At 68.5% G+C, this 114678-nt stretch carries 94 protein-coding genes (2 of these 94 only partly in view); 43 read left to right on the forward strand and 51 right to left on the reverse strand.

What is annotated here, in order from left to right:
* The 3 genes in view from HUA74_RS05925 to HUA74_RS46580 are tightly spaced (at most 35 nt apart) and all read left to right on the forward strand, a layout consistent with a single transcriptional unit that may run on beyond the window.
* Nucleotides 1-829, forward strand: the 3' portion of a protein-coding gene (locus HUA74_RS05925; RefSeq protein ID WP_174453762.1) for an ABC transporter permease. The gene continues 1577 nt to the left of window position 1, outside the view; the window shows 829 of its 2406 coding nt (coding positions 1578-2406); its start codon lies off the left edge, out of view; it ends in the stop codon at nucleotides 827-829.
* Nucleotides 830-861: 32 nt separating this feature from the next.
* Complete coding sequence (locus tag HUA74_RS05930) at nucleotides 862-2301, forward strand: sigma-54 dependent transcriptional regulator (protein ID WP_217442560.1); 1440 nt, start codon at nucleotides 862-864, stop codon at nucleotides 2299-2301.
* A gap of 35 nt (nucleotides 2302-2336) precedes the next feature.
* Nucleotides 2337-3671, forward strand: a complete 1335-nt coding sequence (locus HUA74_RS46580) for a PAS domain-containing sensor histidine kinase (RefSeq protein WP_217442565.1) — start codon at nucleotides 2337-2339, stop codon at nucleotides 3669-3671.
* A 36-nt stretch (nucleotides 3672-3707) separates the two neighbouring features.
* On the opposite strand, the gene HUA74_RS05940 is transcribed toward HUA74_RS46580, so the two are convergent.
* Entirely contained in the window at nucleotides 3708-4232 is a 525-nt protein-coding gene (locus tag HUA74_RS05940; protein ID WP_141642623.1) for a hypothetical protein, read from the reverse strand.
* A gap of 223 nt (nucleotides 4233-4455) precedes the next feature.
* Nucleotides 4456-4902 (reverse strand): isoprenylcysteine carboxylmethyltransferase family protein, encoded by a 447-nt coding sequence (locus HUA74_RS05945; protein WP_174453764.1) that lies wholly within the window; start codon nucleotides 4900-4902, stop codon nucleotides 4456-4458.
* A gap of 87 nt (nucleotides 4903-4989) precedes the next feature.
* Here HUA74_RS05945 and HUA74_RS05950 point away from each other — a divergent pair, with 87 nt between their 5' ends.
* Nucleotides 4990-5574: a Crp/Fnr family transcriptional regulator gene (locus tag HUA74_RS05950; RefSeq protein WP_217442072.1), complete on the forward strand. Its 585-nt coding sequence runs from the start codon at nucleotides 4990-4992 to the stop codon at nucleotides 5572-5574.
* A 9-nt stretch (nucleotides 5575-5583) separates the two neighbouring features.
* Here HUA74_RS05950 and HUA74_RS05955 read toward each other — a convergent pair whose 3' ends face one another.
* Nucleotides 5584-7938, reverse strand: a complete 2355-nt coding sequence (locus tag HUA74_RS05955) for a P-loop NTPase fold protein (RefSeq protein WP_174453766.1) — start codon at nucleotides 7936-7938, stop codon at nucleotides 5584-5586.
* A gap of 853 nt (nucleotides 7939-8791) precedes the next feature.
* Nucleotides 8792-11536, reverse strand: a complete 2745-nt coding sequence (locus HUA74_RS05960) for a YncE family protein (RefSeq protein ID WP_174453767.1) — start codon at nucleotides 11534-11536, stop codon at nucleotides 8792-8794.
* A gap of 210 nt (nucleotides 11537-11746) precedes the next feature.
* On the opposite strand from HUA74_RS05960, the gene HUA74_RS05965 reads away from it, so the two are divergent.
* The gene (locus HUA74_RS05965; protein WP_174453768.1) at nucleotides 11747-14338 is read left to right on the forward strand and encodes a glycoside hydrolase family 15 protein; all 2592 of its coding nucleotides are present in this window, start codon (nucleotides 11747-11749) and stop codon (nucleotides 14336-14338) included.
* A gap of 194 nt (nucleotides 14339-14532) precedes the next feature.
* Here HUA74_RS05965 and HUA74_RS05970 read toward each other — a convergent pair whose 3' ends face one another.
* From HUA74_RS05970 to HUA74_RS05980, 3 genes are all read right to left on the reverse strand, one after another.
* The gene (locus HUA74_RS05970) at nucleotides 14533-15129 is read right to left on the reverse strand and encodes a hypothetical protein (protein WP_174453769.1); all 597 of its coding nucleotides are present in this window, start codon (nucleotides 15127-15129) and stop codon (nucleotides 14533-14535) included.
* Between the two features lie 100 nt (nucleotides 15130-15229).
* Entirely contained in the window at nucleotides 15230-16519 is a 1290-nt protein-coding gene (locus HUA74_RS05975) for a hypothetical protein (protein ID WP_174453770.1), read from the reverse strand.
* Between the two features lies 1 nt (nucleotide 16520).
* Complete coding sequence (locus HUA74_RS05980) at nucleotides 16521-19283, reverse strand: TonB-dependent receptor domain-containing protein (RefSeq protein ID WP_174453771.1); 2763 nt, start codon at nucleotides 19281-19283, stop codon at nucleotides 16521-16523.
* A 336-nt stretch (nucleotides 19284-19619) separates the two neighbouring features.
* Between HUA74_RS05980 and HUA74_RS05985 the strand changes: the two genes are divergently transcribed.
* The 3 genes from HUA74_RS05985 to HUA74_RS05995 all read left to right on the forward strand — a co-directional run bounded on the left by HUA74_RS05985 (nucleotide 19620) and on the right by HUA74_RS05995 (nucleotide 21925).
* A complete protein-coding gene (locus HUA74_RS05985; RefSeq protein ID WP_174453772.1) occupies nucleotides 19620-20735 on the forward strand; it encodes a GRAS family protein in 1116 nt (371 codons plus the stop codon).
* Nucleotides 20736-20914: 179 nt separating this feature from the next.
* Complete coding sequence (locus HUA74_RS05990) at nucleotides 20915-21412, forward strand: CinA family protein (RefSeq protein WP_141648583.1); 498 nt, start codon at nucleotides 20915-20917, stop codon at nucleotides 21410-21412.
* Between the two features lie 114 nt (nucleotides 21413-21526).
* Nucleotides 21527-21925, forward strand: coding sequence for a hypothetical protein (locus tag HUA74_RS05995; protein ID WP_141648584.1), 399 nt, complete (start codon nucleotides 21527-21529; stop codon nucleotides 21923-21925).
* 21 nt (nucleotides 21926-21946) lie between these two features.
* On the opposite strand, the gene HUA74_RS06000 is transcribed toward HUA74_RS05995, so the two are convergent.
* The 8 genes from HUA74_RS06000 to HUA74_RS06035 form a co-directional block, all read right to left on the reverse strand.
* Nucleotides 21947-23275 (reverse strand): TIGR02270 family protein, encoded by a 1329-nt coding sequence (locus HUA74_RS06000; RefSeq protein WP_174453773.1) that lies wholly within the window; start codon nucleotides 23273-23275, stop codon nucleotides 21947-21949.
* Between the two features lie 114 nt (nucleotides 23276-23389).
* Nucleotides 23390-23854, reverse strand: coding sequence for a DUF4150 domain-containing protein (locus tag HUA74_RS06005; protein ID WP_174453774.1), 465 nt, complete (start codon nucleotides 23852-23854; stop codon nucleotides 23390-23392).
* Nucleotides 23855-23949: 95 nt separating this feature from the next.
* Entirely contained in the window at nucleotides 23950-24468 is a 519-nt protein-coding gene (locus tag HUA74_RS06010; RefSeq protein WP_174453775.1) for a DUF6484 domain-containing protein, read from the reverse strand.
* Between the two features lie 225 nt (nucleotides 24469-24693).
* On the reverse strand, nucleotides 24694-25731 hold the full coding sequence (locus tag HUA74_RS06015; protein ID WP_174453776.1) for a hypothetical protein: 1038 nt from the start codon (nucleotides 25729-25731) through the stop codon (nucleotides 24694-24696).
* 1094 nt (nucleotides 25732-26825) lie between these two features.
* Nucleotides 26826-27644: an immunity 49 family protein gene (locus tag HUA74_RS06020; RefSeq protein WP_174453777.1), complete on the reverse strand. Its 819-nt coding sequence runs from the start codon at nucleotides 27642-27644 to the stop codon at nucleotides 26826-26828.
* A 37-nt stretch (nucleotides 27645-27681) separates the two neighbouring features.
* A complete protein-coding gene (locus HUA74_RS06025; RefSeq protein ID WP_174453778.1) occupies nucleotides 27682-28272 on the reverse strand; it encodes an imm11 family protein in 591 nt (196 codons plus the stop codon).
* A complete protein-coding gene (locus HUA74_RS06030; RefSeq protein WP_174453779.1) occupies nucleotides 28272-29045 on the reverse strand; it encodes an AHH domain-containing protein in 774 nt (257 codons plus the stop codon). The genes HUA74_RS06025 and HUA74_RS06030 overlap by 1 nt, the downstream gene beginning before the upstream one ends.
* 9 nt (nucleotides 29046-29054) lie before the next feature.
* Nucleotides 29055-30089 (reverse strand): DUF2169 domain-containing protein, encoded by a 1035-nt coding sequence (locus HUA74_RS06035; RefSeq protein WP_174453780.1) that lies wholly within the window; start codon nucleotides 30087-30089, stop codon nucleotides 29055-29057.
* Between the two features lie 391 nt (nucleotides 30090-30480).
* On the opposite strand from HUA74_RS06035, the gene HUA74_RS06040 reads away from it, so the two are divergent.
* Nucleotides 30481-32715: a M4 family metallopeptidase gene (locus HUA74_RS06040; protein WP_174453781.1), complete on the forward strand. Its 2235-nt coding sequence runs from the start codon at nucleotides 30481-30483 to the stop codon at nucleotides 32713-32715.
* Nucleotides 32716-32820: 105 nt separating this feature from the next.
* Here HUA74_RS06040 and HUA74_RS06045 read toward each other — a convergent pair whose 3' ends face one another.
* Nucleotides 32821-38535: an AAA family ATPase gene (locus HUA74_RS06045; RefSeq protein ID WP_174453782.1), complete on the reverse strand. Its 5715-nt coding sequence runs from the start codon at nucleotides 38533-38535 to the stop codon at nucleotides 32821-32823.
* A 184-nt stretch (nucleotides 38536-38719) separates the two neighbouring features.
* Nucleotides 38720-39685 (reverse strand): gamma carbonic anhydrase family protein, encoded by a 966-nt coding sequence (locus HUA74_RS06050; protein ID WP_246137437.1) that lies wholly within the window; start codon nucleotides 39683-39685, stop codon nucleotides 38720-38722.
* Between the two features lie 378 nt (nucleotides 39686-40063).
* Between HUA74_RS06050 and HUA74_RS06055 the strand changes: the two genes are divergently transcribed.
* Together HUA74_RS06055 and HUA74_RS06060 are read left to right on the forward strand one after the other, a co-directional pair.
* A complete protein-coding gene (locus tag HUA74_RS06055; protein ID WP_174453783.1) occupies nucleotides 40064-41485 on the forward strand; it encodes an MATE family efflux transporter in 1422 nt (473 codons plus the stop codon).
* Nucleotides 41486-41583: 98 nt separating this feature from the next.
* Nucleotides 41584-42906, forward strand: a complete 1323-nt coding sequence (locus tag HUA74_RS06060; protein WP_174453784.1) for an amidohydrolase family protein — start codon at nucleotides 41584-41586, stop codon at nucleotides 42904-42906.
* Between the two features lie 68 nt (nucleotides 42907-42974).
* On the opposite strand, the gene HUA74_RS06065 is transcribed toward HUA74_RS06060, so the two are convergent.
* The 7 genes from HUA74_RS06065 to HUA74_RS06095 form a co-directional block, all read right to left on the reverse strand.
* On the reverse strand, nucleotides 42975-43394 hold the full coding sequence (locus HUA74_RS06065) for a VOC family protein (protein ID WP_141645442.1): 420 nt from the start codon (nucleotides 43392-43394) through the stop codon (nucleotides 42975-42977).
* A gap of 21 nt (nucleotides 43395-43415) precedes the next feature.
* A complete protein-coding gene (locus tag HUA74_RS06070; protein WP_141645443.1) occupies nucleotides 43416-43829 on the reverse strand; it encodes a hypothetical protein in 414 nt (137 codons plus the stop codon).
* A 106-nt stretch (nucleotides 43830-43935) separates the two neighbouring features.
* Nucleotides 43936-44970 carry an ABC transporter ATP-binding protein gene (locus HUA74_RS06075; RefSeq protein ID WP_174453785.1) on the reverse strand — a complete coding sequence of 345 codons (1035 nt, stop codon included), beginning with the start codon at nucleotides 44968-44970 and terminating at the stop codon, nucleotides 43936-43938.
* Nucleotides 44970-46631 carry an iron ABC transporter permease gene (locus HUA74_RS06080; protein ID WP_174453786.1) on the reverse strand — a complete coding sequence of 554 codons (1662 nt, stop codon included), beginning with the start codon at nucleotides 46629-46631 and terminating at the stop codon, nucleotides 44970-44972. The genes HUA74_RS06075 and HUA74_RS06080 overlap by 1 nt, the downstream gene beginning before the upstream one ends.
* On the reverse strand, nucleotides 46628-47674 hold the full coding sequence (locus HUA74_RS06085; RefSeq protein ID WP_174453787.1) for an ABC transporter substrate-binding protein: 1047 nt from the start codon (nucleotides 47672-47674) through the stop codon (nucleotides 46628-46630). The genes HUA74_RS06080 and HUA74_RS06085 overlap by 4 nt, the downstream gene beginning before the upstream one ends.
* A 124-nt stretch (nucleotides 47675-47798) precedes the next feature.
* Nucleotides 47799-49079: an SO2930 family diheme c-type cytochrome gene (locus HUA74_RS06090; protein WP_174453788.1), complete on the reverse strand. Its 1281-nt coding sequence runs from the start codon at nucleotides 49077-49079 to the stop codon at nucleotides 47799-47801.
* A 25-nt stretch (nucleotides 49080-49104) separates the two neighbouring features.
* The gene (locus HUA74_RS06095) at nucleotides 49105-50637 is read right to left on the reverse strand and encodes a parallel beta-helix domain-containing protein (RefSeq protein WP_141645448.1); all 1533 of its coding nucleotides are present in this window, start codon (nucleotides 50635-50637) and stop codon (nucleotides 49105-49107) included.
* Between the two features lie 208 nt (nucleotides 50638-50845).
* Between HUA74_RS06095 and HUA74_RS06100 the strand changes: the two genes are divergently transcribed.
* From HUA74_RS06100 to HUA74_RS06115, 4 genes are all read left to right on the forward strand, one after another.
* Complete coding sequence (locus HUA74_RS06100; RefSeq protein WP_174453789.1) at nucleotides 50846-51796, forward strand: DUF3445 domain-containing protein; 951 nt, start codon at nucleotides 50846-50848, stop codon at nucleotides 51794-51796.
* Nucleotides 51797-51986: 190 nt separating this feature from the next.
* Nucleotides 51987-52772, forward strand: coding sequence for an FKBP-type peptidyl-prolyl cis-trans isomerase (locus HUA74_RS06105; protein WP_141645450.1), 786 nt, complete (start codon nucleotides 51987-51989; stop codon nucleotides 52770-52772).
* A gap of 112 nt (nucleotides 52773-52884) precedes the next feature.
* Nucleotides 52885-53715 carry a dienelactone hydrolase family protein gene (locus HUA74_RS06110; RefSeq protein WP_174453790.1) on the forward strand — a complete coding sequence of 277 codons (831 nt, stop codon included), beginning with the start codon at nucleotides 52885-52887 and terminating at the stop codon, nucleotides 53713-53715.
* A 116-nt stretch (nucleotides 53716-53831) separates the two neighbouring features.
* Nucleotides 53832-55130, forward strand: a complete 1299-nt coding sequence (locus HUA74_RS06115) for an alpha/beta hydrolase (protein WP_174453791.1) — start codon at nucleotides 53832-53834, stop codon at nucleotides 55128-55130.
* Between the two features lie 9 nt (nucleotides 55131-55139).
* Here the strand turns inward: HUA74_RS06115 and HUA74_RS45445 are convergent, their stop codons facing one another.
* From HUA74_RS45445 to HUA74_RS06135, 4 genes are all read right to left on the reverse strand, one after another.
* Nucleotides 55140-55868: a CAP domain-containing protein gene (locus tag HUA74_RS45445; protein ID WP_254624946.1), complete on the reverse strand. Its 729-nt coding sequence runs from the start codon at nucleotides 55866-55868 to the stop codon at nucleotides 55140-55142.
* Between the two features lie 71 nt (nucleotides 55869-55939).
* Nucleotides 55940-56593 (reverse strand): CAP domain-containing protein, encoded by a 654-nt coding sequence (locus HUA74_RS06125; protein WP_141645453.1) that lies wholly within the window; start codon nucleotides 56591-56593, stop codon nucleotides 55940-55942.
* Nucleotides 56594-56664: 71 nt separating this feature from the next.
* Complete coding sequence (locus HUA74_RS06130; RefSeq protein WP_174453792.1) at nucleotides 56665-58011, reverse strand: DUF1552 domain-containing protein; 1347 nt, start codon at nucleotides 58009-58011, stop codon at nucleotides 56665-56667.
* The gene (locus HUA74_RS06135; protein WP_371745637.1) at nucleotides 58008-59687 is read right to left on the reverse strand and encodes a DUF1592 domain-containing protein; all 1680 of its coding nucleotides are present in this window, start codon (nucleotides 59685-59687) and stop codon (nucleotides 58008-58010) included. The genes HUA74_RS06130 and HUA74_RS06135 overlap by 4 nt, the downstream gene beginning before the upstream one ends.
* A gap of 263 nt (nucleotides 59688-59950) precedes the next feature.
* Between HUA74_RS06135 and HUA74_RS45450 the strand changes: the two genes are divergently transcribed.
* Nucleotides 59951-61981 (forward strand): R3H domain-containing nucleic acid-binding protein, encoded by a 2031-nt coding sequence (locus tag HUA74_RS45450; protein WP_305794678.1) that lies wholly within the window; start codon nucleotides 59951-59953, stop codon nucleotides 61979-61981.
* A gap of 31 nt (nucleotides 61982-62012) precedes the next feature.
* Here the strand turns inward: HUA74_RS45450 and HUA74_RS06150 are convergent, their stop codons facing one another.
* The gene (locus tag HUA74_RS06150; RefSeq protein WP_217442799.1) at nucleotides 62013-64100 is read right to left on the reverse strand and encodes a M3 family metallopeptidase; all 2088 of its coding nucleotides are present in this window, start codon (nucleotides 64098-64100) and stop codon (nucleotides 62013-62015) included.
* Nucleotides 64101-64284: 184 nt separating this feature from the next.
* Here HUA74_RS06150 and HUA74_RS06155 point away from each other — a divergent pair, with 184 nt between their 5' ends.
* The 4 genes from HUA74_RS06155 to HUA74_RS06170 all read left to right on the forward strand — a co-directional run bounded on the left by HUA74_RS06155 (nucleotide 64285) and on the right by HUA74_RS06170 (nucleotide 67102).
* Nucleotides 64285-65094: a CheR family methyltransferase gene (locus HUA74_RS06155; RefSeq protein ID WP_174453793.1), complete on the forward strand. Its 810-nt coding sequence runs from the start codon at nucleotides 64285-64287 to the stop codon at nucleotides 65092-65094.
* A gap of 157 nt (nucleotides 65095-65251) precedes the next feature.
* Nucleotides 65252-66145 (forward strand): hypothetical protein, encoded by an 894-nt coding sequence (locus HUA74_RS06160; protein ID WP_141646161.1) that lies wholly within the window; start codon nucleotides 65252-65254, stop codon nucleotides 66143-66145.
* A gap of 3 nt (nucleotides 66146-66148) precedes the next feature.
* Complete coding sequence (locus HUA74_RS06165) at nucleotides 66149-66529, forward strand: hypothetical protein (protein WP_141646162.1); 381 nt, start codon at nucleotides 66149-66151, stop codon at nucleotides 66527-66529.
* Between the two features lie 12 nt (nucleotides 66530-66541).
* Nucleotides 66542-67102: a hypothetical protein gene (locus tag HUA74_RS06170; RefSeq protein ID WP_174453794.1), complete on the forward strand. Its 561-nt coding sequence runs from the start codon at nucleotides 66542-66544 to the stop codon at nucleotides 67100-67102.
* Nucleotides 67103-67124: 22 nt separating this feature from the next.
* Here HUA74_RS06170 and HUA74_RS06175 read toward each other — a convergent pair whose 3' ends face one another.
* On the reverse strand, nucleotides 67125-67631 hold the full coding sequence (locus HUA74_RS06175) for a GNAT family N-acetyltransferase (RefSeq protein ID WP_174453795.1): 507 nt from the start codon (nucleotides 67629-67631) through the stop codon (nucleotides 67125-67127).
* Between the two features lie 110 nt (nucleotides 67632-67741).
* Between HUA74_RS06175 and HUA74_RS06180 the strand changes: the two genes are divergently transcribed.
* The 4 genes from HUA74_RS06180 to HUA74_RS06195 all read left to right on the forward strand — a co-directional run bounded on the left by HUA74_RS06180 (nucleotide 67742) and on the right by HUA74_RS06195 (nucleotide 72521).
* Complete coding sequence (locus HUA74_RS06180) at nucleotides 67742-68929, forward strand: trypsin-like serine protease (protein WP_254624947.1); 1188 nt, start codon at nucleotides 67742-67744, stop codon at nucleotides 68927-68929.
* Between the two features lie 75 nt (nucleotides 68930-69004).
* On the forward strand, nucleotides 69005-70138 hold the full coding sequence (locus tag HUA74_RS06185; protein WP_174453796.1) for a DNA gyrase subunit B: 1134 nt from the start codon (nucleotides 69005-69007) through the stop codon (nucleotides 70136-70138).
* A gap of 945 nt (nucleotides 70139-71083) precedes the next feature.
* On the forward strand, nucleotides 71084-71608 hold the full coding sequence (locus tag HUA74_RS06190) for a hypothetical protein (protein WP_254624948.1): 525 nt from the start codon (nucleotides 71084-71086) through the stop codon (nucleotides 71606-71608).
* A 232-nt stretch (nucleotides 71609-71840) separates the two neighbouring features.
* A complete protein-coding gene (locus HUA74_RS06195; RefSeq protein WP_246137539.1) occupies nucleotides 71841-72521 on the forward strand; it encodes a DUF1361 domain-containing protein in 681 nt (226 codons plus the stop codon).
* A gap of 87 nt (nucleotides 72522-72608) precedes the next feature.
* Here the strand turns inward: HUA74_RS06195 and HUA74_RS06200 are convergent, their stop codons facing one another.
* From HUA74_RS06200 to HUA74_RS06220, 5 genes are all read right to left on the reverse strand, one after another.
* Nucleotides 72609-72911, reverse strand: a complete 303-nt coding sequence (locus tag HUA74_RS06200; protein WP_141646167.1) for a hypothetical protein — start codon at nucleotides 72909-72911, stop codon at nucleotides 72609-72611.
* A 199-nt stretch (nucleotides 72912-73110) separates the two neighbouring features.
* On the reverse strand, nucleotides 73111-73572 hold the full coding sequence (locus HUA74_RS06205) for a hypothetical protein (RefSeq protein ID WP_371745788.1): 462 nt from the start codon (nucleotides 73570-73572) through the stop codon (nucleotides 73111-73113).
* Nucleotides 73573-73721: 149 nt separating this feature from the next.
* Nucleotides 73722-75221: an HAD-IG family 5'-nucleotidase gene (locus HUA74_RS06210; RefSeq protein WP_174453800.1), complete on the reverse strand. Its 1500-nt coding sequence runs from the start codon at nucleotides 75219-75221 to the stop codon at nucleotides 73722-73724.
* A gap of 151 nt (nucleotides 75222-75372) precedes the next feature.
* On the reverse strand, nucleotides 75373-75888 hold the full coding sequence (locus tag HUA74_RS06215) for a hypothetical protein (protein WP_174453801.1): 516 nt from the start codon (nucleotides 75886-75888) through the stop codon (nucleotides 75373-75375).
* The gene (locus HUA74_RS06220; RefSeq protein WP_217443370.1) at nucleotides 75885-77453 is read right to left on the reverse strand and encodes a hypothetical protein; all 1569 of its coding nucleotides are present in this window, start codon (nucleotides 77451-77453) and stop codon (nucleotides 75885-75887) included. Before HUA74_RS06220 ends, HUA74_RS06215 begins: the two co-directional genes overlap by 4 nt.
* 360 nt (nucleotides 77454-77813) lie before the next feature.
* On the opposite strand from HUA74_RS06220, the gene HUA74_RS06225 reads away from it, so the two are divergent.
* The 3 genes from HUA74_RS06225 to HUA74_RS06235 all read left to right on the forward strand — a co-directional run bounded on the left by HUA74_RS06225 (nucleotide 77814) and on the right by HUA74_RS06235 (nucleotide 80945).
* The gene (locus tag HUA74_RS06225) at nucleotides 77814-78914 is read left to right on the forward strand and encodes an HAD family phosphatase (protein WP_174453803.1); all 1101 of its coding nucleotides are present in this window, start codon (nucleotides 77814-77816) and stop codon (nucleotides 78912-78914) included.
* 205 nt (nucleotides 78915-79119) lie between these two features.
* Complete coding sequence (locus tag HUA74_RS06230) at nucleotides 79120-79395, forward strand: TraR/DksA C4-type zinc finger protein (RefSeq protein WP_174453804.1); 276 nt, start codon at nucleotides 79120-79122, stop codon at nucleotides 79393-79395.
* A gap of 107 nt (nucleotides 79396-79502) precedes the next feature.
* Nucleotides 79503-80945 (forward strand): S28 family serine protease, encoded by a 1443-nt coding sequence (locus HUA74_RS06235; protein ID WP_174453805.1) that lies wholly within the window; start codon nucleotides 79503-79505, stop codon nucleotides 80943-80945.
* Between the two features lie 134 nt (nucleotides 80946-81079).
* Here the strand turns inward: HUA74_RS06235 and HUA74_RS06240 are convergent, their stop codons facing one another.
* Nucleotides 81080-81463, reverse strand: a complete 384-nt coding sequence (locus HUA74_RS06240; protein ID WP_141646175.1) for a helix-turn-helix domain-containing protein — start codon at nucleotides 81461-81463, stop codon at nucleotides 81080-81082.
* 134 nt (nucleotides 81464-81597) lie between these two features.
* On the opposite strand from HUA74_RS06240, the gene gstA reads away from it, so the two are divergent.
* Nucleotides 81598-82206, forward strand: coding sequence for a glutathione transferase GstA (gene gstA, locus HUA74_RS06245; RefSeq protein WP_174453806.1), 609 nt, complete (start codon nucleotides 81598-81600; stop codon nucleotides 82204-82206).
* A 127-nt stretch (nucleotides 82207-82333) separates the two neighbouring features.
* Here the strand turns inward: gstA and HUA74_RS46785 are convergent, their stop codons facing one another.
* The 6 genes from HUA74_RS46785 to HUA74_RS06270 form a co-directional block, all read right to left on the reverse strand.
* Nucleotides 82334-82903 (reverse strand): DUF6438 domain-containing protein, encoded by a 570-nt coding sequence (locus HUA74_RS46785; RefSeq protein ID WP_371817201.1) that lies wholly within the window; start codon nucleotides 82901-82903, stop codon nucleotides 82334-82336.
* 209 nt (nucleotides 82904-83112) lie between these two features.
* The gene (locus HUA74_RS45455) at nucleotides 83113-83487 is read right to left on the reverse strand and encodes a hypothetical protein (RefSeq protein ID WP_254624949.1); all 375 of its coding nucleotides are present in this window, start codon (nucleotides 83485-83487) and stop codon (nucleotides 83113-83115) included.
* Between the two features lie 93 nt (nucleotides 83488-83580).
* The gene (locus HUA74_RS45460) at nucleotides 83581-83913 is read right to left on the reverse strand and encodes a hypothetical protein (protein ID WP_254624950.1); all 333 of its coding nucleotides are present in this window, start codon (nucleotides 83911-83913) and stop codon (nucleotides 83581-83583) included.
* Nucleotides 83910-85259 carry a DUF4150 domain-containing protein gene (locus HUA74_RS06260; RefSeq protein ID WP_254624951.1) on the reverse strand — a complete coding sequence of 450 codons (1350 nt, stop codon included), beginning with the start codon at nucleotides 85257-85259 and terminating at the stop codon, nucleotides 83910-83912. Before HUA74_RS06260 ends, HUA74_RS45460 begins: the two co-directional genes overlap by 4 nt.
* Nucleotides 85260-85346: 87 nt before the next feature.
* Nucleotides 85347-86234, reverse strand: coding sequence for a DUF2381 family protein (locus HUA74_RS06265; RefSeq protein ID WP_174453808.1), 888 nt, complete (start codon nucleotides 86232-86234; stop codon nucleotides 85347-85349).
* Nucleotides 86235-86283: 49 nt separating this feature from the next.
* Nucleotides 86284-88263, reverse strand: coding sequence for a serine/threonine-protein kinase (locus HUA74_RS06270; RefSeq protein WP_174453809.1), 1980 nt, complete (start codon nucleotides 88261-88263; stop codon nucleotides 86284-86286).
* A gap of 331 nt (nucleotides 88264-88594) precedes the next feature.
* Here HUA74_RS06270 and HUA74_RS06275 point away from each other — a divergent pair, with 331 nt between their 5' ends.
* The 6 genes from HUA74_RS06275 to HUA74_RS06300 all read left to right on the forward strand — a co-directional run bounded on the left by HUA74_RS06275 (nucleotide 88595) and on the right by HUA74_RS06300 (nucleotide 92327).
* Nucleotides 88595-88813, forward strand: coding sequence for a hypothetical protein (locus HUA74_RS06275; RefSeq protein ID WP_174454334.1), 219 nt, complete (start codon nucleotides 88595-88597; stop codon nucleotides 88811-88813).
* Nucleotides 88813-89811, forward strand: coding sequence for a type I methionyl aminopeptidase (gene map / locus HUA74_RS06280; RefSeq protein WP_141640379.1), 999 nt, complete (start codon nucleotides 88813-88815; stop codon nucleotides 89809-89811). Before HUA74_RS06275 ends, map begins: the two co-directional genes overlap by 1 nt.
* Nucleotides 89812-90116: 305 nt before the next feature.
* Nucleotides 90117-90503, forward strand: coding sequence for a hypothetical protein (locus tag HUA74_RS06285; RefSeq protein WP_174453810.1), 387 nt, complete (start codon nucleotides 90117-90119; stop codon nucleotides 90501-90503).
* A gap of 155 nt (nucleotides 90504-90658) precedes the next feature.
* Nucleotides 90659-90892, forward strand: a complete 234-nt coding sequence (locus tag HUA74_RS06290; RefSeq protein ID WP_141640381.1) for a hypothetical protein — start codon at nucleotides 90659-90661, stop codon at nucleotides 90890-90892.
* 33 nt (nucleotides 90893-90925) lie between these two features.
* Nucleotides 90926-91303: a hypothetical protein gene (locus HUA74_RS06295; protein ID WP_174453811.1), complete on the forward strand. Its 378-nt coding sequence runs from the start codon at nucleotides 90926-90928 to the stop codon at nucleotides 91301-91303.
* A 61-nt stretch (nucleotides 91304-91364) separates the two neighbouring features.
* Nucleotides 91365-92327, forward strand: coding sequence for a prolipoprotein diacylglyceryl transferase family protein (locus tag HUA74_RS06300; protein ID WP_174453812.1), 963 nt, complete (start codon nucleotides 91365-91367; stop codon nucleotides 92325-92327).
* Nucleotides 92328-92330: 3 nt separating this feature from the next.
* Here HUA74_RS06300 and HUA74_RS06305 read toward each other — a convergent pair whose 3' ends face one another.
* A complete protein-coding gene (locus HUA74_RS06305; protein WP_254624189.1) occupies nucleotides 92331-92663 on the reverse strand; it encodes a DUF2917 domain-containing protein in 333 nt (110 codons plus the stop codon).
* 198 nt (nucleotides 92664-92861) lie between these two features.
* Between HUA74_RS06305 and HUA74_RS06310 the strand changes: the two genes are divergently transcribed.
* Nucleotides 92862-94298: a PLP-dependent aminotransferase family protein gene (locus HUA74_RS06310; protein ID WP_141640384.1), complete on the forward strand. Its 1437-nt coding sequence runs from the start codon at nucleotides 92862-92864 to the stop codon at nucleotides 94296-94298.
* A gap of 7 nt (nucleotides 94299-94305) precedes the next feature.
* Here HUA74_RS06310 and HUA74_RS06315 read toward each other — a convergent pair whose 3' ends face one another.
* Nucleotides 94306-94995, reverse strand: a complete 690-nt coding sequence (locus HUA74_RS06315) for a hypothetical protein (RefSeq protein ID WP_174453813.1) — start codon at nucleotides 94993-94995, stop codon at nucleotides 94306-94308.
* A 239-nt stretch (nucleotides 94996-95234) separates the two neighbouring features.
* Between HUA74_RS06315 and HUA74_RS06320 the strand changes: the two genes are divergently transcribed.
* From HUA74_RS06320 to HUA74_RS06335, 4 genes are read left to right on the forward strand one after another with little or no spacing between them, the layout of a single operon-like run.
* On the forward strand, nucleotides 95235-96233 hold the full coding sequence (locus HUA74_RS06320) for a DUF2169 domain-containing protein (protein WP_254624952.1): 999 nt from the start codon (nucleotides 95235-95237) through the stop codon (nucleotides 96231-96233).
* Nucleotides 96230-97279 (forward strand): hypothetical protein, encoded by a 1050-nt coding sequence (locus HUA74_RS06325; protein WP_174453815.1) that lies wholly within the window; start codon nucleotides 96230-96232, stop codon nucleotides 97277-97279. Before HUA74_RS06320 ends, HUA74_RS06325 begins: the two co-directional genes overlap by 4 nt.
* A gap of 12 nt (nucleotides 97280-97291) precedes the next feature.
* Nucleotides 97292-98473 carry a PAAR-like domain-containing protein gene (locus tag HUA74_RS06330; protein WP_174453816.1) on the forward strand — a complete coding sequence of 394 codons (1182 nt, stop codon included), beginning with the start codon at nucleotides 97292-97294 and terminating at the stop codon, nucleotides 98471-98473.
* On the forward strand, nucleotides 98452-99198 hold the full coding sequence (locus HUA74_RS06335) for an SMI1/KNR4 family protein (protein ID WP_254624953.1): 747 nt from the start codon (nucleotides 98452-98454) through the stop codon (nucleotides 99196-99198). The genes HUA74_RS06330 and HUA74_RS06335 overlap by 22 nt, the downstream gene beginning before the upstream one ends.
* A gap of 71 nt (nucleotides 99199-99269) precedes the next feature.
* Here HUA74_RS06335 and HUA74_RS06340 read toward each other — a convergent pair whose 3' ends face one another.
* Nucleotides 99270-99887, reverse strand: a complete 618-nt coding sequence (locus tag HUA74_RS06340; RefSeq protein ID WP_174453817.1) for a hypothetical protein — start codon at nucleotides 99885-99887, stop codon at nucleotides 99270-99272.
* Between the two features lie 193 nt (nucleotides 99888-100080).
* On the opposite strand from HUA74_RS06340, the gene HUA74_RS06345 reads away from it, so the two are divergent.
* Entirely contained in the window at nucleotides 100081-101211 is a 1131-nt protein-coding gene (locus HUA74_RS06345) for a hypothetical protein (RefSeq protein WP_174453818.1), read from the forward strand.
* Nucleotides 101212-101271: 60 nt separating this feature from the next.
* On the opposite strand, the gene HUA74_RS06350 is transcribed toward HUA74_RS06345, so the two are convergent.
* Nucleotides 101272-102372, reverse strand: a complete 1101-nt coding sequence (locus HUA74_RS06350; RefSeq protein WP_174453819.1) for an alkene reductase — start codon at nucleotides 102370-102372, stop codon at nucleotides 101272-101274.
* 240 nt (nucleotides 102373-102612) lie between these two features.
* Here HUA74_RS06350 and HUA74_RS06355 point away from each other — a divergent pair, with 240 nt between their 5' ends.
* Nucleotides 102613-105921 carry an RCC1 repeat-containing protein gene (locus HUA74_RS06355; RefSeq protein WP_174453820.1) on the forward strand — a complete coding sequence of 1103 codons (3309 nt, stop codon included), beginning with the start codon at nucleotides 102613-102615 and terminating at the stop codon, nucleotides 105919-105921.
* 174 nt (nucleotides 105922-106095) lie between these two features.
* Here HUA74_RS06355 and HUA74_RS06360 read toward each other — a convergent pair whose 3' ends face one another.
* From HUA74_RS06360 to HUA74_RS06375, 4 genes are all read right to left on the reverse strand, one after another.
* Nucleotides 106096-107376, reverse strand: coding sequence for a hypothetical protein (locus tag HUA74_RS06360; protein WP_174468831.1), 1281 nt, complete (start codon nucleotides 107374-107376; stop codon nucleotides 106096-106098).
* A gap of 296 nt (nucleotides 107377-107672) precedes the next feature.
* The gene (locus HUA74_RS06365; protein WP_174453822.1) at nucleotides 107673-110102 is read right to left on the reverse strand and encodes an ABC transporter permease; all 2430 of its coding nucleotides are present in this window, start codon (nucleotides 110100-110102) and stop codon (nucleotides 107673-107675) included.
* A 150-nt stretch (nucleotides 110103-110252) separates the two neighbouring features.
* A complete protein-coding gene (locus tag HUA74_RS06370) occupies nucleotides 110253-111938 on the reverse strand; it encodes a metallophosphoesterase (RefSeq protein WP_254624987.1) in 1686 nt (561 codons plus the stop codon).
* 157 nt (nucleotides 111939-112095) lie between these two features.
* Nucleotides 112096-112782: a cupin domain-containing protein gene (locus tag HUA74_RS06375; protein ID WP_174453824.1), complete on the reverse strand. Its 687-nt coding sequence runs from the start codon at nucleotides 112780-112782 to the stop codon at nucleotides 112096-112098.
* A gap of 98 nt (nucleotides 112783-112880) precedes the next feature.
* On the opposite strand from HUA74_RS06375, the gene HUA74_RS06380 reads away from it, so the two are divergent.
* Nucleotides 112881-113342, forward strand: a complete 462-nt coding sequence (locus HUA74_RS06380) for a thioesterase family protein (protein ID WP_174453825.1) — start codon at nucleotides 112881-112883, stop codon at nucleotides 113340-113342.
* Between the two features lie 55 nt (nucleotides 113343-113397).
* Entirely contained in the window at nucleotides 113398-114168 is a 771-nt protein-coding gene (locus HUA74_RS06385) for a bifunctional 2-polyprenyl-6-hydroxyphenol methylase/3-demethylubiquinol 3-O-methyltransferase UbiG (RefSeq protein WP_141640394.1), read from the forward strand.
* Nucleotides 114169-114171: 3 nt separating this feature from the next.
* On the opposite strand, the gene HUA74_RS06390 is transcribed toward HUA74_RS06385, so the two are convergent.
* A protein-coding gene (locus HUA74_RS06390; protein WP_174453826.1) for a hypothetical protein crosses the window boundary here: on the reverse strand, nucleotides 114172-114678 show its 3' end. It continues 753 nt past the right edge of the window; the window shows 507 of its 1260 coding nt (coding positions 754-1260); its start codon lies beyond the right edge, outside the window; the stop codon is at nucleotides 114172-114174.

A 114678-nucleotide genomic window follows, 5' to 3' on the forward strand; every position in this document is an offset into this window, starting at 1 on the left:
GGGCTTCCTGGAGGCGCTGCGCGTGCCGCTGCTCGCGGGGCGCCTGCTGACGGAGTCGGACGGAGCGAACGCGCCAAGGGTCATGGTGGTGAGCGAGCGCTTCGCGCGCGAGGTCTTCGCCGGCGAGGACGCGCTGGGCCGCCGAGTCTCCTTCGGTGGCGACGACGCGGATGGAAACCCGCTGTGGACGACGGTGGTGGGCGTGGTGGCGGACGTGGCGTACGCGGGCGTGGAGGTGGGGCACGAGCCCACCGCGTACGTCCCCATGGCGCAGGAGCCGACGACGGACGGGCAGCTCGCGGTGCGGGCGGCGCCGGGCCTGGACCCGAGGAAGCTGGAGTCGGTGGTGCGCGAGGAGCTGCGCGCGGTGGACTCCATGGTGGCGCTCGCGCGTGTGGGCACGCTGGAGGACCGGCTGTCCTCGGACCTGGGGCAGCCGCGCTTCCGGGCGGTGTTGCTGGGGGCCTTTGGTTTGCTGGCGCTGGTGCTGGCCGCGGTGGGCATCTACGGCGTGATGTCCTACTCGGTGTCACAGCGCGAACACGAGATGAGCGTGCGCATGGCGCTGGGCGCACGCGCGGCGGATGTCCTGAGACTGGTGGTGGGGCAGGCGCTGCGGCGAGTGGGGCTGGGGTTGGTGCTGGGCCTGCTCGGGGCGCTGGCGGCCCACCGCATCATGGAAGGTCTGCTCTACGGGATGGGGGCGCTGGATGTTTCGGTCTTGGCTTCTGTCTCGCTGCTGCTATTGGGCACGGCCTGGCTGGCGAGCTGGCTGCCGGCGCGCAAGGCCGCCAACGCGGACCCCGCCGCCGTCTTGCGTCGCGGCTGAGCCTCTTTGTTTCTGGCACTCTTTCTTCCTGGATGTTCCCCGTGTCCGAACCCCTCCCTGTCTCCGTCGTCACCCCTGTCTCCGCTCCCATCGCCACGCGTCCCTCGCGCATCCTCATCGCGGATGACCAGGCCGACGTGCTGGAGGCCCTGCGCCTGCTGTTGAAGCGGGACGGGCACACCATCGTCACCGCGCAGTCGCCCGCTGGAGCGCTCGCCACGCTGGAAGCCGAGGACGTGGACCTGGTGCTGATGGACCTGAACTACGCGCGGGACACCACGTCCGGGCGAGAGGGCATGGACCTGCTTGGCCGCATCCGCGCGCAGGACGCGGCGTTGCCCGTCGTGGTGATGACGGCGTGGAGCAGCGTGGAGGGCGCGGTGGAGGCGATGCGTGGTGGCGCGCGCGACTACGTGCAGAAGCCGTGGGACAACACGCGCCTGCTCGCCACGCTGCGCACGCAGTTGGAGCTGGGCCGGGCGCTCAAGCGCAGCCGCCGGCTGGAAGAGGAGAATCAGCACCTGCGGCGCGGCCAGGGTGGCCTGCCCACCATGGTGTCCGAGTCGCGCGCCATGGTGCCGGTGCGCCGGATGATTGAGCGCGTGGCGCCGTCCGGGGCCAACGTGCTGGTGACGGGTGAGCACGGCACGGGCAAGGAAGTGGTGGCCAGACTGCTGCACGCGTCCTCCACGCGCGCGGACCGGGCCTTCGTGGCCGTCAACTCGGGAGGACTCTCCGAGGGCGTCTTCGAGAGCGAGCTTTTTGGCCATGTGAAGGGCGCCTTCACCGACGCGAAGGCGGACCGCATCGGCTGCTTCGAGCTGGCGGATGGCGGCACGCTGTTCCTGGATGAGATTGGGAACATGCCGTTGTCGCAGCAGGCGAAGCTCTTGCGCGTGCTCCAGACGGGGGAGTTGCACCCGGTGGGCTCGTCGAAGACGCGGCGCGTGGATGTGCGGGTGGTGAGCGCCACCAACGTGGACCTGGCCAAGGCGGTGGCCGAGGGCCGCTTCCGCGAGGACCTGCTGTACCGCCTCAACACGGTGGAGGTGCCGTTGCCGCCGCTGCGTGAGCGCCGCGAGGACATCCCGCTGTTGGCGTCGCACTTCCTGGCCGAGCACGGCAAGCGCTACGGGCGCAACGCGGCGCGGCTGACGCCGGGGGCGCTGGAGGCGCTCCTGGCCTACCCGTGGCCGGGCAACGTGCGCGAGCTGGAGCACGCGGTGGAGCGCTCGCTGCTGATGGCGGTGGGGGACGATGTGTCCGCGGAGGACCTGCTCTTGCGCCGGGCGGGTCGCGAGGGCCTGTCGCGGCTGGAGGAGATGACGCTGGAAGAGGTGGAGCGCTACCTCATCGAGCGCGCGCTGGCGAGGCATGAGGGCAACGTGAGCGAGGCGGCGAAGGGACTGGGCCTGTCGCGCAGCGCGCTGTACCGTCGGCTCCAGTACTACGGAATCAAGGGAGCCCGGTGAGACGCAAGCGCGAGCCCTGGCCACATGACCTGCAGATGCTCGCCCTGACGTGGCTGGCGGGTCTGCCGGGAGGGGTGGTCTCGCTCGCGCTGGTGTGGACGGGAGACTTTTCATCCAAGGTCCGCTGGACGCTGTCCACGTTGGTGGTGGGCGTCTTCCTGGGTGTGGGGCTCCTGGTCCGCGAGCGGGTGATGCGGCCCCTGCACGCGCTGGCGAACCTGTTGGCGGCGCTGCGCGAGGGGGACTACTCGACGCGCGGTCGCGGCGCGCGGGTGGGGGATGCGCTGGGCGAGGTGCTGCTGGAGGTGAACGCCCTGGGCGACACCTTGCGCGAGCAGCGACTGGGGGCGCTGGAGGCCGGAGCGCTGCTCGAGCAGGTGATGGAGGAGATTGACGTCGCGGTGCTCGCCTTCGATGTCGCGGGCACGCTGCGGCTGGTGAATCGCGCGGGTGAGAAGCTGTTGGGCCAGTCGCGCTCGCAGTTGATGGGCAAGGGGGCTGGCTCGCTGGGGCTGGCGGACCTGCTGGACGGCCCGGCGCCTCGGAGGTTGTCGCGCTCCTTCGTGGAGGAGGGCGGGCCATACGAGCTGCGGCGCGGTGGTTTCCGCCAGGGCGGCCTGCCGCATCACCTGGTGGTGCTGGCGGATCTGCGGCTGGCGTTGCGTGAGCAGGAGCGCGAGGCGTGGCGGCGGCTGGTGCGGGTGCTGAGCCATGAAATCAACAACTCGCTGGCGCCCATCCAATCGATTGCCGAGGCGCTGCGCGACACGCTGTTGATGGAGCCGCGTCCCTCGGATTGGGAGGACGACGCGAAGAGCGGCCTGGGCATCGTCGCGAGGCGCTCGGAGGCGCTGGCGCGCTTCATGTCCGCGTATGCGCGACTGGCGCGGCTGCCGCCCCCGGTGCTGGCGGGGGTGGAGGTGGACGGCTGGGTGCGGCGGGTGGCGGCGCTGGAGAAGCGGCGGCCGGTGTCGGTGCGGGCGGGGCCGGCGTTGGCGGTGCGCGGAGACTCCGACCAGTTGGAGCAGCTGCTCATCAACCTGGTGCGCAACGCGGTGGACGCGGTGCTGGGCGAGGCCCCGGGCGCACAGGTCTGGGTGTCATGGGCGGTGCTGACGCCGGGCGCGGTGGAGGTCTGGGTGGAGGACGAGGGCCCGGGCCTTGCGGACACGGGCAACCTCTTCGTGCCCTTCTTCACCACGAAGCCGCAGGGCAGTGGCATCGGCCTCGCGCTGTGTCGGCAAATCGCGGAGGCGCACGGCGGAACGCTGCGCCTGGAGAACCGTCCCGAGGGACGTGGGTGCCGGGCGCGGTTGAAGTTGCCGCTGGAAGCTCACGGCGCGAGCACCGCGGCGCTGGCCCTGGGCTGAGACGTCGGGCCCTCGGGCTCCCAGGCTTTGGGGACTTCAGGCCACCTGGGCGCCGGTGTCCGGCGGCGCGTCATACGTGGGCGTGAGGTCCACCACGTTCACCGTGACGAGGTGATAGACGATGACGTTGCTCACCCAGAAGAAGATGGCGGCGTAGTGGACGTAGACGAGCGGCGAGCCGGGCCACACTTGCAGCGGGTGGTTGAAGACGTTGGCCGCCATGTAGCCGCCGAACCACTCGCCCATCCAGCAGACCAGGGCGCCGATGGCGACGCGCGTCCAGACCTTGACGCGCTGCGGGTAGAACCAGAAGTAGTGCAGGGTCCACAGCAGGCCGACGCATCCAGCCCAGAGCATCATGCTGCCGAAGGAGAACCAGTGGTACGGGGACTCGGGGTAGTACCAGCCCCAGTCCTTGTTCATCCAGCGCCAGGCCACGTTCTGGGACAGCTCCATGAACCAGAAGAGCGGTGCGACGTAGAGCACCTGCGTCATGAGGACTCGGAGGAAGCAACTCAGCGTCTTCCAGAGTCTCAGCGTGGACCCGTCGAGCGAAACCATGTGTTCCCCCCCGTGCTTCGGCCTGGGCGACCGAGGGCTGTTCATCTGACAGAACGTGATGAGTCCCATGTCTTGAAACATCGTGGGCGACAACCGCTTGTGTCCTGACGCCACGGGGGTTGCGCCGAGCTGAACGCGGATTCAGCCGTCGGCGAAGGGCCGGGGGTGGAAACCCGAGGAGACTCCGGGAGTTGACGCCTCTCGATGCGGGCGACGCCGGGCGTCAAAGCCACCGGCGGACGGCGCGTTGATATTCGACGTACTGGCCGCCGAATTTCTGGAGCAGGGCCTGTTCCTCGACGCGGATGTACCAGAAGTGGGTGAGCAGGCCGAAGGCGAGCGGCACGACGAAGGGTGAGACCGACCCCAGGGTGATGCCCAGGCCGACGAGGCTCGCGACGAAGCCCAGGTACATGGGGTTGCGGGTGAAGCGGAACAGGCCCTCGCGCGTGAGGGTGCCGGGGTCCCCGAAGGTGTTGATGTTGGTGCCCAGCTTCTTGAAGAGTCGGGCGTGCCATTGGGCGACGGCGATTCCCGCGAGCAGCAAGGCGCCTCCGAGCCAGCTCCAGGGGCGCCCCCACAGCTCGTGCAGCGGGGCGGTCCTGTTCAGGAGGACCATGACGCCCATGGACGCCAGCAGGACGACGGGGGGAAGGAAGAGGGCTCGCATCGTGGATGTCTCCGTGCGTTGGTGGCGCGCAGTCTTCCGGTGCGGGGGAGCGGCGTCGTTAACCCGGGTTTACGTTGAGAGGTGTCCGTGACGACGGCGAGGGAGGTGCTGCGGGGTCTGGCGGGGAGCGCGCTGCCGGGGTGGGACGCGGTGGCGCCGCTGCTGCGCGCGAAGACGCTGCGCAAGGGCGAGTACCTCTTCCACGTGGGCGAGGCGCGGCCGAGCATCTTCATCGTCACGCGCGGGCTGGTGAAGATGGTCTACGAGACGAGCGAGGGTGGCGCCTGGGTGAAGGCGTTCGCGGGGGAGGGGACGTGTTTCGCGAGTCTGGTGGCGCTGGCGCCGGGAGGCGTCACGAGCTTCTCCACGCAGGCGGTGGTGGAGTCGCGGGTGGAGCAGCTCGACTATGGCGAGGTGCGGAGGCTGGCGTCGCGCCACCTGGAGTGGCAGCGGGCGGTGAGCCGGGCCTTCGAGGTCTATGGGCTGCGCAAGGAGAAGCGGGAGATGGAGTTGCTCACGCTGTCCGCGGAGGAGCGCTACCAGCGGTTCCTGGACGAGCACCCGGACCTGGCGCCGCTGCTGTCGCAGCGGGATATCGCGAGCTACATCCGCGTCACGCCCGTGGCGCTCAGTCGCATCCGTTCACGGCTGCGAGGGCGACGGGCGTCGTGAGGCGTGTACCTACCGGAAGCTGAAGCGGGTGACCCAGGGGACGAGCTTCCGGACCAGGGTGAGCGGAGTGCTCTGGATGGCGGGTGGCATGGCGCGGAGCCAGGTGAACAGCTCCGAGATGACGGGCTCGGGCTCGTCGGAGGGGAGGTCGAGCGCTTGGAGCGTGAGCAGCTCCTTGTCGTGTTCGTAGCGCTTGAGCCGCGCGAAGAACTCCTCGGCGAGCTGGGGCTTCGAGGTCACCAGCGCCAGCAGCAACAGGCACATCTGGGACGGAGAGGTTCCCTCCTGTCCCTCGCCCATGAACTCGGTCTGTCCCGCGCTCGGGACACACGCCTTGATGAGTCGATAGGTGTTGGCGAAGCGCTTGAGCACACGAGGCGTGGGGCTCAGCAGCGGGCCGAGACAGTCGATGAACGCCAGTTCTCTCTCGCTGATGACGAGGCCGGGAGGATTGAGCTCTTCCTGTTCATTCGACGCGACCTGGGCGTGGCTGGAGGATGCGGAGGACTTCGGCTTGCCGTGTACGGATGCTGCTGCTTGCGGTGCGGCGCTCGTGGGCCACACGACCTTCAGCGGATCCCGTGTGTCCTGTGCGCTGTTGTCCAAATCTCCCCAGAAATTGGCGGTGCCTGGGGTGTCAACGACGAGCCTGGGCTTCAGCTCCAGGACCGTGGCCTCCCGCGAGTGCTCTTCCGCGGAAGGACGGGCCAACAAGCCGCGCAACATGCTCGAGCGGTGGTCGCTGCTCACGGGCCGCAGCCAGATGGGAATCTGGAAGATCTTCTCCAGGTAGTCGTAGGCCGTGGCTCCTGGGGTCATCGCATCCAGGGGCAGGGCGTTCGGGTCCTCCATCTTCAGCAGGTCCTTGAAGGTGTGGTTCAGGCAGCGCGCCACCCAGCGCGAGTCCACGCCCACGACGACGACGAACAGTGGGAAGGCGAGGAGCAGGTGCACGGCCTGGAGCACCTTCACCACGGTGTCTTGCGAGCAGCGGTCCAGGTCGTCGATGTAGAGGACGATGCGATTGATGGCGGGGACGTTCGGGTCCGTCTGTTCGTCGCGGTTGACCGCCTCCATCAGTCGCGACAGCTCCTCGAAGTCCCTGCGGATGAGGGCGACGAGTCCCAGGTGCTTGCGGTAGTCGTCGCTGCCGGTGCGGTTCTCGATGAACTTGTCGAGCAGCCGCGCGCTGGAGAGTTCGGCGATGGCTTGCTTCAGTTGGAGGACTTCGTCCTGGGCCTTGGCCATGGACGCTCGTTGCTGTTCCTCCGCCTGGGCCAGTGAGGCGACCTGCTCCCGAGCGACTTGTGCGGCTTCATCGAGCGGCTTGAGTCGATTCTGGAGTTCGGTTTCGATGGCCTGCTCGACTTCGCGCAGTCGCTTCTCGTTCTGCTCCCGCCGCTCTCGCAGCCACGCGGTCTGCCGCTGGAGCCAGAGCGTCACGGAGCCCACGAGGCCTGTCAGTGTCGTGAGTCCAGCCATCAGGCCCGCGAGATCCTGCTTACCGAACTCGTCGAGCACGAACGGAAGCGCCAGGCTCACGGCGAGAGAGACGATCAAGATGATGGCGGGAGGACGCAGTCGTTTGTTCGCGCTCCGCGTATCCAAGAGGGATGCGACGAATCCGCCGGTCTGTCTCAGCTCGGCCTGGGCATTGCCGAGGGCATCCCGCAAATCGAAGGCCGTGCGTCCCAGGGAGCTGAAGCCTGTTTCAGCCAGCCATGCGGTGGCCCGCTGCTGGACACCCTCCTCAAGCTTCAATGTGGCGGGCATCAACTCGAGCAGGGTGCGCTTTTCGGAGAGGGCTTGCTCCAACTCGACGCGCTTTGATTCCTTCTGTTGCTCCAGTTCGCCGACCTTCTGCTGCGCCAGCGCGACCTCGGCTTCCTTCGCGGTGACCTCGGCCTGCTTCTTGAGCAGCTCTGCTTCCCGCTGGGCGAGCCGTGTCAGCAGGTCATCCCTGCGTTTGCCGATGTCTGCTTCGGGCTCGTCCTGTCGCTTCCGGAGGTTGCGGAAGATGTGTTCGACGAGGCTGGCCCACAGGTTGCCTTCCGCGTAGTGCCAAGCGTTGAATTCGATCTGGATGATGTTCTTGTAGAAGGCCACTTCCCGCTGGGGACGCTGGGACTTCACGGCCCGGCCCGCGAGTTCCTCCACCCGTTTGCGCAGGTGGTGCATGAAGAACGACTTGCCCGAGCCCCAGTCTCCGAACACGCCGATGGACAGCGGTGGCGCCATGGTGCGCGAGGCAATCAGCGCACTGAGCGCATCGACGTCACGGTCGATGTCCAGGAGGTCTTCGTTCTCCCGCCCGTCGGCGTCGTAGCGAGGAGAATAGAGGGTGCGCTGTGTGTCGTTGTCCAACCAGCTCAGGGGCGAGGCTGGCGTGGGTGGTGGTTCTGTCTGTGGGTGTCCTCTGGAGAATTTGAGAGGGATTATCCCCATCCAGAACGTCGTCTCCTCGGGATGCAACGTGGATACGAACTCGGCGAACTGGCTGCGGAGTTGCTGTCTGTCCAGTTGCATCTCGTAGAAGTCGCTGTCGTGGAATTTTGGTAGCCACAGGAACGCCGCTACGAGATGGCGCACATCCAGAAACTGTTGAGGACTATGAGGGCCTCTGGTGCGGAGCTTTTCGGCCTCATGCAAGGCGCGTCGTGCCGAGGCAGTCCACGTCAGGGGAGCCTTCAGCATCTCCATGGGATGTTCCATGGATTCGAGATGCGAAATCTGAGGGGAAGCCAAGTGTGCGGTAGATAGGAGGCGAGGCATGCCGCCGGCGCTGGGCTGCTCAGCAACCCGCTTCATCCAGGTAGACACTGGGTCATCTGATCTGCCAACGGCGCCCATCAATGATGCGAAGGATATGTGGGCTCGAGCAGCGCTGAGGGACAGCGCAGAGGGGCGATCATCGGTAGCCACGGAGAGCTGGGCCGCGCGTCCAAGCAGCGTGGCGAAATCTTCGGAAACGGGGCCCATCTCCGTCACCGCACCCGTATCCATGTCCTGGAAGCGGACCATGCGCGGCCCAGAGTCCTCGGCCGCCTCGACGCTCTCATCCTCTTCCGGTCGTTGCATGTCCCCCCCTGCGCGAATGCACTGCGCCAACGATGTTGGCACCGTCACGCGCACGAAGGAAAGCCAGGCCCCCCAGGTCCCTCTGAGGCAGCACCGTGGACCCCATCACTCCAGGTCCACGGTCACACCTCACGTAGCCCTACCGGCTCGTCGCGTCATCCGGTCGGGTGCCACGGTCCAGCTCATCGCGGTCCAGCGCACCGTCCAAATCCCGGTCGATGCCAATCCGCACCTCCGAGCCCTTGGGCACCACCGTGTACGTCAGCTCACTTCCCGCGAGCGCCAGTGTCTGGAGCAGTGACGCGGTGACCGTCTCCGCCGCGCGGTCCGTCTGGAACAACCCGCCGCCCATGTACGTGGCCCCGCGCGCGATGCCTCCCTGGTTCCCCTTCGCCACCAGGCCCACCTTGCCGCTGTCCGCCAGCGCCTGGAACGTGGACAGCGTGCTCAGCTGCGCCGGAGTGGGGCTCGCCGTGGTCAGCGTCACCTGCCTCCCCACCGCCGCATGCGTGTCCTTGCTGTCCGGCCCCGGCGGCTCTCCCACCGTCGTCGCCGTGCCCTTGGGCAAATCCGAGCCCGAGAACGCCAGCATGAACGCCACCATGTCCGCGACCTCCTGGTTGCTCTGGAGCGTGAACACCGGCTCGGTGAGGAAGCGCGCAATCGTGTCCACGCTGCCGTCATGCGAGAACCCGAAGCCCGCCAGGTTCGACGTCTGCGTGAAGTCCATGCCCACCTTCTCGTAGAGGTTGCGCAGCTGGGAGATCTTCATCGTCACATTGGTGAACCCATCCACGGAGACCAGCCCCGTGTGACGCTCGCCGCTCGGGCCCGCGGAGACGGTGACGAACTGGCTCCCAGTCCACCGCACGTCCGCGCCCAGGCCCGTGGGCAGCGTGTGACACGTCGAGCAGGCGAACGCCCCCGAGTCCAGCAAGCGCGGCGGCCGATACATCTGCAGCCCGTTCACCGCGTTCCCGTTGGGCAGCGGCAACCCCGCCGTGCCAAACCGCCCCGTCGTGACGTGCCCCGGCAGCGGCAGGTTCGTGGGCAGCGAGTTGTCGAGGTTCCGGAACGGATTCGGCGCGAACGTCAGCGTGGCGAGGAAGTCCTCGAACTGTTGCATCTCGATGACCGTGAGCTGCGTGTCGTCGCCCTGGAGGCTGAGGAACGCACCGTTGAACTCCTCGATGCCCGCGCGGTCTCCACGCCAGTGCAGCGGCTCCTTGCCGATGATGTCCTGGAGCGTCTGCGTCGTCATGGGCCCCTTCATCGAGTGCCACGGCTGGAAGCCCCCCGTCAGTCCGGGAATGCCCATGCCCAGGTTCTGCCCCGTCACGGACTTGAGGTCCCCCGCCGGGTCTCCCAAATCCCACGCGAGCCGGTCCAGCCGTCCGTCGATGTGGCACGACGCGCACGACACATGCCCCAGGCCCGAGCTCCGGTGCGTGTCATACAGATGCTTGCGGCCGACCTTGATGGCACCCGGGGACGGGTCGAAGAACGGCACCCGCGCCACCTCGGTATTCGAAACCGTATCCACCACGGACACGCTCGCCGCGAACTTGTTGAGCACGTAGAGCCGCGTCCCGGAGAGCACCACGCCCGTGGGCCCCTCACCCACCGCCACCTGGGTAATCCGGCCGCCCGCGTCGTCCATGACCGCGACGTTGTTGGAGCCCATGCCCGTGATGTAGACGCGGCTCCCCTCCGCGTTCCACGCAAGCCCCCGAGGGTCTCCGAGCGCCAACTGCCGCGTCGCCTGTGGCACCGTGCCCGTGGTGTACGTCAGGTGCGGATTGAGGTCGAAACGGGAGACGACGGACGGAATCGCCGGGTCGAACGACGCGGCCATGACGCGCAGGAAGCGGCCCTGGAGGTTGGGCTCGAAGCGGACCTCGTTCACCGCGTCCGTGCCCACCACGACGACATGGCCTCCCGGGTGGACCGCCAGCGCCATGTCCAGGTTCATCAACCCGCTGGCATACGTCACAGCCAGCGTGGATGCGTTGATGATGGCCACGTCCCGGTCCGGCAAATCCCAACCCGCGCGGCGCCCCGACGCGGCGGCGTTGCTCCCCGAGACGACGCTCGACCAGTCACGGCTGTTGTCATCCATCCACCGGCCACTGGCGTCCTTCTTCACGATGAGGGCCACGGGAGGAGGCGCCGGGTTGCCACTCTTCCTCGGCGGCTTGAACGTGCTGCCCGAGTTGGGCGGAGGATTGACGCCCCCATAGGGCCCCACGCTGCTGCTCACCACGTTGGGCGGAAAGCCCCCGCCTCCCATCGCGTTGCCACCCCCGAGCACCGTGCTGCGATTGCCAGACTCGAAGAAGGCCACATACACCTGCGTGCCCGCGGCGTTGACGGCCAGCGCGCGAGGCTCCTCGCCTTGCAGCGCGATGCGCGTGGGCGCGGCGAGCGGTGTGGACGGGTCCACCACCAGCACGCGGTTGACCTGCGAGCAGGAGATGAACGCGCGCTGCGGCGAGCCCGCGAAGATGACGTCGGCGGGCTCGTCATCCGTGGGCACCGTGGCCTTCACGTTGAGCGTGGTGAGGTCGACGATGCTGACGCTGTCGGAGACATGGTTGACCACCCAGGCCTCGGTGTTGCTCCGGGCTCGCACGGACACGGGGTCCAGGCCCACGGGGATGGAGGCGGTGAGCACGGGCGTGCCGCTCGACACGGAGAACACCAGGAGCCGATTGTCCGCCGTGTTCACCGCGAGCAGACGGGTGCCATCCGGCGTCAGCTCCAGCGGATGGACATGCGGATGCTCCCAGTTCACGAACGCGCCCGGCGACTGCGCCCGGGACGCGCTCGCCAGCAGCACGAGGCACGGCAACAACGCGACCAGCACCCTGCGGACAACGGACATGGGACCCCCTGGCTTCGAGCACCCGGCTCGCTCTGGATGGAGAATTCCACTAAGTCTGTTAAGTCAGATTATTCTGACAAATATGGACCTGTAACACGAGCGGCTGACTCGGGTCGCGGCAGGGGCGAGGGGTCCTCGGGCACCCTTGGGCGTCACCGGGTTGGGAGGTCCCCGTTGGCCCGGGGAGGGAAGCACTCCAGAATCCGCCGGATGAAGCGTTTCCCCCACCTGTGTCTGGGCCCTGGCCGGGCGACCTCGAGTGTCGCGCGTGCCGTGGCCCTCTTCCTGACCTCCCTGCTGTGTGGCCTGGCGTCGGACGCGCACGCGGAGGTCGCCGTCCGGCGCACCTTCCTGAAGCTGCCGTCCTCCAACGGGCATGGCGCGGTGATGTTGGATTTGGAGCAGAAGAAGGTGTCGCACTTCCGCGAGCACAGCTTCGCGACGGAGGAGCCCGTCATCGATGCGCTGGGCAACGACGTCTTCGTGCGCGGGCAGCCGCAGGTGGTGCACTCGCGGGACGTGTTGTTCGACGCGTTCTTCGGCCTGCGCTCGGGCGGGACGCAGCGCTGGTTGAGCACGCAGGACGCGGACCTGGACGCCAGCGGCTACGCGGCGTGGGCGCCGGGGAAGACGGGCGGCACGGGGCTGGCGACGATGGTGCAGCGGGTGGGGACGCTGGAGGTGACGACGTATGTCTTCGCGCCCCAGTCCGTGCCGCACGCATCGTTCGTGATGGCGGTGCGGGTGCGCAACACGGGCGCGACGGCGTCCACGGGTGTGAGCGTGTTCTCGCTCCACAACTTCCATGTCGGCTTCGGTCGGCCCGGCGTGCTGGCGGACCTGGATGAGAACGGCGAGACGGTGGAGGTCAGCGGCAGCGACTTCGTGGAGAAGGGCTTCGCGGGCGTGGTGGTGGGGCGGCCGTTGGGCGCGGTGACTCGGAAGGCGGCGTGGCTGTCGGGGGCGACGGGGGCGGGCAACGGGTTCAACGTGGTGCAGGGGGGCGGGCAGCAGGACCTGCAGGAGTTCACGGCGCAGCCGTCGGCGGGGACGGGCTGGGCCACGGCGTATCAGTTCAACCTGGGAGACATCGCGGCGGGCGCGGAGAAGTGGGCCGGCGTGGCCTTCGTTCACTTCGGCAATCCGGAGGGGACGGCCACGGCGCGGCAGTGGCTGACGGACTACGTGGGCGCGTTGGATGCGAAGGCGCTGGTGGAGGCGGAGGTCGCGCGCTGGGCGGCCTTCCAGACGGACACCGTGAAGGTGCCGACGGGCACGGTGGAGAACGAGGAATCACTGGTGCGCCACTCCGCGGTGGTGCTGCACATGGCGCAGGTCCGCGAGGGTGAGACGTTCATGCGCGAGTCGCTGAGCCGGGATGGCGAGACGCGCCTGACGCGCTTCAAGGCACCCAACGGCGCGCCGGCGACGCTGCCGGGCATGGTGAAACACGCGGGCAAGGGCGCGGTGCTGGCGAGCCTTCCGCCGGGCCAGTGGACGTATGCGTGGATTCGAGACGGCGCCTACGCGGCGGCGGCGATGGCCACGCTGGGCATGCGGAGCGACGCGCGCGAGGCGCTGACGTACTACCTGAACGCGGACAGCGGGCGGTTCCAGAACTGGCGCGAGTTGCAGCCGTACTCGATGCCGCCGTACCTCATCACGCTCACGCGCTACCACGGCTTCGGTGTGGAGGAGACGGACTTCAACGAGGCGGGGCCCAACCTCGAGTTCGACGGCTTCGGGCTCTTCCTCTGGGCGCTGCGGCACTACGAGCGCACCACGGGGGACGTCACGCTGGTGGACCAGCACTGGCAGACGGTGTCGACGAAGGTGGGCGACGCGCTGGTGGCGCTCATCGACCCGGAGACGGGGCTCATCCGGCCGGACTCGTCCATCTGGGAGACGCACTGGAACGGGCGGCAGCGCGCGTGGGCGTACACGAGCCTGACGGCGGCGCGCGGCCTGTGTGACGCGGCGGTGCTGGCCGAGCGCGTGGGTGACGCCGAGCGTGCGACGCGCTACCGCGCCGCGGGCGAGTCCATCCGCCGGGCGATGGCGGAGAAGCTGACGGACGGCAACTTCGCGCTGGCCTCCAACCTGGAGGAGTTGAAGTCGGGCCGGGGGTACTGGGACACGGCGGTGTTCGACGCGTTCGCGTTCGAGCTGTTCGACCCGGCGGGGAAGATTGCCCGGGAGACGATTCGCGGATTGGACTTGAGGCTGTCGTCTCCGGCGGGCGCGGGCTGGTCGCGCAACGATGACCGCTATGACCACACGGGTGGCGCGGACATGAGCCCGTGGGGCAGCGAGTACGACAGCGCGGAGTGGGTCATCGTGAGCCTGCGCGGCGCGATGGTGAAGCGGATGGCGGGGGACTCGGAGCGCGCGGAGCGGGTGCTCAAGTGGGTGACGGACCAGTCGCTGAAGAACTACCTGGCGGTGTCGGAGACGTATGACGAGCTGAACGGCACGTACAAGTTCAACTCGCCCATGGTGGGCTTTGGCGCGGGGGCGTACGCGCTCGCGCTGGCGCACCGCGCGGACGGCACGGCGGACCCGGCGTGTGGCGCGTACCTGGATGAGAGCACGCTGTCGAAACCGCCGGACGCGGGTTCGGGTGAGCCGGACGCGGGCTCGGGCGAACCGGATGCGGGCCCGTTCGTGCCGGATGCGGGGGACTCGGAGGCGCCGCGTGTCAGTGGCGGCGGGTGCAGCGCCTCGGGCCCCGGCGCGATGGCGGTGTGGCTGATGCTGGCGCTCGCGGGACTCTCCGCGCTGACGCGGCGTCGCCGGGCCTGAGGCAAGGGGCTCGGCTCAAGGGGCCGGGAGCAGGGCGGGACAACGCCCGGCGCTTGTGGACACTCCAGCGAGACATGACGCGCCCCAGACCTCCAGATGGAGACATTCCATCCGGTGTCGGGGCAACGGGATGTCGCTGGAGTTCGCCTCAAGCGCGGGCGTGGATGACCGCCCGCCCCGTGGTCCGCCGTGCTTCAGCGCCGCTGGTCGCTCCGGGCCTGGGTGCGACGGTTGCGAGAGGTGGTGTGCGCGTTGCGACGGACGGCGCCGAAGCGCTGCTGCTTGCGCGCACCGCCCTTGCGGCGCTGGGCCCGCGTCGCTCGCACGGACGTGGTGGCGGTGCGTCCGGCGGTGCGCGCGCGGCGCACGGGCTTGCGCCCACCCACGGTCCTCGTCGCCCGACGGGCCGGCGCCGAGGCGCGAGTCCTCCGCGTGCTGCTCACCTTTCGCACGGTGCGAGCCCGCTTGGCCGCCACCGCCTCACGGCGCTCCATCATGGCCAGGCGCTTCTCGAAGCGCATCAGGGCCTGACGGAAGTACGTCGCCTTGCGCAGGGTGTTGGCGTTGCCCTCGGCGCGACGGGCACGGGTCGGCTGCCGCCGGCCCAGGGCCTCACGCCGCTGACGGCGCGCCAGGCTCTCGTACTTGGTCATCAATCGCCGCGCGCGCAGGACGCGACCGCGCAGCTCCCGGGTCGACAGCTCCGTGAGGTTGCGCGGGGCGCTCGACAACACGAGCCTGGCTTCGGTTTCCGACAACAGGGACATCTTCTTCGAGGGAATCGTACGCAAGGGCCTGCTCCTTCAAGGCAGTGTGGCTTTCCTCGCGGAAACGTCGGCACGTGTCCCCCGCGCAGCAACCTGCTCTCCAGGGTGATTGGGGGCGCTGGCGCTACTCGAAAATGGACAACTCGGAGAGCGCGTAGATGAGGACGGGTCCTCCCGCGTTCCCCGCCCTCACCTGCAGCCGCACCTGACGAACCGGCGCGTCACCCGTGAGCGGCACGTCGAGGAAGCGCGCCTTGCGCTCCATGTCCAGCGGACCATCCCCATAGGGGCTGTCCTCCCCCGTCGATTCGATGGTGGTGGAGAACACCGGGTCGAACGGGCTCGAGGGGTCGTGGTTCACGTAGGGCACCTCGGCGAGCGTCGACCAGGTGGCGCCATCCGCGCTGCCCTCCACGCGCACCTGAATGATGGGGTCGAACCCCGTCACCATCTGCAGGTCGCGAATGACGGCGCGCCGGGGCCGCACGGCGGTCTCCCACTGGAGCGTCACGTTGTTCACGCCCGACGTTTCGCGAGTCAGGTCCGTCCGCACGGTCAGCAGTGAGCCATCCGTGTACGGGCACGGCGCTCCCGTGGGAGTCGGGACGCACGAGGCGCCGCGGCTGATGGGGCGCAGGCTTCCGCTGGGAACGGGCAGCCAAGGGCCACGCCATTCCACCCGGAACGACACGCTGCTGCTGTTGGCGGCCAGGGGATAGAAGAGCCACGAGCCCAGTGTCACGGCGCGGACCTGCGCCTCCACGCCCGGGAAGTCCTCCAGAAGATAGGGATTGGCATGCCAGGGCGACGTGGGGTCGTGCACTTCCCACACGCGGCCTCCGGGACCATGGAGCTGCAGCACGGGGTACGGGGTGAGGGGCTCCACGGGCGTCGGGTCGCCGTTGTCCTGGAAGTAGATTTCCGGAAGCTCCGCGGAGGCCGGCAGCGCGGGCGGAGGAGGCGCCGAGGCGAAGGAGAACTCGGGGCCCTCCGCGCCCAGGGCCAGCGCGAGCTGGGGGGCCCAGGGCCGCAGCGGTGGCAGCTCCGCGTCGTCGTAGAAGACGAACGAGCTGAAGACGCCGTGGCCTTCCTCCAGCGGCGCCGCCACGCGAAAGCGATACTGGGTGAAGTCGGAGAGGCGCTCGTCGATGGAGTCGCCGTAGAGGACCTCCAGCGTGAAGGCCCCCGAGCGCTCACTGCGGCTCTCTCCGTAGCGCTCGAACTCGCCAACCGTGGGGTCGACGAAGCCGGAGCGCGTGTGGACCTTGCGCTCCACGGTCACCGTCGTGTCGGAGTTCGGAGAGCCGTCCAGGTGTTGCAGCCGGCCATAGACGAAGATGGGGTCTTCGGGCTTGCGGTCGCAGCCCGCGGCGACGAGCGCGAGCAGGGGCAGGGAGCGGAGCAGGTGGCGCATGTCAGTAGGTCCCCTTCACGCCGAGGAGCGGGAGGATGATGGGCAGGCTCTGGGGTTTGCGCTGGGGAGTGCCCTGGCGGTCGAAGCCATAGTCATAGGCAATCACCTCCTGCCGGGCCGACACGTTGAGGACGTCCAGGTAGGCGTCGAGCGTGAAGTCCTCCATGGCCCATGATTTGGCGACGCGCAGGTCCACGCGGAAGAACGCGTCCAGTCGCTCGGACTTGTCCCGGTCCTGTCGCACCCAGTGCGCTTCCCCCTCCGGCGTCGTCACGATGCGTTGGGTGAGGGTGGTGATTTCGCCGGACTCGGGGCGGCCGGTGTTGAAGTGCACCACCGTGCCCACCGTCCAGTTGTTGCCGAACTTGTAGCTGAGCGCGGCGTTGATGACATGGGCCTGCTCGAAGGCGAAGGGCAGCGTGCCCTTCTGAGTACTCACCACGTGGTCATCGTCGCCGTAGCGGTCGATGAGCACGCGGCGCTTGCTCTGGAGGAAGCTGTAGGAGACCCAGCCGAACCAGTCGCGGCCCAGCGGGTGCCGGGCCATCAGCTCGAAGCCATACGCGTAGCCGCTCGTGGAGGGGTCCGGTGTCGCGAGTCCCCGGCGTCGTCGGTTCTCCACCACCTGCTGCAGGTCCAATTCCACCGCGCGGGTGAGCGGGTTGTAGAAGGCGTCGCCGCTCAGCTCCAGGCCGTCCATCGCCTTCCACTCGGCGCCCACGTCGAACTGGAGGCCCTCCTGGAGTCCGTAGCGGAGGCTGGAGGTGTCCACGGCGGGCAGGTGCACCAGCACGGTGGGCGATTGGTGGAAGACGCCCGCGCCGCCCTTGAGCACGAGCGCGTCCGTGAGCTGGTGGCGCACGGTGAGCCGAGGCTCCACCACCGCGTGATTGATGCCGGGGGACAGGTGGTAGTTGTCCAGGCGCACGCCCGGCTGGAGCACCCACTTTTCGGCGGGAACCCACGTCACCGCCGCGTAGACGCCGGAGAAGGTCGCCAGCGAGGAGGGGCTCTTGATGGGGTCCACCGGGTCGTCGGGATTGGTGCCCGGGGGGATGCCGGTGCCGGTGATGTCGGTGGCGGCGCGCCGGTGCTCCACGTCGCCGCCCACGGCGAGCTCCAGCGTGGAGTCCAGGCGGCGCTTCCAGCCGGCCCGCATCGCGAACGTCGTCTGGCGCAGGGCGTACTCACCCACCTTGCGGAAGGAGATGGCGCCGCTCGGCAGGCGCTCCGACTCCTCTCCGTCGAGGCCCAGCGCGTCCGAGCCCACGGTGAGGCCCACTTCCGCGTCACCCCCCGCGAGCGGATGGGTGCCGCGCAGGTCCACCCGGTGGAAGCGGGACACGATGCTGCCGCCGGTGGAGCCGATGTAATAGGTCGAAGGGCTGGAGCCCACGTCGTCCGAGCTGCCCAGCGCGAACAGGCGTACGCGGCCCTCGCCGACCTTCTGCTCGATGCGCGCCTGGTAGTCCCAGAAGTTCGCGTGCACCTTCTCCGCGTCGGACCCACTGAGGAGCTTGGACCCCAGGGAGATCAACAGCGCCGAGTAGCTGACGCGGCCGGCGACGCTGACGGAGGTGCCGGTGCTCTCGAAGGGGTACTCGATGAAGCCGCCGCTGTTGAGCAGGTCCGCGTAGGCGGTGACGTGCAGCCGGTCCTCGCGCGGTCGGCTCAGCCGTCCCTCCACCGCGCCGCCCAGCAACCGTCCGTACTGCACTGGCGGCGAGCCCGGGAAGAAGTCGACGGTGTCGATGAAGTCCGGGTGAATCACCGCGGGCCCGAGCATCAGGTGGTACAGCATGGGGATGCGCACGCCGTCGAGGAAGAAGCCGGTGGCGGCGGGCTGGCTGCCGCGCACCACGGGGTAGCTGATGCCCGAGGCGAGGCTGCCCACTCCGGGCATCAACATGACGACACGGAACGGGTCTCCCAGCGTGCCGGGCACCTCGCGGAGTTCCTGCTCGTGCAGGGTGATGCGCGTCACCTCGGTGCGGGGGCGGTCGTCCCGCACCACCGTCTCGTAGGGATTCACGCGCCCGGGCTGCAAGCGGTAGATGACCTGGAGCGACTGGCCCTCGGAGAGCGTCTCCTCGAAGGTGCTCGGCGTGTGTCCGGGGGCGCGCGCTTCCACGCGGTGGGTGCCGGGGCGCAGCTCCAGGGTGAAGCGCCCTTGTGCGTCCACGGTGCCCGCGGGCTCCGTGCTCCCGTCTACGAAGAGGAGCGCATCGGCGAGGGGACGGCGCGTGCCGCGCGCGCGCACCTCGCCGGTGAGTCGCGCGGTGGAGACGGGGACGGGCGCGGCTGGAGGCACGAAGCGGTAGACGAAGGGCAGGCGCACCGCCACGGGCACTCCGGCGAGGGTGGCGGGAGTGAAGCGCAGACCCGGTGCGGCCTGGAGCGCGGCCTCGGTGAGGCGGGGCTCGTGCGGTGCGTCGACGACCTTCACCTCGGCCACCGCGCCCTGTTCGTCCACGAGCAGCTCCAGGGTCACTTCACCGGGAGTGCCCTCCAGGCCCACGGGCCATGCGGCGGGTGCGTCAGCGACGAGGGTCGGTGGCACGAGCGTGGCTTCACCGCCATCGGTGGTGAGGCCCAGTCGTGTGGCGTCCTCGGCGGACACGGAGGTGCCGCCGTCGGTGGACTGGAGTTCGACTTCGACGGTGCGGGACTCGGCGGAGGGGGCGGGGAGGCCCTGCGCTCGTACGAGGAAGGGCACTGCCGCCAGGACGAGCAGTGGCAGGAGAGAGCTGCGCTCAAGACGCATGGGAACCCTTCAACACCGGATGGGCAGAGAACTGTCACCCCGGCCGGTGTGCTCTCACGCCGCGCAGCCTCACCTCCCCGGGCACGGGCGTCCACTGTTCTCGACATGGGATTGCACGAATGGCCCGGGGTCCCGGAAACGGGACCTGCGGCTGTCTGTGCGAAAGGTACAAGCGAGGCGTAAGCGCCAGGACGTTGGCCTGTCCGTTCGTCTGCTCGCGTGTATGGCGCTTCACGAAGAGCGCGTGCAGGCGGGCTGACCGGGTGGAGGTCCCTGGAGGGCACCACTACCGTTGAGTCGAGCAGGGGGCTTTGTGGGGGAAGGAGTCGTGGGGCGATGCGCACGGTGAAGGATGAGCTGCTCTTCCGAGCGGTGGAGCACACCCTGTCGGGCCAGCCCATCGAGGCGGCGCACGAGCTGGCGTCGTTGGAGACGTTGCTGGATGTGGACTCGGTGCCGGAGGACCTGGGCTACCTGCTCTTCGCCACGGCGGTGTCGCATCGCCTGGAGGGCGTGGGGGTGGGGGCGCGCAATCCCTATCTGTATCCGCATCCCGAAGCGGGGGCGCGGCAGATTGATTTGTTCCGGCTGTTGATGACGCACATGCCGCTGGCCTCCGCCGCCGATGCGTTGGCGAACGCGGTGTTGGTGGAGTTGTTGGGGAAGCGGGACGAGGCGACGTTGGTGGACGTGGGAATCGGCCAGGGGCGGCAGGAGGGGCGGTTGTTGAAGGCGCTGTCGGAGCAGGGAGCGCTGCCGCGCAGGTTGACGCTGGTGGGCGTGGACCCGAGCGGAGCGAGCCTCGCGCAGGCGGAGGAATCGACGGCGAAGGTGGCGCGCGAGGTGGGAGCGTCGGTGCGCTTCGTGGGGGTGGAGGCGCCGGTGGAGAGCCTGTCCGAGTCGACCTGGTCGGTGTTGCGAGGGTTGCCGGGGCCGAGGGTGGTGAACGCCGCCTTCGCGCTGCACCATGTGGCGGAGGAGCCCGGGAGCGTGGGCGCGGTGCGAGACGCGGTGCTGCGGCGGCTGCGAGCGTTGGAGCCGTCGGGGGTGGTGTTGTGCGAGCCGAATACGGACCACTTCCGCGCGCCGCCGCTGGAGCGCTTCCTGAATGCGTGGAAGCACTTCACGCAGGTCTTCCATCTGCTGGACACGCTGGAGGTTCCTCGCGAGGAGCGAGCCGCCATCAAGCGCTTCTTCGGGAGGGAGGTGGAGGACGTGGTGGGGACGGTGGACGAGTCGGCGCGCTGCGAGCGACACGAGCTGGCGGAGACGTGGATGGCGAGGCTGAAGCGCGCGGGCTTCGTGCCGCTGGAACTGCTGGAGCAGGTGGAGCCCGAAGGCGTGCATCCGGTGCTGGAGTTGCGGCGGGAGCCAGGGCTGGTGGGCTTGAGCTGGAAGAACGAAGTGCTGGTGGCGGTGATGGGGGGGAGGCCGGAGGGGGCACGTGCGTGAGGGCGCGGCGCGTGGTGCGTGTGCTTCGCGGGGCTGTGGTCCGTTGAGGCCTGGGCGTCCGGGTCGTGCGAGGATGGGGTGCGTTGAGCGTGGGAGCCGAGGCTTCGCGAAGATGTGACGCGCGCGGCATGAACGTCGGGGCCACGTGAGGTCGAGGTCATGGAGTCGGAGGCGCACAGGTGACGGACGAGGGACGTGAGGACCTGGCCGGTCAGGTGCTGGAGCGCTGTCGACGCGCGGGGGTCCGGCTGGTGTTGGCGGAGGCGTGCACCGGGGGCCTGCTCTGCGCGCAACTGACGGACGTACCGGGCGCATCCGCGGTGGTGGAGCGCGGCTTCGTGCCGTACTCGCATGAGTCCAAGGTGGAGCAGTTGGGTGTGTCGCTGGCGCTGCTCCAGGAGCACGGCTCGGTGAGCGCGGAGGCGGTGGAGGCCATGGCGCATGGGGCGCTTGCGCATTCGCGCGCGGACTGGGCGGTGGCGGAGACAGGCATCGCGGGGCCGAGCGGGGGCACGCCGCTGAAGCCCGTGGGACTGGCCTTCATCGCGGTGCTGCGTCGAGGCGGGACAGCCACGGTGGAGCGCCACGTCTTCGAGGGGAACCGGAGCGAAGTGCGGCACGCGGTGGCGCGACGTGCGCTGGTGTTGTTGCTGGCGCGGTTGAACGTCGAATCTTGAACTGGACGTTCACCCCGCACTCCCGGGTGTCTGGGCACCCGTCGAGGTGACCCCTACGCTGTAGGACGTCGGAGAGAAGTGCCTCCGTGTGTCCATGTGGCGAAGGAGCGCCCGGTGTTCCGAATCGGGGTGGATGTCGAGCATTCCATCGTGGAGTTCGTCCTGGAGGGCTACATCCGGGTCCAGGAGATGGAAGTCTTCGTGTCGGAGCTGGAGGCGGCGACAGACTCGCTTGCGGGGCGCGACATCAAAATCAAGGCGGACCTGAGGACGTTCCGTCCCGCGTCACCGGAGGCGACGAACATGATTCGCCGGGTGCAGGAGTACGGACTGCGTTCTGGCGTGGTGCGAGTCGCGGAGCTGGTGGAGAGCGAGATTGTCGCGCTCCAGCTCAACCGGGTCGCCGAGAACAGCCACACGGACAAGATTCTGCGCCGCTTCTGGGAAGACGCTCCCGCGCGTCACTGGCTCATCCACGGCGACGTGGAGGATGGAGCGGCGTCGGGTCCGTGAAGCAACCCTCGCGGAGCCGTCTCAGCCCCGAAGTCCTTCCGCGAAGGGCCGATTGAAGCTGGACGCAGGGGCCGCGCGGACACTCTTCCACGCGAGCACTTGTTGCTCCACGGGAGCGCGTGTCGGGACCTGATGCAGCCCTCGGCTGCGCAGTGCCAGCTCCAATGCCAGGGCATGGCGCCTGCGGAGCGGGGCGTTGAGCAACGCCTCGACGAGCCCCTGCGGGGTGAAGGGCTGGCCGGAGAGATGGCGCTGCCTCGGGTCCATGCGAGGCCGTGTCTCCTTCCACCATGCCGCGACCTGTTCGGCCATGGGCTGGGGCAGGTCGTCCTCGGGCTTGGGGGAGAGGTCTCGTTCGAGGTCTTCCTCCAATGGCGTCAGGGCTTCGTCCGCTGCGTCCTCCTTCGCGGCGGCGAAGCCACCTTCGATGGTGAGCCCGGTGATGGCACTGAAAGCCTCTGCGGCGAGCGCTGCCACGGGCTTGTGGCGCATCAGTTCCACGCACGCGTCCGCAGCCTGGATGCGCCCAGAGAAGCCGAGCGCCCACAGCACATCGGGCCGAAGCTTCTCGTGAGACAGCAAGCCCACCAGCCGCGTCACGGCCCGCTCATCACCGCTCAGTCCGAGCAGGAGCAGGGGGTGTCGATTGCCTGGCGCGGGTGAGTCCACCGCCGACTGGCAGGCAGCCCAGGCGCCCATGTGTCCGTTCATCAGTCCCACGGTCAGCGCGACATCCCGGAGGGCGGGTGCGTCCGAGCCGAGCGCCCGCTGGAGCACGGCGGGTTCCACGGGGAGGCGTGCGCGGCTCAGGGTGCGCAGGGCGGCGGCGACCACGTGGGGCTCGGGGTGCGACAGGAGCGGAGCGCACAGCGCCGCCGTGGCCCGACCATGGGTGCCAAGCACGTCGACCACCGAGGCCCACAGCTCAGGCGCCGCATCCGCCTTCTTCAGCAACGAAGCGAACTCCGGTGGGATGCAGGGGGTGGGTGCCAGCTCGAGCGCCCGCTGGAAGGGAGCCAGGGCATCGGGTTCCGCGGCGGCGAGTGCCGTGAGCACGGCGGAAGGGCCGGGAGGTGACTCCGCGCGAAGCAGGGCGAGCGCCCCTGCGAGAATGCGCTCGGGTTCATCCGCGAGCGCGGGGATGAGCAGCCGATGGGCCACGGGCTCGCCGCCCAACACCAGGGCATCGAGATGGGACGCACCCGACTCTTCGAGCTCGGCCAGCTCCGCGAGCGAGTAGTCAGGCGCGTCGAGCGCCTTCTCCCACTGGCTCCACCGGAAGGCCGCTTCGCCGAGATGCTCTTCGTAGATATCCCACCGCGCGGGCTTCAAAAGAGATGAGGAGCTCATGAGTGATGGGGCGCTGTCTGACGTGGGCGGTGGGGATCTCCCCAGGGCCACATATGGCTGCTCTTGAAGTTGAGGCCCTTTGAATCCACAGACAATTCGGCGGGGTGGACTCTGCTAGAGGTGTTTCTTGCAGACGAGGCACTTGGGTTCCTCCTTGCTCCCCGCGCCCGCGACCACCGGTCCCTGCATGAGAGGAAATGGCGGCGTGTTCTTGTCGTTGTGGAGCATGAGGTCGAAGGCGCGGGCCACGTTCTTCCCCTCGAACTTCACGTCGAAGGAGAAGTTGATGAACTCCGCCTTGCCCTTTGTCTTGCTGGAGGCCACGCCGCCACCGGCCGTGCCCGCCTCGTCACCCGTGCTCGTCTTGAAGTTGGAGTCCTTCACGCACACGGGATTGCCCGCGACAGACACCTTCTTCGTGCCCTTGTCGGTGTCGGAGGACTGGGCCACGTTGGGATAGGGAATGGGGACGGGCCCCGCGGGGCTGGGCGTCTTGCACACATCCGGGAAGGCCGTGGTCACGCCCCCACTGTCCTTGGTGACGACGGACATCTTGTTGACGCCTGTGTTGACGGCCATGGCCCCACCTCCAGGTCCGTCAAGGATACACTGCGCGTGAGTCTGGGTTCGAGTCCCCCTCCCCGGAGAGCGTCCAGGGGCGCGCTGGATGTCGTCTAGTTGATCTCCACCGAGCCACCCTTGATGCGGTGGGTGCCCGTCGCTCGCGACTCCAGATAGGTCCCCTTGATGATGACCTTGCCATTGCGGCGCAGGGTGATGCTGGCTTCGCCACACTTGAGGACGACTTCGTCCTGGCCCTCGATGACCACCCGCTTGCCGTCGACGTGTGCCTCGGTAGGCGGTGGCGCTGGCTCGGCGGTCTCCAGCAAGGCATCCAGCAAGGGCGTGGGGCTGGGCTCGTGGATGAGGCCCATGATGAAGGGCAGCGCCGGGTCTCCGTTCTCGAACAGGAGGACCACTTTCTGGCGTCGGGCCACGGCCTCCTGGAGGCCCCGGGGCTCCAGGGCCACCGCCAGTCGCGCGGGGACGGGGCCCGAGGAGTTGCCAGGAAAATCCACGAGCGGTGCTCCCGAGGCCTCGAGTCCCACGAGCTGTCCGGAACGACTCCCGAGGATGGGCTCCCGCACCTGGGGGCCGGGCTGGCTCGACTTGCTGGCGGGGTGTGAGCTCATGCGGAAGGCCCTGGCGAACGAGGTGGATGAAGACGAAAGCTCTCAGCCGCGACCAGGCTGACAACGAATGATAGCGCATTCATGCGGGAGGCCGCCTGACAGGCGCCGGAGGGCCCTCGCCGTGCGCGGAATCGGCCAGCGCGGCCCCTCAATCCGATGTGGGCTTCGACACACCTTCCGCCGTGACACGCAGTCCCCGCACGTCGTGCGGGCCGTCCCGTGAACTCAGCGCGAACTTCGCTGGTCGGGGCGGGCGGACGCCGCCACGGCCTGTCGGGCGCGCTCCAGTACAGGGGCATCTGATTCGCCAATCCGGGCACTGGAGGGGACCGCCAGCCACCCATCCACCAGGCGAGCGAGGCCGCGCGTCAACTCCGCCGCATTCTGATGTCCGGCTGCTACGGCGGCCCTGCAAGCCTCCTCGTTGCCAAGGAAGTAATGGGCCAGAATCCAGTAGTTCGCGAGAAGGGCGTGCCCTGACAGGTCCTTCTGCTCGACCTTCCACTCCGCGTCGCCGGGAGCGTGCTCAAGGTACTCCTTGAGGCGAGGGCTTGGTCGACCCCACAGGACACTGGACATCCAGCGGGAGCGGGCATGAAGACGGGCGCTGTGGGGGATGATGGACGCGTGCTCGCGAGTGCCCGGCACTCCCAGTTGGACGTCATGCTCCCTCGCGACTTCCTGAAGCGCTTCGTAGCGGGTGTCGCCGACCCAACCTGGGGCCTCGTCGGACTCAGGCGCGTTGTCGGAGAGCCAGGCGGTGAGCAGGAAGTTCTTCAGCGAGTGCGCGGCGCGCAAGGTGCCTCGGCCATGCGCATAGGGAAAGACGAGGAGTACCTGGTCGGGCCCGGACAGCAGGCTCAGCAAGGCACGGTCCCCCGAGGCGTCCTCGCTGAGCACGAAGAGCCCCGCGAAAAGCCCTTCGGAGTAGGACGGAAGCAGGGCCGCGAGCGCCTCGAGGTCCTCCGGCATGCGTGAAAGCACGTCGAGCCGAAGCGAGCGGTCTTCCGAATTCCAGATGGAGTCCGCGGACTCGCGTGAGGCGAGCGCCTGCTGGATGGCTTCCCATTCCTGGAGTTGCGCGGGAGGAGAGATGCCCAGCAGCCCGTGGATATCAGCGACGCGTGCCTGAAGCCCGGCTGGGGCCACGCTGGCCAACTGGGAACGGAAGCGCGCGGGGTCCCGTGCAACCACTGCTTCGACGATGTCCGCCAGGCTTGCCGACAGCAGCGTCGCGGGGGTCAGGGTTTCAAGGTCCAGCATGACGCCGCTCCGTGTCTCGGGTCGGGGAATCGAAGAGCACGGCACCTTGCGCTCCGTGGTCCGACACACCCCATACCAGTGTGTGGCCCGGGCGCGCATGTCTTCGGGTCAGGGAACGTGCCGCGTAGCACAGGCCCACTGCCGCGCTCGCTGTCCCTACATCGCCCAGGCTGACAGCGGGCCATACCTCGAGGACGTTCGAGGACAAGGCTGGGCGCAGTGTCTGGGTCAGTGCGAGTCCCCAGGCCGAGGCTCGGCGCTCCTCTCCGTTCAGGTTGCCAATGACATTGCCGACAGTCGCATGACGGGTAACGGTGAGCGCCTCGTCGATAGCGCGCGAGAGGGCTCGCCCCGGACCCCGGGTCTTCGGGGAAGTATCCTCGGGTTCTTCAGACAGGCCCACGGCGAGCAACGTTCCCTCCGGACGCCCCAGGCACCGGCGAGGATGCTCGAGCAGGAGACAGACCCCGGCTTCACCGGGCATCAAGCCCACGGGTTGCTCCGGACCCTTCAGTCGTCGTGCCTCCGCGAGCCAACGCAGAGAGCTGGCATCCAGCAAGCTATCGACAGAGAGCAGGAGGGCGCGCTCCCACCGGCCCGAGGAGACATGCTGCCCGGCGGCCTTCAGTGCCCTCCATGTCGCGGACTCTCCGTCGGGAAAGAGGAGACGGGACTCCAGGGGAATGGGGAGTTTCGCTGCTTGGAGAAGGCGCTCCACGAGCAGGGCCATTTCCATGAGCTGGAAGGAGAAGCGGCCTGGTGCGAGGGACGGCGCGCAGAACAGAAAACCGCAGCGCTTCCAGGCCTCGCTGGGCCAGGTCTCCAGCGCGGCGTAGCGGAAGAGGTCGGCCAGCGCCAGTCGGGCAAGCCGTGACCACCTGCCAAGCCCTTGGAACCCTTCCGTGACGCCTTCGACGGGATGACCGATGAGTGGGACTTCGTCCTGTGCATCCGCATCCCAGACGACGTTGTCTCCAACGGGACGTGGACGGCTCAGTCCGCACCGGATGGCCGCGCAGACGTTCTCCGCGCCCTGTCCCAGAGACGTCATCATCCCCATCCCCGAGAGATTCAATGGTGAGGTGCTCATGAGTTCAGGGAGTTGTCAGGACGCGCCAGGAGTGGAGCGGCGGAAAGGTTTGACGACTCCGTGCAAGCTCACACAGTTCACCAGGGACCCGGGGGTACTCCAGACGTGAGAGCGCGAGCCCTGACTCCTGCGCCAGGCGAATGATGGCGACAGCTTGCACGTCGATGTAGCGCTCGGTGTGAAGGATCAGCGGGGGCAGGTCGTTGAAGTGCGCGGCCCTGGCGTAATTACCGGCACGGCGCTGAACGATGGCCTCCAGGCTGCTCTCGAACCGGTCGGTGTGTCCTGCATGGAGCGCCAGGCAGAGGGAATGGAAGGGGCTGCCTTCTTCACCAATCACCCGGGCAAAGCGGGCGAGGAGCGCAGGGAGGGTCCCGGTGGGTCGGGGGGCGCGAAGCTCCAGGAAGAATCGCTGGAGGAACTGAGGGAAGAGGAAGTCGTCCTCGTATTCGAGCGCGTCGACCCAGCGCTCATCACACAGTCGAGCCAGTTCCTCCGCGGTTTCCAGGTCATTGATGGCCAGACAGTCGAAGAAGGCCCGGTTGCGCGATGTCCGCCAGAAGCGAGGTGTGCCGGTCGCTCCCTGCTCGCAGCCGCGCAGATAGTAGAGGCGCGTTTGTCCGGCGCGATGGAGGTCCGCGAGGTAGGGAGTGGTTTCACCGGTCTCGAGAAACCCCGCGATGGCCCTGAGCCGGTAGTAGTGCGCGAGGTTGGTCAGGTCTCCCTCCTCGTCGGAGGGCCATGCTCCGAGAGGCGGCAGGCGGCGAAGGAGGGTCCTGAAGTGGGCCGGGAGGGTGTCCTGGACGTATTCGAGCTCTGTCACGGGGTGGAGTCCCAGGTCGGTAGGCGTCACGGATGCTTTACAGGTCGACAGAGGCTCCCACGGGGCTGACAGCCACTCCGGTGAGGGCGGCCTGCTCCATTGCCCGGACCAGTTCCTGCCGGACGAGGATGAGCCGGGGCATGGTCGTAAGCCGGAACATGTTCCGTGACGGTTCGATGCGTCCCACCTCCAGCTCGAGCTTGCGCAGTCCGAAGACCTCGCCCTTCCGGAGCGCACTGGGCTCGTACTCGCTTCGCTGCATGTCCATGCAGTCGAGGGTGCCCAGCACGTTGGCGATGAAGAACTCGCCCGGTTGGCGACGCCCCTTGTGATTGATGAGGCGCAAGGGGAGGTACTCGATGTCGACCCCGGCGGAACTCTCGAGCACATGCCGGAAACGCGCGGAAACGAAGAGGTACCCCAGGGTATTGCGAAGGCAGTCTGTGACCACCTTGCCTCCCATCCTGCGCGACATGTGGAAGTCGAGCGCAGCCGGGTAGAGGTGTCTGGTGGGAACTCCTTCCGTGGGCTGCCAGATGCACGGCATGTCGCGAGGGTACTGGTCGATGACGCAGTCATCCAGGTCGGGCCGTGCCTGAAGGATGGAGTAGGCAGATGTCGACGTCATCACCAGTTGACGCTGTCCAATCGAAGGTTGTCCAGATTGATGCCTGGGTTCTTTTCGCCCGCCGCAATCAGGAAGGCCCGAATGGCGGTGGATGCCTTCTCCAGCTCCGTGCGGCAGTCACCCTTGTTCTCGTCCGTCAGCTTGTGCTTGGCCGGGTCTGACTCACCCTTGGCGAGCTTGGCCTTGATGGAGTTCAGCTTCGTCCCCAGGCTCTCGCTGTAGTGCTCGTGCTCGGCGGGGCCTTCTGGCGGAACGTGCGTGGGAAGCTTGAGGATGCGCGCCACCACGTATTGCTTCGGGAGGATGATGACGTTGGGCATCTCGTTGATGTTCCAACGTGTCGCTAGAATCAGTCGACGTTCCTCGGTGTCAGGGAAGGTGGCTTCGAGTTCCCCGCAGGCGATGACGTGGTGGGTGTTGTGCCAGTAGGGCTTCTTCCAGTCTTGGAAGTTGGAGCCGCGATCCAGGTCCCAAGCGCCATCCGCGAGTGGGTTGGGGGCATGGGTTCCTGGCTCGACCTCCCCGCTCTTGCGAATGGTGGGAGCCAGGTCTTCCACCCAGACCGCGACCCATCGCTCGGGAGAGCGCATGTTCGGGACGTCGTAGATGTGCTTCTCCGACGCCTTCGAGTAGTCGTGAGCGTTCTTGCGGTAGTTGCAGCGAGGGAACTTCTTGTTTTTGTAGTCCACATGCCGCCAGAGGCAGCCTGCGTCCTTGGGGGCGGTCTTGTGCTCGTTCTCCGCCCAGTCCGCGAGATGGTCACTGTCGGCCATGGTCTCTCCCTAATCCTGTTCCAACTTCGACACACCTTCCGCCGTGACACGCAGTCCCCGCACGTCGTGCAGGCCGTCCCCCAGGAGGACATGCCCTCGCCACAGCAGCGTCACCTGTTCCGCGTCGGCATCCAGGATGACGGTGTCCAGGTGCATCGCGGGCTTCGCGTCCTCGGTGCCCGCCAGCTCCACCGTGACGACCGGCGGCGTCTGCCCGGGCAGCGAGAAGGCCAGCCGTCCCTTCGGCGAAGCCCCGGCGATGATGACCGCCTCGTCCCCCTTCAAGTACCCCGGCGCCACGAGCCCCGGCGCGGCCGCGTTGAAGAAGCGCCGGTCGAAGTCCTTGGGCAACAGCGGCTTGCGCGTCTTGCTCCACGCCTCGTCATACGTCCCCGCGTACCGCGCCCGAGGCTGCCAGTCCGGTGACGTGAAGCCGAACCCCACTGGCGTCACCCGCTGCCCCAACTCCCGCAGCGGCTCCGCCGGGTCCTCCAGGTTGGGCAACCGCAACCCCTCCTCGAAGTGCCTCGCGCTGGCGCGAAAGCCCGTGCCCACCGGGTTGCGCGGCTCGAACGCCGGCCTCCCCGCATCCGTCCTGTCCCACCCACCGAAGGCCCGCTCCCACTGCAACGCCATCCGCTCGAACGGCAGCGGCTTCGTCGCCGACACCCGCCCCAGGCTCCGGAACCACGTGCGCTCCCCCAACACCCGCACCGCCTTCGTCAGCGGCCCCACCTGGAGCGCCACCAGCACCTCCGTGTCCCCCTTGCGCCGCGCATGCGCATGGCCCAGCAACACCACGTCCGTCGCGGGCTTGATGAACGCGCCCTCCACCTCGTACCGGTAGCTGGACTCCCCGGGCTCGCCCCAGGGCTGCCCCTGCCAGCTCACCTTCGGCTGCTCCTTCACCCCCGTCAGCCCCGTCTCGCCGAATCCATACGTCGCCTTCACCACGAGCAGGAGCAACGGACGCCCCTCCTCGTCGCAGAGCCCCATCAGGTCAAAGGCGAACGGAGTCTCGTTCTCGACGGCGGGATGCCCCATGGCGCGCGCCCCCCAGGCACCAGGCGCGAAGCCCTCGCGCCGGACAAGTACGTCACTGTAGCAGGCCACCCACCTTCGCGAGGCCGGCCCGCCTCCCCCCCGTCGTCACATCGGCTCATTTCTTCGACATCAATGTCTCTCAAGAACGTTCGAATTCCTCACAGACGCGCCCGTGTTTCAGGCAGGGTCGACTTCTACCGCCCGCTTCTCCCTGCGAGCTGCTACCCCGCACCCGGTCTGGACGTTTCTTGCTCAACAAGGAAAAACGCGTAAATAGACTTTACAAATCATGTCAGGAAATAATCGGAAACATGAATTTTCGATTTTGTATTTGAAATCCTGATTCCAGGTGTGTCACGACTATCCCGTCTTTCTACCGGAGGTAGTGCGTTTGGCTCATCGAGTCCTGAAGACGATTGGTGCGGCTTGGCTGGGAGTAGCGCTCACTGCGTGCGGCACCGTGGATTCCACGGGAGACGAGACGAAGGCTCCTGAAGCGAAGTCCGGCGGCGACATCCAGGGCTCCCTCGGGAAGCTGCCGGGTGCGGGCGTGGCGGGCGTGCACTCCGACGGCATCCCCTTCACGGTGGTCGGTGAGCTGGGCAAGGTGGAGCGCACGCTGTCCGCGCTCTCCGTGGGCCACGCGGCCTTCGCCGCGGCTCCCGCGCTGTCGGGCATCGCCCCCATCTTCCGCCTGAGCGCGGACGACATGTTCCTCAACAAGGCCCGCACCGACGCCCAGGGCAACCAGCACCTGCGCTACCGGCAGACGAAGAACGGCCTGGAGGTCGTCAACGGCGAGCTCGTGCTGCACGTTCGCCCGGACGGCCAGGTGTACGCGGCCAACAGCTCCGCGCGCGACGGACAGGACCTGCCCGCGGTTCCCCGCGTGGATGGCTCCGCGGCGGCCCGTGCGGCGGCCCGCGCCACGGCCGGCACCGGCATCTCCACCGAGGGCGAGCCCCGGCTCGTCTATGTGCGTGACGTGAACGAGCAGCTCTTCCTGGCGTGGCAGGTGCGCGTCGTCGGCACCCAGGTCGAGGGCATCCCGCTGGTGGACGACGTGTTCGTCGACGCCCGTGGCCAGGCCGGTGTGGTCGCGCGTCACCCGCGCATCCACTCCGCGCTCAACCGCCGCGTGTACAGCGCCAACAACGGCAGCACCACGCCGGGGACGCTGAAGCGCAGCGAGGGCCAGGCCGCCATCGGCGACGCCCACGTGGACATGAACTACGACCAGCTCGGGTACACGTACAACTGCTACCAGACGCTGTTCGGCCGCGACTCCATCAACAACGCGGGCGCCACCCTCATCAGCACCGTTCACTACGGCAGCAACTACGTGAACGCGTACTGGGACGGCACCCAGATGGTGTACGGCGACGGCGACGGCGTGAACTCCATCGAGCTGGGCAAGGACGCGGACGTCACCGTCCACGAGCTGACCCACGCCGTGACGGAGAACGAGTCCAACCTCACGTACTCCGGCCAGTCTGGCGGTCTGAACGAGGCGATGTCGGACACCTTCTCCGCCATCTGCGAGAGCTGGGCCTCCGGCTCCTGGGCCACCACGCCCGCCATCTGGATGATTGGCGAGGACGTGTGGACGCCGGGCACGGCGAACGACGCCCTGCGCTACATGGATGACCCGAAGAAGGACGGCGCCTCGCTGGACTTCGCCTCCGACTTCACCTCCAGCACGGACGTGCACTACAGCTCGGGCATCCCGAACCTGGCGTTCGCGCTGCTCTCCAAGGGTGGCACGCACCCGCGCGGCCGCTCCACCATCTCCGTGCCGGCCATCGGCGTCGAGAAGGCCGCCCGCATCTGGTACAAGGCCAACACCGACATCTACACGGCCTCCACCACCTTCGTTCAGGCGAAGACGTGGACCATCCAGGCCGCGCTGGACCTCGGCTATGACCAGGCCACGCAGGATGCCGTGAAGGCCGCGTGGGAAGCGGTGGGCGTGGGCGTCACCCTGCCTCCCCAGCCGTCCGTCGTGCTGACCAACGGCATCCCGGTGAACAACCTGGGCGGTGCCACGGGCAACCAGAAGTTCTTCAACCTGACCGTCCCGGCCGGCGCCACGAACCTCAAGTTCACGCTCGCCGGTGGCACGGGTGACGCGGACCTGTTCGTCCGGTTCGGCTCGCAGCCGAGCTCCTCCACCTACGACTGCAAGTCGGAGAGCAGCAGCAACACGGAGACGTGCACCATCACCACCGCCCAGGCGGGCGTCTACCACGTGCTCATCAGCGCGTACGCCACCTACTCCGGCGCGACGCTGACGGGCTCGTTCACCACGGGCGGTCCTCCGCCGAACGTGCTGCAGAACAACGTGCCGGTGACGGGCCTGGCGGGCGCCGCCAGCTCCTCCGTGAACTACACGATGGACGTGCCGGCCAACACCCGGGTGACGTTCACCACCACGGGCGGCACGGGCGACGCGGACCTGTACGTTCGCTTCAACGCGGCCCCCACCACCACCACGTACAACTGCCGTCCGTACCTGTCGGGCAACGTCGAGACGTGCGCCCTGACGAACACCACGGCGGGCAAGTACTACGTGATGGTGCGTGGCTACTCGGCCTACACCGGTGTCACGCTGAAGGGCGCGTACTAGTCCTTCACGTCACATCGCAGGTCTGAAGCAAGCACCCGGGGGGCCTTCGTGGCGGCCACCCGGGTGCTGTCTTTTTGGGGCGGCACCTGTCCGCCAGCCCTCCCGTCACGCGGGCGTGTCCGGAGGTCCTTCGCGGGGCAGCTCGACGGTGAAGGTGCTGCCCTCGCCGGGCGTGCTCTCCACGCGGATGGTGCCCCCGAGCGCGGTGACCAGCTCCCGCACCAGGTGGAGCCCGAGCCCGAGCCCCCCATAGGCGCGCACGGAGACGGCGCGCTCGAAGCGCTCGAAGATGTGGGCGAGCCGGTCGGCGGCGATTCCGATGCCCGCGTCCCGGACGCTCACGTGGACGACGTCCGCGTCGGCCCAGGCCCGCAGGGTGATGGGTTTGCCGGCGCCGAACTTGAGCGCGTTGGAGACGAGGTGGACGAACACCTGCTGGAGCCGCGCCGCGTCCCAGCGGCCGACCAACTCTCCTCCCTCGACATGAAGCGCCAGCTCGCAGTCGGCGCGCTTCAGGGGCTCTTGCATGCGCCGGGTGACGGCGCCGAGGACCTCCACGAGGTCGACGCGCGACAGGTGCAAATCCAGGCGCCCCGCCTGGAGGCGGGAGATGTCGAGCATCTCCTCCACCAGCGTGGCCAGCTTCAGGCTCTGGCTGTCGAGCGTCTTGAGTCCGCGGATGGCGACGGGCGGCAGCCCCTGGGGCGTGTGACGCAAGAGCGTCTGCACCATGAGGCGCAGCGACGTGAGCGGGGTGTTCAGTTCATGGGAGGCGACGCTGAGGAACTCATCGCGCAGGCGGATGGCATCCTGGGACTCGCGGTAGAGGCGGGCGTTGTCGATGCAGACGGCGGCGCGGCGGGCCAGCTCCTGCGCCAGGCCCAGGTCCACCTCGCTGTAGCGGCGACCGGGCGTGCCGGAGACGAACGTCGCGACGCCCAGCGTCCTGCCTCCGGCGATGAGCGGCACGTGCATGGCCGCCTGTGAGCCCAGCTCGCGCAGGCGCTCGACATACTCCGGGCCGTGGCCGTGCTCGCGCAGCATGAAGTCGGTGACGTCCGCGCGCAGGAAGGGCTGGCCGGTGCGCAGCGCGTGGATGACGGCGGGCGGAGACGTCCAGTCCACGGGGTAGTGCTCCAGCAGCTCGCGCAGGCGCGCCTCCTTCACCGGGTCCACGTGGGCCACCGCCAGCGTGCGCAGCGTGTCGCCTCGCTCGACGACGGTGAACATGCACCAGTCCGCGAGGAAGGGGACCACCAGTCGCGTGGCCTTCGCGAGCGTCTGCTCCAAATCCAGCGACTCCGCGAGCGCGAGTCCGGAGTCGGCCAGGAAGCGCACGGCCCGCTCCGCGCGGCGGCGCTCCTGCACCTCGACATGGAGCTGCTCGAACAGGCGGCTGTTCTCCAGGGAGATGGCGATTTGCGACGACAGCGTGCGCAGCACCCCCACGCGCTCGGGCGTGAAGGCGCGGGTGGCCAGGTCGTTCTCCAGGTAGAGCACGCCCACCGTCTTGCCATGGCGCTGGATGGGGATGGCCAGCGCGGACTTCACGGCGCGGCGGAGGACATAGGCGTCCTGGACGAAGCGCCCCTGGTGCGCGGCGTCGGCCAGCACCAGCGTCTCCCCGGTGCGGAAGGCGTGCTCCAGCAGGGTGATGGGCACCTGGCTGGCATGCGCCAGGGGCGTGCGCTCCAGGCTGACGGGCTCGGAGATGGCGCCCACGGCGCGGACCCGGAGCGCGCCCGCTTCATCCAGGACCAGCGCGCCCCGCGTGGCGCCCGCGGCCTCGAAGCACACCGCCATCAGCTTCTCCAGGAGCCGGTCCAGCACCACCTCGCCCACCAGCGTCTCCGACGCCTTGAGCAACGTGAGCAAATCCAGCGACGCGCCCGGGGCATCGGGCCTCGTCGGGGTGATGCCCGGCTCGCTCCAGGAGCGGTCGACCAGGGACTTGAGTTCGGGGAACTCCTCCTCCAGCAGCACCACCTTGGCCTGCGCGCCCCAGCGCGTGTAGCCGTCCAGGGCCGCGCGCAGGTGGAGCGTGGCGAAGCGCTTGTGATGGAGCTGCTGGTGGAAGCGCCCCGCCAGCTCGTTCGCGAGGGCCTCGTCCTGGAGGAAGCCCTCGGTGTGGGCCCCGTCGATGGCGCTGTCGTACAGGGCCATGGCCTCCAGGTGCCGCCCCTCCAGGCGGGCCACCTCGGCCGAGACGAGCTGGTGCTTGTGGCGGAAGTTCTCCGGGCAGGTCTCCGCCCAGCCGCCGAGCTTCCGCTGGTTCTCCGCGAGCAGGCCGAGCATCGCCTCGCGCTCCTCGGGAAGACGGGTGGCCCGCGCCGCCAGCGTCAGCGACGTCAGCACGTTGAAGTCGACGTTGCGGAAGAAGCCCTGCGCGAAGTGCTCGTAGGGCAGCGCCTCGCGCGACATTTTCAGGGCCTCGTCCAGGTCGCCCAGCACATACGCCACCAGCAGCTTCAAGAGGGCGTGCAGATAGAGGCTGGTGTGCGTCGTCAGCCCCGAGTCGAGGAAGTCCTGCTCGTTGAAGTCGTCGTCGCTGAGTCGGGCGAGCTGGTGGGTGCGGCCCTGGAGCGCGCGAATGGCCTGACGGGAGAGGATGGACACGTCCGCCATCACCTGGACGCCCGCGCGGCGCGCGAAGGACAGGCTGGTGTCGATGGAGCCCAGGACGCGCACCAGCTCGGTGCCCATGGCCAGCTCGGTGGAGACGACGGTGGTGAGCGCGTAGCTGGTGAACTGGAGGTCTCCACTGGCCAGCCCCGTGGTGACGGCGCGCCGCAAGAGCGACAGGTTGGTGCGCAGGGGCGCGCGCCAGTGATTGATGTTGAGGGTCAGCGTGATGAGGGCCCGGCACTCCTGGCGCGCGTCACCCAGCCGCCGCGCCAGCGCCACGCCCAGGTTGCACCAGGTATAGGCGCTCGCGGCGTCGCCCTCGCTGGCGAGCAGCATCCCATGACAGGCGTACACCGCGGGGGCCCAGCGGGAGTTGCCGTGCTCCAGCGTGAGCACCAGGGCGAGGGTGTTGAGGTACGAGAAGAGGTTCGGGTCGACGAAGAACGCGGGCGTGACGAGCTCGGACAGGAGCTGCACGCAGGCCAGGTGGCGCGGGTCCTCCATCAGGGGCGCCTCCAGCAACTCCTCCACCGGGCGCCCGCGCAGGTGGTGCTCCATCCGCTCCCGCTCCGAGGCGAGCGCCTGGGCGTAGCCATGTTCGGGCAGCTCCATCCCGAACAGGCGCAGCCCCTCCTGGCCCGCGCGCAGGGCCTCCGCGTAGTGGCCGTTCATCAGGAGCGCCAGCACCTGGAGGACGTACAGGTCCACCTTGCGCGGCGCGGAGGCGGCGTGCTCGTGGGCGGTGTGGAGCAGCTCCTCGGCCAGCTTCCCGTTGCCGGACAGGTAGGCGCACTCCGCCGCCTCCTTGTGGACCTGGAAGATCTGCTCGTGTCGCCGGGGCCAGTCCTCGCGGGGCAGCAGGGCCAGTCCCCGCGTGAGGTACACCAGCGCCGCGCCGAAGGCCGACGCCTCCTTGGCCTTGAGCCCCGCGCGAAAGAGCAGCTCCGCCAGCGTCTGTCGCTCCCCAGCGCCGCTGAGCTTGCGCGCGCCGCGAGACAGGTGGTCCACCACCGCGAAGAGGCGCTCCTCGAGCACGTCCCCTCGCGCCCCGCGCAAGAGCTGGCGCCCCGCCGCCAGATGGAGCTCCTCGCGCTGGTCCTCGGTGAGCAGCGAGTACGCGGCCTGTCGGACGCGGTCATGCGCGAAGCGATACGTGGCCTCGGGAGTGATGGGGGTGTCCTCCGTGCGCGCCTGCGGGCGCGAGGGCTCGTTCTCCGGAATGAGCAGCCCCTCGCGCAGCAGGCTCCACAAGGCGGAGGCCGTGTCCTCCGCCGCGCGCTCGTCGACGAGCGATGACAGCAGGCCCAGCTCCACCCGGTCCCCCAGACAGGCGGCGACCTCCAACACGTACTGAGCCCGCTCCGGCAGCCGACGGATGGCGGCGAGCATCAGCTCCACCACGTTCTCCGTCACCTCCACGCGCCGCAGCCGCTCCAGCTCCCACGTCCACGTGCCCTGCTCCAAATCGAAGCTCAGCAGCCCGGACGTGTGCAGGAGCCGCAACAGGCGGGTGAGGAAGAGCGGGTTGCCCGCCGTCTTGTTCAGGAGCAGCTCCGCCAGGGGCGCCACCTCCGACGGCTCGCGGCGAAAGGTGTCCGCGCACAGCGCGGTGATGGCGGCGGCATCCAGCGGCTCCAGCTCGAAGGAGTGGGAGGGAATCGCCCCCTGCTCCTCCAGCGTGCTCAACAGCCGCGGCAGCGGATGCTCGGGGCCGACCTCCTGGGAGCGCCAGGCGCCGACGAAGAGGACGTGGAGCGAGCCGGGGTCTCCGCAGAGGCTCTTGAGGAGCTGGAGCGAGCCGGGGTCCGCCCACTGGAGGTCATCCAGGAAGAGGAGCAGGACATGGCGGGGCGTCGCCAGCGCCTGCACGAAGGACTGGAAGAGCAGGTGGAAGCGCGCGGACGCCTCCACCGGTCCCAGCTTCGGTGGCAGGGGCTGCGGGCCGAGCAGCTCCTCCAACGCGGGGATGACGTCGCTGATGACGCGGGCGTGCGGGCCCAGGGCGCCGAGCAGCCGCTGACGCCAGATGTCCCGCGCCTCCGGGGCCTCCTCCATCAGCTCGCGCAGCAGGCCCTGGAACGCCTGGACGAACGCGGAGTAGGGCACGTTGCCCTGGAGCTGGTTGAACTTGCCGGTCAGCAGTCGGTCGCCGCGCGCCGCGTCTCGCGCCAGCTCGTGAACCAGCGCCGACTTGCCGATGCCCGCCGCGCCGGACAGGAGGAGCAGCTCGCTGGTGCCCTGGCGCACCCGCTCCCGTGCCGCGCGCAGCTCGGCCTGCTGCGGCTCCCGGCCATACAGCCGCTCGGGGAGGGACAGCTGGCGGGCCAGGTCCAGCCGCCCCAGCTCGAAGTCGTCGGACAGGTCCGCGCCCTTCCTGCGGCGGACCTCCTGGAGGTCCACGAGGAGGGAGTCGGCGCTCTGGTAGCGCTCCTCGGGCATCTTCGCGAGCAGCTTGAGGACGATGTCGGAGACGACGCGAGGGACGGCGGGGTTGGCGAACGCGGGCGGCACGGGATGCCGGGCCAGGTGGGCGTGGACCAGCTCCACGGGGTCCGCGGACGTGAAGGGCGGCAGACCCGTGAGCAGCTCGTAGAACGTCGCGCCCAGGGAGTAGAGGTCCGCGCGGTGGTCGATGAGCCGGTTCATCCGGCCCGTCTGCTCCGGGGCGATATAGGCCAGGGCCCACTGGAGCTCCCCGGGCATGTCCCCGGAGGGCGCGAGTCCGGAGACGCGCGTGGCCAGGTCGAAGTCGATGAGCGTGAGGCGCTGGCCGCTGGCGCTCATCACGAGGTTGGTGGGGTTGAGGTCGCGGTGGATGACGTGGTGCTGGTGCAGGCGGGAGAGGATGCCGGCGAGCTGCAGGGCCAGCTCCATGAAGACCTCCACGCCCACCGGCCTGCGATGCAGCCACTCCTGGAGGTTGTGGGGCCCGGCGTCCTCCAGGACGAGCGCGAGCGGTTGCGAGGGCTCCTCGGTGAGCGAGACGACGCGGGAGATGTCCGGCACCCCGTCGCGCAGCTCGCGCAGGAGCGCGTCCTCGTGGCGCAGCATGGGGCCGCTGCCGACGGCGAGCGGACCTCGGCGGACCTGCTTGATGACCAGGGGCCTGCCGTCCTGTCCCCAGGTCCGCAGGACGACGTAGCGGCGTCCTCGATGAATCTCCTGAAGCCCTTCGGTGCCCGGCGCCTGCCACATCTCGCCCTCGCCGTGAAAGCCCTCCGTCCGGTCCCCACGCGGCCAGGCCCACCCGGCCACTCCCCGCGCGGCTTCCCGCTTCCTTCACGATTTGGACGGAGGTGCCCCACGGCACGCGCGGCGCACGCGCTGACGGGCGACCCGCCGGGGCCTCGCACGGCCTCCGGGTGCGGCGCGCCCGCCTTCAGCTCACGCGGCGCAGCTCGGGCAGGTCCTCGGGCCGCAGGGCCCAGACGGGCGCGGGTGGCAGCGCGGAGAGGAAGCCTGTCTGCACCGCGGGAAAGCCATCCACCTGCGCCGCGTCCGGGAACAAGGTCCCCGCGCGGACGAGGCTGCCCGCGCCGACGATGCAGCCCCGGCCCAGGCGGCTTCGGTCGCAGAGGATGGCGCCTGGCTCCACCACCGTCCCCGCGCCCACGAAGCAGGCGTGCACCAGGCAGCCCGGCCCGATGAAGACGCCGTCCTCGATGACGAGCGAGCCGCCCGGCTGCAGGTGCACCACCGCGTTGGCGTGGATGCGCACCCCCGCGCCGATTCGCAGCGGGACGTGGGACTCGCCCACGATTCTCACACCGGGGCCGATGATGGCGCCCGGTCCGATGAGCACGTCTCCCGTCACCTCGCAGGAGGAGAAGAGGGTGGCGGTGGGGTGGACGAGCGGGTGCTTGTCTCGGAAGGAGTACAACTGTCCCATGGGGGCGTCCTCGGCGCGGTCTCTCGCGAAGAAGGGGGTGAGGGGTTGTTCGGGCAGCGAGAGGGTGCCGCCTCGCGCGGTGCGCAGCCGCTCCAGGTCCCCGGTGTCGACCCGGCGGACGACCCGGGCGGGCCGCCCCACGACGACGGAATCGGAGGGCACGAACATGCCCGCGGGCACCAGCGTGCCATCCGCCACGAGGCAGCGGTCTCCCAGCTGTGCGCCGGGCATGAGGATGGCGCCAGCGCCCACGTCACACAGGTGGCCCGCCGATGCGCCGAGCATGAGGCTCCTCGGACCGAGCGCGGTCTTCTCTCCCACGGCGACGGGGTGCCGGGCCGTGCCGATGACCACGGCGTTCTCCCGGACCGCGGAGCCCGCGCCCAGTTGGACCGCGCCTTCCGGAGAGCACACCACCGCGCCTTGTGCGACGTGGACCCCCGGTCCCAGGTGCATGCGTCCCAGGACGCGCGCACTGCTGGCCAGACGGAAATGAGCGGCGCCCTGACTGGGGTCCGTGGAAGGTGCCACACGCGAAAAGCTCGTCACCATGAGTGGAGGCAAGCTACACCTCGGCCCGGGACAGAAGGACGGCCCGCCGGCGCTGGATGGGTGTTCGAGGCAGGACGACCGAGCCCTCGGGGCTCCGCCTCCGGTACGGGGCAAGAGACTTCCACGCACGCTCGTCCGGGCGCGAAGGACAAGGGCCCGCCCGCTCGTCCGTCCGCCGTGCTCCGGGCCCGGGGTCAGCCGATGACGGCGGCGGCCGTCCCTGGACGCGCCCGCGCCTTCCTGCCAGAAGGGCCCAGGTTCGGGGCGGCATGGAGGCCGGAAATGTCGGAGGTGGATGCGCCGTCGTCGCGGGAACCCGCGGTGGGGCTCTGGGCTTCGCTGAAGGAAGCCATGCATGGCACCGAGCGGGACCTCACGGGTCTGCCGGTGAAGCGGGCCATCTTCCTGCTCGCGGTCCCCATGGTGCTGGAGATGGTGATGGAGTCCATCTTCGCCGTGGTGGACGTGTTCTTCGTCGGGCGGCTGGGCGCGGATGCCGTCGCGACGGTGGGCCTGACGGAGTCGCTGCTCACCATCATCTACGCGGCGGCGGCGGGTCTGAGCATCGGCGCCACGGCGCTGGTGTCGCGCCGCATCGGTGAGAAGGACCCGGAGCGGGCCGCGCGCACGGCGGTGCAAGCCATTGGCCTGGGGGTGCTGCTGGCCATTCCCGTGGCGGTGGCGGGCGTCGTGTTCGCCCGGCCGTTGATGGAGCTGATGGGCGGCTCGCCGTGGGTGCTGGAGCACGGCGTGCGCTACACACAGGTGATGCTCGGCGGCATGGGCAGCGTGCTGCTGCTGTTCCTCATCAACGCCATCTTCCGGGGCGCGGGGGACGCGGCCATCGCCATGCGCGTGTTGTGGCTGGCCAACGCCATCAACATCGTCCTGGCGCCCATGCTCATCTTCGGCCTGGGGCCCTTCCCGGAGCTGGGCGTCATGGGCGCCGCGGTCGCCACCACGTTCGGCCGCAGCTGCGGCGTGGTGTACCAGCTCTACCGGCTGGCGCGTGGCAGCGGGCGGCTCCAGGTGCGCCGCGAGCACCTGCGGCTGGAGCCTGGGACGATGCTGGCCATGCTGAAGCTGTCCGGCGCGGGCACGGCGCAGTCGCTGGTGAACACCACGAGCTGGGTGGTGCTGGCGCGCATCGTCGCGACGTTCGGCAGCGCGGCGGTGGCGGGCTACACCATCGCCATGCGCATCGTCCTCTTCGCGCTCTTGCCCTCGTGGGGCCTGGCCAACGCGGCGGCCACGCTGGTGGGGCAGAGCCTGGGGGCGAAGCAGCCGGAGCGCGGTGAGCGCGCGGTGTGGACCGCGGGCGTCATCAACGCCGTCTTCCTGGGCTCGCTGGGGCTGTTGTTCATCGTCTTCGCCCAGCCCCTGGTGAGCGCCTTCTCGCCCGACGCGGCGGTGGTGGACTACGGGGCCCACGCGCTGCGCATCATCAGCGGAGGCTTCCTCTTCTACGCCTTCGGCATGGTGCTCACGCAGTCGTTCAACGGCGCGGGGGACACCGCCACGCCCACCCTCATCAACATCTTCTGCTTCTGGTTGCTCGAGCTGCCGCTGGCGTGGGTGTTGTCGGGGCCTGTCGGGATGGGGCCCTCGGGCGTCTTCCTGGCCCTCACGGTGGCCTTCTCCATGCTGGCCATCGTCTCCGCCATCCTCTTCCGGCGAGGCACCTGGAAGCTCCGCGAGGTGTAGGGGGCTTCCGGCTTCTTCCGTGAGCGCGCGGTGCGCTCACGGTGGGAATGCACCCGGGCGCTTGACTCGGGTGGGGGGAGCGGAGGGCAATGGGCCCCATGAGACGTGCGCTCCTCGTGGCCTGCCTGCTGTTGGGACTCCCTTCCTCCGCGGCCGAGCCGCCCCGGGCCTACGTGCTCAAGGCCGCGCGCCTGTTCGACGCGAAGACGGGGAAGCTCGTCACGCCGGGCGTGGTGGTGGTGATGAACGGCAAGGTGGCGGCGGTGGGCGCGGGCGCGAAGGCGCCGGAGGGCGTGCGCGTGGTGGAGCTGGGGGATGCCACGTTGCTGCCCGGTTTCATGGACTCGCACACGCACCTGACGGGCGAGCCGGGCGAGGACTGGAGGCAGGACGTCATCGACTCGCTCCAGCGGACCATTCCGGAGCAGACGCTGGAGTCCCTGCCGCGCGTGCGCGCGACGCTGATGGCGGGCTTCACCACCGTGCGCAACCTGGGCGCCGGAGACTTCATCGACGTGGGGCTGCGCAACTCCATCCGCCGAGGCACGGTGGTGGGGCCGCGCATGCTGACGGCCACGGCGGGGCTGGGCACCACGGGTGGCCACTGCGACGAGGGCAACTCCTGGCGCAAGGGCGTGCTGGCGGACGAGACGGGCGCGGGCGTGGCGGACGGGCCGGAGGCGCTGCGCGCGAAGGTGCGCGACACGCTCAAGTACGGCGCGGACCTCATCAAGGTGTGCGCGACGGGCGGCGTGCTGAGCCTCAACTCGGATGTGGACTCGCCGCAGCTCACGCAGGCGGAGTTGGATGCGATTGTGGATGAGGCGCACGCGCGCAAGCGCAAGGTGGCGGCGCATGCCCACGGCGCGGAGGGCGCCAAGCGGGCCATCCGCGCCGGCGTGGACTCCATCGAGCACGGCTCGCTGCTGGATGACGAGGCGCTCGACTTGATGAAGCGCAAGGGCACCTGGTTCGTGCCCACCGCCATGGCCTTCCAGGGCGTGAAGGAGCGCGCGGACCAGGGCCGCCTGCCGGAGGACAACATCCGCAAGGTGCGCGCGGTGGACGAGGCGCGCAAGCAGTCGCTGCGCAAGGCGATTGCGCGGGGCGTGCGCATCGCTTTCGGCACGGACGCGGGGGTCTTCGAGCATGGGCGCAACGCGGGCGAGTTCGCGCTGCTGGTGGAAGCGGGCATGGCGCCGGCCGAGGCCCTGCGCGCGGCGACGGTGCACGCGGCGGAGCTCCTGGGCGTGTCCGCCACGCTGGGCACGCTGGAGCCGGGGAAGCTGGCGGACGTGGTGGCGGTGCCGGGCAATCCGCTCCAGGACATCCGGAAGACGGAGGCCGTGTTCTTCGTGATGAAGGAGGGCGTCATCTACCGCCATGACACCGAGCCCGCGGTGCCCTCCGCCGCCCGCTGAACGAACCTTCCGCGGGCCCGACGAGTCCTCCTCGCGCGGGCCCGCATCGCTCGTGGGTGGGGGCTGCTTCAGGCGCCGTGCGCGTCACCCAGCGAGGCATCCCAGAAGGACGCCTCCACCTTGTGGCCGTCCGGGTCCCTCACGAAGCAGCCGTAGTAGGGCTCGCCGTAGAGCGGGCGCGGCCCGGGGGCGCCCTCGTCGGTGGCTCCCGCCGCGAGCGCGGCCGCGTGGAAGGCGTGCACCATCTGCTTCGAGGTGGCGATGAAGCCGAAGTGCGTGCCGTTGCCGACGGTGGCGCGCTGTCCGTCGAGGGGCATCTGCACCCAGAACTCCGGGAACTGCTTGCCGTAGGCCACGGCGTTGGGGAAGTCGAGCACCCGACGACAGCCCAGCGTGGCGAGCACCTGGTCGTAGAACGCCACCGCGCGGGCGAAGTCATTCGTTCCGACGGAGACGTGAGAGAGGATGCTCGGGTTTTCGTCGCTCATGGATTCCTCGAACCTATCGGCTCAGGGGCAGTAGGGGCAGGAAGGCATGCCCGGATTGTCTGATTCGAACTGGGCGTACACGCGGCAGTTGTCGTTGCGCTTCAATGTGTTGCCCTGGCAGCCGTAGTGGTACGCGGCCTGGCAGAACGCGGAGGACTGCGGGTCCGCCGCCGGCCCCGAGTACGGACTGGTGCACGAGCCCGACGTGCCGCCACACTCGTCCGCGTCGTCCTTCAGCTCCGAATACGAGCACGAGCTGTTCTCACCATACGCGGAGCAGGTGCTGTCGGACGGGCACCACTTGCAGGCATTGGCGACGTACTCACTCGCGCACGAGCCGCAGGTGGAAATCTCCGTACAGACGTCGTCCTCGGTGCAGGCGGAGAGGCCAAGGGACAGCACGAGGAGCGCGAGCAAGGGGATGTGACGGGGCAAGGTGACTCCGAATACCGGGGGGACACGGGATTGTTGTCGGAGCCTCGTTTTTCAATCAACGAGTCCGGAATCATCCAGGGCGACTCCTCCGAAGACTCTCGAAATCTCAGCCGACGGAGAACAGGCGCGCCTTGCGGAGCTGGACTTTGAGTGTCTGACCCGGGCGCACTTCAAGTGGTGGGGCCACCACGCGCAGCAGGGTGCCGTCGACGGGGAAGCGGTACTCGGCGGCGTGTCCGAGGAACAGGCGCGCGGAGAGGGGCAGAGGGGTGCCCTGTTCACCGAGCGCCAGGTCCTCGGGCCGCACGACCAGGGTCGCGGGGCCCGGGGGCGCGGAGGTGTCGGCCGGCAGTTGGAACACGGTGCCGCTCCGCGCGGTGTGGAAGGCGCCCTCGCGCACCTCGCCGGTGAGGACGTTCGCTCCGCCGACGAAGCCCGCGACGAAGGGCGTGGCTGGCTCGCGATACAGCGTCTCGGGCGCGTCCACCTGCTCCAGCACGCCCTGGTTCATCACCGCGATGCGGTCCGACAGCGCGAGCGCCTCGCCCTGGTCATGCGTGACGAAGACGAGCGTGGTGCCCAGCCGCGCGCGCAGGGCCGCCAGCTCCGCGCGCAGTTCCTCACGCAGCGCCGCGTCCAGGTTGGAGAGCGGCTCGTCCAGCAGCAGCACGCGGGGGCTGGCCACCAGCGCGCGCGCCAGGGCCACGCGTTGAAGCTGTCCGCCCGACAGCTCGTGGGGCCTTCGAGTCGCCAGCGCCTCCAGGCGGACCCAACGCAGGGCCTCGCGCACCTTCGCGGCGACCTCCGTCTTCGACATGCGACGCAGCGTCAGCGGATAGGCCACGTTCTCTTCCACCGAGCGGTGCGGCCAGACGGCGTAGCCCTGGAACACCATGCCCAGTCCGCGCCGCTCGGGCGGCACGCGCACGCCCGGCCCCGCCACCATCTCCCCGCCAATGCGGATGACGCCCGTGTCGGGGTGCTCCAGGCCCGCGAGCATCCGCAGCGTCGTCGTCTTGCCGCAGCCGGAAGGGCCCAGCAGCGAGACGAGCTCGCCCTCACGGACCTCCAGGCTCAGGCCGCGCACCACGGGCGTGGCGCCGTAGGACTTGAACAACCCCTCCAACGAAATCGCCGCCATCACCGCGCCTCCGCCGCGCGCCGGGCCACCAGCGCGAGCACCGCTTGTCCCAGCACCACCAGCGCGACGAAGGCGCAGGCCAGCACCGCCGCCGCGGCGGGGTCCGCGTAGCTCTGCAGGTCGAACAGCAGCTTGCCCAGCACCTCCGAGCCCGCGGGCACCAGCAACACGGACATGGTGATTTCCGTCGCGCACGAGAGGAAGGCCAGGATGAAGGCCACCATGAGCGCGGGTCGCAAGAGGGGCAGGGGCACGTCGACGAAGGCCCGCAGCGGCCCCGCTCCGCTGATGCGCGCCGCCTCCGTCAGGGACGGGTCCAACTGGGCCAGCGCCTCCGCGCTGTTGCGCGTCCCCAGCGCCAGGTACTTCGCCGCATAGGCGATGAGCAGCAACCACGGCGTGTGCGCCAGCGCGAGCACGAAGGCCACCTTGTCCACGAGGATGAAGCGCCAGTCCCGCGAGAAGGCGAGCAGCAGCGCCAGGGCCAGCACCGTGCCCGGCACCGCATAGGGCCATACGGCGACGGCCTCCACGCCCGCGCCGAGTCGGCGGAAGGCCCGCTGGAGCAGGGCCGCGGCGAGCCCCAGCCCACACACCAGCGCGCCCGCTCCCGTCGCGAGCAGCAGGCTGAGCCCCGTGGCGCGCAGGGTGCGCGGCTCCAGCAGGACGCCGGACCAGTGCGCGAGCGTGAGCTCCTCCCACGCAAGCCTCGCCCCGAAGCTGCGCTGGAGCGAGGTGAGCAGGATGGCGGCGAGCGGCAGCAACACGAGCAGCGCGCACGTGCTCGCGACCCCCACGGTGGCCCCGGTGCGCGCGCGGCCCAGGGAGAGGGGACGCGAGGCCAGGCCCTTGCCCGTGCTCAGCCGCACGCGGCCCGAGCGGCCCAGGGCCCACGTCGCCAGCAGGGACAGCGGCGTGAGCAAGAGCAGCGCGAGCGCGAGCGCGGAGGCCCGGCCCAGTCCCTCGTCCCCGAGCAGCACGAGTTCGTAGATGCGCGTGGTGAGCACGCGCGTGGGCGGAGACGCGGACACCCCCAGCAGGTACGGCACGCCGAACGACGACGCCGCCATCAGGAACACCATCACCGCGCCGGACAGGAGCGAGGGGAGCACCAGCGGCACCGTCGTCGTCAGCAGGGCCCGCGCGGGCGAGGCACCGCACACGCGCGCGGCCTCCTCCAGCGCGGGGTCCACGCGTCGCAAGGCCGCCGCGCCCGCCAGCAGCACCAGCGGCAGTCCGGACAAGCCCTCCACGAAGGCGATGCCCACCGGGCCGTGGATGTCGAGCGTGCCTTCACCCAGCAGCCGGTTGAGATAGCCCGCGCGCGGACTGGCCAATGACAGCCATCCCATGCCCCAGATGAACGCGGGAATCGCCGAGGGCAGGGTGAAGAGGACGGTGAAGGCGCCGCGCAGCGGCAGGTCCGTGCGGAACAGCAACAGCGACAGGGGCGTGCCCAGGACCAGCGCGAGCACCGCCGCCCCGCCGGAGATGGCCAGCGTGTTGCCCAGCGCGCCCGCCTCCGAGGCCAGCCAATCCCAGCCGAGCGTTCCCGGGGCTCCCGCGCCGCGCGCGAGCAGCAACACCACCGGGCCCACCGCGAAGAGGACCAGGGGCACAAGCCACGCGAACAGCCCGAGCCACCGCGCCGGGGGGCTCATTTCGAGAAGGCCCGGCTGAAGGCTTCCTTGATGACGCCACCGCGCGTGAGGCCCTCTTCCATCAGCGCGGGTGTCCACGGCTGCGTGCGTGTCAGCAGGGTGTCCACGCCGGGCTCGCCGCCGGGGCCCGGGAGGCGTGGATCCACCGCGTGCATGTCACCCTTCTCGACGATGAGGCGCTGTCCCTCGGGAGACAGGAGCACGTCCACCACCGCCTTCGCCGCCACGGGGTTGGGTGTCGTCGCGAAGAGGGCCACCGGCCCGGGGATGGTGACGGCGCCGTCGGTGGGCCAGACCACGCGAATCCGACTGCCGCGTGAGCGGGCCGTCAGCGCGTTCTCCAGCAGCAGCACGCCCGCGTCCGCCTCGCCGCTCTCCACCTTCTGGAGCACCGCCGCGTTGCCGCCCGCGACGATGGCGCCGCGCTCGCGCAGGCCGGTGAAGTACCCGTCGCCATACTTCGACTGACAGAACACCGCCCAGGTGAAGGCCGTGCCCGACGTGAGCGGGTCGCCAATGGCCACCCGTCCCGTCCATGTCCCGTCCACCAGCGCCGCGAAGGACGTGGGCGGAGGAGGGGAGTCCTCGCGGTGCACCAGCACCATGGTGGACACGCGGATGGAGGCATGGCGGGCGTCCAAATCCAGCAGCGAGCGCGGGACGCGCAGCACATGCGGGGAGGCATAGGGCAGGAAGGCGCCGGAGCGTGCCAGCCGCTCGACGAAGAACGGGTCCGACGCGGAGAGGATGTCGGCGCGCACGGCGCCGGCGGCGCGCTCGGCCTCCACCCGGCTGGCCACCTTCTCGCTGCCGGCCTGGTACCAGCGCACCGTGACGCCGGGGAGCTTCTTCTTCAGCAGCGGCTCCAGCGCGTCCAGCACGTGCTGGTACATGGACGTGTAGACCCAGACCTCGCCGGATGGCGCGCCCTCGTGGGAGAGGGTGGCGCCGGACGAGGGCGCGGCGGACTCGATGCGGCACGAGGCGAACACGGCCAGCGCGAGGATGAGGCCGGCCGCTCGGGCCAGGGCGGGAAGGGACATGCGCCCGGGATTATGCGGCACCCCCGCCGAAAGTCGTCGTCCCTCACGGACACCTCTTCAAAAGGAAAGCCCCCTCCGCGCCCGGAAGGCACGAAGGGGGCTTTCATTCGACACGCGTGTCGCCCTACTTGCAGGTGCGGGGCGTCATGGCGTCAATCCAGTCGGCGATGAGCTGCGAGCCCGCGTCGTGGCGCAGGGCGCGGCCAATCTCCGGCATCATCTTTCCCGACTCCTCGGTGTTCATGCGGTACCAGAGGATGGACGTGGAGTGGTCTCCGGGGACGATGTCGAACTCACCGCCCACGCCGTTGCCCGCGGAGCCCGGCCGCTTGCAGTGGCCCAGGCTGAACTCGTCCGTCGTCTTGATGTCCAGGAACAGCCGGCTGGTGATGCCGGGCTGCGCCTTCGGGTTGTGGCAGTGCGCGCAGTTGATATCCAGGTAGGTGCGCGCGCGAATCTCCAGGCTCGCTTCCGCCGTGTTGAAGGCGTCCGGCGCGCGAGGAATCTGGATGGCGGGAGGCAACCCCGTCAGCTTCCCGAGGTCCGCCAGGTGCTGGAGCTGGTTGAGCGTCTGTCCGTCGTAGACATGGTCCCGGTTGAGATACCGGGCCTTCACGCCGATGGGCAGCAGCTGCTGGTTGTCCTGCTCATCCACCACATGGTGGCACTTCTGGCACTGGTTGCGCTGGGGCACCAGGTAGTCGAACTTCTTCGCCACGCCCTGGGCGTCGATGAACTCGAAGTTCTTGAACACCTTGCCGCCCACGGCCTTGTCCGCCTCCGTCAGCGCGTCATTCCAGACGTAGGGATACGCCTCCCAGCCGCCCGGCTGTCGCACCAGGATGCGCGTCTCCAGGGGGCGCACGTTCTTGTCCGGCTCCCGGAAGTCGGCGGGGAACGCGAACGTCTTGGTGATGATGGTCCCCACCGGCAAATCCAACACGTCCGACGCCGAGTACACCGCCGCCTTGCCCGCGGGCACATACAGCGTGCGGGACTTCAGCGAGTAGTCGGAGAACAGCGGCGTGGTCAGCTCGTAGGGGATGTTGCCCGCCACGGGCTGGAAGTCGCTGGTCGCCGGGCTCCCGGTGAACAGCCCCAGGTCCGACAGCTTGTTGGGGATGGTGACGGTGCCCTCGGGCAGCCCCGCATCGGGAGTGCCCGCGTCCGTCCCCGCATCCACTCCGGCGTCGGGTTCACCGGCATCCGGTCCAGCGTCCGGCCCCGCGTCGGGTGTGGACGGAGTGCCAGAGTCACCCGCATCCGGGGTGCCGCTGTCGTGGTTCCCCGAGTCAGGCGGGTTGTCGCCGCCCGGTGGGTCATCGTTTCCACCCGAGCAGGCGGCCACCGCCGCGGCGAACAGCACCGCGGCGAGGCCCAGGCGAGTCATGTACGGCGCGCGCATGGCGAGTCAGTCCTTGAACCGCTGCTCAGGGAAGCGCCAGCGCGGGGCTGAAGCCCGAGCAGTTGAACGGCGCCACGCCCTGGTTGTAGCGGCGCGTCTCCGCCCAGGCACCCGTCGGGTCGGGCGTCGTCGCGGTGAGCTTCGCCGTCACGGCCATCAGGTCCAGGTCCACCACGGACTCCTTCGAGGACGCCGGCAGCGTGTTGTTGACGAAGCAGATGTTGACGCCGTTGGCGATGGTCTCGTTGCGCGGATACGGGTCGATGCCGTCCCACAGCACGTGCTCCACCCGCTCCACGCCGTGCACGGCCTTGCCGTAGGCGTAGAGGTTGGACATCAGGAAGCCCAGCGGACGGAGCGTCATGCTCGGCGCGCCATGGTCGATGTTGCCGCCGCTGCCACCCGTGAAGGTGTTGTCGTGGATGCTCACGTCCGCGCTGGCGAAGTTGTAGAAGGCCGCCGCCCACAGGACGGGGTTGGGCTCGATGGACAGGCCGCTGAGCACCGCGATGTCCACCGTCTCGTTGTCACCCCACGTGTTGCCCACGAACTCCACCCGGCGCGACGCCAGGATGAACGTGCCCGTGCCCGCCGGCACCTGCGACACCGTGCTGCTGCTGGTCGTCACCGACGCGAAGTTGGGGCGGTTGTTGCCGGTGATGATGTTCTTGGTGATGAGGATGTCGGTGCCCTTGATGGGGTTGCCCGGCAGGTCGAACACCACCAGACCCGTGGTGTTGTCGATGGCCGTGTTGCCCTCCACATAGGCGTACTTCGTGTTCTCGATTTCGATGCCCGCCACGTTCTTCTTCGCGATGTTGCGGCGGACGATGGTGTAGCGCGTCTGGCCCACGTAGATGCCGGCGTCGGCGGCGTTGTACGCCTCGCTGTCCTCGACGAGCACGTAGCGCGACTTCACCGGGTAGATGCCGTACTTGCCGTTGTCCGGGTTGTTCTCCTGCGCCCACTCGGTGCGGATGCGCTGGATGAACACGTTGGCGGAGTTCTCCACGCGCAGCGCGTCCTTCTTCGCGTTCCACAGCGCCAGGTCGCGCACCGTGAACAGCTTGCCAATCACGTCCATGCCGTTGGTGTTGGAGGCGGCGTTGGAGAAGTCCAGCACGGTGCTGGCGGTGCCACCGGTGCCCTCACCCTGCGCGCCCCGGCCCGCGCCGACGATGGTGATGCCGTCCTGGCGGATGGTCACCGCGTTGTCGAAGCGGAACGTGCCCGCGCCCAGCTGAATCGTGGTGCAGGGCTTGAGCTCATTGACCTCGTTCTGCAGCGCCTGCTCCTGACCCGGATTGAAGGTCACCGTCGTCCGCTGCGCGTCGGTACATGAGAACTCGGCGGGCCACACGGTACCTGAGTCAGGAGTCCCGGAGTCCGGGGTCCCCGAATCCGGCGTGCCCGAGTCCGGCACACCGGGGCCCGGGTCCGGGTTGGCGCTCGCGAACGTCCGGTCATCGTCATCATCCGAGCATGCGGGAATGGCGAGCAGACCCAGCGTGGCGACGAGCACGGCACGTGACACGCGCGAAAGCGGCAGACGGTTCATCAGGTTTCCTCCTGCGGAAAGGCGCGCCTCTTCGACTCACATGAGTGCGATGCTGAGAAGCGCGGCGAGGGATGCGCGAATACTCGTCTCCGCGCCGCCCGACCTCAAGCGTTCGGTGAGGAATTCCTCCACGCCTGGGTTTCGTGACGCGGTGCGATGTGCAATGGAATGGAGCCTGTATTTTCGCGGGTCAGGAGATGCGTCCCTCGTGCTGCCCTACTTCCCCTTCGAGCAGGACACCTATGCGACGGCACTTGGAGTACGCGCCCTGCGGGCAGGTGAAACACTCATCGAGATAGACGCACCGCATTATGCGGCTGAGCTGGCGTTGAAGGCGTCGCTGCTGCGCGAGGATTTCCGCGCGCGATTCCAGGCATTGCCAGGAACGGAGCCGCTTCAATGGGAGGTTTTGAGGCTTTTACTGACGCGCATGGCGGACGAGTCGCCCGCTCACTTCACGCGGCTCGAAGGCGAGGGTGGACGCTGGCACTGGCGCAACGCGCTGCTCGGCACGGATTCCCGCTTCGTGCCGGGAGACGCGGAAAGCCTGCCCCTGGCGCCGCTGGACTGGGTGGGCCGGCAGGTGCAGGAGGATCTGCTGGTGCTCGACGGCGCGCGTGAGGGTTTTCCGCTGGTCGCCGGCCAGCTCTGTTTTCCTTCCGGGTGGTGCCTGGACCAGAAGCTGGGCCGGCCGTTGTTGGAGGTCCACGCACCGGTGCCGCGCTTCGCCGAGCAAGTGGGCGCCGCCACGCTGCGGTTGATGGAGGGCCTCAAGCCCGGGCGCACCGTCACGCGCTGCAACTGGGCCCTCACCGTCACGGACCGGCTGTGCATGGAGCCGCGGGCGCGGGCGGAGTGGCTGCACCTCTTCGACGGCCTCACCCCCCAGAACGCCGGTGAGCGCTGCTTCCTGCGCCTGGAGCGTCAGACGCTCAGCCGCCTCCCGGAGTCCGGCGCCGTCCTCTTCACCATCCACACGTACCTGGCACCCGTCGCCGGCGAGGTGCCCACGCCCGAGCGCCGCCGCCGCCTGGCCCAGGTGCTGCGCACCGTCCCCGATGACATGAGCGGCTACAAACGCCTGGGCCCCCTGCGCGAGCCCCTGCTGGCGTACCTGGAGGCGCCCCCCACGGGTGAAGGTCCGTCCGAGTCACCCTGAGTCCGGGCGACGAAGACGCCGGGTGGAGAAATATCCCACCCAGATGGAATGAAGGCCAAAGTCTGGCGCTGTTGAGCGTCCAGGTGGTGCCGGCGAGCAGATGAACGCGCGTTTCTGTAGTAAGTCGCCCCTCCGGAACTGTGACTGGCAGCGGGTTCGCTGCCGCTGCAAGCCAAGGAAGGGCAAACACATGCGGAAGATGTGTCTGGTTGCGATGATGCTGAGCGTGGCGGCGTGCCAGCCTCAGGGTGCGAAGGATGGCAGTGCCACGGCGACGACGCCGGGCGCGGCGGCCACCCCGCAGAGCGAGGACCAGAAGACGCTGTACGCGCTCGGCCTGTCCATCGGCAAGAGCATCAGCGTGTTCGAGATGACTCCGGAGGAGCTGGAGTACGTCAAGGCGGGCCTCACCGCGCAGGTCAAGGGCGAGAAGCCCGCGGTGGAGCTGGAGACGTACGGGCCGAAGCTGCAGGAGCTGGCGCGCGCGCGCAGCACCCAGAAGGCGGAGAAGGAGAAGGAGAACTCCAAGAAGTTCCTGGACGAGGCGTCGAAGGAGTCTGGCGCGACGAAGACCGAGTCGGGTCTCGTCTACAAGGAGCTGACCGCGGGCACGGGTGATTCCCCGAAGGCCACGGACATCGTGAAGGTCCACTACAAGGGCACGCTGCCCAACGGCACGGAGTTCGACAGCTCCTACAAGCGGGGCGAGCCCACGCAGTTCCCGCTCCAGGGCGTCATCAAGTGCTGGACGGAGGGCGTGCAGAAGATGAAGGTCGGCGGCAAGGCCAAGCTGGTGTGCCCGTCCGACATCGCCTACGGCGACCGCGGCGCGCCCCCGAACATCCCGGGTGGTTCGGCCCTGGTGTTCGAGGTGGAGCTGCTGGAGATCGTCAAGCCCCCCGAGGCGCCTGCTGCTGGCGCGCCGGGTGCGCCGGGTGCTCCCGCGACGCCTCCGTCGGCCGCGCAGAAGAAGTAGTCACCTCCCTGCTCCACTCGGAGCGGGAGAGAGGAGGGCTGGCCAGGGGAATCCCTTGCCAGCCCTCTTCGTTTGGGGCGCTCGGAGCGCCACACGCCGAGGGAGGAACGCGATGCACCGTCACCTGCTGCTGTTGGGCGCGTTGTTGCTGGTGGGAGGTTGCACGCGGGGCAAGCCCCACGAGGTGCTGCGCGAGCCGTCGTCCACGGGCGCGGTCTCCGAGGCCGAGTTCAAGGCGATGCACACCCTGCGCGGTGACGCGCCGCCGGAGCTCCTGGGTCAGGAGGTGGAGGTGGCCGGGACGAAGGCGTACCTGAGCCTGCCGCCCGACGCGAAGGCGCCGCTGCCCGCCGTGCTGCTCATCCACGAGTGGTGGGGCCTGAATCCTCACATCCGACACTGGGCGGACCGGCTGGCGGCCAACGGCTACGCGGCGCTGGCGGTGGACCTGTATGGCGGCAAGGTGGCCACCACGTCGGATGAGGCGCTCGCGTTGCTCAAGGCGGTGGACCCGGCGCGTGGGATGCAGGTGCTGAAGGCGGCGCACGCGTTCCTGCGGGAGGACTCGCGGGTGCGCGCGACTCGCACGGGGAGCCTGGGCTGGTGCTTCGGTGGGAGCTGGTCGCTGCATGCGGCCATGGCGATTCCGGAGCTGGACGCGGCGGTCATCTACTATGGCAACCCGGTGACGGACCCTCAGGAGCTGGCGGCCATCCGGGCGCCCCTCCTGGGCATCTTCGGGACGAAGGACGCGTCGATTCCGCCCGAGACGGTGCAGGAGTTCCGGGAGGCGTTGAACGCGGCGGGGGTGCGCCACCGCATCGTCGAGCTGGAAGGGGAGCATGCGTTCGCCAACCCGTCCGGCCAGCGCTACGACGAGCGCGCGGCGGCGATGGCCTGGGCGGAGACGTCGATGTTCTTCGAGCACCACCTGCGGCGCTGACAGGGCGCGGATGTCCAGCGGTCCACATGTGTTCGCGGGAGCGTGACGCGAGGTTGCTCCTGGGCTCCAGGTCGGCTTGAACAGGAGCACGGCTTCGGGAGGTGCGGTTGTCGAGGATGGGTGTGAGTGTCGTGGTGGGCCTGGGGCTGCTGCTCTCCGGGAGCGTGGCGCTGGCGGCGTCGCCCGTGGTGGCTGACGCGCCGCCGCCGTTCGCGGGAGCGTGGCGGCGGCCCGATGGGGGCCTGGTGCGGGTGGGCCGGGACGCGTCGTCGGCCTTCTTGATGGACTTCGCCTCGCGGCGGCGTTGGCGGCTGGAGCCTCGGGGCGAGGGGTTGTGGTCGCTGGAGGGCAGTCGGCCCGCGGCGTTGGCTGTCTGGCGCGCGCCGACGTTGACGTTGAGCGGAGTGGCCGCCGGGGCGCTCGTGCTGGAGCCCGTGCCGGTGCGCACCGAGGAGCTCTCGTTGCGCAGCGGCGACGTCACCTTGTCCGCGACGCTGTGGTTGCCGGCGGGAGGGCCGCCCCGGCACGCGGTGGTGCTGTTGCACGAGGCGGGGCAGGGCACGCGCGAGTCGCTGGAGCCCTATCCGACGTTCCTCGTCGAACAGGGGCTCGCGGTGCTCACGTTCGATGCGCGGGGCACGGGGCGCTCCACGGGGGACAGTCAGCCGTGGGAGTCCGGGGTGCGGGAGCGGGCGGTGGATGGGTTGGTGGCGGCGCGGCTGTTGCGGCAGCGGGTGGCGCCGGGTGGCGCGGTGGGGTTGATGGGTTTTGGCCAGGGCGCGTGGACGGCGGTGAGCGCGGCGGCGCAGTCGCCGGAGGACGTGGGGTTCCTGGTGTTGGTGTCCGGAGGGGGCGGCGCGGTGTGGAAGCAGGAGCAGCACCGCATGCGCAACGAGGGTCGGCGGCGGGGCCTCACGGGGCCGGAGCTGGTGGACCTGACGGAGTTCCTCGACGTGCTGTACGACGCGCGCCTGTACACGGACGAGGGCGCGGCGCGTGCGTTGAAGACGCTCGACTTCCAGCTCCAGCGGGCCAAGCGCAAGCGTTGGTATGCGGTGACGGCGATGCCGCCCTTCAAGGGCCTGCCGGTGGCGCGCTTCCTGGACGTGCAGCGCAAGATGTGGCGCAACGTGTTGTCCTACGACGCTGCGGAGGACCTGCGGCGGGTGCGCGGGCCGGTGCTCGCGCTCCTGGGCGAGCGCGATGAGACGACGCCCGCTTCGCTCACGGCGCGGGCGCTGAATCGCGGGCTGAAGCTGCGGCCCGGCGCGCCGGGAAGGGCGCTGGTGAAGGTGATTGCGCGCGCGGACCACTGGCTCGCGGAGCCGGCGCGAGAGGACCAGCCGGGAGTGGAGGTGGTGACGAGCGATGCGCTCGACACCCTCTCCGCGTGGCTTCGCGCGCTGGAGCGCTGAGGGCCTGACTCAGTACGGTCGCTGGCCCGAGTAGTTGCCCGGGGGCGCGTAGTTGCAGACCCAGAGCTGCCACGTGGGGAACTGGCTGCCCCACGGCGAGTTCGTCGTGCACACCTGCGTGGCGCAGCCCACGCGTTTCGTGTTGCGCCACACCACCTGCGTGTAGTGGCCGCACATCTTGCCGCTCGTGCACGTGTTGTTCGCGTAGTTGTAATCCTTGACCTCGCTGCTCCAGCCCTCCACCACGTTCCGGGTGGACATGGAGTTCGGCGTGGCGGCGGTGAGGTTTTCACCGTAGTTGCCAGGGTCGGGGTTGTGCTCGAACTTGCACTTCGCCGCGTAGGCTGTTGCCTTCTCCTCCGCCGCGGTGTCCCAGGTGAGCGGCGCCAGCGCGGGGCTCGGCGTGGGCTGTGCGGCGGCGCGGGTGGCGTTGTGTCCCGCGAGCATGTCCTGGGCGAATGGCGACAGCGTGCCAGAGCCCGAGTCGGGTGTGCCCGAACCAGAGTCCGGCGTACCAGAGCCCGAGTCAGGTGTGCCCGAACCGGAGTCCGGCGTACCGGAACCCGAGTCAGGTGTGCCCGAACCGGAGTCCGGCGTGCCAGAACCCGAGTCGGGAGTGCCGGAGTCTCCGGTGTCCGGGCCGTCATCGTCCGGCTCATCCGAGCCGCAGCCGGCACCGGCGAGCCAGGCCACGAGGAGACCGCAGGTCAGCAGAGGTCGGACGAGGGAGCGGTTCATGGCGCGGATTATCCGCCGCCCTCGCCACGTCCGAAAGGGTGTGCGGACCGCGTACCCACGGGCAGCCCGACTCAGTAGGGCCGCTGTCCGACGAAGTTTCCGGGCGGCGTGTAGTTGCACACCCAGAGCTGCCACGTGGGGAACTGGCTGCCGAAGGGCGAGTTCTTCTTGCACAGCACCGTGGCGCAGCCGACCGCGCCCGTCTTGCGCCACACCACCTGCGTGTAGTGGCCGCACACCTTGCCCTTCTTGCAGGTGTTGCGCGCGTGGTCGTAGTCCGCGACTTCATCCGCCCAGCTCTTCACCACCTGTCGTGTCCCCCACGCATCCGGAGTGGCGGCGGCCAGGTTCTCCCCGAAGTCACCCCGGTCGGGGTTGTGGTCGAACTTGCACGCCTTCGCCCACGAGGCGGCCTGTCGCGCGGCGTCCTCGGACCAGACGAGCGGCGGAAGCGAAGGCTTCGGTGTCGGCCGAGCCTGCGCGCGGGCCTCGTTGTGCGCCTCCACCATGTCCCGCGCGAAGTCCTTCGCGGGGGACGGCGTGGGGCGCGACTCCTGGGGCGTGCCGCGCGCGGACGTCTGCTGCCCCCGGGACGCGGTGGTCGCGGCGCGCGGGGCCGTCGAGGACTTGCGCTGCCCCGACTTGGAGGTGGCCGGGACGCAGCTGAGCGGAAGGACGAGCAGGACAAGGAGAGGCCAGCGAAGCGCGAGGGGAGACGGACGCATGACGAGAATGATGCGTCAGGACTCCCACGCGTGCATGTGACGTTGAATCCCCGCGTTCGCGAGGTCGGCGTCTACCCCCCGAGCCCCGCCAGCTCGCCCGTGCCATCCGCGCCGAAAGTGGTGACGTTGGGGACGCCCATGGCCCGCATCATGGAGATGTAGAGGTTCGCGATGGGCATGCCCGGTGCGCGCAGATGCCGGTCCGTTCCGACGGCTCCGCCCCCCTTGCCCGCGAGGAGCACGGGGAGGTTCCGGTGGATGTGCGCGTTGCCGTCCTCGACCTCGCTGGTGAAGTACACCAGCGAGCTGTCGAGCAGCGACGCGCCTGGTCCATCCTGGGACTCCTTCAGACGCCGCACGAGGTAGGCGTACTGCTCCACCTCCCACCGGTCGATGCGCGCCAGGGCGTCGTAGTTGGACTGGACGTACTGGTGATGCGAGTAGGCGTGGTGTCCGCCGCTGAGTCCCAAAAAGCCATACACCTTGTTGCTGCGCGCGTTGGCCATCATGAAGGTCGCGACGCGGGTGAGGTCGCATTGGAAGGCGAGGACGATGAGGTCCATCATCGCCTTCGTCTTGGTGCGCGGGTCTTCGTCTTCGCTGGGGGCGACCTGGCTTCCACACGTGATGCCTTGCTGGCCCAGGGCCTCCATCTGCTTCTCCAAATCGCGCACGCTGGTGAAGTACTCATCGAGCTTGCGGCGGTCCGTGGCGCCGAGCTGCTTCTGGAGCGTGGTGGCGTCCTCGCGAACGAAGTCGATGATGCTCAGGCCGTAGGCGCGGCGCTTCTCTATCTGGGCCTGCGTCGTCCCGGGGTCGACGCCCGCGAAGAGTCGGTCGAAGACAGCCTTGGGGCGAGCCTCCTTGGCCATGGGCGTGCGGGGCCCTGCCCAGGAGATGTTGTTGGCGTAGGGGCATGCGTAGCCGGAGTCGCAGTTGCCGATGCCTCGGCCCGCGTCGTTGCCCAGCTCCAGCGAGGGATAACGCGTGGCCTTCTGTTGGGCCAGGTGGTTGGCGATGACCTGGTCCATGGAGATGCCCGCGTGGAAGTCGGTGCCCTCCGTCTTGAAGGCCTTGGTGCAGGACAGGAGCGCGGCGGTGCCCGCGGCGTGGTGCCCGTCTCCGTCCGGCCTGCCGGAGTCGTTGGCGAGCCCGCTGATGACGAGCACGTCGCTCTTCACGGGCGCCAGCGGCTGGAGCGATGGCGTCAGCTCCCAGGTGGCGCCGGTGCCTGTCGGTGTCCACTTCTGCATGTGAATGCCATTGGGCACGTAGAAGACCGCCAGTCGGCGGGCGGTGGGCAGGGCCTCAGCGGCGCGCGCGGTGCCGGGCACCATCCGCTCCAGCAGGGGGAGCGCCATCAGCGCGCCCGCGCCGCGCAGCAGGGTCCGACGGGACAGTGACAGCTTCTTGCTCATGGTGACTGGGCCTCCGGGTCTCCCCGTCGGGAGGTGAAGTGGTCGCTGAGGACGATGGCGAGGATGTAGTCACTGAGGCGTCCGCCGCTGGCCTCCGCCGTCGCGGCGATTTCCCTCACCGCGCAGTGGTCGGCCTCCGCCATGCCTCGGCCGAGCGCGTAGGTGAGCAGGTGCTCGGTGAAGCAGGAGGGCAGCTTCGGGTCCTCCTTGATGAAGCGCCGCATGTCCACGCTGCCGTTGAGCACGGTGCCGTCGGGCAGGTCTCCGGTGGCGTCCACGGGCGCGCCGCTGACCTCGTTCAGCCGCCAGCGGCCGATGGGGTCATAGTTCTCCAGCGAGAGTCCCAGCGGGTCCATCATCCGGTGACAGCCCTGGCACTGGGGTAGGCTGCGGTGCAGCGCCATGCGCTCCTTCATCGTCATGTGAGGATTCACGGGGGGCGGCAGGCCCTCCACGTTCGGCGGCGGCGGTGGCGGCGCGGAGCACAGCAGCTGCTCCAGCACCCAGACGCCGCGCTGCACGGGCGAGGTGCGGTCCGAATTGGAGGTGACGGTGAGCAGTGAGCCGTGGCCGAAGATGCCCTGGCGTTCCGGATGACCGGAGAGGTCCACGCGTCGCGGTGTGCCGCTGCCGGGTGGGGGCAGGCCGTAGTGGGTGGCGAGCGCGTCGTTCACGAAGGTGAAGGGCGCGTCGATGAGGTCCCTCAGCTTGTGGTCGCCGGTGATGAACTCCTGGAAGACCAGCTCGGTCTCCTGGCGCATGGCCTCGCGCAGCTTTTCGTTGAAGGCGCCGTAGAGCGCGGGGTCTGGCTCCGCCGAGTTGAGCGCGCGGGTGAACAGCCACTGTCCCGCGAAGTTGCTCACCAGGGCCTGGGCCTTCGGGTCCGCGAGCATGCGGTGCATCTGGGCTTCCAGCTCCGCGGGCGTGCGCAGCTTGCCTTGCTCGGCGGCCTGGAGGAGCGGCTCGTCCGGCATGCTGCTCCAGAGGAAGTAGGAGAGGCGGCTGGCCAGCTCGAAGTCGTCGAGCCGGCGCGGCGTGGCGGAGGTCGGCTCCGGGTCCTTCTCCACGCGGAAGAGGAAGTGGGGCGACACGAGCACTGTGCGCAGGGCGAGCTTCACGCCTGCCTCGGGCGTGTCTCCCTGTTGCTTCGCGAGCGTGAGGGCGCGCAGCAGCCGGTCCACCTCCTCGGAAGTCACGGGGCGGCGCCAGGCGCGGCGAGCGAAGCGCGAGACGATGTCGCGGGCACAGGGCTCGGGATTGATGGCGTCCAGTGCGCAGGTGCGCAGCTTGCCCTGGGCCCAGGCGGTCTCCACGAGCTTCTCCGCCGCCGTGGCGTACTTCTCCAGGAGGAGGGGAGACAGGCTGAGGACATCCGCGTTGTTGTCGAAGCCGTAGCCGTGGTCGTCGGTCGGGAAGTCGCGGGCGGGGCGGGTGGTGTCGCCCAGCAGGTCGCGCACGGTGGCGTCGTACTCGGCGCGGTTGAGGCGGTGCAGGGTGACGCGGCCGGGGTCACCGGAGACGTTCTCGCACTCGTCATTCTGGGTGTGGGGATTGTCCTGGTCGGGGAGGACGCGAGCCTTGGGCAGTGAGTCGCCCTTGCAGCCGGCGAGCAGCAGCATGCAGCCCGCGCTCGCGAGCCAGTGCCCGAGCCTTCGTTCGTGAGGCCTGGAAGTCACGTCCTCAACCCCTTTCGCAGCGCCGCGCCTGGCGGAATCCGGTCGGGGCAAAGCAAGACGCTCACCAAGGCATCGCGCTGGACAGTGAACGCGGAGGGCGACCTGGGGGGCGAGGTGGACGGGTGGGGACCGTGCTCGCCTGGGTCGCGGAAGGGATGTGGGGGTGAAGAGGGTTTCCCTGGGTGGGCACCGGGTGGCCGAGCACGAGGGGATTCGTGGGGGGCATGGAAGCGGCCTCGAGGCTCCGGTAGAGGAGACGCGCCATGACTTCATCGCGTGCCGATGCCGCCGTTGCTGACGACTTCCTGTTGCTGGTGGACGTGCTGCCAGAGGGGTTGAGGGAGGGCGTGCGGGCGCTTGCTGTCTCGGGGGTGTTGGAGGTGGTGCTGGATTTGGGGCGAGCGCCCGAGGCGCGGCTGGTGGACCGGGTGGTGCGGCTGCGAGAGGCGTTGGTGGGGCCCGAGGATTTGCAGCAGGTGTTGGAGCGGGTGGGGGCGCCGGGGGAGGACAACCGGGCGGGCATCGAGCGGACGTTGCATCGCGTCTCGGCCATCCGGAATCGGCGGGGGCGGGTGGTGGGGCTGACGCTGCGGGTGGGGCGGGCGGTCTACGGCACCATCGACATGTTGAAGGACCTCATCGGCTCGGGGCGCAACCTGTTGCTCCTGGGGCGGCCCGGGGTGGGGAAGACGACGAAGCTGCGCGAGGTGGCGCGCGTGCTCGCCGATGACCTGGGCAAGCGGGTGATGGTGGTGGACACGTCGAACGAGATTGGCGGGGACGGAGACGTGCCGCATCCGGGCATTGGTGGGGCGCGGCGGATGCAGGTGTCGCGGCCGGACCGGCAGCACGACGTGATGATCGAGGCGGTGGAGAACCACATGCCCGAGGCCATCATCGTGGATGAGATTGGGACCTCGGCGGAGGCGTCGGCGGCGAGGACCATCGCGGAGCGGGGCGTGCAGTTGGTGGCGACGGCGCATGGCAACACGCTGGAGAACCTGGTGCTGAACCCCACGCTGTCGGACCTCGTGGGCGGGGTGCACACGGTGACGCTGAGCGACGATGAGGCACGGCGTCGGCGCACGCAGAAGACGGTGAGCGAGCGCAAGGCGCCGCCCACGTTCGACATCGTGGTGGAGATGGTGAGCCGCGACGAGGTGCGCGTGCACGCGGACACCGCGGATGCGGTGGACCGGTTGCTGGCCGGCAAGGACGTGGGTGGCGAGCGGCGAAGGCAGGACGCAGTGACGGGGCGCGTGGAGGTGGAGCCGGCGAAGGCGTTGCCTCCAGTGGCGTTGGGGCGAGGCCCGATGGTGAGACGTCCGGTGGGGACGGGCTCGGGAGTGGAACGGTCCGCGGCGCGTGCTGTACCGATGGGCGTCACGAGGCCCGCTGGCGAGGGAGGCGCGCTGCGCGAGTCGAGCGCACGTCAGCCCTCGGAGACGGGCGTCTCGCAGACCGTTGGCACGGAGGAGAGTTCGCACGCGGATGACACACGCCGAAGCGAGCGCCTGGTGGGTGAGGACGACGAAGCCTCGCTGGATGATGAGGAAGTGACGGCCGCTCATGCCGAGACGGAGCAATCCGCCGCGCCCCCCACGCTGCTCACGGAAGCGGATGCCGAGCGTCACACGCGAGCTGGCATCTCCACTCTGGGCATCGGCTTGCCGGAGTCTCGGGCCGCGACGGGCGCCGCGATGCTTCCCGCGTCACGGCCCACGCGCTTCGCTCCGCGCCGTGCCGACGACTCCCCCGACGCATGGCCCGCCGAGGAGCCCAAGGGGCTCACGCGCCTCTATCCGCACGGCGTGAATCGAGACCTGCTGCTCCGGGTGCTGCGCGAGCTGCCGGTGGAGGTCCGGTTGGTGAGTCGGCTGGAGTCCGCGGACTTGGTGGTGACGCTGCGCTCACGCGCGAACGATCCGAGGATGCGACGGGTGGTGGCGAAGACGGGCGCGCGGGTGGAAGCGGTGAAGCGCGCCAGTTCGACGGAGTTGCGTCGGGCGCTGAAGGGTTTCTTCAACGTGCTGGAGGGCGTGGACGAGGAAGAAGTCCGAGACGCCATCGCGGAGGCCGAGCACGCGGTGAAGCGGGCCTTGGGTGAAGGCATCTCGGTGGCCTTGTCGCCGCGCCAGTCCCGGGTGCGCAAGCTCCAGCATCGCCTGGTGAGCCGCTATCCGCTGGAAGCGGTGAGCCACGGCAGCGAGCCCTCGCGGCACCTGGTCATCTACCCGCTGGGAGCGGAAGTCGAAGCCGCGCTCGCGAAGGAAGACCACGAGGGGAGCCCGTGACACACGGGCTCCCCAAGAACATCTCGTGTGGCTACTTCGCCGCGTCCACGTAGGCGCGGTACGCCTCGAAGCCGTAGTCGCGGCCGAGGAAGTCCTTCACCAGCTCCGCGGCGGGCTTGGAGCCACCGGGCTCCAGCACGGTGCGGCGGTACTTCATCGCCGTCTCACGGTCCAGGTACCCGTTCTTCTGGAACTCCGTCTCCAGGTCCTTCGCGATGACCGAGGACCACAGGTACGTGTAGTACGCCGCCGAGTACCCATCCAGATGCCCGAAGGCGAGCTCGAAGTGCGTGCCCGGACGGTGCTCGTGCTTGAACGGGCTGAGCTTCGTCTGCTGCTCCACCAGCGCCGTCGTCGTGTCGAAGCCCGGCTTGCGCGAGTAGTAATCCAGGCTCACCGCCGACAGGAACAGCTGCCGCCGCGCCCACAGGCCCTTGCCGAACTCCTTCGACGCGTTCAGCTTCTCCACCATCTCCGCGGGAATCGCAGCCCCCGTCTGGTGGTGCTTCGCGAACTCCTTCAGCACCTGCGGATTGCCCGCCCACTGCTGGAGCAGCATCGACGGCGTCTCCACGAAGTCCCACTCCGTGCGGATGCCGGTGATGCCACTCCACTGCTGCTTGCCGGAGAACACCGCGTGCAGCAGGTGGCCGAACTCGTGGAAGAACGTCTCCACTTCGTCGTGCGTCATCAGCTCGCCTGGCCGCGCGAAGTTGCACACCAGGGTGCCTTCCGGCAGCCGCTTGCCGGCCTGACCCGACGCCAGGTCGAACTGCGCCGCGTGCTTGTACTTGTCGTCGCGCGGATGCATGTCCAGGTAGATGCGGCCCAGGAGCGTGCTCCCCTCGAGCACGTCATAGGCCTCCACCTCCGGGTGCCACACCTTCGCGTCGTCGGCGCGGCGGTACGTAATCCCCCAGATGCGCGAGGTGATGTCCATCACCCCCGCCTTCACCCGGCCATACTCCAGATAGGGCCGCACCTCTTGCGAGTCGAACCCGAAGCGCTCCGCGCGCAGCCGGTCCTCGTAGTAGTCCTGGTCCCACGGCTCGAGCGTCTTGGCGCCCGGGACGTCCTTCTTCTTGCGGGCCAGCAGGTCCGCGAACTCCTGCTTCGCGCGCGCCTGGGTGGCCGCCGCCAGCCGGTCGATGAAGTCCGACGCCGCCTGCTGCGTGCGCGTCATCTTCGTCTCGGTGGTGTACGCGGCCCAGCTCGGATAGCCCAGCAGCGTGGCCAGCTCGTAGCGCTTGGCGATGAGCTGCGACAGGACCTCCTGGTTGCCGGGGAACGCGCGCTGACGGTAGGTGCGCCACAGCTTCTCGCGCGCCTTGCCGTCCTTCGCGTACGTCATGAAGGGGAAGTAGTCCGGGTAGTTGGTGGTGATGACCACCTTGCCGTCCTTCCCCACCGGGTGCGTCTTCACGTAGTCCTCGGGCAGCCCGTTGAGCTCCTTCGGCGTGAGGGACACCTGGCGCACGCCCTCGGCGATGTTCTTGCCGAACTGCTGGCCCAGCTTGAGCAACTCCTCGTTCAGCGACTTCACCCTGGCGCGCGTGGCTTCGTCGCGGTCCACGCCGGCGCGACGGAAGTCCAGCAGCGTGCGCTCCATCCAGTACTTCGTCGGCCCGTCCGCCTGCGACAGGTCCACGGCGGACAGGGCGTCATAGACGCCGCGGTCCTGCGAGATATCCACGTTGGTGGTGTCCACGCGCTGCTCGCACTCGCGGGCGGAGTCTCGGAAGGCCGGCAGCGGGTGGACCTCGCGGGCGAGGCTGGAGCGGTTGGCCGCGGAGACGAGCGAACCCGTCGCCTCGTCATACGCCGCGAGCACCGCCTTGCCGTCCTTGCGCGCGTCCAGCTTCTTCAGCGCCGTGATCTGGCCCTGGGCCCGCTCGATGTCGGCGGTGCACGCGGCGCTGAACGCCTCCGCGGTGCCGGAGAGCACGTCGGCCGTGCGAGGCGGAGGAAGCGGCTGTGGGGCGGGCGCGGCCTCCTGAACGGGCGCGGCGGGCGCGGCGGCCTGCTCGGGAGGGGTGGTCGGCTCGGTGGCCGCGGTGCCATGCGTACAGCCGACCGCCGCCAGGGCCGCCGACAGGGTGAGCGCAGTGAGTCTCTTCAAGGGCAGATTCCTCCAGGTTCCAACGCAAACGCCGGAGCGTCATGCCACATCCCGGCCTGCTTCGCTCGCCCGTCCCCCGGCGTGCCTGACATTCTCCGGGTGGGCTCGCCAGCGCGGGCAGGAGGCATACGGTGGTGGTGACGGTGACGGGGTTGGAGAGTGGACACATGAGCGGGAGCGCGCGGTGAAGGACGACGACTGCACGGAGCTGCTGCGGTGGGCCGCGCCCCGGCTGCGATTGCGGCTGGAGGGGTTCCACCGGGTGCGCGGGCAGGTCTGCAAGCGCCTGGGCCGAAGGCTCCATGCGCTGGGGCTCCCGCACCTCGCCGCGTATCGCGAACGGCTGGATTCGGACCCGGAGGAGTGGGCCGTGCTGGACGCGCTCTGTCGCGTCACCATCTCCCGCTTCTACCGCGACGCGCGCGTCTTCGATGCGCTGCGGGACGAACTGCTCCCCGCGCTCCTCCAGTCGTCCCCCGTGTTGCGAGTCTGGAGCGCGGGCTGTGCCTCCGGCGAGGAGCCCTACACCGTGAGCATTCTCTTCCGGCGGGGCCTCCTGCCGCGCTTTCCGCGGGCGCGGTTGGAGCTGGTCGCCACGGAGGCCGATGGAGCCCTGCTCGCCCGGGCCCGAAAGGGCTGCTATCCGCGCGGCACCTTGCGCGAGCTTCCGGCCGACTGGCGGACCGAAGCCTTTCCTGGCTCCGACACCGAGCCATGTCTCACCCCCGAGTACCGTGACGGTCTCATTTTCCTCCATGAAGACTTGCGAGCCCGCATGCAGGAGGGGCCGTTCCAGCTCGTGTTGTGTCGCAACGTCGCCTTCACGTACTTCGCGCCGTCGCTCCAGCGCGAGGTGCTCGCGGGGCTCGTGGCTCGGCTCGCGCCAGGAGGATTGCTCGTCATCGGCACCCGGGAGTCCCTTCCGGAAGGGGGTGTGGACCTGGAGCGCGTCGCGGGTGCGCTGCCAGTCTTCCGTGTGCCTGTCTCACGCTGAAGTCTGGGCCGGGTCCCTCTGCACCCGTGAGACATCCAGGTGTTTCACGCGGGGATGGATGAGCCGTGACGCACCCGGCCTTGAGTGAGCGAGGAGCGCCCGGTACCACCGCTTGTCTTTCGGGGCCAAGTCCCCTGGCCGGAGGGAATGCAACGGTATGCGCAAGGCGCTCTGTGCGGTCGCGACGTTGATGCTGTGGGCCTGTGGTGGTTCTGGCGGCGGTGAGACGGTTCAGTCTCGGCAGGAGGGGCTGACGCTGTCCGCGGAGACGGGCGACACGCGTGGCACCTTCGCTCGGGACGGAGGCGAGGTTTCCTTCTCCGCGCGAGAGGTGGAGCCCGGTGTCTACCGGCTGGAGGTGCGGCTGAGAGGAATGACGCTCGCGGGTCTGCTGGACCCGGCCAGCGGTGTGTCGACGATGGATGGCTTCGCGGACGAGGGCGCGGCGGACACGCAGTTGACGGACGCGGACCGCGAGCTGTTGTCGGCGTTCTACGACGCGCTGAGCGCCCAGCTTCCCACGGGTGACGCGGCGGCTCCAGAGGCGATGTATCTGCGGCGCGCGGTGGGCCTGTGGGCGCAGCATCCGTCCACCGTGGAGCTCCAGCGCACGGTGATGGGCGAGCAGGGCCGTGGCTACACCATGCTGTGCAGCTATGCGCGCTGCAATGGCAAGAACACCGGCAGCTGCGGCGGCGTCTACAACTGGTACTCGTACGCGAAGCACGACTGCAACAAGGGTGGCTTCAGCTACGCGGGCAACCAGCAGATCGCCCAGCTCGGTGACCACACGTCGTGCGGCGGGGATGAGTTCTACCTGAGCGGCAGCTCCTGGCTGTGCGGCGAGCCGGACCACTGGTCCCGCCCGAAGGTGATGGGCAACTGCTTCGGCCGCTGCGGCGGTGGCTGTGGCGGTGACACCCAGTACACGCTGGATGCGACGAACCACGACGGCTGCGTGCGCAACGGCCACGTCCTGGCGAGCGCCTGGTGTGATGACCAGTTCGTGTCCGCCACGGACGACGAGCTGTTCGCCTCCAACTGCTACTGAGACATGCGCATCCGTCGTGGCAGCAGGGGCGTGTGGGTGAGCGGGGCCGTGTGGGCCCTGCTCGCGTGTTCGTCCACGGCCTCGAAGACGGAGGCCGCGGAGGAGACGGTGCGGCGCTTCTTCGAGGCGCTTCCCTCGGAGGACTGCGCGGTGCTGGGGCCGCTGCTCGCCACCGGGGGAAGCATGCGTCCGTGCGAGGAGGCCGTGCGGGAGATGCACGAGCACGGCCTGTCGCTTGTCGGTATCGTCGAGTCCAAGCTGGACGGACGGGATTCGGACGCGGTGCTGGTGCGGGCGCGAATCGCGCGTGACGGCGAGGTGGGCAAGGAGCCGTGGTTGTTGCGCGTGGAGCGTCAGGCCGGCGGCTGGCGCGTGCGTTTCTGAAGAGGGCGAGCGATGAAGACTCGATACCGACTGATGCTGATGGCGGCCGTGGCGCTGGGCGTGGCCGTGTCGCTGGGCCTGCTGTGGCGCTCGTCCCCTTCCGAGCCTCCCGAGGTGATGGAGGAGGCTGCCTCCGCGCCGCCTCCGTCATCGCCCGCGCCGACTCCCACCGTGGCGGCGGCGGCGCCCCGTCCCGAGTCCCCTCCGGAGCCCCAGGCGGCTCCACGTGACGCCACCGTGGTGGCGCTGCGGCCCGGGGATGTGGCGCCGGAGCCGGAGGTGGCGAATCCTCCGCCGCAGACGAATGACGAGCTTCAGCCGGAGTTGCCCCAGACGGCGCAGTGGAAGCTGGAGAAGACGACCCACATCACCGCGCTGCTGGGGCGTGATGTGGAGCGGCTGGAGCACGAGCGGGAGCTGGCGGAGGCGCGGGGAGACTCGGGGCGCGTTCACCAGCTCGAGACCCTGCTCAAGCGTCACCATGGTCGACTGGTGGGACTGCGCGAGGAACTCCGCACGCTGACCGAAGCGGCGGCGGCGGAGGCCGCTCGGGAAGGACGCCCGGCTCCGTGAGGGCCTTGCGCCGCGGTGTCGCTCACTCCGTCGCGTTGAACGCGTCGTGGTAGGTCACCTGCGCGACGGGCCAATGGCCGGTGAAGGAGACCGCCTGGAAGTATTCGGCGGGCACGTCGGGCAGCACCAGGCCCGGTCGAGGCAGGAAGCCGAAGCGCTGGTAGAAGGCCGGGTCGCCGAGCAGCACGCAGCCCGAGGCGCCGAGGGCGCGCAGTTCAGCCAGCGCGGACGTCATGAGCCGGGCGCCGATGCCCTGGCCGTGGCGCTCGGGCAGCACGGAGATGGGCCCCAGGCCGTACCAGCCCTCCTCTCCGGACGAGAGGCGAACGGGTGAGAGGGCGACATGACCGACGATGACACCATCGTCCTCCGCGACCAGGGACACGGACAGCACTCCGGCCCGTCGGAGCGCGTTGACGATGAACTGCTCGGTGTGGCTCGTGTGCGGGGCGTCCAGGAACGCGGCGGTGGTGAGGCGCTCGATGGTGGCGCTGTCGGCGGGAGTCTCGGGTCGAATCGACAAGGGCATCGGGGTTCCTCGGGGCTGGGCTTCGCCGGAAAGGTCACCGTGCACCGACTGATGCTCGATTGCCACATCCACCGAGCCAACGCTGTCGAACGACGACATCGAGGCGTGCCATGACTCCTGGTTTCAGCATGACGCACCTCTCCTCGTGTCGCGGCCGTCCTCCTGCTCGCATGGTGTTGCTGGTGCTGGTGGGATTGGTCGCGTGTGCGCCCGTTTCGGAAGCGCCCGAGGTGCGAGATGTTCCTCCAGGCCAGGTGTCGCGTCGCATCGTCCAGGGCACGGACGCGCCCGACGATGTCGCCACCGTGGCACTGCTCGCTCGCCGGACACGGTGTAGCGGCGAGTCACCGTTGCTGCTCTGCTCGGGAGTGCTCATCGCGCCGGACGTGGTGCTGACGGCGGCGCACTGTCTGGACCTGTTCGGTGCGGAGGGGGCGCACGAGGTGTTCTTCGGGACGGTGTTGTCGCCGACGCCGGAGGTCTCGGGCCGCTTCATCCGCGTCTCTCGAGCGACCATCCATCCGAGCTATGTGCCGAGCACCCACGCCTACGACGCGGCGCTGCTGCGACTGGCTGCTCCAGTCGATGTCGCGCCCGTGCCTCTTCCCGCTGTCGGTGTGTCCATGTCCGTGGGCACGCACGTGCGAGCCGTGGGGTATGGCGACACGAAGGACGCGAATGCGCCGTCGGGCCGTCGGCGCCAGGGCACGCTCCAGGTGACGAGCGTGGAGCCCGCCGCCTTTCGAGCAGGTCCCGCACCGGGCATGAGCTGCGTGGGTGACAGCGGAGGCCCCGTGCTCGCGAGCGACGGAGTCCTCATCGGGCTGACCGTGAGCGGTGACGTGGCCTGTCGTGCCGAAGCCGTCAACGTGCGAGTGGATGCGTTGCTGGAGGACTTCATCCGCCCGTTTCTCGCGAGCGCTCCACCGGCGCCGGAGCCCACGCTTCAGCCCGAGGCGCTGTGCCGTGAAGCCTGCGAGCGAGACGCCGAGTGCCCCTCCGGACTCACCTGTGTCGCGACGGAGGGAGCCCCAGGTCGCTGCCTCCTGCCCGCCCTGCGAGAAGGCTCATTCGGTGCGACCTGCACCGAGGACGCCATGTGCGGAGCGGGAGGGCTCTGCGCCCGGTTGGAGTCGGAGGGAGACGACGCCTGTCGTTGTTTCACACCCTGCACACCCCTGCCTCCCGACCCCGAGCCCGAGGCACCGGACGAGGCCTCCGGGGGAGGCTGTTCCAGTGCTCCAGGGCTCGTGATTTTCGGGGTGTTGGCGCTGGCGGGAGTCAAGCGGCGGCGTTGATTTCGGCCCTCGGAAATCGCGCTCCGCGGGCGATGGGCACCTGAGTCCTGGAGCCGTGTCTGGTATTGTCCAGACATGAGCCACAGCGGAGAGGAATTGCGTCAGGCCATCCGCCGGCGGCCGGGAATGTACATCGGCGACACGGCGACATACGGCCTGTCCCGGCTTGCTGAATCCCTCCTCTTGCTGGGAGTCATCGCGGGCAGGGAAGGGCGGGTGCGGGAGATTTCGCTGTCCCTGGGGGTGGATGGCTCCTGCGAGATTTCCTTCGATGGCTGGCCATGGCCCCTGGCTTCCGGCACGTCGCCCATCGCGGATGTCGGGCGGTGGCTCACGTTCGTGAACTTCGACATGAATGCGGTGAGGCCGCCCGGAATGCCCCGAGGCGTCATCTTTCCGGTGCCCCATGTGGACCTGGGACTCGTCAACGCGCTCGCCTCGTCGCTCGAGGTCGTCGCCTGGGTCGGGGGACAGCGCTGGCGTCAGCGTTTCAGGGAGGGGCTTCCCCAGGGCGAGCCGCACGCCATCGCACCCGGCGCGAAACCGTCCGCCTCGGACTCGGGCCTCCACATCACGTTCATGCCGGATGCCGCCATCTTCGACCAGCCCCACCGATTCGCAGTGGAGTGGTTGAGGGATCGGCTTTCCTCGTTCTCAGCCTTTCACGCGGGCCTCACCTGGCGCTTCCGCGACGCGGTGTCCGGGCTCGACGAGTGCTACCGGCGCGAGCGGGGACTCCCGGACTTGTGCGCCGAGTTCTCCGAGCCCTCGCGTCCCATCCATGCGCCCTGGAGCTTCGAGGGGCAGGCGGGCACGACGCGGGTGCGGCTCGCGCTTCAGTGGGGCGAAGCCCCTGGCTCCGGGGTGAGGTCGTGGGCGAACGTGCGCGAGTGCACACGCGATGGCACGCACCATGACGGGCTCCTACTGGGCTTGCGCAAGGCGCTGCGTGCCAGGATGAAGGCCCGTGGCCCGGAGCAGGAGGCGCTCTCCTTCACGGATGCCGCGCTGTTGGGACATCTCACTGCCGTGCTGGAGCTCGTCGTGCCTGACACCGTGTGGTACGGGCCCACGCAGGAGCAGCTGGCGAATCCGGAAGCGAAGGCCGACGTCGCTCAGCTCGTCTCGACCTGGGTCGAACAGTCGCTCGCGAGTCATCCGGACCTGGAGTCACGGGTGCTGGCGCTGTCGGGAGTGCCTCGGAGCTGAGTCAGGAATTCGGTCCACGGCGACGCCCGAGCCCGCACTGAAGCGGTGGGTCGTCCGTGGGATGAAATGACACGAAAGGGGAGGCTTGAGCGCGCCCGAGTGAACAAGCCGTTTGAGTCTGATTACGAATCAGGTGCCGCACCCGCGGCGTCACCCCCATAAACAAGTGGAGGTGGACGGACTCGAACCGTCATTGATGAGCGTGTAGGACCTTTTCGGACGGGCGCGCTCAGTTCACAGTGACGCTGAGGCGCCGGTTTTCCTGACGGTTGTTCTTCCCGCGATTTGAAGCCTCGCCTCGGCGGTGGCGCACGACGCCCCGAAGGCGCGCCCCGTGCTCATGGCGCGGGTCGCGACCTCCGGAGCAGGGTGTGGCTCAAGCTACCCACAGGCGCCGGGCACACCGGCTCCGCCGCAGGTCTTGGGCGGGATGCAGGTGCGGGCGCACGACGAAATGGGAGGAGGGCATGTGCCGCAGAACGTGGTGCGTGTCTTGCCGCAGGAGTCGGCGCCGGTCACGTGTCCGCAGGACTTGATGTGGTGGGCGCAGAAGACCATGTCCGATTCCGCGGTGCAGTTGGGCTTGGAATTGGAGGAGGCGAAGGCGAAGGGGTCGCTCTTTGACGCGGGGGCCGTGGAGCCCGTCTTGAGTCCGCTGCAGGCCGACAGGAGAAGCAAGGACAGCAGGAGGGTGGTTTTCATGGACGACCTCGGGTGCTGGTTGCGTGTGGCGATGCGGATTCCGCATCCCAGGCTGCGAATTCCGCAGAGGGTTCATCCCCTGGCCTGGTTGCGTGAGAGCACGGGGTGGTGCTCCCATTCAGCGCTATGCAACGACACGGCCAGCCGACGCGGGAGTCCGTGGATGCGCGTTTGGTCTGTCCGACGTGCGCGCATGTCGTCCTGGTGGGCCCCGAGGAGCGCTGCGCGGAGTGTGGAGGCTCCTTGACGGAAGTCCTGCGCGCGGCCCGAGGAGTGCCGCCGCCCTTGCCGCCGCGTGCGCTCACGCGGGCGCAGCGTCAGGCCGTGTGGCGTCCGGCGAGCAGCTCGCGGCACGCGCTGGGCACCTTCCTGCTCACGGTGGGCGTGTTGATGGTGCCGGTGGCGGTGGCCTACCTGCGGCCCCTGGGCGTGCCGGCCGCCATCCTCGGTGGGCTCGGGATGGTGCTGCGGCGCACGGCCTGGCCCCGGGCGCTCCGGCGTGAGCAGCGTCAGCGATTGCGCGCGCTGCGCTGGGGACTGCCCGCGGCGGCGGAGCTCACCCGCGTGGAGCGAGACTTCGTCCCGTCCGTGAAGGCGGGCAGCGTGGCGCGGCTCGCGTATGTCTTCACCGTGCATGGTGAGCTGCTGCACGGTGACATGCCGTCCCCGCACGCCCTGGATGTCCAGCGTCGCCCCGGGGAACGCATCTGGGTCGTCTATCTTCCCGAGGACCCTCGAGTGAGCGCGCTCTGGCCGCCCGGCCCTTGAGGGCCACCGAGCCCTCGAAGACCGGGCCCGCGCGCGGCCGTCCGCCGAGAAGGGAACCGAACCTCCGTGAACGGGGTCATCTGAACAGGGCGTTGGCCCACGCATTGCTCAAGGTCGACGGCAACGGGCTCCGCTGTCGGAGCTCCCTGGCAACATCCACTCCTGGCGCCGTCCCACCGTGGTCCCCGGGCCACGGGGTGCGGCTCCGCCACCGCACGCCATGTCCACTCCCATGTCCTTGCTGTCCGTGTCGCGTCGCCATGGCCTGCTGCCCGCGGTGCTGTGCACCGTCCTCGCGGCGTGCCTGCTGGCCATCCGCCTCGACTGGAGCGAGCGCGCCAGCTTCGCCTTCCTCGCGTGGAACCTGTTCCTCGCCTGGGCCCCCTACACCCTCGCGCTGTTCGCTCGGGTGCTCATGGTGCGGGGCCACGGACGCGGCTGGGTGCTGGCGCCGCTCGCCGCCGGCTGGCTCGCGCTGTTCCCCAACGCGCCCTACCTCCTCACCGACTTCATCCACCTGCACCAGCGGCCCGTCGTCCCGCTGTGGTTCGACGCGGCCCTGCTCGCCCTGTTCGCCGCCACCGGGTGGATGCTGGGCCTCTTGTCCCTGGAGATATGGAAGCAGTGGCTGGAGGAGCGCTGGGGCCGGTTTGGCGCCTGGGCCTTCGTCGGCGTCACCTCGCTCCTGTGCGGATATGGCATCTACCTGGGCCGGGTGGAGCGGTGGAACAGCTGGCACGTGCTCACGGACCCCGGAAGCCTCTTCGCGTCCATCGGCGCCCACCTGCGCGAGCCCCTGGCCTTCCCGTACCTGACGGGCCTCACCGTCACCTTCTCCCTGCTGCTGCCCTTGTCCTACGTCGCCTTCGAGGCCTTCGTCACCCGCCTGCGCCGCCAGCGCGCCGTGAGCTGAAGTCCGCCCCTGAAACGACGACACCGCCCGCGCCCGGTGCTTCCGGACGGGGCGGTGTGGCCGTGGAAAGGGGCCCTGGCTGGGGTGTCAGCCGCCGTGCAGGCGCGCGCGATTGCGCGGCCCGCCCCGATGCTTGATGGCCATCTCGCTGGGCGCCTTCTTGCGCCCGTTCAGCGACGTGCGCCGCCGCTGCTGGCTCTTGGGCTCATGTGACTCCGCCGCGGGGCCGAGCGTCACTCGCGACAGGTTCTTCGTGCGGCGCAGCGCGGCCGCCTCATCCCGGGGCAGTGTCTTGCGCCCGTGGCTGGCCTGGACGTTGGGCTGTGCTTCGTCCGCCGAGGCCACCCGTCGCTTGTTCTTCATTCCCGCCATTTTGGTCCGAACCGCCATGATGCCCTCCTTCCCTGGTGAGGTAAGGACGGCGCCACGGCGTTTCCAACCCCCTCCAGGGACGGAAGCAGGGGCTGTGCTCCGTGCTTGGAAGCCGCCCAGCCGCTCCGTCGTCCCCCCGAGGGAGAGGGCCCGGCCACGGGGTCGACCCGGAGCCTGGAACCCGCTGCCCTCGGCGGAAGACTTCAAACCGCCTGCTTCACGTCGACGAGCGCTTGCCACGCCGGGGCGGGCGGGTGCTGGTCGTCGTCTCGGGCGGAAACAGCCAGCCCTCCTCGCCGTGCGAGACGCTGGTCGTCTGCGTGGACTCGCTGGCCTCGGTCTCCAGGTGCAGCCCCCGGCAGCCCCGGCACCAGGACTGGGGACGGCGCTCACCGCGCATGATGCGGTAGCCGAAGTCCTGCTCCGTGGGGCCCACGTGGTCGCAGCGCGGGCACTGCTTGAGCGACGTGACGCCAATCTCCTTGGCCTTCTCGCGGCCATGCGCCACCACCAGCGCCAGCGCCGCGGCGAAGCCCACCCGTTTCTCCGTGGCGACATGGAAGCTACGGGCGCGCCTGCGCCCTCCACGGCCGAGCACGGGCTTGAGGTCCATCCCTCCGAGCAGGTTCCGCTGCTCGAGCACGCGCGTTGAAGAGCTGTTCTGGTTCGAGTGGCTCACCCCCCAACTCTTAGCTGGGGGGTCTGACACGGCCTTTCAGAGGGGAAATGCCTGCCCGCCCCTCGTTCAGGGGCACTGAACGAAAATCCAGTGATTCCGCGCACCTGGGTTGTCTGCCTAGGCAGGCAGGCAGGCCCGGGCGCGCCTGGCTACTCGGCGTCCGCCATGCCGCCGCCGCTGTCGGTGGCGGGGAAGACGGGGGTGCCGCCGGGGAGGCTCGGGTCGTGCGGCAGGCTGCCGCGCGGGCTGCGCAGGTACACGAAGGGCGTGGCGAACAGGAAGTTGGACACGCGTGACGTGTAGATGTCCGCGTAGCGCTCCACCTGGCGGGCCAGGTGGCTCTTGTCGTTGCCCGCGCGGGTGAGCAGGCCCCAGATGGGATTGGACAGCTCGGTGGCGGCGCGGGCCATGGGGCCCAGCTCCGCGTCCAGGGCCTCCAGGGACTCGCGCAGCTCACCCAGCCGGCTCACCAGCTCCGTCTCCTGCGGGGCCTCCGTCCGGGGCCCGTAGTCCGCGCGGCGCCGCTGGAGTTCCAGCCGCAGTTGGCAGCTCTCCCACTCCAGCTTCTCCTTGAGCACCATGCGCTCGGCGAGCCGGACCTCGGTGGCGCGGAAGCCGGCGATGGCGCGCACCTCGTCCTCCAGCTCGCGGAGGATGAGCGCCGTGCGCCAGCGCAGCGCGCTCTTGGACACGTGCACGTCGCCGAACATGTGGTCGCCCACGTAGAGAATCTCGTCGCCGCTCACCCCCAGGTGGCGCTCCAGCTCCAGCGCGCTGCCACCGAAGTACGGCGTGCCGGGCTTGAAGGGACCGGAGTGCGGACGCAGGAGCGCCTCGCCCTGGGTCTCCACGACTTCGAAGAGCGCGGAGCGGGTGGTGAAGAACTCCGGCTTGCGCGCGGACACAATCACCACGTCGAACAGCTGCCGCCACGTCATGCCCGCGGGCAGGTGCTTGTCGAAGGCGAAGTGCATCATGGGCTCGGTGTAGGCCCACTCGCTGTTGGTGATGAGCAGGAGCTTCTTGCCCGCGTTCTTCTGGTCCAGGAGCGCCAGCGGCGTCTCCGGGTCATCCAGCACGTAGCGCTCCGGGTCGGCGATGATTTCCGCCTTGAGCTGACCCTGCATGTGCGTGGCGTCCAGATTCTTCCGCACGTGCTCGTAGAGGTCCGCGTAGCCCATGGGCCCCGGCAGCTGCCCCGCGTCCAGCCGGTCCACCAGCTGCGAATAGAGACACGCCTCCGACAGCGAGAAGAGCGTGTTGAGGAACACCCACCGGCGCTCGTGCAGGTCGATGACGGTGTGGGAGTACTCGTCGCGCTGGGAGATGAAGTCCATGGAGCGCGTGCCGTGCAGGGCCTTCTTCACGAAGCCAAAGCGATTGGCCTTGAGCAGGTTGCCCTTCTCCGTGTCGATGATGAGGCCCCGGATGGCGAGCGCCGGGTCGAACTGGAGGTCACCCACGGGCCAGCCCTGCGCCACGAGCCTGTCTCGGATGTGCTCGTACGCGCGGCGTTCCCACGCTTCCACGCGGTAGTGGATGAGCGTGTAGTCCATGTCGTAGCCCACGGCCTTGATGGCGCGCAGGTTGAGGGTGCGGTTGCAGAACAGGCCCCGCTCGGGCGGGGGACCGGAAGGTTGCGGGCGCATAGGAGTCCTGGCTTGCCCCGTCCCGCGCCAAAAGTCGATGCCTGTCTTCGGCCTCGTCGCCTGCCGCGCACAAGCTCCGCGCCCCTCCCGTCCCGTCCATGGCCAGTCCCTCTTTCGGGGGCCGGGCCCATGCCCCGACGGGGTGAGGGCTTCAGTACACCAGCCGCAGATGGGGGAGCAGGGGACGACTCCCCTGTCGCTCGGCGCCGAGCGACCTGTCCAGGTCCAGGTGGATGACGGCCCGGCCATTGCGCTCCAGCGCGGCGCCTTCCAGCTTCAGGCGGAGCGGGGCACTCCGGGCATCGACGAAGCCCGCGGAGCCGTCGGAGCCCTCGAAGGCGCCGAAGTCATCCAGCGTCACGGTGGCCTCCAGCGCGCCACGGGCCTGCTCGGGCATGAGCCAGAAGTACGCCACCAGGTGCGCATGGGTGGCTTTGGCCACGTCCATCCGCTGTGAGGACGTCAGCAGCTCCGTGCGCAGCGGCACTCCTCCCAGGGTCACCTGCACGGCGTTCGCGGTCAGGTAGGTGGTGGAGAAGCGATTCGAGGTTCCCTGGAGGCGCAGCTCATAGCGCCGAGGTTCCGGGGCGCTGTCTCCACACGCGGAAAGGCCAACACCCCACAGCAACATGACGAACGGGAGGATTCTGGAAACGGTCTTCTTCATGGCGAGCTCCTGGGCTGGAGCTGCTCCAGCGCATGGGATGGCGTCGCGCGGCTCCGAAGGGAGAAGGGCAGCGCGACATCGAGTCCCCGGCCATTGGCTGCGCCGAGGTGTCGTTCGAGACGTGACAGGGTCTGGGTGCGGCCGAGCGTGGTGGAGGCGTCGAGCAGCAGGCGCTGAAGCTCTGGCGTGCCACCGAACAGCCGTTGGTTGCAGACCCCGGTGAGCGTCTGTCTGGCCAGGGCGTGCCGGGTGGCCTGCTCCTCGGAGCGGTGCTCACCGCCCAGGGTGAAGGCGGGTGACGACCAGAGCAGCCGCAGCGCGTCCTCTTTCGTCACGACGGCCGGAAGGAGTCCCAGCTTCACGGGACCCGGGGCCAGACAGCGCTCCAGCGCGGCCTCGTGAGTCATGTAATAGCCCGCGGGGCGGACGGCGGGCGTCGCGCCCTCCGTGGGAGGGAACGCGCAGGACGCCATGTCTCCAGCGGCCAGCGACGTGGTGCTGCCCAGGAGCGTCGCGCCGCCGTTGACCAGGTCCACCTCGAACAAGGCGTCGAGCGTCGGGTCCGACGTGTAGCAGTAGAGCAGGTACGTCCCATCCTGCTGGAAGGCACAGGAGCAGGGCTGAATCCCCACGTTGCCCAGGACGGGACCAAAAACGGTGAGGACGCCGGTATAGGGGTCGAACACGCTCATCCGGGCCAGGAAGCTCTGGTAGCCGTAGATTTTGTTGTCCAGCGGGTTGGTGGCCCAGGCGGTGGGCGTCGTGGTGGGGAGGGTCCCCTGGCCCAGGATTTCGAGGGTGCTGGTATTCAGGCGCAGCCAGTGGCTCCCCAGGAATGAGCCAATGACATAGCTGCCATCCTCCATGATGGTGCCGACAATCCATTCCTGGCCAGCCAGCTCCGGCAGGCCTCCCAGGTCCTCGATGTTTCCCGCTCGGTCGACGCGGACCACATGGGGAATGGGGTCGCCGGACAGGTTGCGATTGCTGATGGCATACAGATAGCCGTCGATGTGGCTGAGCCCCATGGCGTCGTAGCCGAACTCGGTGGTGCTGGAGACCGGGGTCGTCGCGAGGGTGACCGGGTCCAGGGTCATCAACTCCGTGTTCGTCCCCGCGCTGGAGGACACGTAGATGGTGTCATCACAGACGAAGGTGTCGGCAGGCACGCACTGGACTCGCGCGGAGCACGTCGCCATGCCCTGGTCCCAGCCAATCTGGAGTGTGTCCGTGAACTCCACCGATTCCGACGGAGGCACCTGTCCGATGCGCGCGCAGTCCTCCAGGCTCTCCACGGTGACGGTGAACTCGTACGTCAGGGAGTCATTGACGGGAATCGTCACCGGGGGCGGAGGCGTGAAGGACCAACCCAGGGGCTCCAGCAATGGGTCCGTCGCCTGTTGGAGGGTGGACGGGAGCGTGGGATGGATGTTCCTCACCACCTGTCTGAAGGTGAGCGTGGCGGGGTACTCGCGGATGACGAGGTCAGACTGCTCGTTGACGCTGACCTCACAGTCGAGGTCATGCGCGGTCGCGAGTGATGGAACCAGAAGTGATAACAGCAACCACTGTTTTTTCATTCGCATGGAGCGCGGCCCGTTCAATCCACATGCCCAGTGTGGAACCGGACCCGACGCTTGTCCGGGAGGATGACGAGGTGTGGGTGCCCCCGCTGGGAAGACGAGCCAGCCAGGCAGGGCTCATCCCTGTGTGCAGGTGATGCGCGGATGGAGGACAGCTGTCAGGGAAACATTTCCCCACGGTGTCGACCGTTCATTCTCAGTCTAGGGTGGCGGGGACCCATGTCCCCTCCGTGAAGCACCGCGTGTTTCCGGTCCTCGACGGAACGATGGAAACCCATGGGGGGATGCGCAGGTTGCGGCGTGAGGCCGCTCGTGACGCACATGGCCTCTTGGGGGAATGCCATGGACGGAGCTTCGCTGCGGGGAACGCCGGGCCGCGGGTATCGATGGGAGCCTTTGGCCCGCTCCTGGCTGGCGGTGACGTTGTGTGCCCTCTTTGTCTCGGTGGGCTGCAAGTCCACGCAGCACGTCGCCCCGGAGCCTTCGACCCTTGCGCGGGGCGGCTCGGGGCTCTCCGGACAAGGGGACCCGTTGCCTTCGTGGAACGAGGGGCCCACGAAGGCGGCGCTGCTCGACTTCGTGGAGCGTGTCACCCGTGAGGGCGGGCCCGACTTCGTTCCCGCCGAGGCGCGCATCGCGACCTTCGACAATGACGGCACGCTGTGGACCGAGCAGCCCCTCGCCGTGGAGCTGGCCTTCGTCATCGACCGCGTGAAGGCGCTCGCGCCCCAGCATCCCGAGTGGAGGCACCAACAGCCCTTCCAGGGCGTGCTTGAAGGCGACCTCAAGGCGGTGGCCGCGAGCGGTGAGCGCGGGCTGATGCAGTTGCTGGCGGCGACGCACTCGGGGGGCACCACGGAGGCGTTCGACGTCACCGTGAAGGATTGGATTACCACGGCGAAACATCCGAGGTTCAACCGGCCCTACACGGACCTCGTCTATCAGCCGATGCTGGAGTTGCTCGCGCTGCTGCGGGCCCATGGCTTCAAGACCTTCATCGTGTCGGGCGGCGACGTGGGCTTCATGCGCGCCTGGGCCGAGCGCGTGTATGGCATTTCCCCCGAGCAGGTCATCGGCAGTCGGGCGAAGCTTCGCTACGAGGTCCGGGATGGCACGCCGGCGCTGCTGTTGTTGCCGGAGCTCGACTTGATGAACGACAAGGCCGGCAAGCCGGTGGGCATTCAGCAGGTCATCGGTCGGCGTCCGCTCGCGGCCTTCGGCAACTCGGATGGGGATTTCGAGATGCTCGAGTGGACGACGTCGGGCACGGGGCCGCGCTTCGGGCTCTTCGTCCACCACACCGACGCGGAGCGGGAGTGGGCGTATGACCGGAACGCTCACATCGGGAAGCTCTCGCGGGGATTGGACGAGGCGCCTCGGCGCGGCTGGTACCTGGTGGACATGAAGAAGGACTGGAAGGTCATCTATCCCTTCGAGCAGTAGCGGCAGGGCAGGCGGGCGGGCCGGACTTCCGCAAGGGCTGCGGACGTCCTCGAGGGGCGCGCAAGCCTTGCGGGTGGGGGACGACGGGAGGCTCTGGAGTGATGTGGCATGCTTTCTGAAGTGCCCGACCTCCACTCTTCCGCTGGGAAGGACGGTCGCGGTGGACGCGACGGATGCGCCCGGCGTGGGGTGGCGGGAGTGAAGCATGGACAGTCTGGCTCGTGAGGCGCGGGACGCCCTGGTGCAACGTGGCGAACGCCTGAGGTCTCGGGCCCGACCCCCGCCGAGTGTTCCGGAACCTGGCACGCTGCTCTCCGAAGCGGAGCGACAGGAGTTGCTCGACATCGACGCGGCGCTCCAGCGAATCGCCGGGGGCCAGTTCGGCCGCTGCGAGCGGTGTGGGGGGGCCATGGGGAGACATCGCCTGCGCGCGATTCCCGAGGCGCGCTACTGCATGACGTGCGCGACGTTGGGGCGCTGAATGCGGGGGGCCGTGCGCAGTTTCGCGCGGTGACGGGTTGATGCGGCACCAGGGCCGGCGCTCCACGCGCGAGACGTGGAGTGAGTCGCATCGCGAGGAATGTTCCCATGAAGAAGACGGGTGGTTTCAGGGCGGCATGGCTGCTGTTCGCCGCCGTGGTGTCACAGGCCTGTGGTGGAGCGGAGCCAGTCGAGCCTGGAGTCGTCGAGCCTCCCGCGCGAGAGGTAGGGGTGCTGGAGCGAGGGGCGGAGTCGGACGACATCCTCGAGCGGCTGCGAGCGATGCCCGACGTGGTGGTGGCGAGCGAGAAGGTCTCGCCCTTTCCGAATACGCGCTTCTTCACCCTCTGGTTCGCCCAGCCCGTGGACCACCGGGCTCAGGACGGCGAGTGGTTCTGGCTGCGCGCCACGTTGCTGCACCGCTCGTTCGATGCGCCCACGGTGGTGCATGGCACGGGCTACGCCATCCGCACGACTCCCGGTCAGTCCGAGCCGACGATGTTGCTGGATGCGAACCAGTTGTCGGTGGAGCAGCGCTTCTTCAGTCCCTCGCGGCCCGAGTCGGCTGACTGGACGAAGCTCGACATCGAGCAGACCGCGGGCGACTACCACCGCATCATCCAGGCCTTCAAGCCGATGTACCCCAGGCGCTGGCTGACGACGGGCGCGAGCAAGGGCGGCATGTCCGCCGTGTACCACCGCTACTTCTACCCGGACGACGTGGACGCCACCGTGGCGTACGTGGCCCCGAGCCTCCATGGGCTGAAGGACAAGCGCTTCGTGCGCTTCCTCGACCAGGTGGGCAGTGAGGCCTGCCGGGCGCGCCTGCGGGACTTCCAGCAGGACGCGTTGCGCCGCCGTGAGGAGCTGCTGCGGGTGCTGGAGTCGTATGGAATGGAGTTCACGCTGCTGGGCATGGACCGCGCGCTGGAGTTCGCCATCGTCGAGTCGTCGTTCTACTTCTGGATGTACGAGCGTGAGTCTCGCTGCGACACCGTCCCGCTGCCCGGGGCTCCGGCGAACGAGCTGATCGACTTCGTCGGCAACGTCACCCACATGGATGTCAGCTTCGCGGACTCGGGCGTGCTCTACTACGCGCCCTATTACTACCAGAGCGCGACGGAGCTGGGCTGGAACCGCTTCCCCACGAAGCACCTGCGCGGCCTGTTGAGCTACCCGCGCCAGGACGTGCCCGCCACGTACTTGTCATTCCCCGTGCAGGTGTCCTTCTCACAGGGACTCATGCGCGACGTGGAGCGCTGGGTTGGTCAGCAGGGTGAGCGGATGTTGTTCATCTATGGGGAGACCGACCCGTGGTCCGCCGGGGCGTTCGAGGTGCGCGAGCGCAATGACTCGTTCCGCTTCACCGCGCCGAACACCAACCATCAAGATGCCTTCATCGGCCTCCTGGCCGCGCCCGAGCGCGCCCAGGCCCTGTCCAGGCTCTACGCGTGGATGGATGCGAAGCCGCTTCCGGAGGGAGTCTCCGCCCTGACGTCGACGGGGCTGGAGGAGGTGGCTCCGCTGGTGGATGGACGGCCGCCGCTGTAGCCGGGGGCTCGTGGGACATGGCCTGAACGTCCTGATGGGGCCCCAGTGGTTGGGGCCCTGTTCGTTGCTCTTCACCACCTCCGTGGCCCTGGTCGGTGGAATCGTCGGCCACGAGGCCTCCTTCCAGCCGCGCCTCATCGCCGAGAGGAAGGTTTGTCGTGGCGATGCGAAGCCAGTGTCATCTCGCGCAGCCGGGTCCCCACCCGGACGATGGAGTCAATCACCGGCACCAGCTCCAGGCCGAGCGAGGACAGGGCGTACTCCACCGAGGGCGGCGAGGTGGGGAGGACCTCGCGTGTCACCGCGCCCTTCGCCGTCAGCTCGCGCAGCCGCGTGGTGAGCACCTTGGGCGAGATGCCGGGGATGTCGTGGAGCAGCTCCCCGAAGCGCCGGGGGCCACCGGAGAGCTGCCAGACGACGCTGGTGGTCCACGCTCCGCCCAGCAACGACATGCAGGCATGAATGGGACAACCCGGGGGCGGGGGTGGGGCCTTGCTCTTCCTCAGCTTCAGGGACATGGGCGGTTACCGCGAGGTGAGTGGAGTTACCAGGAGGTGAGTGGAAAGTGCGCTTACCTTAATCGCGTTGCTATCCAAAGGTAACCAGGCCCGTTAGTGATGCGCCGTCGTTCCCACTCACTCCGAGGAAGCCAATGAAGCTCTATTTCGCCCCGGGCGCCTGCTCGCTGTCCCCCCACATCGTCGCGCACGAGGCGGGGCTCGAGCTCCAGCTCGAGAAGGTCGACACCCAGACGAAGGTCCTCCAGTCCGGCGGCGACTTCTGGAAGATCAACCCGAAGGGCTATGTGCCCGCGTTGGAGCTGGAGCCGGGCGAGGTCCTCACGGAGGGCCCCGCGCTCGTGCTGTACCTGGCGGACCTGCGGCCCGAGGCGGGGTTGGTGCCCGCAGAGGGCAGCCGCGAGCGCTACCGCGTGCAGGAGATGCTCGGCTACATCAACTCCGAGTTGCACAAGACGTACGCTCCGCTCTTCCAGCCGACGACGCCGGACGTGACGCGCGAGGAGCGCACGGCGTACCTGTTCAAACGCTACAAGCTCATCGAGGAGCGCCTGGCCACGCGTGCCTACCTCTTCGGTGACACCTTCGGCATCGCGGATGCCTACCTCTACACCGTCACCCGCTGGGGGAAGTACGTGAAGGTGGACCTGTCCGGCTTCCCAAATCTCATGGCGTTCATGGAGCGCGTCTCCGCGCGTCCGGCGGTGCGCAAGGCGCTCGCGGCCGAGGGGCTCCCGGTCTGACGTCCCCTGGCCCTCCCGGGTCCGGTGCCGCTCAATGGGACTGATGTGCGGGGCAGCGGAGAGGGTGGGCGGTCGTGGGCTCCAGGACCGCCTCGTCGAGGAGGCGCGTGGCCGTCTCATCCAGCCCTCAACACCCACGATATCCCTTCACACCGGTTGCACATCCAATCCAGCGAGAAGTCCCGAGCAACTCGTCGATCAGATAATCCACCCCACCAAGCAGTGGCGTCTCTCCCGCCGAGATGAAATCAGGATAACAAACAGGATTCACCACCCCTCCCTCTGGAGCTGTCAATACGACCTCCGCAAGCCCGATGATACCATGAGGACAAGTAAAGAAGCTCCCATACTCATCTCCATAGACCTCCGCGGCACGGACATGCTCGGCGAGAATCCTCCTCAGACGTCCAACCTGCTCCCCGGTCAACTGGGAATCCCTCCTCCCTACGACCTCCACGTGATCCATGCCCTCATACACAACGCATCCATCGTCATAGACATGAACATCATAAACGGGACACAACCCATCACATCCCGTACGCCGCATTCCGACGATCAAGCCCTTGTGTTCCGTCGCCCTCTCCGTGACGGATGACGGAGGCGTGTGCAGGTGACTCGACCGGCACCCGACACAGGCCATCCACACGCTCAGGACCACCCAGAGGAAGCTGCTCCCGTCCCATCTAGCCGACGTCATGGATGTGGCCTCTTGAGATACGGCAGTTTGTGTTTCTCGAAACAGCGCCTCTTCCACTGCAGGGCAGTATCATGGGTGAGCTCACGCGCTCAGGCCCTGTCCAGACTCTACTCGTGGATGGATGTGAAGCCGCCTCCGGAGGGAGCCTCCGCTCTGACGTCGACGGGAATCTGGTGAAATCTCGCGGGTCATGCGAATGGCGACCCTCGTCAACCACCGCTCAACTCCTGCTGATGGTCCTGGATGATTTCATCAAGGAGCGTTTGCTGGGCCTTATCACGTGCGCGCACTTCTACGCCCGCTCTTGGGATCAATGTCGAAGGCGCCCTGATAAGGGCGACCGCGCCGCGCTCCGCGTGTTCAAGAGGAATGATTGACGACGAGGCCCCGAGTTCCGTTGGAGCGAATCCCAAACGTGCGAAGAACTCGTAGGTCCTGGCCGGAGCCTCGGGATTCGGCCCAAGGTTATAGGTCTGCGTTTGTTTCCGAGGAGCGGCCTCCAAGCTGACCCTGGCCACGATGACCGCTCGTAGCAAGTCGGAGAAAGTCGGGAAGGGCTGCTCGGCCGCGACCTTGCTGCTCACTAAATCCTCTTCGTGAATGCGGAGGATGGCCGTGTCACGCCCGTCCGGTGTTGGGCGGGAGAGATCAAAGAAGTCGTCCGGGTGACGGCCGTTTTAGTCGTCCTCACCCATGGCGAATTTGAGGTAGCGGCGAGAATCGGGCCGCTCGCGTTGATAATCTTCAAGGTCCTCTAGCAGGGCCGAGATTGAGGTTGTCCCCCACATCAACCGCATTTCGCCGGTCGATGCACCCATGGTTGCGAGGAACTCGCGATACAGGCCAGGCAGCGCGTCGAGTCCTCCATGTGGCTGGGCAAGCGCGGTCATCTGGTCGGTCGTTGCTGGTTCGAAGCCATGAGTGCTCCCGGGCTTCCATCGCTCCATGAACGCGAGTAGGCCCGTCATCGACAAGGCAGGAGGGGACCTGAGAATCGTTGACCAGGTCATGCGCAACTCTGCTTCTTGAAGTCGCACCGGGCCATGAACAGCGTGTCCTGACACGACTGGCAGGAAAGGACAGTGACCTCCTTTTTGCGCTTCATGTCACGGCGCTCTTCGACATACTCGCCGCCCTTGTCTTCCATGATGTCGGCGGCGCTCGGAGGCGTCCAGGGCCCCTCGGACGGCGCGAAGCCGATGGGGCCGCGATAGGGCACATTGAATTTCACCTGCTTCTTCTCACTGGAGAAGGAGAAGTAAATCTCGGTCATCGAATGCGCGACATGACCGCTCGCTCCGATGAGTTTGGCGCCTGCACAGGTTCCAGGGACATTGTTGTATCCACTCTCACCTCTGATGACGTAGTTCCTGGTGTCGTCCCACTGTTTGGCCACCTTGTCGATGGCTTCGGTGTCTCCTGCGGCACACCTTGGGTTGATGGCCATGAAGTCCTCCAGGGTGGAGGCCCGCTCGATGACCGTGCAACCGTGAGCCTCGGCGATGGCCGCGAAGCCGGGAGGCACCTCGTTGCCCGATACCGCGGCGAATCCCCTGCCGGTGAGGCACACCATGACTCCGAACATGTACCCGCCAGACCTGCTGCGACGATGCTTCTCAAGCCCCTCACGTGTCCGCTCAAGGGCCTTGATATACGTCATCCGCTCATCCAGGGTCGTCTGTTTGGGTGGGGGTGATTGACGCCCGAGGCGCTCAAGTTCGGCGACCTCCGTTGTGATTTCCTGGTGGACCTTGGCCCACTCGGTCTCGCGGACCTTGAGGTCCTTGAGAATCTTGTTGGCGACGTCGAGGCTTCCTTCTGGACGCTCAAGCACCGCATGGCTGTCCGCGTCCTTCTGGCAGATGATGCACAGCCCCTCGAAGTCGTCCCCGTACGCGAATCCCGTCCCACCCTGCCCATTTGATATGAACGTGGTGTTGAAGGAGTTGCCGTTGTGAAGGGTGACGTCGAGGTAGCGCACGACGCCCTTTCCCTCGATTCTCACGTCCACGCTGCCGCTTCCCCAGGCCATCTTCCCCTTGAGCTTGGAGGAGACGATGCCGCCCGCCGTGCCCGGCTCATCGCCCGAGCTGATGCTCAACTCGGAGTCGGTCAGTGCCACGGGGTGGCCATTGATGGTGACGCTCGTGCTTCCATGGGTGAGCGTGGAGTCTTGAGCGGAGTTGACGAAGGGGGTGGGCACAGGGCCTCCCGGCGTCGGCACCTTGCAGACGTCGGGTGCGGCCGAGGTGTGCGTGTTACCGCTTCCCTTGTGCAGGATGGCGCGGCCGTTGGCGAAGACCTTGCTCATGCTTCCTCCTTGGCGTTTCGAATCATATCCATGACGCAGGCGCAAATGCGCCCACTGTCGGCACTGCCGTCGACGAGCGCCCTGAGCGCGTCGGGCTGACGCCTGTCAAGGACCGGAGAGGGTGTGCGCCATTCACATCCGAGGGAAGTTCACGGGTCCGATGATGACGGCCCGTGAATCGTTCCCGTCGCGCAGTTCGAGTGTGTAGGTGCCTTGCAGTTCGTCCGGGCTGGCCTCTGTCTCCAGGATGAGCAACACCTCGATGTCGCCAGCGGTCAGGGGCTTCGACTGCCAGGCCCGCAGCTCATGGGAGCGGCGACCCAGGGTGTCCCTGAGCGTGGCTCGGCTCGCGGTCCACGGGAGATGATGGCCGGCTGAAGCCAGCACGAGTGCCACCGCGACGCGGGAGATGCTCCTGAAGACCTGTGCCTCGGTTTCACGAGACAGAATGGACCGGGCCGTTGAGAGGTCCTGACCGAGTGTGTTTCCGAGAATGCCCTGCTCGTTCAGAAGCCCTGTGGCGAAAAGTCCTGTCAGGCCCGTTGGACCCTGCTCAGCTCGAAGCCTCGCGTTCTCCTCGCGCAGCCTCAGAAGCTCGCCCTCGAGCTGGGCGGTCTCGGTCCGGTTGTTGCGCACTCTTGGTGGATCGCTCACGACCTCCACCTGGGCATCGAAGTGCCCCGGGGCCACGACGAGGAGAAAGTTCGCTTCCCTGGGAGTGGAGCCGTCCTCGAAGCGCAGGGTCAGACGAAGCCGCGTGCCTTCCTGGAGTTTGTCCGAGGGCAGGAGCACGAGGGTGTCCTCGCTCATCACCACACGGTGAAAACGCTCCCGTCCCTCCAGCGTGACGGCGTCTCGTGCGAGAGATGTGTCGAACAGGAGCGCGGTGGTGCCCCCGGGACGAATGAAGATCTCGGCAGGTGCTGGGCCCTGTCGTGTCCCCAGGTCGATGCGACGGACCTCCGAGGAAGACGATGACGTGTGAGACTGCGCCAGTGCGGGCTCGCTCCGCATGCTCATGGCGACGAGGCACATCATGAGCGGCAGGAGGGGTCGTGGACGGCTCGTGCTAATTCTCCTCGTCACCGGTCTCCTGGAAGCGACCCACGGCGCGCACGGCGAACTTGTTGGCCACGACACCATGGTCATCGTCGCTGCCTGCCTTGGCGGGAATGCCATACACCCCTCTCTGATTGGGGTCGACATATGACATGCAGACAGGGTAGCTCTTGCCCTCGATTCGTGCCTCGACGACTCGGCCATAGACCCGGGTGGGGGTGACGTAGATGTTCGTGATGAGTTCCGCTCCTCGGCGGAGCGCTCCGAACGTCCGGTCCAGATGGGTCGAGATTCGAGACTCGCGGAGGGTGATGTCCGCATGGGCAAGTCCGGTGTGGTCCCTCTCCCCGATGGACGCGGAGACCTGAACGCCGATTCGGATGTTGAGCCGGGCCATGGCCTCCCGCGCTCCAGGAGGGCAGTCCTCGGCGGCAGGCACTGGCTGGTGTTTCACCACAGATGGCGAGCCGGCGCATGCGAGCCCCGTGCAAGCCAGGGCCACCTTGGACAGACGGGGCAGGGAGGGGGAGCGCTGCTTCACGGGAGCGGGGGGCGACGCGGACAGGGCGGGGGCCTTCTTCACGGAAGTGGGGTCCTGGAGTGACGGCGCCACGGGGGCGACGGTCGCGGGGGTGGGCTCCGCCATGGGCGAGATCGCGACTCCGCCACTGTGCGGCGACTCACGCGCGCTGGCCAGTTTCTGACCAGTGGGGGAGGTCATTTCATGGGTGACCTGTGGAGTTGTCTGTCTCCACCCGCCCATGAAGCGGCTCCCGAACACGCCCAAGGCCACCACTCCCACCAGCGTCAACAGCAGGCGTCGATAGGGATGGGAATGCAGCCGTCGCGCCTGGCCCTCCAGCGTGGCGTGTCTGGGCGAGGTCCATGGCGCGGGACTCGGTGGTGGACGCAAGGTGCCCAGCACCGTGGCCCACAGTTGTTGCAACCGGGCCCGTGCCTTCGATGGAGGCTTGCGCAGATGTGATGCCCACTCCGGACGGCGCACGCGGCGCAGGGCTTGCGACGGCTCGCCGTCCACCGCGACGAGCGGAGGCTCCGCCCAATCGAAGAGGGGCTCATCCCAGGCCTCGCCGGGTGTGTCTTCCAGGGTGGCGACCAGCGTCGATGCCAACTCCGCGCCACTCTGGAAGCGGCGCGTGGGGTCCTTGTCCAGCATCCGCTGGAGGAGGGCGTCGAGCGCGGGCGGCGCGCGGGGATTCACCGTGGAGGGCGCGGGCGGCTCCTGCGAGGTGATGGCGGCGCACAGCACGTCCGCCGGCCAGTCGGGGAGGAAGGGGTAGTGCCCCGTGGCGGCGCGGTACAGACAGACCCCCAACGCATAGAGGTCATCGGTGGCCAATGAGGTGTAGCGGGCATCCGGGTGGCGCCAGTGGCGCTGGTGGAAGCGGATGGCCTCCGGGCTGCGCAGGTAGAGCGTCCCCGGGGGCAGGGGACCCGTGGTCAACGTGGGCGCACCCGTGTACACGCCCGCGCCCAGGTCGATGAGCACGGGGTCTCCCTCGGGGGTCCGCAAGAGGATGTGCTCTGGCTTGAGGTCCCGGTGCAGCACGTCCCCCGCGTGCAGCGTGTCCAGCGCCAGGGCCACGCGACGGAGCGTCTCCAGGAGCTGTCGGAAGGTGGGGTTGTGGTGGTCCGCCCAGACGTGGAGCGGAGGCCCGGGCACCCAGTCCATGACGAAGTAGAAGTGGCCGGTGACGATGTCCGGCCAGCGGCCACAGGCGTGGACCGCCACCACGTTTGGATGCACCGCGCGGTCCAGCAAGAGGGTGAGCTCGCGCAGCGCGCGGCCCTCGGACGCGTCGCGGGCCAGCTTGAGGGCGAAGTAGCGCCCCGGCGCGTCGGTGGGCTCCACGCGATAGACGACGCCATAGCCCCCCAAGCCCAGTCGCTCGATGACGCGCCATCCGCCCGTGATGACGAGGCCCGGAGGAAGGGCGTCCGGATTCATCGATGGGGTCCGCGTGCTCATGGTCGTCAGAGGTCTCCTGGAAGTCGCTGAACCTAGCAGGTCGAACCCTCGTCGTGTGACCTGCCATGGTGGGTCACCGGCGGACAACTCCCAGGGCAGGGCTCGACGTGCCCGCGCGACATGGGGCGGAAGCCTCCAGGAGCCCGGCACCAGGCGCTCGCCGACCCGCGGGCTCGCTCCCCTCCGGCCCTGGTGTCCCCGACCTCGGCCGGAGGGCCCCCAGGGGGCGTTGTTCTCCACTGGTCGCCCGGCCGCCCCTCACCCGGGGAGGCGGAAAGAAGCCGTGCGCCGAGCCGTGTCTAAGGGTATAGACAAGCCCTTCATGTGTCCCATGGTGAAGACCGAAGACCTCATCGACGCCCAGGGCGTGGCCGGGCTGCTCCAGCTGCGCCACTCCAACAGCGTCAGCACCTATCTGCGCCGCTACCCGGACATGCCCCGGCCCATCCTGGACCTGGGCACGGGACGTCCCCGGTTGTGGCTGCGTCCCCAGGTGATGCGCTGGCTGCGCGCCCGCAAGTCCGACACGGTCCACACCGGAGTTGAGTGATGACCACCGCCAGTCCCCGTACCCCTCCCGCCGTGCTGCCCGGTCCCAATGACGTCTGCTGGTGCGGCAGCGGCACCAAGTACAAGAAGTGTCACCGTGGCGCCGACGCCGTGGAGGCCCGCAAGAAGGGCCCCGAGGTGGCGCGCAATGGCATCCGGCCGGGCATCATCAGCCCCCGCCGCGATGTGCCCCTGAACATCCCTCGTCCGGACTACGCCGTGTCCGGGCGGCCGCTGCGTCGAGGCGGCGGGGACTCCGACATCAAGACGCCGGACGTCATCGCGCGCATGCGCCGCGCCTGCAAGGCCGCCGCGGAGGTGCTCCAGGAAGTGGCCAGCCACGTCCGCCCGGGCATCACCACCGACGAGCTGGATGCCATCACCCACGAGGCATACATCCGCCGGGGCGGCTATCCGAGCACGCTCAACTACCACGGCTTCCCCAAGTCGCTGTGCACCTCCGTCAACGAGGTCATCTGCCACGGCATCCCCGACAGCCGCGCGCTGGAGGATGGGGACATCGTCAACCTGGACATCACCATCTTCCTGGATGGGGTGCATGGGGACTGCTCGGCCACATACTTCGTGGGCACTCCGCAGCCGGAGAGCGAGCGACTGGTGCGCGTCACGCGCGAGTGCCTGGAGCTGGGCATCGCCGCCGTGAAGCCCGGCCGCCCCATCAGCGACATCGGCCGCGCGATTGAGACGCACGCCACGAAGAACGGCGTGAGCGTGGTGCGCGCCTACTGTGGCCACGGCATCGGCGAGACGTTCCACACGGCCCTCCAGATTCCGCACTACTACGAGCCGGAGGCCGACACCGTCATCCAGACGGGCATGATTTTCACCGTCGAGCCGATGATCAACCAGGGCGGCTGGGGCCACCGCACGTGGGACGACGGGTGGACCGCCGTCACCGCCGACGGCACCCGCAGCGCGCAGTTCGAGCACACGCTGCTCGTCACCGAGCAGGGCGCCGAAATCCTCACGGTGCCCTGAGCCGTCCTCCGCCGCACGAGGCCCCCTGCACGCCAGGGGGCCTCCTCGGGCACCTACGGTGTTCCCGCGTCGCCCCGCGGTCCGAGCCGGCCGTGTGAAGGCAGACAGTCTCCGGCTCGCGGACTTCCCGACACGAGGGCTTCATCCCTGTCGCGGAGTCGACGCCCCCGTCAAATGGCCTCCCAGCTTCGTCCGGACGGTGCGGTATCACCTGCGCCTGGCCGGGGCTCGACGTGTCTGGCTTTCGCGACGCGGAGCGCTCCGACGAGGGACTGTCCACGCGGTTGTGTCGCCGGAGGCGCGCCATGGCACTCGATATCGCTGTCGACCCCCAGTCGCTCAAGAGCGTCCAGGATGTCATCCAGACGCTGGAGGGGACCTTCCAGGTGGACTTCATCCCGGGCGTCCTGAAGAAGCTGGAGGAGAAGCTGCTCGTGGAGCGCGCGGCGTTCCGGGTGAATGAGTCGGCGCAGCGGTACGAGCTGGACCTCTACTTCGGACTGAAGGCCCCCGAGGTGGAGGACTCGCGGGAGCCTTTCTTGAAGGTGGGGATGAGCATCACCATCCAGCCGGAGGTCGTCTCCCGGGGGCGCAGGCCCGCGCGGTATGACGGCACGCTGGAGGTCCCGCTCTCCGGCGAGGCCGTCACCCACATGCCGTTCGCGCTCTATCTGAAGAGGAGCCTCCGATAGCGCTCCCGCTGTTTGAATAGCAACAGCAATCAGCATGCCAGGGTGATTGTGAGTTTGATGCCACGCGGCAACAGTGCGCGTGGGCCCATCGTGGTGTGACTTCGCGTCATTCAGAGGGCCCATGAATCCCTTCAGTCCTGAAAGGAATCGTTCCCATGAAGAACTGGGTGACGTTGTGCCTTGTCTGCATCGCTTCCGGAGCCTTCGCCGCGGACAAGACTCCGCCGGCCAAGACGCCTCCTCCCTCCACCACGAAGCCGGCGCCGGAGTCCAAGGCCGCCGAGCCCAGGACGCTCACCATCGAGGAGGACAAGGCCGCGAAGCAGGAGCCGAAGAACAAGAAGGTGGACACCAAGGCCACCGAGACCGCCAGCAAGCCGCTGCTGTAGCCCTGACTCGAAACCCCACGGAGGGCAAACCCCATGAAGAAGATGATGGCGGGATTGTGTCTTGTCTGGCTGTGTCTGTCCCAGGGAACGGCGCGGGGTGCCGAGGACTGCATCAAGACGATGAATCAGGGCTCCGCCACGGTGAAGCTCGGATTGTATGAGCAGAGCTGTATGTCGATGTCCTGGACCGGAGGGGTGATTACGTCGGACGTCACCTACAACTGCTGTGGTCCCAGCGCGACCATTCGCATCAACGGGACGGACTGGAATCGGCTGCTCGCCGAGGGCAAGCTGGATGGCTTCCGCTACCAGAAGGCCGATACCAGCAGCAATGGCTCGACCACGCTCTACTTCCGGAAGGTCGTCGGGAAGGAACTCACGAACATCGCTCCCGAAGACTTCTTCAAGTAGCGGACGTGTGCCCACGGGTGGGGCGGCTCGCCCGCCCGTGGGACTTGCCGAGCGAGGCGTCGTGGACACCCACTTCCTGCACGGAATCAATCCCTTCCTGTTCCGCTTCTCGGAGACGCTCTCCCTTCGCTGGACGGGGGCGGCGTACCTCGTGGGCTTCCTGCTCGCGTTCGCGGTGCTCCGGCGTCAGGCGGCGCGAGGTGAAGGCCCTGTCGCGAAGCAGGAGGTGTCGGGCTTCGTGCTCTACGCCAGCCTCTTCGGGGTCATTCTGGGCGGACGGCTGGGGTACGTGCTGCTGCACCAGTGGGATGATTTCTCCCGCGACGGCTCCGTCTTCTTCCAGTTCCGACAGGGGGGCGCATCGGTGCTGGGGGCGGTGCTGGGAGTTGTCGCCTTTTCGGTGTACTTCGCGCGCCAGCAGCGACGCCCGTGGCTCCAGGTGACGGATGCGCTGGCGGTGCTCGCGCCGCTGGGGTTCTTGCTGGCGTACCTGGCGGTGTTCATGGAAGGCGCGCCGCTGGGGCAGGTGACCTCCGTGCCCTGGGCCGTGCGCTTTCCCGCCGAGGTGGGGATGCCGGGTTTCCAGCCCGTGGTGACGCCGTCGTTCGACGTGTCCACCCTGGCCTATGCCCCGGGGCATGAGGTGGCGGCGCTGGCGCGCGCGGATGCGACCTTCCTCGCGGAGCTGCACCGCATCCTCCCCGCGCGGCACCCCGTGTTGCTCTATCAGGCCCTGCTGGAGGGACTGCTGTTGGGCGGTGTCCTGCTGGCGGTGCGTGCGCTGTGGCGCTCGCGGCCCGTGGGGCTGCTGAGCGGGCTGTTCTTCGCGCTGCATGGAAGCCTGGCCCTGGTCGGTCTCCTGTTCCGCGAGGCCCAGCCGAACCTGTCCTTCGCCGCGCAGCTCGAGCAGGGGGTGCTCCCACCCGTGCTGATGCTGGGGGTGGGGGCGGCCTTCCTCCTGAGTGTGCTGGGCCAGCGTCCGGACGCGGTGGGTGTGCCCGCGCCCGTGAAGCTGGAGGGGTGAGGCTCACGAGGGACAGGGAGGCGGGTGCGCGCCCTTCGTCAGGCGGAAGCGCGCCGGCCTCAGGGCCTGCACCACGATGTGGCCTGCCTGCTCCAGGCGCAGCGTGGCGCCGGGCTCCAGCACGTAGTCCGTCGGGTCCGCGTCGAGCGTGAGCCAGAGCCGACCCTCGGTGCAGGTGAGCGTCAGGCCCTCGGTTCCTCGCACGCGCCGACTCCAGAGCGCGCCCTGGAACAGTCCGAAGCAGCCCGACTCCGCTTCCGGGTGTGCTTCCGGCTTCAAGTGACTCCACAGCGTGCTCCACCAGCTCCGCCGCGTCAGAGCGAACATCGACTCCATGGCTCCATGACCTCCTTGCGCGTCGCAACATGCGCCCTGTCGCGGGAACAGAACAGATGCAGCCGATTGTCATTGTGACCAGTACAGTCCCGGGGTGGGAAACTGTACCGGTCCGACATGCGGTCAGGTGTATCTGGGCAGCGGGCGTCGGGCCCGGTACCGATACAGGTCCCGGGACGGCATCTCGACGGAGGTGGCATGGGCGCGCTGGCACACAAACCGAAGCTGTACGAGCAGGTGGCCGAGCGACTGGAGGAGGCCATCGCCGCGGGGACGCTGCGAGCGGGGGACCGGCTTCCCTCGGTGCGCCAGCTCAGCCTGCGTGAGCGGGTGAGCGTCTCCACGGTGCTCCAGGCGTATCTGCACCTGGAGTCGGTGGGGCTCATCGAGACGCGGCCGCAGTCGGGCCACTACGTGCGTCGCCGCGAGCGCCCGCGTCTCGCCGAGCCGCAGGTGTCCCGGCCCGCGACGAGCGCCACGCCTGTCACCATCAGCGGGCTGGTGTCCCGCGTGTACCAGGCGATGAGGGACCCTCGCATCGTCCAGCTCGGTGGGGCGTGGCCCGCGCCGGAGCTGTTGCCCACGCGCAGGCTGTACCGGGAGCTGAACGCGCTCACGCGCGAGGCCGGTGACGTGGGGGTGCTGTACGACGCGCCGCCGGGGTGCCCGGAGCTTCGGCAGCAACTGGCGCGGCGCTCGCTCGACTGGGGTGGGGCGCTGGCGCCCGAGGACTTCATCATCACCTGTGGCGCGGCGGAGGCGATTCACCTGTGCCTGCTCGCCGTGGCGCGCACGGGGGACACCATCGCGATTGAGTCTCCCGCGTACTACGGCACGTTGCAGGCCATCGAGTCGCTGGGGCTGAAGGCGCTGGAGATTCCGTGCTCGCCGCGACATGGGATGGAGCTGGATGCGTTGGAGGCGGCGCTGGAGCGGCGGCGCGTGGCGGCGGTGCTGGTGGTGCCGAGCTTCAGCAATCCGGTGGGCAGTTGCATGCCGGAGGCGCGGCGTCGTCGGTTGGTGGCGATGCTGGAGGCGCGGGGCGTTCCGCTCATCGAGGATGACTTGTATGGAGACCTGCACTTCGATGCGGAGCGCCCGCGCACGTGCAAGTCCTTCGACACGTCGGGGAACGTGCTGCTGTGTGGCTCGTTCTCGAAGACGCTCGCGCCGGGGTTCCGCGTGGGGTACGTGGCGCCGGGACGGTTCCGCGAGCGGGTGGAGTTGCTGAAGTTCTCGCACACGATTGCCACGGCGTCGTTGCCTCCGCTCGCGATTGCGCGGTTCCTGGAAGAGGGCGGATATGACCGGCACCTGCGCTCGCTGCGCCGCCATCTCATGTCCCAGGTGGAGAGCATGGCTGGGGGCGTGGCGGAGTATTTCCCGGAGGGGACGCGGGTGGCTCGGCCGTCGGGGGGCTCGTTGTTGTGGGTGGAGCTGCCGCCCAAGGTGGACTCACTGGCGCTGCATGAGCGCGCCATCGAGGCGGGCATCAGCATCGCGCCCGGGCCCATCTTCTCCGCGCGGCCGGACTCGTATCGGAACTTCATCCGACTGAGCTGTGGGCAGCCGTGGACGCCGCGAGTCGAAGCGGCGGTGTCCACGCTGGGGAGCCTGGCGCGCAGCCTCGCGTGACGGGGCTTCAGCGAATGAAGAGGAGGCCCATGCCCTGGCGGGAGGCCTTGTCCAGGGCGTGCGTGGCCGCGTCGAGCGCGCGTGCCGGGTCGCCGCGTCGCGCGAGGGACAGCTTGCGCTGAAACCAGGCGCTCATGCGGGCGGAGCGGAGGAGGGGCTTGTAGTCGGGGGCGCCGGCGAGGTGCTCGCGCAGGCCCTCGCGAAGCTGGCGGACCTCGGAGCCCGTCCAGAAGCCGAGGGCCGGGTACACGCGCTTGAAGCCACGGCCCATGGGGCCATCCTTTCCGGGCATGCGGCCCGAGACGGTGAAGCGCCAGAGTCGCTGGATGGGCTCCGGGCAGGATGTGCCGACGACCGCCTCCGCCGCCTGGAGGTCGTACTCGCTGGGATGGAGCTGCGTGGCCAGCTCCAGGGGCTCCCCTCGTGTGTCCTCGTCCAGGTGGACGAGTTCGTCGGCGAGCACGTCGAGCAGGTCCCAGACGCCATCCTCGAGCCGCTCGGGAAGCCGGGTCACGGTGTCCGCGCCGTGCCGGGACAGGTGGTCCATCAGCTCCAGGAGCAGGACGTCGTCATCGTCCTCCTCGGGGTCCTCCAGGCCCTCGGCCACCGTGGCGCGCATGGCCGCGAGTCGCGTGGGAGTCAGCACACCGGCGAGTCCCTCGGGGGGAGTCAGGAAGAAGGAGACAGGGGCACGCATGGCCTCTGTGTACACCGCCTCATGGCGGGTCGCGCGGGGTTCAGTGGGAGGAAAGGGGTGCGGCAATCCGCTGGGCCGCGAGCGGACCGAGTTGCCGTAGAGCCTATTGGACGTTTTCGACTGGAATGCCACATCTTCTGTCGTGAGGATTTGTCCCTCGCTTGCTTCGCAAATAGCCTCCTCGGTGCGAGTCATTGAAGGCGACTACCCATGGGCTGGTGCTGGGCTGACTTATGTGGATGCTCAAGAATCGGACACCCTATGCGGCGGAGCGCAACTGGACGCGGGACAAGGACGGACTCCATTGGTGGGTCGTCGCGGTGAAGGCGACTTTCAGCGTCGCTCCTGACGGTCGGCTTGTCCTGGCGGACGAGCAGCCTCCTCCTGTGCTGATGCCTGAGTACTTTGGAGAGCCCGGCCAGTCGAGCTTGCGTTACGACTCGGACCTGTTGGCGGCGAAGCCGGGAACGGAGGTGCTACTCGACGGCTGCGCACATGCACCACGCGGCAAGCCCGCGGAGACGGTGCCTGTGGCACTTCGCCTCGGACCGCTCCACAAGGTCCTGCTCGTGCATGGACCGCGTACTTTCTCACGGGGGTTGCTCAGGGTGGTGATGAGCAGGCCCCAGCCCTTCATCACGAGCCCCATTCGCTATGAAGGCGCATTCGGGGGGCGCGACCTGACCGACTCCGACCCGAGCAAGCATCGGCTCGATGAGCGGAATCCCATCGGGTGTGGCTTCGCGATACGCAATGCCCATCTGGCGGGCAAACCGGCCCACACCATCGAGCATCCCAAAGGCGACCCAGCGGCGCACGGCCCCGCGGGGTTCGGTCCTATCGACCCTGCCTGGATGCCGCGACGCAAGCTCGCGGGGACGTATGACGCCCGGTGGGCGCGCACAAAGAAGCCCCTGCTCCCTGACGACTACGACGCTGCATTCGCGCTGAGCGCCCCCGATGATCAGCGGTTCGATGGAACGCTCAATGGAGGCGAGCGGGTCGAGTTGGTGAACATGACGCCCGAAGGCATCCTGCGCTTCGAACTGCCTCGCATCTCACTCGGCTTCGTCACGCACGTGGGACGGAGGAGCGAGGAACACGGTGCGCGACTGACCACGGTCCTCGTGGAGCCTGAAGCCAGGCGCCTCTCGATGGTATGGCAGGGTACGCTGTGTGTCCCCGCGCCGGATGCGGACTATCTCGACGAGACGGAAATCGCGGAGTTGGAGACGTGAGCGCATCCCTCGACGTCGTGGCGCTCGGTGCACGGACCCCCGTGGGGGTTACCGCGGAGGGCAGCGCCGCGGCCGTGCGTGCTGGCATTTCCCGCTGCGCTGAATACCCCTTCGCCGATGCCCAGGGCGAGCCCGTGGTGATTGCCTCGGATGGGCTGCTCGACCCGAAGCTGGAGGGGCGGGAGCGGATCCTTCTGCTTCTTGAGAGTGCGCTGGATGAGGTCGAGGCCAAGCTGGGCCCTGATGCGCTCCAACGGAGCCGGCTCAGGGTGCTGTTGTCGTGCCCGGAGGCCCGCCCCGGGTTCTCGGAGGAGGACGCGGACTGGCTGGTCAGCGCCGTGGAGGCCCGCTATCGCGGAAAGCGTGCCGTCGCGCACGTCGCGCTCGCCGGATGCGGCCATGCGGGGGCGCTGCGGGCGGTGGAGCAGGCCCTGAGAGAGTGTGCTGATGGCAGAGACGACCTGTTCTTGATTGCGGGCGCCGAAAGCTACCTCCACACGGAGACGTTCCTCTGGCTTGAGCAGGCCCGCCGGTTCGCGCAGCCGGGTATTCGCGGTGGCTTCACGCCCGGAGAGGGCGGTGGCTGTCTGGCGCTGATGCGCGCCGGGCCGCGGCGCCGCCTGGGGCTGCCACTGCTGGCCGTCGTGCGGAGGGCGTACACCGCGCGGGAGCACCAGCTTCGCGAGAGCAACACGGGCTCGTTTGGCATCGGACTGACTCAAGCAGTCGAGGGAGCCATCACGGGACTCGAGTTGCCGCGCGAAGGGGTCGACGACCTGTATACGGACATCAATGGCGAGCGTTACCGAAGCGAGGAGTGGGGCTTTGTCGTGCTGCGGACGCCATCGGTCTGGAGGTCCACCGGCTACAAGGCTCCGAGCCGTTGCTGGGGCGACGTCGGTGCCGCCTCCGGAGTGCTCGGGGGTGTCCTGGCGGTCCGGGCATTCGCCCGGGGCTATGCGCGAGGCCCACGAGCCATGGTGATAGCAGGCTCGGATGGCGGCCTGCGTGGGGCGATGTTGCTGCAGGAACCACGGATATCCTAGGGACTCACATCCATGCCGAAGGTCTCAGTCAACGCACCGAAGACACCCGTGACGGAAGGCAGCACTGGCATCGCCGCGGCGACGCTGCCCAATGTCTGCAAGATGCCGGGGCCTCCGGCGCCGTTCGTACCGACGCCGCTGCCCAACATCGGCAAGAGTGGACAGGATCCAAAGAAGTACACCAAGACGGTCACCATCGCGGGCAAGAAGGTCGCCATCGAGGGAGCGACCTTCGGTTCCATGGGGGACGTCGCGAGCAAGGGGACTGGCGGCGGAATTGTCTCCGCCAACGTGCAGGGTCCCACCAGCTTCGTGGGTCCCGGAGCCATGGACGTGAAGTTCGAAGGGAAGAACGTTCAGTTGCTCGGCGACCCCATGCTCAACAACGGCGGGCCGAGCGGAAGCCCCGCCAACGCGGCGACGATGCTGGGGGTGGTCCAGGACTCCGGGTCAGTCATCTTCGTCACCGGAGATGACAAGTGCACGCTGTGCAAGAAGTCGCATGGCAAGCAGGGCTCCATCAAGGAGACCCAGGCGACCAAGGTCAACGCCGAGCGGCTGGCCAAGAAGCTCGCCGCGAAGAAGTACCCGCATGCCACGATGCTCGGGGTCGTCCAGTGCAAGTGCAAGGCGAAGCACTACGCTGAGCGTTCGGGTGAGACTGACAATGATTTCTGTGTCAGCGCCGAAGCGCTTGGGTGGCACCACGCCCAGACCCCGAAGAAGGACGAGGAGCACGAAGAGGAGGAGGGAGAGGACGCTGACGCCGAGAACGACGCTGACGGTGTTGCTACGGAAAATGGCGTCTTCAAGTTCCTCAAACGACGGTTCAAGCAGCGCGCGGACGAAGTGAAGACCGTCTGGGTGGACGCCGGCAAGGAGTACCAGAAGTTCCGTCGCAATCAGCAGCTACCGGCCGCATACCCTCCAGGACGCTGTGCTGCTCCTAAAGCGCTTCTGCTCGTGCTGGAGGACGAGGCCTTCCCTGCCGGCATCACCGAGCAGTGGTTCCATCCCGAAGGCAGACCGACCCGAGGGAAGATCAAGTTCCGGGACCGGGCGAGCGGTACGGTGGTCGCAGGTCCATTCGCGCATGGGAAGACGGTTCCGCCGTGCGGCACCTGCTGTGTCCTCCTCCCCATGATGATCTGCCCGGAAGTCCAGGAGAGGCAATGCCGACACACGAAGGAGTAGAGCCCCAACTGGAGAGCCTGCTGCTGCGGACCGTCCCTGGGCTCGCGGAGCAGTGGCGGGGCGCCAGTCCTTCCACGATTGAGAAGGTCGAGCGGATTGCCGGCCGTCCCCTGCCTCCATTCTATCGCTGGTTCCTGGGTCACATGGGACAGAGCATGGGACCCCTGGCCTACCCCACCCTGGATTTCTCGGCCGAGCGCGTGTTGGCGTGCTACGCCCAGGCGCTCGTCAAGCCCGATCCCCGCTTTCTGCTCATCGCCTACGAGTCCGATGAGATGATGCCGCTGCATCTCTTCTACGACTTCAAGGCGCCTGTACGAAACGATGCCATGGTCACGTCGCGTGAAGCTCGCGGCAAGGAACTGACCGACGCATTCGAGACGCTGAGGGAGATGCTCGCGTGGGGAGCGCTCTCCTTGTTTCGCATCGACAGGGCACCGCACACCAGCAGCGGCAGCCTCAAGGGCGACACCCCAGACTTCTTGATGAACCTCGACCCCGTGATGAGCAGTCTTGGATTCGACCAACCAATTCCCACGGGCCCGTTCTGCAGACTGTATGAGCGGCCTGACGCGGTCATGGTGTGCATGGGCACGCCGAGAGCAGGAACCGGGAACCGGCGGGCTTTCGACCTCGGCGGCAACAACCCCGGAAGCCTGCGGAGGATTCTGGGGGAGCTCGCATCAGCGCGCGTCGTGGAGATTCAGATGAAGAAACAGGCTTGAGCATTCCGCCTGGGTCGTGCCCGCGGAGGGCTGCTCCGCGGGCCGTCAGGTCTCCATCCGACTCACGGCGTTCAGCAGTTCAGGTTGATGCGGATGAAGTCCACCATGGACTCGTTCTGCATGCGGAACTGCAGCATGTCGCCCACCGAGGTGATGGGGAGCGGCATGCACAGGAAGGCGGTGTTGCCCGGGTTCCACGTCGGGGTCAGCGCGGGCGTCACGGCCGTGTTGGCGATGATGGGGAAGCTGTAGGTGCCAAAGTCCGTATCGTGCACGGTGATGGTGTCGTTCTGAGGGGTCGTCGGAAGCGCCCGGGAATAGGCGCAGAGCGTCAGCGTGCAGAACGGTGTCTGGGTGAAACAGCTCCGAAGTCCGTGCCGCAGCGTGGCCACGGTATGACGGTTGGAGGTGGCGTCATCCAGCGTCTTGAGCTGGCTGGCCGGAATGCCGTTGGCCGCGAGGTAGGTGACGAACTCGGGCATCGCCGTGGGGGCGTAGGGCAACGGGTCCGGTCCTCCGCCGAAGTTGTCGGCCGTTCCGAAGGTGACGGACATGTTCGGGGTGCAGACGGTCTGCTCGGCCTCACCCAGGGCGTCGTCACCGAGGGTGGGCTCCTCGGCGGAACCACAGGCGGTCAGGGCGAAAGGCAGCAGTCCCAGGGCAAGCAGCGCGGAAGCGGAACGGGGCATGGAGGTCCTCCGGGTCGAGTGGGTACGGCGGTTGTGAAGCCGTGCAGGGCCGTCGGAGTGTCATATCCCGCACGGCCTACGAGTGAAGCCTGCAATAACGCCAGGCGCGAGTCCACGACGTGGTGCATGGGCTGCTCTTCGGCTGCTCCATGCGGCAGGATGCCGACGTCGTCGTCATGTCCAAGGATTCCTGATGAACCGTCTTCCTGTACGTCTCGCGCTGCTCCCTCTTCTGGCCACGCTGCTCGCGGGCGGTACCCAGGCGGCCGACCTGAAGGTGACGACACTCACGGTCATCCCCAAGCCGGATGCGGAGCACCCCTATCCGCAGGACGTCATCCAGATGCCGTTCATCACCCACGACAAGCCGGAGGTGGCCGCCAATATCAATGACCGCCTGTTCATCGCCCGGTTCAAGGCGCTGGCGCCAGCCAAGGCGGAACCTCGACTGCCAGCTCAGGAACTCGACCTGGCGGGCCTGGCCGGTCAGGAATTCGGAGTGAAGCGCAACGATGCGCGGCTGCTCACGATTGGATTCAAGGCCGAAGTCTGCGGCGCCTACTGCGAGACGGACCATGTCGCCTTCAGCTTCGACACACGGACCGGCCGCCTGCTCAATCCGCAGGAGTTGTTCACCCGTGTCGGAGTGCAGGCGCTGAGCAAACGCATGCAGAAAGAAAAACAGCGCGTCTACCGGGCGCAGATGGCGAAGCATGAGAAGGAGCTGAAGGCGTCACGCAAGCAGAAAGCTGATAGCGAGACGCTTGACGACCTGGAGGCGCGCATCGCCCTCAATCGCGAGTGTCTGGCAAGCAATGCGCAGGATGCAGAGGCAGCGTCCGCCAGGACCTCCTTCGATGAGCGCTGGGAGTTCAATGCGGAGGTAGCCGTTCTGACGGCGGAGCGCTGCAGCAACCACGCCTCGCGCGCGCTCGACGACGTAGGCGGTGTCAGCCTGTCACTGCCGTACGCCACCCTGCGTCCGCATCTGACGGCCTATGGCAAGAGCGTGCTGCTGGGTGAAGGCCAGGCGTTGTCAGGCGATGTCTTGGGTCAGGTGCTGCGCGGTCGTGTCGGCAAGCAGCCGATTGTCATGGTGCTGGAGAAGCAGTCCGCCGACTCGGTGTCCGGCGTGTACTTCTACGAGAAATATCGCAAGCGGATTGAGCTGAACGGCCAGGAAGAAGGCGGGAAGCTCGACCTGCAGGAGCAGGATGCGGACGGCACCCCGGTGGCGAGTCTGCGACTGGAGGTTGGCAACAACCACCTGCGAGGTGAATGGCTGGGCAAACAGTCCTCGCAGGTGGAGCTTCGCGCACCCTGAGTCGGATGGAGAGGGTGAAGGCCACGCCGATATCTGGCAGTGGCGCTGCCCCGCCCCAGGTCAGAGGCTGGGATAGTCGATGTAGCCCTTGGCTCCGCCGCCGTAGAGCGTCGTCTTGTCGAGCCGGGCCAGGGGCGCGTTCTCACGCAACCGGCGCACGAGGTCCGGATTGGAGATGTACAAGCGGCCGAAGGAGACGAGGTCCGCGCCCGCCTCGACGGCCTTGCGCGCGAGCTCCCCGTCGTAGCTGTTGTTGACCATCCACGCCGCCTTTCCGCCCGCGTCGCGATACGCCTTCTTCAGCGCTGCATAGTCGAACGGACGGTCCGCCAGCTCACGCGCTCCCCCGGTGGCCCCCTCGATGATGTGGACGTAGGCGAGGCCGAGCTTCGCCAGCTCCTGCACGACGGACTCGAAGAGCGGCTGCGGGTTGGCGTCGAACGCGTCGTTGGCGGTGGTGACGGGGGACAGGCGGATGCCCGTGCGTCCGGCCCCCACGGCGTCAATCACCGCGCGCGTGACCTCCAGCATCAGGCGCGCCCGGTTCTCGATGCTTCCGCCGTAGTCGTCCGTGCGCTGGTTGGAGCCCGTCTTGAGGAACTGGTCGAGCAGGTAGCCGTTGGCGCCATGAATCTCCACCCCATCGAAGCCCGCGACCTCCACGGCGTCGCGCGCGGCGCGCGCGTAATCACGAACGATGCCGGGGAGCTCCGCCACCTCCAGCGCGCGAGGAACGGAGGTCGGCTCGAACGTGGGGACTCCGTTCCTGAACAACACGGTCCGGGTGTTGGCGACGACGGCCGAGGGAGCCACGGGCGCTGCGTTGCCCGGCTGAAGCTCCGTGTGGGATACGCGCCCCACATGCCAGAGCTGGGTGACGATGCGGCCCCCTGCCTCGTGCACGGCGTGGGTGACTTTCTTCCACGCGGCGAGCTGCTCGGGGGCGTACAGGCCGGGCACGTCGGCGTAGCCCTGCGCCTGGTGGCTGATGGCGGTCGCCTCGCTGATGAGCAGCCCGGCGGAGGCGCGCTGGGCGTAGTAGGTGGCGGCGAGGTCCGGAGGGATGGCACCAGGCGAGCGGTTGCGCGTCAGCGGCGCCATGACGATTCGGTTGGCGAGCCGCAGGTCGCCCGCGGTGATGGGGTCGAAGAGAGTAGGCATGGTCGTGTCGTGAGGGGAGGAGGGGAGGCGCAGCGTAACGGCCTGCGTTTCCCGTCACCACACGAACCCCCAACCTGGAGGTCTCCATTGACCTGGCGGTTGGATGCAACCGAGACACACGTGTCAGCCAGTCCCGAGACGTTTTTCACGCCCGTGAGGCCGTGAGAGACATTCGGGGTCTTGTTCTTTGTCCTCACGGGTGCTTGGTTCCCGAGCTGTTTTGAAAAGGGGGACTCACTCATGAATCGTGGCACGAGACGGATGTCTGGCATCGCGGCGTGGTGCGGGTTGCTGTGCGCGCTGTGGATGGGGGGATGCACAGGAAGTGCTCCGGAGGAGACGACACCCGAGCCCGCCTCCGCGCGCGCCGCGGAGGGCTTCTCTCGTCAGGGAACGGTGCTGGCGGGGCGCAACCACTCCCTGGCCCTGCGCTCGGATGGGACGGTGTGGTCCTGGGGTGGCAATACCTTCGGACAACTGGGCAATGGCACGACGCGCTCGCGTCCGTTTCCCGTGCGGGTGTGGCGCTTGTTCGACATCCGGGCGCTCGGCGCGGGTGAGCTGCATTCGCTGGCGCTGAAGTCGGATGGGACGGTGTGGGCGTGGGGCAACAACATGAGTGGACAGCTCGGGGATGGGAGTATGACTTCGCGTCACGTGCCCGTGCCCGTGCCTGGACTGACGAACGGCGTGGCCATCGCCGCGGGCTTCTCCCACTCCCTGGTCCTGAAGTCGGATGGAACGGTGTGGGCGTGGGGCAACAACGCGACGGGACAGCTGGGGGATGGGACGACGACGCGAAGGACGTCGCCCGTGCAGGTGCAGGGCCTGTCCGGGGTGATGGCCATCTCCGCGGGCAATGTCCATTCACTGGCGCTGACCGCGGATGGGCGCGTCTGGTCCTGGGGCGGCAACGCGGACGGACAGCTGGGGACCGGAGACCTCACGGGCCGCACCCTGCCCGCGGCGCTCCCGGGCCTGACGGGCCTGACGTCCGTGTCGGGCGGAGGCTCGCACACGGTGGCGCTGAGAGTGGACGGCACGGTGTGGACCTGGGGCAAGAACGACGAAGGCCAGCTCGGCCTGGGGTCGACGGGCGTGAGCCTCGTGCCCACGCAGGTTCCGGCGCTGAGCGGTGTCGAGGCGGTGGTGGGCGGCGGGCAGCACACCGTGGCGCTGAAGGGGGATGGGACGGTGTGGGCGTGGGGCAGCAACGCGAGGTCGCAGCTGGGTGATGGGACGATGCTCCAGCGGCTGTCGCCCGTGCAGGTGCCAGGCCTCACGCAGGTCCGAGGCGTGTCGGCGGGCGGTGGACAGCACTCGGTGGCGGTGAAGGCGAGCGGCGAAGTCTGGGCCTGGGGTTCGAACAGCGACGGGCAGGTGGGCGACGGGACGTATCTGATGAAGTCGGTGCCCATCGCGACGCGCGCGTGGCTGGAGCGAGTCGAGGCCTCGGGGGGGCAGAGCCATTCCCTGGCGTTGAAGGCGGACGGCACTGTCTGGTCCTGGGGCAGCAATCTGTATGGGCAGATGGGTGATGGGTCGACCGAGTCGCGCTGGGGGCCCATCAAGGTCACGCTTCCGGGGCTGCCCCTGGTGGGCTCGGTCGCCGCCGGAGGAGTGCATTCGGTGGTCCTCAGGGAAGACGGCACGGTGTGGTCCTGGGGTTACAACGGCTACGGCTCCGTCGGAGATGGGACGACGACCTGGCGAAAGCTCCCGGTCCAGGTCCCAGGCCCTCTGGTGGCCGTGGCCGTGGCCACCGGCATCCGTCATTCCCTGGCGTTGAAGGCGGACGGCACGGTGTGGTCCTGGGGTGCGAACTCCGCCGGACAGTTGGGCGATGGGACGGCACTCAACCGGACCCTGCCCACCTATGTCCCGGGGCTGTTGGGCATCGTTTCAATCGCCGCGGGTGAGGCGCATTCGTTGGCCGTGAAGTCCGACGGCACGGTCTGGACGTGGGGCTATAACAGCACGCTCCCGATGGAGCTGGACCCCGAGGAGCCGATTGGACCGGGTCTGGTGGCCCCGACGCAGGTGCAGGGGCTCGCGGACGTGGTGGCCGTGGGGGGCGGCAACAGCCACTCCGTGGCGCTGAAGGCGGATGGAACGGTCTGGGCCTGGGGCAACAACGATTCCGGGCAGCTGGGGGATGGCACCTTCGTGTCGCGGATGGCGCCGGCCCAGGTGGTGGGGCTGTCGGGGGTGGTCGCCGTGTCCGCGAATGGGGCGTTCTCCTCGGCGCTGAAGGCGGACGGGACGGTGTGGACGTGGGGCGGGAACTCGCTCGGGCAACTGGGCGGGGGCGTCTCCGCGTCGCGGCCGCTGCCCGCGCAGGTTCCGGGGGTGTCCAATGTCCGGTCCCTGATGGCGGGCGGGACGCATGCCCTGGTGATGAAGGACGACGGGACGCTGTGGTCCTGGGGGCACAACTATTACGGCCAGATTGGTGATGGGGTGACCGACAGGAAGGCGAGCCCTGTTCCCTCGTTGGTGCTTCGCTCGCGTGGGGTGGCCGCGGCCACTCAGGTCTCGATGGGATTGACTCCGGACGGCAAGGTCCAGACCTGGGGCGTGAACACGTGGGGGCAGTTGGGGGACGGAAGCAGATTCACCCGGCCGGAGCCCATCGAGGTGCCTGGGCTGACGGGGATGGTGGCTGTCTCCATGGCGTATTCCCATGCGCTGGCGTTGAAGTCAGACGGAACGGCGTGGGCCTGGGGGTCGAACTCGAGTGGAACCTTGGGAGACGGGACGCGGACCCAGCGCTTCAATCCCGTGCAGGTGATGCCCTCGACCCGGTTTCTGTCCATCTCCACGGGGTCCGCGCACAGCATGGCCCTGGCGGAAGATGGGACGGTGTGGGCCTGGGGGGGCAATGGATATGGAGAGCTGGGGGACGGGACGCAGACCCTGCGCTCCCAGCCGGTCCAGGTGCAGGGGCTGACGCAGGTGACTGCCATCGCGGCGGGGAACTCTTTTTCGGTGGCCTTGAGGGCGAACGGGACGGTGTGGACCTGGGGCGCCAACAGTCAGGGGCAGTTGGGGATCAACTCCACGGTGCCGCGTTCGCTGCCCGTCCAGGTGCCGGGGCTCACGGGCATCACCGCCGTGTCGGCGGGAAATAGCCATGTCCTGGCCTTGAAGTCCGACGGGACGGTGTGGGGGTGGGGCTCCAACTCCTACGGAGAGGTGGGGGAGGGCACCACGGTCGGCAAGCTCATCCCCGTCCAGACGAAGGTGCTGACTGGAGTGTTGTCCATCGCGGCGGGTGTGAATCACAACCTCGCCATCACGGTGGGAGGACTGGTCTGGTCCTGGGGACGCAATGAGCAGGGACAGCTGGGAGATGGCGTCCCGTCCACGTCGAAGCTCCTGCCCGCGCGAGTGAGCGCGCTCGGTACCGCCGTGGCGGTCGCCGCCGGAGGAGACCATTCCCACGCCATCCTCGCGGACCGGAGCCTCTGGTCCTGGGGCGGTAGCGCCAATGGACAGCTTGGCACCGGATTGTCACTCATCCGGGCCGCTCCCGTGCAGGTCTGGTGAGTCTTCACGCCGCGTCGCGCGTCATTGCAAGACGCGCGGCGCGGTGGTGCGGCTGGTGTGGCTCGCCGACTTGCTCTGGTCCCGATTGAAGCCTTGCTTGATTTCGCCTGGAGGGGACCTGGCTGCATTGCCCGTGGCGCGATGCCTTGCAAGGGAAGGTCGGAGGTCGTCTCGCTACTCCCGCAACACAGTGAGGCCCGCGTCGGTCAGGACGTAGAGCATGGCGGGTGCCACGGTGGGGTCGTACACGAGCTGGAGCACCTGCTTTCCATTCACGGAGTCCACGCGGGTGAGCGTCTCGCCGTCCTCTTCGATGCGCCACAGGCCCTCGTCATCGGTGCCCACGTAGACGATGCCCTCGTCGGTGGCCGCCAGCGCCGTCACGTTGTCGGAGGGCAGGGCGGTGATGCGCGTGTAGTTCGCACTGGAGCGGTCCGTCTGCTCCATGCGCCACAGGCCGAAGTCGCGACTGCCCACCCAGGTGGCACCCGCCTTCGTGCGAGCAACGGCGCGCCAGTGGTCGAACTCCTCCAGGCTGTTGAGCTGAGAGTTGTGTCCCTTGTAGCTCCAGGGCACCGGGCCCTCCCAGGTGCGCTCCTTGTCGAAGTCCTCCAGCACGCCATTGGGCTCGAGGATGCCCACCAGCCAGTCATTGGCCACCAGCACTTCACCGTCGGGGCCAAGTCCGAGCCCCCAGTTGAAGCCCGCCTGGAGCGACTGGGACACGCTGCCGTCCTCGCGCGGTGTCTCGCGATACCAGGCCGCGTGACGGTGGCTGTTGTAAGTGAGGCCGCGAATCAGCGTCACGCCGTGGTTGGTGCCGATGTAGACATCTCCCCGGTCCCTCCCGCGCATCACCCGCTGACAGGTGAGGACCGAGCGGTCCTCGTCGTAGTGGAAGTCATTGGTGTTGCGGAGGCCGAGCTGCTGCTTGCCGCCGGATACGCCCGCGCTGCGCCACAGGTGCTCCTCCAACTCCACCTTGCCGTCGGACCCCAGGCGCACCGCGTCCAGGTCACCCTTCTGGTACTCCGCGAAGCGCTCCGCGGAGTAGTGAGGCTCTCCCTCCAGGGGAATGTATGCGTGGGGCTTTTCCGGCACCTCGGGCTGAAGCTCGTAGGTGTGGTAGCCCACGTAGGCGCGCCCCGCCTCGCCACCGCAGATGACGGTGGCGCCGAGCGCCTTCTTGTCCCGACCGAAGCCCTCCGCTGCCTGTCCGACGCCGCGCGTCCACGTGGGGGCCGTGTCGCCGGGACGCAGCACGCCAATCTCCGCGCCCTTCAGCAGCCAGATGTTGTGCCCTTCGTCGACGCCGATGCTCTGGACACCGGCGCCAATGCCAAACGACGCCGCGTAGTCCTTCACCGCGTCCGTGGGCCAGGGGCCCGGGCCATCAGGCGAATCGATGTCGTCCGCGTCGGAGGAGTCACCGCATGCGCCGAGGAACACCGCCATGCCCACTGCCGTCGCCCATCGCCACCCACCGCGCATCCACCCTCCCAGGGCATCTCGCTGCCGCCAGATGCACAGCAAGGCGTATGCCCGACGGGGGTGGGAAAATGACTTCCCACCGTGGGGAATCCAGGAGGAGCCGGCGCAGTGCTGAGCGTGGCCGGACTGAAAGATGACAACCCGATGGTGAGCCGCTGTCGCCCGGGCTCGCACCTGATGGAACGATGTTTCCTCTCAGGTCGGCGCGGGGTCCACCTCGGCCCGCGGGGTGGAGAGCCTCGAGCCGTCAGGTCAGCGCCTCAGTCCGCGGACATCGCCACGCCGGGCGACACCTTCGAGGCCCGGCGCGCGGGCAGCCAACTGGCCAGCGCCACCACGGTGAGCAGGAGCACCGGCACCGCCAGGAAGGTCAGCGGGTCCGTCGCGCTCACGTCGTACAGCATGCCCTCCAGCACCTGGGACATCGCCAGCGCCAGCAGCAATCCCACACCCAGGCCCACCGCGCACATCCGCAGCGCCTGCTTCATCACCAGCCGCACCACGTCCGCCGGCATCGCTCCCAGCGCCAGCCGGATGCCCAGCTCCCGCCTGCGCTGCGCCACGCTGTACGCCATCAACCCGTAGATACCCAGCGACGCCAGCGCCACCGCCGACACCGCGAAGGCCAGGAGCAACACCCGCTGGAAGTTCCGGTCCGCCACCGAGCGCTCCAGGTTCGCCTCCAGCGTCGTGGGCTTGCGCATCGACAACTGCGAGTCGAGCTGCGCCATCTCCGCCTTCACCGCCGCCGCCACGCTCTCCATCGGCAGGCGGCTGCGCACCATCAGCGTCGTCCCCGGCCACGGCGTCTGCCCCAGCGGCGCGTAGAGCTCCGGCTCCGCCGGACTGTCCAGCGCCCGCCCTCGCACGTCTCCCACCACCCCCACCACCTCGCGCTCCACCTTGTCGCCGTAACCAATCATGACCCGCTTGCCGAGCACCTCCTCCCCAGGGAAGAAGCGCCGCGCGAAGGACTCGTTCACCACCACCACCGGCGGCGACGTCAACGTGTCCTGAGTCGTGAAGTCCCGGCCCCGCTTCAGCTGAATCCCCAGCGTCGCGAAGGCCCCGTCGCTCATCGCCCGGTAGCTCGTGTCCTGCTGCTCGCCCGGTGCCGTGGGCCGACCCGGGATGTCCATCGTCAGGCTGATGCCTCCGCCCGTCACCACGCCCGGCGTCACATGCGCCGCCGCCTCCACGCCCGCCTGCGCGCGCACCCGCTCCAGCAAGCGCGCGTAGAAGGTCGCCATCGTCTCGCCCGTGTAGCGCGCCGCCGGGAGGTTGTACCGCATCAGCGTCACGTTCTCGGACCGATAGCCCGGGTCCACCGCCGCCAGTCGCTGCGCGCTGCGCACCAACAACCCCGCCCCCACCAGCAACACCAACGCGAGCGCCACCTGCGTGGACACCAGCACGGCGCGCCAGCGCAACGCGGACTTGCTAGCGCTCGTGCCACGTGTGCTCTGGAGCAGACCGCCGAGGCTCGCCTTCACCGCCGTGCCCAGCGGCGCCAACCCGCACAACAACGCCACCGCGAGCACCAACCCCGCCGTATACACGAGCGCCAGTCCGTCCACGCTCACCGTCTGCACCTGCTGCACGGACTCGGGCAGGAGCGCGCTCAGCGCATCCGTGCCCCAGGTTCCCAACAGCAATCCCAACACTCCGCCCGTGACGGCCAGCAACGAGCCCTCCGCCAACAACTGCCGCGCCAACGCGAGCCGACCCGCTCCCAGCGCCGTGCGCACCGCGAACTCCTGCTGCCGAGCCAGCGCGCGCGCCAGCAGCAACTGCGCCACGTTGACGCAGGCGATGAGCAGCAACAACGACACCGCACCCAGAAGCAGCAGCGCGGGACGGCGCGTGTCCTGGGACAGCCGCGCCTGCAAGCCCATCACCGTCGCGCTCGTGCGCTGGTTGGAGTCCGGATACGCCTGCGTCAGCGCCGCCATCACCGAGCGAGCCTCCGCGTTCGCCTGCTCCACCGTCGCTCCGGGCGCCAGCCGCGCCATGCCCACGAGCAGGTGCGTGCCTCGGCTGTCCCAGTTGTCACGGATGAAGTCCTGCGAGGCCAGCGAGGCCCAGAGCCCCAGCGGCTCGCTGGCGCCCTCCCTCGGAAAGTCGAACCCCTGCGGCATCACCCCGACGACCTGGTAGGCGTTTCCCTCCATCTCCACCATGCGCTCCAGGACGCGCGGGTCCGCCCCGAAGCGGCGCTTCCACAGCCCGTGCGAAATCACCACCGCGCGTGCGCCGTTGGGTAGGAACTCCTCGTCGATGAGCACCCGACCGAGCAGGGGCTTCACCCCCGCCACGCGGAAGAAGTCCTCCGACACCGCCGCGGCCTCCACCCGCTCGGGCTCCAGGTTCGGACCGGTGAGCGTGACGCCATTGACGTCGAAGGCCACGAAGCCGTCGAAGGACTTAACCTTCTGGCGCAGGTCCTCCGCGTCGAGCCGCGACAGGCCCGTGTTCCGGTCCGTCCGCTGCGTATCCTGCCCCCACACCGACAGCAGCTTGTCCGCTCCAGGGAGGGGAAGCGGGCGCAGCAGGAGCGCGCTCACCACGCTGAAGAGCATGGTGTTCGCGCCGATGCCGAGCGCCAGCGCCAGCACCGTCGCCAGCGTGAAGCCGGGGCTGCGACGCAGCGAGCGGGCGCCGTGGCGCAGGTCCTGGATGAAAGAGGGCATGCTCCACCTCAAAGCCATTCGCGTGCCAACCCGACGCTCCGACTCAAGGGCGCGAAGTGACGACGTGCGTCGTCAGGGGAGCCTCGTCCACTGTGCGCTTGTGGGACGGCCGCGTTCGGAGGTGGCACGTCCGCCTCCAGGGAAAACGGCCTAGACGCGCAGGGGGGGTTCGATGAGCGCGGGCGGCGTGGCCTTCGCGTCATCCGGCTCGTACGCGGGCGCATGGGGACCGGCGTGGACCTGCTTCCACTTGCGAGGCACCCGCTCGATTCCCACCGGGTACACCAGGAGGTGCCCCGCTTCGTTGATGTGCAGGCGCAGGAAGTTCTTCCAGTCCGGCAGCGCCAGCGAGATGAACGCCTCGTTCGAGTGCGCCCCGAAGACGTTGACGCTCAGCCACAGGTAGAGCCCCATGACGAAGGGGCCGACCAGGAAGCCGCCCAGGAACGTCAGCCCCGAGGACATCAGGAACTTGCCCGCCAGGTGTGCCCAGCCCGCCGTGCAGTTGAGTCCGTCGGGCGTCAGCTCCGGACAGATGCCCAGCCCGCTCACCGCGATGTACGTCCCACCCCAGGCCACGAAGAAGGCCGCGAGGATGTGCCCCAGTCCGTGCAGCGTGCCCGCCAACCACCGCCACTTCCCGAATGCTGAATCCGCGAGGCCGATGAGCCCGCCGATGGTGCCCAGCCCCAGCACCATCGTCCAGGGACGGCTCACCATGCTGTTGGCCACCGCCATCACGACGTCGCCGAGCTGAGCGACGCCCAGCGAGCCCACCTCCGCGTACGCGGCCAGCGCGAGCAGCAGATACAGCGCCCCGGTCATCAAGCCGAACAGCGGGCTGTAGCGGATGAGGAACAGGTTCTTTCGCGCGAGCTTCCGCGAGGTGCGCTCGTCCGGGAAGCTCTTCTCCAGCTTGTACCCGTCGCGCAGCACGTGCGCCTTGGGCGCGTGCGTGGGGTGCAGGAACGCGCCGCCTCCGCCCGCCGTGATTTTCTGCCGGCCCGCGGCATCCTCGTGGCGCCGGTAGTGGTGCAGGTCTCCGGCGAGGAAGACGCTGATGCGCCGGCCGAGCACCTTCTCCTGGAGGTACTCCAGGTTGTTCTCCAGGTAGCTGCCCTTGCGTCGCTGCGTGGCCGCGAGAATCCACGCCGGCTCCGCGTTGCAGAGGATGACGCGGTCCTCCGGGCCCATGCTCTCCGCCACCTGCCGGAAGTACTCCACCTGCGGCACGTCGATGTCGCTGTTGAGCTGCACGTCCGTGCCGATGAGCCACCAGCGATGCGGCAGCTTCAGCGCGAAGTAGCTGCGGCTCTGCCGCGTGCGCCGTCCGGCAATCCACCGGTTCGCGCAGAACAGCCGCATGAAGGAAGACAGGCCGTCATACCAGTCGTGGTTGCCCGGGATGACGAACAGGTCCGGATTGGGCGCGACAGAGCGACGCATGGCCGCTTCGTACGGTTGTATCAGCCGCTCCTCGTAGGTCTCACGGCTGGCGCCGGGGTAGACGCCGTCGCCGCCAGAGACGAGCACGCGTCCACGCTTCGTGTCGTATTCACCCGCCCTGGGTTGTCCTCGCACGGTCAGCTTCAGCTCCGGCAGGGCCAGCAGTCGCGCCACCGTGTACGTGGAGTCCCAGCCGTCTCCCGTGTCCGCGACGTAGTCGAGCCAGAAGTCGCCGTCGGGCAGCGTCTCCTGCGAGTAGTCGAAGTAGGGCTCCTGCGGACGCACCACCGCTTCGATGAGGCGATGGTCCGCGCGCGCGCCGAACACGGCCGCCACGAGCGCATCCAGGCCCGTGCGCAACAGCTGGGCCGGGTGCAGCCAGCGCACCATGCCCGCGTGCCGCCGAGGCTTCGTCGCCGTGCCGCTGTCGGAGATGAGCGCGGCTTCGTTTCTCGACTCCACCAGGTGAGGACGCTCACCCGTCGTCACCTTCGCGGACTGTGTCGCGGGTGCCTCGCCGTCCTTGCGCGCCGCCGCCCCGTCCCGCTCACTTGCCATGGGGGATGTTCTCCCTCGGGCCCTGGGTGAAGCGCTGCTCGGGGCCGGGGCCGGCGTAGACCTGCACGGCCTTGAAGGGCGCGCCCGGAGAGACGACGCGTGCCGAGTGCTTCGCTCCCACGGGGATGTAGACCGCGTCGCCCTTGCTCACGCGCATCGTCTGCCCCGACACCGTCATGTCCGCGGCGCCTTCCTCGATGTAGAGAATCTCGACGCTCGTGTCGTGCGTGTGTTCGGGGACCTCGCCTCCGGGCTGGAGCTCCAGCAGCGTCAGCGAGGCGGCGGTGGCGCCCGTGCCCTCGTTGAGGAACAGCGTCGCGCGGCCCTTGCCTCCCGCGATGATGTGACGCGGGGCCTCGGCGGTGGTGACGCGGTGTCGCACGGGCTTCGCGCCCGGCGCGGCGGTGGGGCTCGAGGCGTGAGCGCTTCGCGTGTCGGCGGGTGGCGTGGGCTTCGCGCCTGGCGCGGCGGTGGGGCTCGAGGCGTGAGCGCTTCGCGTGTCGGCGGGCGGCGTGGGCTTCGCGCCCGGCGCGGCGGTGGCTCGCGATGTGTCGACAGTCGGACGGGGCGAACTCACACCGGGCGATGTCTGGGGCGCGGGCTCGCCGGCCCAGGTTGGAGTGGCGATACCGAGCCCCATGAGGGCCAGCGCGGAGATCTGGAGTCGTGGACTCATCGTGTCGCTGGATTATCACGGCCACGGCCCCTGACTGGAGAGCAGGCAGGCGGTGTTCTTCGTTCCCTCATGGCCTCGACTGGGGCACCCTGCCCGACATGGCGGACCTCACCTCCCAGGACTTCCCCGTTGCCGTCCCCTTCACCCTGCACTGGAGTGAGATGGACGCGTTCGGCCACGCCAACAATGCTCGGACCTTCACGTGGTTCGAGTCCGCCCGCATCTCCTACCTCGTGCGCATCGGAATGACGGGCCCGTCGGGCACGGGAGAGACCCGGGCCCCGGGCGGCGTGGGCCCCATCCTCAAGGCCACCCAGGCAGAATACGTGCGCCCCGTCGTCTTCCCGGCGCGCCTCGTGGCCTGCGCTCGCGTCTCCCGCATCGGCACGACGTCCGTCACGCTGGAGCACGCCGTGTTCGGCGAGGAGGACGGTGTGCTCTACACGAAGGGCACCGCCGTCATCGTCACCCTGAACTACGTCACCAACGACACCGTGCCCGTGCCCGCGCACCTGCGCGCCGCCATCGAGGCCGTGGAGGGACGGTCGTTCGGGACATGAGACCTCCGGAGCGACTCACTCCAAGACGGGACTTGTGCTCACGGAGCCCGTGCGCATGAGTGACTCCGTGCTCGGGTTCTACGAGGGGCTGGCGGAGGAGTACCACCTGCTCTTCGTCAACTGGGCGCAGTCGGTGGAGCGGCAGGGCGCCGCGCTGGATGCGCTGCTGCGCCGCTGTGGCGAGCCTCCCCCTCGGCGCGTGCTGGACTGCGCGTGCGGCATCGGCACCCAGGCCCTGGGGCTCGCGGGCCGAGGCTACGTCGTCCATGCCACGGACTTGAGCCCCGCAGCCGTGGCTCGCGCCGAGCGCGAAGCGCGCGCCATGGGCATCACGCTGACCACGGGCGTCGCGGACATGCGGCATCTGGACACGCAGGTGTCAGGCACCTTCCACCTGGTGCTCGCCTTCGACAACGCCGTGCCGCACCTGCTCACCGACGAGGACCTGGATGCCGCGGCGCACGCGATGGCCTCCAAGCTGAAGCCGGGCGGCATGCTGGCGCTGAGCGTGCGCGACTACGACTTGTTGATGGCGCAGCAGCCGCGCTTCACCTCGGAGCGCGTGCTGGATGCCCCCGAGGGGCGCCGGATTCTGTTTCAGGTCTGGGACTGGGCCGCCGACGGCCGCACGTACAAGGTGCACCAGTTCATCCTCCGTCCCGAGGGCGCGGGCTGGCAGGCGACGGAGCACACCGGCGTCTACCGGGCCCTCCAGCGCGTGGAGGTGGAGCGCGCGCTGACCCGGGCGGGGTTGATGGATACACGCTGGTACTCGCCCGAGGAGACCGGCTTCCACCAGCCCATCCTCACCGCGCGCAGGCCGTGAGGTTCAGCCTCCGCCGCGCTTCACGTCCGCCGGAGCATTGGGGTGGCGCGTGAGCAACATGCGCAACTGAGGCTGGCGGCGCACCGCCTCCTGTTTCAACAGGTGCGCGATGAGGGGCGGTGGCGCCGCGCTCCAGCGGGCGATGTTCTGGATGAGCATCGGTGAGCGATACGTGCGCCCGCACAAGAGCGACGCCGTCTTGCCGTCCACGGACATGCCGATGAGCGACGCGAGTGCTCGGCCTTCCGTGTTGAGGATGAGCTCCACCTTCTCCTCGGCGGGGCCGGTGGTGAAGCGTTGACGGAGGACCTCGCGTGAAGAGCGCCGCGTTCCCTCTGGTACGTCGCGGTCGATGGTCACCTTGTACAGCTCCATCAGTCGCCGCGAGCTCCACAGGCGCCGGAAGAGTCCCGAGGGCAGCTGCGGATTGCGCACCAGCCACCGGCGCACGCCCGTGTCCGCCGTGAAGGCCGCGCGGCCACAGAGCGCCTCCAGTCCCACGGGGTTGCG

The sequence above is a fragment of the Myxococcus sp. CA051A genome (assembly GCF_013336705.1).
Taxonomy (GTDB): domain Bacteria; phylum Myxococcota; class Myxococcia; order Myxococcales; family Myxococcaceae; genus Myxococcus; species Myxococcus llanfairpwllgwyngyllgogerychwyrndrobwllllantysiliogogogochensis.

Bases quoted from the DNA above. Each gene is read 5' to 3' on its own strand.
- HUA74_RS06175 (WP_174453795.1), bottom strand. From the start codon at position 67,631: ATGCCCTTGTCGATTCGACCCGAGACTCCCGCCGACAGCGCCACCATC.
- HUA74_RS06265 (WP_174453808.1), bottom strand. From the start codon at position 86,234: ATGAGCATGCGGAGCGAGCCCGCACTGGCGCAGTCTCACACGTCATCG.
- HUA74_RS06380 (WP_174453825.1), top strand. From the start codon at position 112,881: ATGGCGGACCTCACCTCCCAGGACTTCCCCGTTGCCGTCCCCTTCACC.
- map (WP_141640379.1), top strand. From the start codon at position 88,813: ATGACCACCGCCAGTCCCCGTACCCCTCCCGCCGTGCTGCCCGGTCCC.
- HUA74_RS06330 (WP_174453816.1), top strand. From the start codon at position 97,292: ATGCCGAAGGTCTCAGTCAACGCACCGAAGACACCCGTGACGGAAGGC.
- HUA74_RS06005 (WP_174453774.1), bottom strand. From the start codon at position 23,854: ATGGCCGTCAACACAGGCGTCAACAAGATGTCCGTCGTCACCAAGGAC.
- HUA74_RS06210 (WP_174453800.1), bottom strand. From the start codon at position 75,221: ATGCGCCCGCAACCTTCCGGTCCCCCGCCCGAGCGGGGCCTGTTCTGC.
- HUA74_RS05965 (WP_174453768.1), top strand. From the start codon at position 11,747: ATGAAGCGTTTCCCCCACCTGTGTCTGGGCCCTGGCCGGGCGACCTCG.
- HUA74_RS06055 (WP_174453783.1), top strand. From the start codon at position 40,064: ATGTCGGAGGTGGATGCGCCGTCGTCGCGGGAACCCGCGGTGGGGCTC.
- HUA74_RS45450 (WP_305794678.1), top strand. From the start codon at position 59,951: ATGACTTCATCGCGTGCCGATGCCGCCGTTGCTGACGACTTCCTGTTG.
- HUA74_RS06090 (WP_174453788.1), bottom strand. From the start codon at position 49,079: ATGCGCGCGCCGTACATGACTCGCCTGGGCCTCGCCGCGGTGCTGTTC.
- HUA74_RS06320 (WP_254624952.1), top strand. From the start codon at position 95,235: ATGCTCAAGAATCGGACACCCTATGCGGCGGAGCGCAACTGGACGCGG.
- HUA74_RS06045 (WP_174453782.1), bottom strand. From the start codon at position 38,535: ATGTGGCAGGCGCCGGGCACCGAAGGGCTTCAGGAGATTCATCGAGGA.
- HUA74_RS06315 (WP_174453813.1), bottom strand. From the start codon at position 94,995: ATGCGTGCCCCTGTCTCCTTCTTCCTGACTCCCCCCGAGGGACTCGCC.
- HUA74_RS06345 (WP_174453818.1), top strand. From the start codon at position 100,081: ATGAACCGTCTTCCTGTACGTCTCGCGCTGCTCCCTCTTCTGGCCACG.
- HUA74_RS05980 (WP_174453771.1), bottom strand. From the start codon at position 19,283: ATGCGTCTTGAGCGCAGCTCTCTCCTGCCACTGCTCGTCCTGGCGGCA.
- HUA74_RS06215 (WP_174453801.1), bottom strand. From the start codon at position 75,888: ATGAAGAAGACCGTTTCCAGAATCCTCCCGTTCGTCATGTTGCTGTGG.
- HUA74_RS46785 (WP_371817201.1), bottom strand. From the start codon at position 82,903: ATGACGTCGGCTAGATGGGACGGGAGCAGCTTCCTCTGGGTGGTCCTG.
- HUA74_RS06160 (WP_141646161.1), top strand. From the start codon at position 65,252: ATGCGCAAGGCGCTCTGTGCGGTCGCGACGTTGATGCTGTGGGCCTGT.
- HUA74_RS06130 (WP_174453792.1), bottom strand. From the start codon at position 58,011: ATGAGCAAGAAGCTGTCACTGTCCCGTCGGACCCTGCTGCGCGGCGCG.
- HUA74_RS06000 (WP_174453773.1), bottom strand. From the start codon at position 23,275: ATGAGCTCCTCATCTCTTTTGAAGCCCGCGCGGTGGGATATCTACGAA.
- HUA74_RS45445 (WP_254624946.1), bottom strand. From the start codon at position 55,868: ATGAACCGCTCCCTCGTCCGACCTCTGCTGACCTGCGGTCTCCTCGTG.
- HUA74_RS06015 (WP_174453776.1), bottom strand. From the start codon at position 25,731: ATGCTGGACCTTGAAACCCTGACCCCCGCGACGCTGCTGTCGGCAAGC.
- HUA74_RS06240 (WP_141646175.1), bottom strand. From the start codon at position 81,463: ATGTCCCTGAAGCTGAGGAAGAGCAAGGCCCCACCCCCGCCCCCGGGT.
- HUA74_RS06065 (WP_141645442.1), bottom strand. From the start codon at position 43,394: ATGAGCGACGAAAACCCGAGCATCCTCTCTCACGTCTCCGTCGGAACG.
- gstA (WP_174453806.1), top strand. From the start codon at position 81,598: ATGAAGCTCTATTTCGCCCCGGGCGCCTGCTCGCTGTCCCCCCACATC.
- HUA74_RS05940 (WP_141642623.1), bottom strand. From the start codon at position 4,232: ATGGTTTCGCTCGACGGGTCCACGCTGAGACTCTGGAAGACGCTGAGT.
- HUA74_RS05960 (WP_174453767.1), bottom strand. From the start codon at position 11,536: ATGTCCGTTGTCCGCAGGGTGCTGGTCGCGTTGTTGCCGTGCCTCGTG.
- HUA74_RS06355 (WP_174453820.1), top strand. From the start codon at position 102,613: ATGAATCGTGGCACGAGACGGATGTCTGGCATCGCGGCGTGGTGCGGG.
- HUA74_RS06075 (WP_174453785.1), bottom strand. From the start codon at position 44,970: ATGGCGGCGATTTCGTTGGAGGGGTTGTTCAAGTCCTACGGCGCCACG.
- HUA74_RS46580 (WP_217442565.1), top strand. From the start codon at position 2,337: ATGCTCGCCCTGACGTGGCTGGCGGGTCTGCCGGGAGGGGTGGTCTCG.
- HUA74_RS05945 (WP_174453764.1), bottom strand. From the start codon at position 4,902: ATGCGAGCCCTCTTCCTTCCCCCCGTCGTCCTGCTGGCGTCCATGGGC.
- HUA74_RS06305 (WP_254624189.1), bottom strand. From the start codon at position 92,663: ATGGAGTCGATGTTCGCTCTGACGCGGCGGAGCTGGTGGAGCACGCTG.
- HUA74_RS06340 (WP_174453817.1), bottom strand. From the start codon at position 99,887: ATGCCCCGTTCCGCTTCCGCGCTGCTTGCCCTGGGACTGCTGCCTTTC.
- HUA74_RS06195 (WP_246137539.1), top strand. From the start codon at position 71,841: ATGTCCTTGCTGTCCGTGTCGCGTCGCCATGGCCTGCTGCCCGCGGTG.
- HUA74_RS06095 (WP_141645448.1), bottom strand. From the start codon at position 50,637: ATGAACCGTCTGCCGCTTTCGCGCGTGTCACGTGCCGTGCTCGTCGCC.
- HUA74_RS05985 (WP_174453772.1), top strand. From the start codon at position 19,620: ATGCGCACGGTGAAGGATGAGCTGCTCTTCCGAGCGGTGGAGCACACC.
- HUA74_RS06080 (WP_174453786.1), bottom strand. From the start codon at position 46,631: ATGAGCCCCCCGGCGCGGTGGCTCGGGCTGTTCGCGTGGCTTGTGCCC.
- HUA74_RS06200 (WP_141646167.1), bottom strand. From the start codon at position 72,911: ATGGCGGTTCGGACCAAAATGGCGGGAATGAAGAACAAGCGACGGGTG.
- HUA74_RS06385 (WP_141640394.1), top strand. From the start codon at position 113,398: ATGAGTGACTCCGTGCTCGGGTTCTACGAGGGGCTGGCGGAGGAGTAC.
- HUA74_RS06295 (WP_174453811.1), top strand. From the start codon at position 90,926: ATGAAGAAGATGATGGCGGGATTGTGTCTTGTCTGGCTGTGTCTGTCC.
- HUA74_RS06225 (WP_174453803.1), top strand. From the start codon at position 77,814: ATGGACGGAGCTTCGCTGCGGGGAACGCCGGGCCGCGGGTATCGATGG.
- HUA74_RS06275 (WP_174454334.1), top strand. From the start codon at position 88,595: ATGGTGAAGACCGAAGACCTCATCGACGCCCAGGGCGTGGCCGGGCTG.
- HUA74_RS06085 (WP_174453787.1), bottom strand. From the start codon at position 47,674: ATGTCCCTTCCCGCCCTGGCCCGAGCGGCCGGCCTCATCCTCGCGCTG.
- HUA74_RS06170 (WP_174453794.1), top strand. From the start codon at position 66,542: ATGAAGACTCGATACCGACTGATGCTGATGGCGGCCGTGGCGCTGGGC.
- HUA74_RS06335 (WP_254624953.1), top strand. From the start codon at position 98,452: ATGCCGACACACGAAGGAGTAGAGCCCCAACTGGAGAGCCTGCTGCTG.
- HUA74_RS06360 (WP_174468831.1), bottom strand. From the start codon at position 107,376: ATGGCGGTGTTCCTCGGCGCATGCGGTGACTCCTCCGACGCGGACGAC.
- HUA74_RS06110 (WP_174453790.1), top strand. From the start codon at position 52,885: ATGCACCGTCACCTGCTGCTGTTGGGCGCGTTGTTGCTGGTGGGAGGT.
- HUA74_RS06010 (WP_174453775.1), bottom strand. From the start codon at position 24,468: ATGAGCTCACACCCCGCCAGCAAGTCGAGCCAGCCCGGCCCCCAGGTG.
- HUA74_RS06370 (WP_254624987.1), bottom strand. From the start codon at position 111,938: ATGGTGCGCTGGCTGCACCCGGCCCAGCTGTTGCGCACGGGCCTGGAT.
- HUA74_RS05930 (WP_217442560.1), top strand. From the start codon at position 862: ATGTTCCCCGTGTCCGAACCCCTCCCTGTCTCCGTCGTCACCCCTGTC.
- HUA74_RS06115 (WP_174453791.1), top strand. From the start codon at position 53,832: ATGGGTGTGAGTGTCGTGGTGGGCCTGGGGCTGCTGCTCTCCGGGAGC.
- HUA74_RS06105 (WP_141645450.1), top strand. From the start codon at position 51,987: ATGCGGAAGATGTGTCTGGTTGCGATGATGCTGAGCGTGGCGGCGTGC.
- HUA74_RS06285 (WP_174453810.1), top strand. From the start codon at position 90,117: ATGGCACTCGATATCGCTGTCGACCCCCAGTCGCTCAAGAGCGTCCAG.
- HUA74_RS06185 (WP_174453796.1), top strand. From the start codon at position 69,005: ATGAGCCACAGCGGAGAGGAATTGCGTCAGGCCATCCGCCGGCGGCCG.
- HUA74_RS06235 (WP_174453805.1), top strand. From the start codon at position 79,503: ATGAAGAAGACGGGTGGTTTCAGGGCGGCATGGCTGCTGTTCGCCGCC.
- HUA74_RS06060 (WP_174453784.1), top strand. From the start codon at position 41,584: ATGAGACGTGCGCTCCTCGTGGCCTGCCTGCTGTTGGGACTCCCTTCC.
- HUA74_RS05975 (WP_174453770.1), bottom strand. From the start codon at position 16,519: ATGCGCCACCTGCTCCGCTCCCTGCCCCTGCTCGCGCTCGTCGCCGCG.
- HUA74_RS06165 (WP_141646162.1), top strand. From the start codon at position 66,149: ATGCGCATCCGTCGTGGCAGCAGGGGCGTGTGGGTGAGCGGGGCCGTG.
- HUA74_RS06350 (WP_174453819.1), bottom strand. From the start codon at position 102,372: ATGCCTACTCTCTTCGACCCCATCACCGCGGGCGACCTGCGGCTCGCC.
- HUA74_RS06050 (WP_246137437.1), bottom strand. From the start codon at position 39,685: ATGCACCTGGGACCGGGGGTCCACGTCGCACAAGGCGCGGTGGTGTGC.
- HUA74_RS06290 (WP_141640381.1), top strand. From the start codon at position 90,659: ATGAAGAACTGGGTGACGTTGTGCCTTGTCTGCATCGCTTCCGGAGCC.
- HUA74_RS06030 (WP_174453779.1), bottom strand. From the start codon at position 29,045: ATGGCCGACAGTGACCATCTCGCGGACTGGGCGGAGAACGAGCACAAG.
- HUA74_RS06230 (WP_174453804.1), top strand. From the start codon at position 79,120: ATGGACAGTCTGGCTCGTGAGGCGCGGGACGCCCTGGTGCAACGTGGC.
- HUA74_RS06375 (WP_174453824.1), bottom strand. From the start codon at position 112,782: ATGAGTCCACGACTCCAGATCTCCGCGCTGGCCCTCATGGGGCTCGGT.
- HUA74_RS06310 (WP_141640384.1), top strand. From the start codon at position 92,862: ATGGGCGCGCTGGCACACAAACCGAAGCTGTACGAGCAGGTGGCCGAG.
- HUA74_RS06365 (WP_174453822.1), bottom strand. From the start codon at position 110,102: ATGCCCTCTTTCATCCAGGACCTGCGCCACGGCGCCCGCTCGCTGCGT.
- HUA74_RS06025 (WP_174453778.1), bottom strand. From the start codon at position 28,272: ATGACGTCGACATCTGCCTACTCCATCCTTCAGGCACGGCCCGACCTG.
- HUA74_RS06125 (WP_141645453.1), bottom strand. From the start codon at position 56,593: ATGCGTCCGTCTCCCCTCGCGCTTCGCTGGCCTCTCCTTGTCCTGCTC.
- HUA74_RS06035 (WP_174453780.1), bottom strand. From the start codon at position 30,089: ATGGGGCATCCCGCCGTCGAGAACGAGACTCCGTTCGCCTTTGACCTG.
- HUA74_RS06180 (WP_254624947.1), top strand. From the start codon at position 67,742: ATGACTCCTGGTTTCAGCATGACGCACCTCTCCTCGTGTCGCGGCCGT.
- HUA74_RS45460 (WP_254624950.1), bottom strand. From the start codon at position 83,913: ATGACCTGGTCAACGATTCTCAGGTCCCCTCCTGCCTTGTCGATGACG.
- HUA74_RS06270 (WP_174453809.1), bottom strand. From the start codon at position 88,263: ATGAGCACGCGGACCCCATCGATGAATCCGGACGCCCTTCCTCCGGGC.